The following is a 115343-nucleotide window of genomic DNA, read 5'->3' on the forward strand; positions in this document are numbered from 1 at the left end:
TCACGGTCACCAGGTCGACGTCGACTCAACCGAAGTCATACGAAACAGCTAATCGAGACACCCTTGTGGCAACCATGTAGGCCGGGCGTCAGCAACCTGCCGTCCCGCAACACCTAGGACTCCGCTGAACAGCCGACGAGCCGCGGGAACAACCCGCGAATCCCGTGCCGGAGGTCGTCGAGCGCGTTTTCCGCCCCGGTGAGGTGACGTTGCAGTGCCTGCTGGAACAGACCGTCGAACAGGGCGTACGCCTCCGGCGGTGAGCAGGCCGGGCGGGAGCCGGCCAGGTCGGCGTAGGCGGTGACGTTGCGCCAGATCATCTCCTGCAGGCTGTCGTCGATCTCGGCGACGTCGTCGCGGAATGCCTCCTCGAACATCGACTGCGTGCGCAGGTCGTACCACATCCGGTGCATCAGGGGCGCCTCGCTGAGCGCGGTGGCCAGACCCTCCGCGCAGGCTTCGGCGAGCGCGCCGGCCGTGGCGGCCTCACCGACCCCGCCTTCGTACCGCCGCACGCAGGCCGCCTTGTACCGCCGCACGCAGTAGGTGATCAGTTCGACCTTGTCGGCGAAGTAGTAGTGCAGCAGCCCGTGCGAGAACTTGGTGTGCTCGGCGATGGTGCGCAGGCTGGTGCGGGCGTAGCCGAGATCGGCCAAGGCCAGCAGTGCCGCGTCGGCGAGTTCGCGGCGACGCTCCTCGAACTTGTCCACCCGGTTCCGACGCTTCACGGCGGCTGCGCTGGTCACGCAGGCGAAGATACCATCGGGCGGCTCTTCTGACCGAACGTCCAAAAAAATCTTGACAATCGTCCAAATGGCGGCCAAGGTCGTCACCAGCTCCTCCGCGCCGGGGGGAGTTTTCCGGAGGGCCGACGATGTCTCTGTTCTTTTACCTGGAAAAAGGCGCCTCACTGGATCCCGGGGCGCCCTGCCTCACGCTCGCCGGGGTGTCGCGCTCCTATGGCGAGGTCGTCGAGCTCGCCGAGGCCGTGGCTCGTGCGTTGCGGCGCTCGGGTGTCGCGCCGGGGGACAAGGTGGGCATCCTCTCGGCCAACGACCCGACCGCGTTCACCTGCGTGTTCGGCATCGCCAGGGCAGGCGCGGTGTGGTGCCCGATCAACCCGCGCAACGCCGCCGGCGAGAACGCGGAGCTGCTCGACCTCTTCGACTGCTCCACCCTGATCTTCCAGCCCGCCTTCGACGATCTGGTCGCCCGGATCGCCCCGGAGCTGCCGAAGCTGACCACGCTCGTCCGCCTCGGCGACGGCGACGATCTCGCGCCCGCGTTCGACACCTGGCTCGACGCCGCACGTCACGACCCGCCCGCCGACGCCGCGCCACCCGGCGACGTCGCCGCGCTGGTGGGCACCGGCGGCACCACGGGGCGCCCCAAGGGCGTGATGCTCACCGGCCGCAATCTCGAAACGATGTCGGCGATCACGCTGATGAGCTACCCCTTCGCGGGCCGTCCGGTGTACCTGGCGCTCGCACCGCTGACCCACGCGGCCGGAGTGCTGTGCTTCCCGGTCCTCGCCCGCGGAGGCGAGATCGTGATCATGGCGAAACCCGACGTCGGGGAGTTCCTGAACCTCATCGAGCGCCACCGGGTCACCCACACCTTCCTGCCGCCGACGCTGATCTACATGGTGCTCGGGCATCCGGCGCTGGATTCCACGGATCTGTCGTCCCTGCAGTGCTTCTGGTACGGCGCGGCACCGATGTCGACCGCCCGGCTCACCGAAGCCCTCGACCGCATCGGGCCGATGGCACAGCTGTTCGGCCAGTCCGAGGCGCCGATGATGATCTCGACGATGTCGCCCGCCGAGCACCGCCGTCCCGACGGGACAGTCCACACGCGACGGCTGACCTCCGCGGGCCGCCCGTCACCACTGGTCACGGTCGCCATCCTGGACGCCGAGGGGCGGACCGTGCCCCAGGGGGAACGCGGCGAGATCTGCGTGCGCGGCTCGCTGGTGATGGCCGGCTACTACCGCGACCCCGCGGCCACGTTGCAGGCATCCGCGCACGGCTGGCACCACACCGGCGACATCGGCTTCCTCGACGAGGAGGGCTACCTCCACATCGTCGACCGCGCCAAGGACATGGTCATCACCGGCGGGTTCAACGTCTACTCCGCCGAGGTCGAACAGGCGGTGATGGCCCACGACGCCGTCCGCGACTGCGCCGTGGTCGGCCTGCCCGACGACAAGTGGGGCGAGCGGGTCACCGCCGTCGTCCAGCTCCAGCCCGGCGCCGAGCTGGACGCCGACGAGCTCATCGCCTTCGTCAAGCAACGCGTCGGCAGCGTCAAGGCGCCCAAGCAGATCGAGATCTGGCCCGAACTCCCGCGCTCCACCATCGGCAAGGTCCTCAAGGCCGACATCCGCACGACCCTCACCGGCAGTTGACACCGCACCACAGCAAGGAGGCTGTACCACCATGAAACTCGCGCTCTACCTCCCGAACTTCCGGGACAAGGTCACCGTGGCGGAACTCGAAGACCTCACCGCCCTGGCCGAGGACCTCGACTTCGACTCCGTCTGGACGCTCGACCGCATCATCGTCCCGGAAACCTCGGACACCGAGCAGATGCAGCACGCCTTCGGCATGATCGAGGGATTCCCCAAGGGCCTGCCGGTCAGCTCGCGGGGCGAGTTCCTCCAGGGCATGCCGCTCATCCCGTGGCTGGCCGCGAAGACGTCGAAGGTGCGGATCGGGATGAGCATCATCGACACGCCCTACCGTTCGCCCGGGGTCCTCGCCGCGGAACTGGCCACCATCGACCACCTCGCGAACGGCAGGCTCAACGTCGCCGTGGGCTCGGGGTGGATGCCCGAGGAGTTCGCCGCCGCGAGCGCGTCCCACATCTACCCGAAGCGGCACAAGCACGTGCGGGAAACCCTGGAGATCATGCAGGGCATCTGGACCAACGACCTCTTCGAGTACCACGGCGAGTTCGCCGACTTCCAGCGCAGCGGGTTCGGGGCCAAGCCGGTGCAGAAGCCACACCCGCCGATCTTCTTCAGCGGCCTCAAGGACGCGCGTCGCTCGGCGAGCCGCATCGCCAAGTACGGCCTGTCCGGCTGGATCGGGATCCAGGACTCGCCCGAGGACATCCGGCGGTGGCGCACCGAGATCCAGCGCGAACTGGCGGAACTCGACACCGACCGCACCATCGACGATCTCGAGATCTCCAGCATGATCTGGTTCGTCATCACCGACCAGGACGCCGACCAGACCCCGCTGGGCAAGGGCACCAACCTGCTCGTCGGCTCCGAAGCGCAGATCACCGACCAGCTCAAGCGCTACAAGGAAGCGGGCCTGACCATGCCGTTCCTGTGGCCGCCGTTCCAGGACGTGCCGGTCGCGAAGACGCTCGACGACATGAAGCGCCTCAAGGAAGAGATCCTGCCCAAGATCGAAGCCATGTGATCCACCGCCACAACGAAGTGAGAGGAACAAGAATGTCCGAGCTCCAGGGAAAGCGGGTCTTCGTCACCGGGTCCGGTGCCGGGATCGGCAAGGCGATCGCCGCGTTGTTCGTCGAACGCGGCGCCAGGGTCGTGGTCAGTGACCTCAACGCCGACTCCGCCAAGCAGGCGGCCGACGAGATCGGCGCCGCCGGTGTGGCCAACTGCGACGTGACGGACGAGGCGCAGGTGCAGTCCGCCGTGCAGCAGGCGGCCGACCTCCTCGGCGGCCTCGACGTGCTGGTCAACAACGCGGGGGTCGAGGTCGCCTCGCCGTTGCTGCAGCAGTCGACGGAAAGCTTCGACAACATCTTCGCCGTCAACGTCCGCGGCACGTTCGTGACCATGAAGGCGGCCACCCCGCACCTGGTCGAGTCCAAGGGCAACATCGTCAACATCGCCTCGATCGCCGGGGTCGGCGGCAGCCCGCTGCTGGGCTCCTACTGCGCGACGAAGGCGGCGGTCATCCAGCTCACCCGGGTCGCCGCGGTGGAGATGCGGCCCTCGGGGGTGCGGGTCAACGCGGTCTGCCCGGGCTTCGCCGACACCGCCATGGTCGAACGGCTCGTGCCGGACTTCGAAGCGGCGACCCAGGTGCCCTTCGGCGACCTCGTCGCGGCGAAGCAGGGCCGTCTCGGCACGCCGCAGGACATCGCCGAGGTCGCGGCGTTCCTCGCGTCCGACCGGGCGAGCTGGGTGACCGGCAGCCACTACGTCCTCGACGGCGGTCTCACCGCCTCGCTGGTGTGACACGGCGGCCGGCGGGCCTGCCCGAGCGGGCCCGCCGGCCACCCGGTCACCGGAGGGCGACGGTGTCCGTGGGTTCCGCCTCGTCGGTGATGGCGGGGCGCGTGCCCTTCGGGCCGCGAAGAGCGACGTAGACGAGCAGCACGCCCATGACGGCCACGCCCGCCCACATGGCCTGCTGCCAGCCCTCGACGAAGGACTGCCGCGCCGTGTCGATCAGGCCCTGTGCGTGCGCGCCCGTGCCCGGGGCCACTTCGACGGCATTGGCGATGCCTTCGCGGGCGATGTCCGCGGCGGCCCGGGGGACGCCGCCGAGCTCGTCGTCGATGGCGCCGCGGTAGCCGCTGGCCACGAGCCCGCCGAGCATCGCGACGCCCAGCGCGGTGCCGAATTCGCGGGTGCCGTCGTTGAGAGCGGAGGCGACCCCCTGCTTGGCGCGGGGCAGTGAGCCGGTGATGGCCTCGGTGGAGGGCGTCATCGCCAGGCCCATGCCGAGGCCCATCGCGACCATGCCGCCGACGATGGACAGGTAGCCGCCGTCGACGGAGACGAACAGCGCCATCAGTGCCAGGCCGAGTGCGGACAGGGCGATGCCCACGGTCATGGTGGAGCGGGCGCCGGTCTTGGCCGCGATCTTGGGCGCCAGCCCGGACGCCGCCATCATCGTGAGGGCCATCGGCATCAACGCCACGGTGGAGGCCAGGCCCGACCAGCCCAGCACGGCCTGGAAGAACGGGTAGAGCACGACGGCGACACCGGCCTGCACGCCGAAGACGACGAGCAGCGTGACGGAGCCGCCGGCCAGGCCGCGCTCACGGAAGAGGCGCACGTCCAGCAGGGACGCGTCGCGGCGGTGCAGCTCCCATGCCACGAAGGCGATGGCGGCGGCGACGCCGACGGCCAGGCTGATCAGCGAACCGGGGTCGGTCCAGCCGCGCTCGGGGCCTTCCTGCAGGGCGAAGATCAGTCCGATCGCGGCGAGGGCGGACAGCACCGCGCCGACGGAGTCGAAGGTGTGGGCGGAACGTTCGCGGGAGTCCGGCACCGATTTCAGGGTCATCGCGAGCGCGGCGACGGCCAGCGCCACGGGCAGCGCGAACAGCCACCGCCAGTCCGCGACGTCCACCAGGAGCGCGGAGAGGAACATGCCCAGGACGCCGCCGCCCCCGGCGACGCCGGTCCACACCCCGATCGCCTGGCCCCGCTTCTCCTCCGGGAAGGTGGAGGTGATGACGGCCAGCGTGACCGGCATGATCATCGCGGCGCTGACCCCCGCGGCCACCCGGGCGGCGATCATCACCGCGGCCGACGGGGCGAGCCCGGCGGCCACACTGGCCGCGCCGAAGACGATCAGCCCGGCGACCAGCACGGGCTTGCGGCCCAGCCGGTCACCGATCGCCCCGAGCGGCAGCAGCAGGGCGGCCAGGGCCAGGGTGTAGACGTTGATGATCCACAGGACGGTGGTCTGCGGGACGCCCCATTCGACCGCCAGGTGGGTCTGGGCGACGCTCAGGCCGGACACCGAGGCGATCACGGCCATCAGCGCGATCGAGACGGCGATCAGGATCGCGCGCAGCTGACGCGCATCCGGTGTGCTCCCGCCGCTCACGGGCGCGGCCGCCGCCGCGTGGGGAGACTGGTTGCTGGTCATGGTTTCCTTTCACAACGGAGAAGCGGAATCAGCGCCGGGGACGGGTCCGGTCGCCATGCCGGGGTCCGACGGTAAGCGTGCTTTGCCCAAAAGGCATACAATGTTGCCCATGACGCAAGAAGATGGGGCGCTGGACAGCCTCGTACGCAAACGGATCCGCGCACTGCGGGTCGCGCAGGGCTGGTCACTGGAAGAACTGGCCGGCCGCGCCAACCTCAGCCAGTCCTCACTGAGCCGCATCGAGAACGGACAGCGCCGCCTCGCCCTGGACCAGCTCGTCACTCTCGCCCGCGCGCTGGACACGACCCTGGACCAGCTCGTGGAGAACGTGGCCGACGACGTCGTCGTCAGCCCGGTGATCGACGCCACCCACGGCCTGATGCGCTGGCCCATCAAGGGCGACCCCGGTATGAGCGTCATGCGTCAGCGCATGACCGAACCGCCGCCCGCCAACCCGGCCCGGATGCGTGCCCACCCCGGCCGCGAATGGCTGGTCGTGCTGTCCGGCACCGCGATCCTGATGCTGGGCCACCGCCGGTTCCGGATGGAGGCCAACCAGGCCGCCGAGTTCCCGACCATGGTTCCGCACGCGATCGGCGCCGAGGGCGGCCCGTGCGAGATCATGGGCATCTTCGACCGGGACGCCCGCCGCGGCCACCAGCGCGACGCGGGCGAGGCCGAGGGCACGCAGGGTTCCGGCGAGTGACACCCTCGCGGAATTTTCGTCGCTTCCCGGCGATTCTTGCGCGGCGGGCAGCACGGCAAGCTCGTGGTTTGCTGTTTTCGCAAGAACATGTGCGTCAATCGCAAACACTGGTTACCGTGTCGTCATGACCTCCACGCACGAACACCCTCACTACGGCGATCCGCACGGCCACCACCGGGAGCACGACGACGCCGGCCAGGCGGAAATCCTCGACCTGGACGCCGAAGTCCTCGCCGGGCACATCGCCTCCATCACCGCCTGGCTGCCGCTGACGACCGGGCCGCGTCAGATCGTGGACCTCGGTTGCGGCACCGGCGCGGGGACCTTCGCGCTCCTCGACCGCTTCCCCGAGGCGCGCGTCACCGCGGTCGACGCTTCCGTCGGCCACCTGCAGGTCCTGCGCGAGAAGGCGTGTGCCCGCGGTGTCCAGGACCGGGTACGCACGGTGCAAGCCGATCTCGACGACGACCACTGGCCCGACCTCGGCACACCGGAGCTGGTGTGGGCGTCGGCGTCGATGCACCACATGGCCCGGCCCGACCGCGCGCTGCGCAGCGTCCACGACCTGCTCGCGCCGGGCGGGCTGTTCGCCGTCGTCGAGCTGGACGGGTTCCCCCGTTTCCTGCCCGCCGACGCCCCCGAGTACCGGCCGGGACTCGAGGAACGCGCCCACCGGGCGACCGACAGCTTCCATGCCGAACACGTCCCGCACCGCGGCGCCGACTGGGGGCCGATGCTGGCCGCCGCCGGGTTCACGGTCGAGGACGAGCGCACCGTCACCGTGAACATCGAGGGCAACCGGAGCGAGGCCGTCGGCCGCTACGCCCACACCAGCCTGCAACGCATCCGCGGCGCCGCCGCACCCGCACTCAGCGCCGAGGACCTCGCCGCCTTCGACGAGCTCCTGGACCCCACCGGCCCGCGCAGCATCCTGCGCCGCGACGACCTCGCCGTGCGGACCGAGCGCAAGGTCTGGGCCGCGCGGCGCGCCTGACCCCCGGGCTGCCCGGTCCACAGTGGAGGGACCTGCGGCATCCTGGCGGACAGGGCGCACGGTCCGGCCCAGCCCGCCGCGAAACCGGCCACCTTCCGGCGCGCGGCGCGATCCGGCAGGGTCGTCCCGGACACGACCGCGTCGGCGGCGTCGGAGGCCACGCGGACCGCGAGGGCGAGCCGCAGGGCCCGGCCGGGCGGCAGGCACACCATGGCCAGCGCTCGAGGACACCGCGTCCGGCTACCCCGCGCGGATCGAGCCGGAAACGCGGCAGGCGCGTCACGTGCCGCGCGGGCCCGGCCACGGGGGAGCGGTCCGGGCGGGTCGGGTTCGGTGCGGCACCGGGCCCGCGGGCGGCTCGGGTAACGTGACCCCGGTGTTCACGTAATGAACACCACTGTCAGGTAGTCGATCGTCGGGCGGGAGGGTGTCGTGGCCAAGTCGACGCGGTCACCGGAGTCCGCGCGGGCGGATCGCGGCGACCAGGCGGACATCCAGGCCGTGAGCCGGGTCAGCCAGATCCTGTCGTTGTTCGACCCGGCCACGCCGCGGGTGAGTACCGGTCTGGTCGCCGAGCGGCTGGGTCTCAACCGCACCACGGCGTACCGCTACTGCACCTCACTCGTCGCGGCGGGCCTGCTCGAACGCGACCCGGACGGCGGTTACGTTCCCGGCGGCCTGTTGCTGCAGCTGGGTGCCTTCGCGATCGGCCACCGGCGGGTGGTGAGCCTGGCTCCGCGGCACATGCGGGCACTGGCCCGCGCCACGCAGAACAGCGCGGTCCTGAGCCTGTGGGGCCTCACCGGGCCGGTGGTGTCCCGCGTCGAGGAGAACGCCTCCGCGATCGTCGTCGTGTCCGTGCGGGTCGGCAGCCACCTCCCGCTGGACACCGCGCAGAGCAAGGTCTTCCTCGCCTATCACGCCGACCAGCTGTCCATGGAACGGCTGATGGCGAACCTGCCCGGCCCCGCACGCGACGAGCTGCGCGACGACATCGAGCGGGTCCGGTCCCTCGGTCACTGCTCGGCGATGAGCACTCCGGGGGTCGTCGCGCTGGCGGCCCCGGTCTTCGACGAGTACGGCATCTGCGCCAGCCTCGCGATCGTGGGGCCCGACAACACGCTCTCGATGTCCGACGACGCGCCCGAGCTGCGGGTGATCGCGGACATCGCCCGCGAGCTGACCCACGAACTGGGGGGTCACTACCTGCCCGACGACGCCGGACGACGGGCGGTTTAGGGCCGGTCGCGGTCGAGGAGCACCGCCGGGTCAGAGCACGGCCAGCCGGTCCACCAGCAGCTCCCTCCTCCGCTCGGCGTCCTCCGGCGGCAGCCGTCCCGCCCTGGTCAGGGTCGCCAGCCCGTGCAGGGCCGCCCAGAACACCTCGGCGAACAGTCCCGGGTCGATGCCCTCCCCCGCGACCTCGCCGAGGCACTCCAGCAGGGCGTTGAAGGCGTCTTTCAGCGGCTCCGGCGTATCCGCCCGCGCGAACGCGAGGCCACCGTCGAGCTGGAACATGGCGTCGTAGACCGCCGGGTTGCGCGTGGCGAAATCCAGGTACGCGCGGGCGAGCGCGGTGACCCGCGCGCGTGGGCCGTTCCCCGCCGAGGCCGCGGCCCGCAGCGCCGCGGCCATCTCGGCGGCGCCGACGAGGGCGACGGCGCCGATGATCTCGCGCTTTCCGCGGAAGTGGCTGTAGAGGACGGGCTGGCTGTATTCGATGCGCTCGGCGAGCCGCCGGGTGGTGACCGCCTCCCAGCCCTGCTGTTCGGCGAGTTCGCGCGCCGTGGCCAAGATGAGCCGTTCGCGCTCCGCCCGTTCACGCTCCTTGCGTTGCTGTACCGGCATGATCCGATCCTAGCATTGCTAGACAACCGAGCGATGCTTGTACTAGCGTTGCCATATCGGCTATCAATGCTAGGTTTTCCGGAGGATCATATGCTCAACGCACTCGGGGTGTTCACCATCGTGGTCGTCGGGGTGATGGTGGGGGTGGAGTTCTCCGTCGCCTTCGTCATCAACCCGATCCTCGACCGCCTTCCCGATGACGGCGCACTGCGCGGCCGCGCCCACGGGGCCCGGATGCTCGGCGCCCTGATGCCGGTCTGGTACCTCGCCTCGCTCGCCCTCGTCGCGGCCCGTGCCATCGCCGGATGGCGCGGCCACGGCACCGGCCTCGTCGTCACCGCGGGCGCGCTGCTGATCCTTGGCGTGATCATGTCGGTGCTGCTGCTCGTGCCGATCAACAACCGGGGCAGGACGTGGACCCCGGAGAACCGGCCCGCCGACTGGAAGCGGCAGATGCACCGCTGGGACCGCTTCCACTACATCCGCGTCGCCGTCATCATCGCCGCCTTCGCCCTGCTGGCCGCCGCGCCCGGCTGAGCGGCACATCGCGCGCCCGGGTCAGGACAACGCCGGGATCGTGTCGTCGTCGGCCATGTCGACGTCCTTCGTCTCCGGGCCGAGGAACCCGCCGAGACTGATCAGCGCGCCGGCGAGGGCGATGAGCACCGCCGGTGCCAGGTGCGCGGGCATCAGGCCGTCGAACTGCTGCAGGTAGAACTGGTAGAACGCGGGCGCGATGAGCGCGAGGCTGTATCCGACGCCGTAGGCGGTGGACCGGATGCTCGCCGGGAACCGCTCGGTGAGGTAGGCCGCGATCGGGCCGAACGTGCCGACGGTGAAGATCCCGATCATCGCGCCCCAGCCGAGCGCGGTGCCGAGACCGCCGTCGGAGGTCATCAGCAGGGTGTAGGACCCGGCGCCGACGACGATGACCGCGAGGCCGTAGCCGATGTAGAACCGGCGCCGCCCGATCCGCTGCGACAGCAGGCCGAAAAGGGGGTAGCACAGCGCCGCCGACGCGTTGACCACCAGCATCGTCAGCGTGACTTCCTTGCTCGACAGCATCAGGTGTTCCTTGAGCTGCGCGGGCGTCACGGCGGCTTCCATGTTGGTCGCCAGCCAGGTGCCGGTCATCAGCACGAACACCTGGGCCAGCGCACGCGGGTACCGGGTGAGCAGGCGGAGCAGCGGCAGCTTGTGCCGTTCGCCGTTGGCCGCCGCCGGGGGTTCGTGCACCTGCTTGAGGTAGTAGCGGAACAGCACCGCCGCCAGCAGTGCGCCGACCACGAACGGGATGCGCCAGCCCCACTGCACGTAGGCGCTGTGCAGGCCCTGCGACGGCAGCAGCTGCAGCAACAGCAGCGTGATGGCCGCGATCACCGCGTAGGCGGCTGGCGAGGTCGAGGTGATCACCGAGGCGTAGAGGCCGCGTTTGTGCCGCGGGCTCCACTCCATCGCCAGCGGCACCGCGGTGGTGTACTCGCCGCCGAGGAAGATCCCGTCGACGAACCGCAGCGCGATCAGCAGCCCGACCGACCACATCCCGATCGTTTCGTGGCCCGGCAGGCATGCGGTGGCCAGCGTGAGGAAACCGAAACCGCCGACCGCGACGAGGGTGGTGCGCTTGCGCCCCACGGTGTCGGCGAAATGCCCGAAGATCACCGCGCCGAGCGGGCGGCCGATCAGCGTGGAGGCGAACACCAGTGAGGACAGCAGCGCCACGGTTCCCGCGCTCAGGTTCGCCGACTGGAAGTAGGCGGTCGCCGGTGCCAGCACCACGATGGGCAGGTAGATGTCGAACTGGTCGACGAAGTAGGCGAGGGTCCCGCCGCGCACGGCGGCGCGCACTTTGGCGCTGTCGGGCCCGTGCGCCGGGCCGGGACTGGCGAGCGCCGCTTCTCGAGGGTCCGCAGCGGGGGGCGGTGTGGACATCGTCGTCCTCCGGGGTCGGCTGCCGATTCGAACCGAGTGTTCACGAAGTGAACCGATCACACGGTAATCCTGCGCCTGCTCCACCACAAGAGCGACGTGTGGGTTGACAAGCAGTCCTATAGTGAACCCGAACTTCACAATGTGAACGAAGGGTGACTTCATGACTGAGCGGCCCGCCATCGCCGCCGTCCTCGACGGTCTGGTCGACATGCACGTCCACTCCGGGCCGAGCCCGTTCCCGCGCCGCTTCGACCACGTCGAGGCCGCGCAGGACGGTGCCCGCATCGGGATGCGCGCCATGGTCGCGAAATCCCACCACCACAACACGCAGATGGACGTCCTGGCCATGAAAGGGCGCCTGTCCGGCGTCACGGCACAGGTGTTCGGCGGCATCGCCCTCAACAGCACCGTCGGCGGCCTGAACCCGCACGCCGTACGCATGTGCCTGCGCATGGGCGGCAAGGTCGTCTGGTTCCCGACCATCTCCTCCGGCAGGCACATCGACTGCCACCCCGAGGACGGGGCGTTCCCGACCACCACCGTGCCGCTGACCCTGGAGCGCATCGACATCGTCGACGACGAGGGCGTGCTCAAGCCGGAGGTGGGCGAGATCCTCGACGAGATCAAGGAGCAGGGCGCGGTCCTCAACGGCGGCCACATGTACCCGGAGTACATCCGCACGCTGTTCGCCGCCGCGAAGGAGCGCGGCATCAAGCGCATGGCGGTCAGTCACCCCGACTTCGTGATCGGCGCCGACCACGGCATGTGCCGCGAACTCATCGAACTCGGCGCGTTCGTCGAGCACGAGGTCGGCATGTACGACCCCGAGGGCACGCAGAAGTGGGACCCGAAGCAGTTGCTGACCTGGATCGAGGCACTCGGCCCGGAACACACCGTGCTGGCCTCGGACTTCGGGCAGGCGTCCAACCCGAAACCGGTCGACGCGTGGCTGCGGGTCAGTGAAGCGCTGCTCGACCTCGGCCTGCCGGAGAAGGACCTGCGGCGCATGGTCCGCGACAACCCGGCCTTCCTGCTCGACCTCGACTCCTGAAAGGACCGGCTGTGTACGAAAAGGACGATCCGCGGTCGGCGCTGGCCACGGCCACCACGCCCCGGCCGGACAGCGGCGACGCCATCGCGGCCGCGCAGTACCTCGACCTGCGCGAGACCTCGATCGTGCGCGCGCAGAACGTCATCCTGGCCCACACCGAAGCGCGGGCCGGTGACGATCTCGACAACGGCACCCTCGACGGCGAACTCGCGATCATCGTCACCGCCGCCTCACCCGCCTTCACCGTGCTCACCGACGACGGCGCCACCCAGGTCGATGCACCCGGCCTCGTCGTCGTCCCGCCCGGCGCGTCCCGGATCAGCGTGCACGGCGACGGACCGCTCGTCCGCCTCGTCGAAGCCGCTGAACCGGCCTGGCGCGACCGCGCGGCGAACGCCGGCGCCTACGCCGAGGACCACCCGCGCGTCGCGCCGCTGCGGCGGTGGCCGGAACCCGCGGGCCCGCGCCGGGTCCGGTTCTACCCGTTGTCGGAGGTGCCCGACGACCCCGCGCGGTTCGGCCGCATCTTCCGCACCCGCGCGTTCATGGTGAACTTCCTGCCCGAGCAGAACGGCCCGCGCGACCCGCGCAAGCTCTCACCGCACCACCACGACGACTTCGAACAGCTGTCGCTGGCCGTGCAGGGCGAGTACGTGCATCACATCCGCACGCCGTGGCTGCCCGACAGCACCAGCTGGCGCGAGGACGAACACGTGCGCATCGGCAGCCCGTCGGTCACCATCATCCCGCCGCCCACCGTGCACACCTCGGAAGCGAGCGACGCCGGGGTCAACCAGCTGATCGACATTTTCAGCCCGCCACGCCGGGACTTCTCCGAGCGGCCCGGCTGGGTGCTCAACGCCGACGAATACCCGATGCCGTGAACGCGCCGCGACGCACCGGAGCCGGGCTGTTCGCGCCCGGCCGCGCGACCACGCCGGTCGGCACCTGGCTGAAGATCGCCTCGGACGAACCGGTCGAGATCATGGCCGACGCCGGGTTCGACTTCGTCGTGATCGACCTGGAACACGCGCCACTGGACCTGCAGACCGCCTACCGGATGGCGGGCACGGCCACCGCGCTCGGCATGACCCCGCTGGTGCGGGTGCCCGACACCACGCCCTCGACGATCCAGAAAGTTCTCGACGCCGGGGCGATGGGCATCCTCGTGCCCCACGTCGACACCGTCGAGCAGGCCGGCGCGGCCGGCCGGTCGTGCCGGTTCCCGCCGCAGGGCACCCGCGGGGCGGGCGGCACCAGCCGCGCCGGACGGTGGGGCCTGCGGCCGGGAGCGGACTACCTCGCCACCGGCAACGACGACGTGCTGTGCATCCCGCAGCTGGAAAGCGTCGAGGCGATCAAGGCCGCACCGGAGATGCTGGCACTGGACACCGTGGACGCGGTGTTCGTCGGCGCGGCGGACCTGGCGCTGTCGATGGGCACCACACCGTCCTCGCCCGAGGTGCTCGAACTGATCGCCGCTGCGGTCGAATCCGCGCACGCCGCGGGCAAGCGCTGCGGCCTCGCCTTCGGCGGACTCCCGGAGCGGGCCGCGCGGGCGGTCCGGGAGGGCTGCGACTTCCTCCTGCTCAGCAACGACACCTCGATGCTGGCGGAGGCGGCGCACGGGCTGGTCACCGCCTTCCGGGCCGCCACCGAACCCCACCCCGACGAGGAGAGCTGATGCGTCCCGCGGACAAAGTCGTCATCACCACCGCGATCACCGGATCGGTCAACATCCCGTCCCAGAGCCCCTACCTGCCGCTGTCCGCGGACGAAGTGGCCGAGGCGGCGCTCGAAGCGATCGAAGCCGGATCGGCCATCGTGCACCTGCACGCCCGCGAGCCGGACGGGCGGCCCACCGCCGACCCCGAGGTGTTCGAAAAGATCGTCGCGCGGGTCACCGAGCACACCGACGCGGTCATCAACATCACCACCGGCGGCGCGTCCTCGATGACCATGGACCAGCGGCTGGCGGCGGCCCGGCGGCTGCGGCCCGAACTCGCCTCGATGAACATGGGCTCGATGAACTTCGTCTACTCGGGCATCGCGGACAAGGTCACCGAGTGGAAGCACGACTGGGAACAACCCTACGTGCGCAACACCTACTCCCATCCCTTCCTCAACACCTTCGACTCCATCGAGCACACGCTGCGGACCCTGGGCGAGCACGGCACCCGGTTCGAGTACGAGTGCTACGACCTCGGCCACCTGTACTCGCTGGCCCACTTCGCCGACCGGGGCCTGGCGAAACCGCCACTGCTGATCCAGGGCGTGTTCGGGGTCCTCGGCGGCATCGGCGCCGACCACGCGAACCTGGAGCACATGGTGCGGATCGCCGACAAGCTCTTCGGCGACGACTACACCTTCTCCGCGTTCGCCGCGGGCCGTGACCAGATGAGCTTCGCCACCCACAGCGCCTGGCTCGGCGGTCACGTGCGGGTGGGCCTGGAGGACAGCCTGTGGATCGGCAAGGGACAGCTCGCGAAGAGCAACGCCGAACAGGTGCGCAAGATCCGGGCCGTGGTGGAGGATCTGGGCAAACCGATCGCCACCCCGGCCGAGGCCCGCGCGATGCTGGCGCTGCGCGGCAGCGTGGAGGAAGCGTCATGAGCACACCACCACTGGCGGGCAAGGTCGTCCTCGTGGTCGGGGCGAGCTCGGGCATCGGCGCCGACGCCGCCCGCGTCTTCGCCGGTGACGGCGCCTCCGTCATGCTCGTCGCGCGCACCGAGGAACCCCTTGCCGCACTGGCCGAAGACCTCGGCGCCGCAGGTCATGACGTCGCCTACACCACCGGCGACGTGGCGGACGCGGGCAGCGTCGCCGCGTTCGTCGACGCCACCGTCGCGCGGTTCGGCCGGCTCGACGGGGCGTTCAACAACGCCGCGATGGGGCAGGGCGGCCGCCTGGACGCCGTGCCGGAAGCGGACTTCGACCGGATCATGGCCGTGAACGTCAAGGGCACCTGGCTGTGCATCCGCGAGGAGGTCCGGGTGATGGAGCCGCGCGGCGGCGGCTCGATCGTCAACGTCAGCAGCATCGGCGGTCTGCGCGGCAGCTCCGGGATGGGCGCCTACCAGGCGACCAAGCACGCGGTCATCGGCCTGACCCGCACCGCCGCGCACGACTTCGGGCCGCTGGGCATCCGCGTCAACGTCGTCGCGCCCGGGCCGACCGAGAGCCCGATGCTCGACGAACTCCGCCGCACGATCCCCGGCGGGGTGGAAGCCCGTATCGGTGCCACACCGCTGCGCAAGGCCGGGACCGGAGCCGAAGTCGGCGCCACCGCGGCGTTCCTGCTCAGCGGCGGGGCGAGCCACCTCAGCGGCGTCGTGCTCCCCGTCGACGGCGGGTTCACCGCCTGACCCGGGCGGTGACGGCGTGACGCGCGCGACGGTGTCGGCGCGAGCGTGGTGTGCGAGGCTTCCAGGAGCACCGACAGCAGCACCGAACGGATCCGAGCGTGACCGAGCAAGCCACGACCACCTTCGCCGACGTCACCCGCGTCGAGGAGATCGCACCCGGCCGCTTCACCGCCGAGGCCCACCCGGAGTGGACCATCGGCGGCAAGCCCAACGGCGGATACCTGCTGGCGATCCTCGGCGCGGCCGCTTCGCGCTCCGCGGCCCACCAGGACGTGCTCGCGGCCAGCGCGCACTACCTGCGGGCGCCCAAACCGGGCCCGGTGGAGGTGGCGGTGGAGGTGCTGCGGGCCGGTCGTTCGGCGAGCCAGGCACGGGCCCGCCTGACCCAGGACGACACGCCGTGCGTCGAGGCGATGTTCACCCTCGGCGCGCTGACGGCGGACACCGAGCCGTACTGGAGCGCGGGGGCGCCCGAGCCGCAGGGGCGCGAGTACGCCGGCTGCGTGCCGGTGACCGGTCCCGCCGGCGGGGGAACGGGACCGGTCATCATGGACCAGATCGACCTGCGCATCCAGCCCGAGGACCTCGCCTTCGGCCGGGGCACCCCGACCGGGGCCGGGGTGCTGCGGGGCTGGCTGGGCCTGCCCGGCGGCGCGGACTTCGATCCGCTGTCCCTGCTCTACGCCGTGGACGCGTTCCCGCCCGCGACGATGGACATCGTGCTGACCGGCTGGGTGCCCACCCTGGAGCTGACCGCCTACGTGCGGGCGCTGCCCGCACCGGGGCCGGTGCGGGTGCTGCACAAGGCGCAACTGATCGAGGGCGGCCGCGTCGACGAGGCGTGTTTCGTGTGGGACAGCCGCGGCCGCCTGGTCGCGCAGGCCACCCAACTGGCCGGCATCCGCCTCGACCCGCCCGCCTGACCGCCACGGCGGGTGGTCAGTACACCCCGCCCAGCAGCTCCAGCACCTCGGCGGCCGACGGTGTCCGCGGGTTGTTCCGGGTGACCGGATCCTGCACCGCCGCGCGGGCCAGGTCCGGCAGCATGTCCCGCTCGACGCCGAGGTGCCGCAGTGGCTTCCGGATCTCCAGCGGGCCGGACAGCTCCCGCACGGCGGCCAGCGTCGCGGCCGTCCCGTCGCCGCCCGGTGCGGCCAGTGCCCGCGCCGTCTGCTCGTGCGCGGCGGCGGCCGCGGCCGCGTTGAACGCGATCACCTCCTCGAACACCGCGGCCAGCGCGATTCCGTGCGGGGTGCCGGTGTGGGCGGTGATCGCGTGCCCGATGCCGTGCACCAGGCCCAGCCCGGACAGGGTCAGCGCCTGGCCGGCCAGATGGGCGCCCCACATCAGCTGGGCCCTGGCTTCGAGGTCCGTCCCGTCCCGGTGCGCCACGGGCAGCCACCGGGCCACCAGCGTCACGGCCTGCTGGGCGTAGGCCACCGACATCGGGGTCGCGCCGAGGGAGGCGAGCGATTCGGTCCCGTGCACGAGCGCGTCGACACCCGTCGCGGCGGTGGCCCTGGCCGGCAGGCCGAGGGTCAGTTCCGGGTCGAGTACCGCGATCCTCGGGCGCACCGAGGAGTGTCCGATGTAGACCTTGCGCCGGGCGTGGGTGTCCTCGATGACGCCGAACCCGTTGGTCTCCGCGCCGGTACCGGAGGTGGTCGGCACCGCGATCACCGGCAGACCGTCCGCGGCCTCCCAGAGCCGGTCGGCGTCGGCCGCGGTGGCGCCCGGATTGCCCGCGAGCAGCGCGATGCCCTTGGCCGCGTCCAACGGAGATCCGCCGCCGAGCGCGACCACCACCGACGGGCCGAAGGCGCGGGCGCGGGCGGCACCGCGGTCGATCTCGGCGGCCGAGGGATTGGCGCTGATGTCGTCGTGGATCTCGTGCTCGATGCCCGCGGCGTCCAGGATCTTGCCGACCCGCGGCGCGATACCGGCCGCCTGCAGGCCCTTGTCCGTGACGACCAGGGCGCGCTGGTGACCCAGGTCGGTCACGAACCGGGGGAGGTCCGTCACCGCGCCGGCACCGAACTCGACGCGGCAGGTCGGTTCCAGCGTCACGCGCGCAGCGCTCGCGGCGGTCACAGGGCGGCCGCCGGAGTCTGCGTGGCGGCCAGCCGGAACGGCCGCCCGGCCAGACCCTCGTACAACCGCACCGGGGTCATCTCCCCGGCCAGGTCGCCGAACTGCGCCTTGGCGCGCCGGTAGATCTGCTCGACGAGCGCGGACACCTCCGTGGACACGCCCAGTTCGCGGCCCAGGTCGACGGCGAGGCCGAGATCCTTGCAGGCCAGCGCCATCGCGAACGAATCGTCGTAGTCGCCGTCGGCGAGCACCGATTCGATGTCGCGTTCCAGGAAGTTCGACGCGGCGGGGCTGGCCAGCAGCGACGCGCGCAGCACCCCGAGGTCCACCCCGGCCTTGACCCCCATCGCCAGAACCTCCGAGGTGGCCACGACGTGGCAGAACCACAGCAGGTTGATCATGAGCTTGGCCGTGTACCCGGACCCGGTGACACCGACGTGCAGGATGTCGCCGGGCGCGCCCATCGCGGTGAACAGCGGCATCGCGCGCTGGAACTGGGTGGCGTCCCCGCCGACGAAGATCTGCAGTGTCCCGGCTTCCGCGCCGCGTGCCATCCCGCTGACCGGCGCGTCCAGCCGGTGCACGCCGCGCGCGTCGAGGACGTCCTGGGCGACCCGTTCGGCGGCGGCCGGGGTGGAGGTGGACATGTCCACCCACAGTGCACCCGGTTCGAGCGCGGCGGCCGCGCCACCGCGCAGCAGGACATCCTCGACGATGCGCGGGGTGGGCAGCATGGTGATCAGCACCTCGGCCTCCGCCGCGCAGTCCGCGGGGCTGCCCGCCCAGGTCGCCCCGAGCGCCAGGTGCTCGGCCGCCGCCTCGGCACGGGCGTCGTGCACGGTGACCTCGTGACCGGCGTGGATCAGGTGGCGGGCCATGTGCCTGCCCATGTTGCCCAGTCCGATGAATCCGACTCGCATGGTTGTTCTCGCAATCGAAGCTGGTGGGAACCGGCCCCTCAGGACAGGTCGACCCAGGTGGTCTTGAGCGCGGAGTAGGCGTCCAGCGCGTGCAGGGACTTGTCCCGGCCCGCTCCGGTTGCCTTGAACCCGCCGAACGGGGTGATCACGTCACTGGCGTCGAAGGTGTTGATCCAGACCGTGCCGGCCCGCAGATTCCGGGCCACGCGGTGCGCGGTCGTCACGTCACGGGTCCACACCGAGGCCACCAGGCCGAAGTCGGAGTCGTTCGCCAGCCGCGCGCCCTCCTCGGCGTCCCCGTCGAAGGTGATCACCGACAGCACGGGCCCGAAGATCTCCTCACGGGCGAGGGTCATGTCGTTGGATACGCCGTCCACAATGGTCGGCTCGAGGAAGGTGCCGCCCGTTCCGGGATGGATCCGGCCGCCACCGAGCAGCGTTTCGGCGCCCTCGGCCCGCGCGGTGTCCAGGTAACCGAGCACGCGCCGCAGCTGCGTCTCGTCCACGATCGGGCCCATCACGGTCGCCGGATCCAGCGGATCGCCCACCCGGAAGGTCTCCCGCGTGATCTTGACGATCTCCTCCAGCAGCCGGTCCTTGACCGCGCTGTGCACGATGAGGCGGGACCCGGCGTTGCAGGTCTGGCCCGCGTTGTAGAAGATGCCCCACGCCACGGCGGACGCCGCGGCCGGGATGTCCGCGTCCGGCAGCACCAGCTGCGGTGACTTGCCGCCCGCCTCCACGGCGACCTGCTTGCCGTTGGACTCGCCCGCGTACACCTGGAAACGCCGCGCGACCTCGGCCGAACCGGTGAACGCGACCTTGTCCACGTCCGGGTGCCTGCCCAGCGCCTGCCCGGCGACCTCGCCGCGCCCCGGCACCACGTTGAACACGCCCGCGGGCAGCCCGGCCTCGTGCGCGAGCCGCGCCAGCAGCAGGGCGGCCAGCGACGTCTGCTCCGCGGGTTTGAGCACCACCGAATTGCCGGTCGCCAGTGCCGGGCCGAGCTTCCAGGACGCGATCAGCAGGGCGTAGTTCCACGGCACCACCGCGCCGATCACCCCGAGCGGTTCCCGGGTGATGAAGGCCAGTGCGTCCCCCGGCGCGGGCGCGACCTCGCCGTAGGTCTTGTCGATCGTCTCGGCGTACCAGGCGATGGTCTCCGCGGTCTTGGCCACGTCGACACGCAGCGCCTCGGTGATCGGTTTGCCCATTTCGAGCGTGTCGAGCAGGGCGAGTTCTTCGGCGTGCGCGTGGATGGACTCCGCCCACCGCAGCATGATCCGCTTGCGGTCCCCGGGCGGCAGACCGCGCCACCGCGCGTCGTCGAAGGCGGCCCGCGCCGCGCGCACCGCCCGGTCGATGTCCTCCGCGCCACCGGCCTGCACCTCGGTGAGGACCGAACCGTCGCGCGGCGAGGTCGTGGCGAACGCGTCGCCGGACAGCGCGTCGGTGAAGGCGCCGTCGATGAACGGCCGGTTCTCGAACGTCAGGCGCCCGGCGGCGGCCAGCCAGGCGGCGTGGTCGCGCTGGGACAGCTCGGTGCTCATCGGATCCGCCACCTCCGCACGGCGTCCTCGTCGAGTTCGACGCCGAGGCCCGGCGCCTGGGGGACTTCCAGCTCACCGGCGGCGTTGATCATCACCGGCTCGGCCAGCATGAAGTCGCGCCGCTCCGGCGTCCAGCCCGGCGGGTCGAACGGGAACTCGAAGAACGGCCCGCCGCCGACCCCGGCCGCGACGTGCAGGTTCGCCAGCACGCCGATGCCGTTGGTCCAGCTGTGCGGCGTGAACTGCCGGTGCTTGAGCTGCGCCAGTTCGGCGAGAGTGCGGGCGCGGTGCATGCCCACCGCGAGCACGACGTCCATCTGGTAGACGTCGAGCACGTCGTGTTCCAGGTAGCGCACCAACTCCGGCACCGAATGGTGCATCTCGCCCGCCGCGATCCGCACGCCCGGGTTGTCCGTCCGCAGCATCCGGAAACCCTCCAGATCCGCGTAGGGCAGCGGTTCCTCCACCCAGAACACGTCCAGCTCGGCCAGCCTGCGCACGATCCGCCGGGTCTTGACCAGATCCGAGGCGTCCGCGGTGTCCCCGGCCATGCGCCAGGACTGGTTGAGGTCGACCATGATCTCGAAGTCCGGCCCGAGTTCGGCGCGCACCGCCTCGACCGCGGCGATCCCCTCGGCCACCCGGTCGCGGTCGATGCGGATCTTGACCGCCCGGAACCCGGCCGCCCGCGCCGCCAGGGCGGTCTCCACCCGCTCGGCGGGCGACTTGAGCTCGGCGCTGGAGGCGTAGGCGGGCAGCGAGGTGGCCGCGTTGCCGAACAGCGCGGCCACCGGCAGGCCCGCCGTCTTGCCGATGATGTCCCAGAGCGCGACCTCCAGCGGCCAGTAGTGGCCGCCGTGGAAGTTGGCGGTCTCGATCGCCTTCACGTGCCGCACGATGTCGAGCGGGTCGGAGCCGAGGAAGAGGTCGCGGAACGCCTCGAACCCGTCCATGGTGTCGCCCGAGCCGATGCCGGTGACCCCTTCGTCGGTGTGCACCCGCACGATCGTGGCGTCGAAGTGCCGCCGCGGCTCGGGGTCCCACGCGGCACGCAGCGGCGGGTCGAGTTCGAGCCGCAGCCGGTCCAGCGTGATGTCGGTGATCTTCATCGGGCGGCCTCCGGCGCGGACTCGGCGAGCAGGGCGGCGCCGGGCTCGTAGAACGGGTTCGCCGCGCCCGCCCGTGCCGCCGCCAGCACTTCGTCGGCCGTCGGCGTGCCGGCCACGGCCGCGCGGAGTGCACCGAACGCGGCCGCCCGCTGGTTGCGGAAGGACTCGTCGAGGTCGTCCACGCCGGGGTTGACCCAGATCGCGGCGATGATCAGCAGCTCGTCCAGCTCGGCGGCCGGGATCAGCCCGTGCCCGGCCGCGTCGGCGACGCCCTGCGCCAGCCCGGCCTGGGCCGACCCCCAGGTGGCCCGCTCGTGCAGGTCGCCGGAGGCAGCGGCCTTGGTGACGAACAACGTCAGCGGCTTGACCGGCACGCTCGGCCGCAGCACGGCCACGAACGGCACGTGGCCGGCGCTCGGGGTGGCCAGCGCGGTCGCCCAGGCGGTCTCGACGGGACCCCCCTTGCGCCCGAGCACGATGTTGGTGTGCGCGGCGTTGACCCCGGTGCCGACGAACGACTCGCCGACCAGCGCGGTGGGCGCGAAAGTCATGGAATCTCCAGAAGTGGCGGATGGTGGTGACGCACCGGAACGGTAAGGAGCCGGGGGAGGCGTCGGCAAGGCGCCGACGACGATCGCAATGTGCGTTGCGGTGGCGGCAACTCAGGTCGTGACCAGCGCCGTTACCGCTGGTTTACGCTACGGCCGTGAGTTCGGACGCTCAGCGCACCGACGGGGGTGCGCGCAACCAGGGCCACGGTCTGCGGCGGGACGTCGACCTGCTGGAGGCGCTGGCGTCGGAGGAGGCCCAGCACGCGGGCGGTCTCGGCGTGGTCCGCCTGGCGCATCTGGTCGGCCGGGAGAAGAGCCAGGTGTCCCGCGCGCTCAAGGCACTCGCCGAGGTGGGCATCGTCGAGCGCGACCCGGACACGCTGGAGTACCGGCTGGGCTGGCGGCTGTTCTCCCTCGTCGCCCGCACGGTCGAAGACCGGCTGCTGCGCGCGGCCGAGCCGGTCATGCACACACTGTCCGGTGAACTCGAGGAAACCGTCCACCTGTGCGTGCTGCGCGAGAACCAGGTGCTCACCCTGCTGTCGGTGTCCGGGCACTCCTTCCGTGTGCACGGCTGGGAGGGCCGCGGCGTGCCCGCGCCCTGTACGTCGGCGGGGCGGGTCCTGCTGTCCGACGCCACACCGGACGAGTTGTATGTCCGGTTCGGACTGCAGGCCGACCTCGGCGCCGGATGCCCGCGCTCGCCCGTGCGCACGCTGCCCGACCTGTGGTCGGCGATCCAGCGGTCCCGGCGCGACGGTTACGCCGCCGTCCGCGAAGAGTTCGAAGAGGACCTCGTCGGGGTTTCCGCCCCGGTCCGCGACTTCCGCGGGCGCGTGGTCGCCGCGCTGAACGTCTCCGCGCCCAAGGACCGCCTCGCCGCGCGGCTGGCGGACGCCGGGCGGGTCACGGCACGGGCGGCCGGGGTGGTGTCGGAACAACTGGGCTGGCGGATGCGTCCCGTCCCGCCCTCGTCCCGGCGCTTCACCTGAGGCGGTTGTCCTGACCGCAACTCAGATTGCGAAACCGCGGGATCTCTTGCCCCGCAACACCTCCGGCTCATACGTTGCCTCGCGCCAGGTCAGGTTCGTGAGGAGTGCAGGATGGACATCGACGCGATCGCGAAGACCGCAGCGGGGGAGGGCGACCTGTTCCTGGGCGGACGCTGGCTCCCCGCCGCCGACCGCCGGACGTTCCCGGTCGCCGACCCGGCCACCACGGAGCCGGTCCGCGAGGTGTCGGCCGCCGCGCCGGAAGACGCCCGCGCGGCAGTGGATGCGGCGCAGGACGGATTGCGGCGGTGGCGGGCGGTCGCCCCGCGTCGCCGCTCCGAAGTGCTGCACGCCGCTTTCGCCGCGATGCACGAGCACGCGCCGGCGCTGGCGCGGCTGATCACCCTGGAGAACGGCAAGGCCTACCGTGACGCGCTCGCCGAGGTCTCCTACGCCGCCGAATTCTTCCGCTGGTTCGCCGAGGAGGCCGTCCGCATCGGATCCGGGTTCGCTGACGCGCCCGGCGGTGGCTACCGGCACGTGGTGCGCAAGTCCGCGGTCGGGGTCGCGGCGTTCGTCACCCCGTGGAACTTCCCGGCCGCGATGGCCACCCGCAAGATCGCGCCCGCACTCGCCGCGGGGTGCTCGGTCGTGCTCAAACCGGCGCCGGAGACCCCGCTGACCGCACTGGCGATCGCCGGGCTGCTCGCCGAGGCGGGGCTGCCCGCCGGCGTGTGCAACGTCCTGCCCACCGACCGGGCCGCCGACGTGGCCGGTGTCTGGCTCGGCGACGAGCGGGTGCGGAAGTTCTCGTTCACCGGATCCACCGCCACCGGCCGGGTCCTGCTCCGGCAGGCGGCGGACACCGTCGTCAACGTCACCATGGAACTCGGCGGCAACGCCCCGTTCGTCGTCTGCGCCGACGCCGACGTGGACGCCGCCGTGCGCGGCGCGATGGACGCCAAGATGCGCGGCGGTGGCGAGGTGTGCATCGCCGCGAACCGGTTCTACGTGCACGCCGACGTCGCCGCCGAGTTCACCGCCAAACTCGGCGAGGCGATGGCCGCCGTCCCGGCCGGACCCGGGCTCGGCGATGGCGTCGGCCTCGGGCCGATGATCAACCAGGCCGCGGTGGACAAGATCACCGGTCTCGTCGCCGACGCCGTCGCCAGGGGCGCCACGGTGACCGCGCAGGGCCCCCGCCCCGCCGGACCCGGATGGTTCCACCCGGCGACCGTGCTCGCGGACGTGCCCGACGACGCCGAGATCATGCGCACCGAGGTGTTCGGCCCGGTCGCCCCGATCACCACGTTCACCGACGAGGACGACCTGATCGCGCGCGCCAACGACACCGAGCACGGCCTCGCCGCCTACGTCTACTCGGCCGACCTCGGCCACGCCCTGCGCCTCGCCGAACGCCTGGAAACCGGGATGGCCGGCATCAACCGCGGCCTGATCTCCGACCCGGCCGCGCCGTTCGGCGGCGTGAAGCAGTCCGGGCTGGGCCGCGAAGGCGGACGGGAAGGCATCGACGCCTTCCTCGAAACCCGCTACTTCGCCGTCGACTGGCCGAGCTAAGGCTGTTTCGGGAGTGGCTTGCGTGGCGGTGCGGGTGGCGGAACCTGAGGCGGCCCCTGGCTCCGGGATCGCCTCCTCATGAATGCCGATTCACCACGTCGGCGCTGTCCTCGCCAGGAACCACCCACCCGCCAGCCCACCACCACCCTCAACGGACGCGCTCCGCGCGACCCCGCTGAATCAAACCCGCGGCGGTGCAAGTTGACGGCCCACCTCAAGCGGCTCCGCCGCTGAAAAACACGGCTTGGCCCCGCTCCTTCCCCCCTTCACACGAGAACAGGACGGTTCATGGCAGCGTTGCCCGATACCGACACCGGCGGCTCCGTCACCGACGAGCGCGGCCGCCGCCGACTGCGCACCAAACTGATGCTCGCCACCCAGGTGGGTCAGGGCATCGACGGGTACATCCTCGGCGGGATCGGGGCCGCGATGCCCGCGATCACCGCTGATCTGCACATGTCGGACTGGACCGCCGGGCTGATCGGTGCGTCCGCGTTGGCAGGCATCTTCCTCGGCGGGCCGCTGTTCGGCTGGTTCGCCGACCGCTTCGGCAGGCGCATCGTGTTCCTGACCGACATGATGATCTTCCTTCTCGGTTCCGTCGCCCAGTTCTTCGTGGACAACGCGTGGCAGCTGTTCGTCATCCGGCTGGTGATGGGCATCGCGATCGGCGGCGAGTACGCGATCGGCGCGCCCCTGCTGTCGGAATACGCGCCGCGTCACAACCGTGGGCGGCTGCTGGCCAGCCTCGAAGTCAGCTGGTACGTCGGGTTCATGCTCGCCTTCGCGGTCGGCTACGCACTGTCCGGTGTGGACGGTGGATGGCGCTGGACGCTGGGCAGCAGCACACTGATCGCGCTCGTCTGCGTGGCGCTGCGCGGCGGCATCCCCGAATCGGCCCGGTGGCTGCTGAGCAAGGGCAGGCGAGCCGAAGCCGAGCAGCTGATCCGCCGCTACGGCATGGACGTCGACGTGGACACCGAACTCGCCGACGGCGAGCGGCGCAACAGCCTGCGCCTGCTGTTCACCCGCCGTCACCTGCGCAGCACCGTGTTCGCCAGCACGTTCTGGGCGGCGCTGGTGCTGCCCTACTTCGCCATCGGCACGTTCTCCCCGCAGGTGCTCCAGGCACTCGGCCTCGACGACGCGCTCGCCGGTTCGCTGGCCAGCAACGCGCTCGCGGTCGTGGGCGTGGCCGCCGGCTGCCTGCTGGTCGAGCGCATCGGCCGCCGCAAACTGCTGATCCCGCCGTTCTGGATCACCGCGGCGGCGCTCGCGCTGATCGGGTTCTGGCCCACCGCGCCGATCGCCGTGGTCGTCGCCTGCTTCCTCGTGTTCGCCTTCCTCAACGCGGCCTCCAGCGCGCTGACCGCGGTCTACCCGCTGGAGGTGTTCCCGACCGCCATCCGCACCACCGGAGTCGGGTTCGCGACCGCGATGAGCCGCGTCGGGGCCGCGATCGGCACCTTCCTGCTGCCGGTCGCGCTCACCCACCTCGGAGTCGGCCCCACCATGCTGATCGGGGCGGCCGTGCTTGCCGCGGGCGGCCTGTTGTCGCACTTCCTCGCCCCGGAAACCGCCGGGCTCGAACTGAGTCACGCCGCCCGCGCCGCGACCGAGACGAACAGCCGGTAGCCCGTCGCGGCAACCCGCCGCCACGGTTGCCGTTCGCGGCCGGACCCCGCACCGGCGCGACACGCCCGGTGGCGCGGGTGCGGACCACGACATCGCGGCACCGTTCGTGCGGCCCGCTCAGGCGGCCCGGGGTCATCCGGCGGGAGGCCGGTCTCCGGCCAGGTGTGCCAGCAGACGGTCTCGTGCGTGTTCGAGGTGGTGCCTGCCGTGCCGGTCGGCGAGGTCGGCGTTCCTGGCGCGGATCGCGTCGAGGATCGCCTGGTGTTCCTGCTCGATGACGAACGGGTCGAGCAGGTGGTTGTTCTGTACCTGCGCGAGGCACAGGCGCATCTGGTTGATGAGTTTGTCGTGGATGGCGCTCACGCCGGGGCTGCCGAGAAGGCTCACGAGTTCGCGGTGGAAGCACACGTCGGCGTCCACCACCTCGACCACGTCTCCCTCCGTGGCGGCGTTGTGCATGCGCTCGATCGCCTGCTCGGCGGCGCCGAGCTCGCGGGGTGATTCGGCGAGCAGGCGGTACACGCCCGCTTCGATGACCGACCGGGACAGGTACATGTCGGTCACGACCTCGGGCCGGAACGTGAGGACACGCGCGGCGTGGTGCGCGGTGCGTTCCAGCAGCCCCTCGGCGATCAACCGTTCGACGGCGACCCGTGCGCTGGGGCGCGACACCCCGAACTGCTGCGCCACCGCGGCTTCGGCGACCCGTGCGCCCGCCGGGAGCTGCTGGGTCAGGATCCGTTCGCGCAGCGCGGCGGTGAGGGAGTCGGGGACCGAGACCACGGTGAGAGCAGAGGTGTCCGCCATCGGCTCAGGATAGTGGGCATCCGCGATACCCGCATACATGTATTACAATCTTTGGGCGGGAAGGGGAACGGATGCGCGTACTGGTCTCGATGGACAAGCTCAAGGGCACCGCCACGGCGGCGGAGGCGTGCGCCGCGGTGTCCCGTGGTCTGCGGCGCGCCGAGCCGGGACTCGATGTCCGTGAGCTGCCCATGGCCGATGGGGGTGACGGCACGCTCGACGCGCTCCTGCACGGCGGCTATGACCACGACACCCTGGTCGTCCCCGCTGCGGACGGACGCCCGGAGTCCGCGCGGGTGGCCCGTCGCGATGGCACTTATCTTGTCGAGATCGCCGAGATCTGCGGGCTGGGTGGCGCGCGGCCGACGGCGGGGATGGCCGAACGGGCGGACAGCTCCGGGGTAGGGGACGCGATCCGCCACGCACTCGACGCCGGTGCGGGCGAGATCCAGGTCGGTCTCGGCGGAAGCGCCACGAGCGATGGTGGCGCCGGCATGCTGCGCCGTCTCGGTGCCCGGTTCCTTGATCGCGCCGGGCAGCCCCTCGCCGCCGGTGGCAGCGCGCTGGCCGAGCTCGCCGAGCTGGACTGGTCCGGTCTCGACCCGCGGCTTGCGTCGATCCGGCTGCTGGGGCTGTGCGACGTCGACTCACCGCTGCTCGGCGCGTCCGGCGCCGCCGAGGTCTTCGGACCGCAGAAGGGCGCGGACCCCGCCGCCGTCCACCGCATCGAAGCCGGACTCTCCCGTTTCGCCCAGGTCGTCGCACGAACGCCGCCGCCCGCGGGATTCGCCGACCCGAATGCCGCCGGTGCCGGTGCCGCCGGAGGGCTCGGGTGGGGGCTTCGGCTCCTCGGCGCCGAACTGGCCGGAGGCGGGGAGCGGATCGCCGATGCCCTCGGCCTTGATGCCGCCACATCCGGCGCCGATCTCGTCATCACCGGGGAGGGCCGGCTCGACAGGCAGTCCCTGGCCGGGAAAACCCCCGCGGTGGTCGCCGGGGTCGCCCGGCACCATCGCGTTCCGGTCGCAGCCGTGGTCGGACAGGACCGGCTGGGCGAGGAGGCCGCGCGACTCGGCCTGGTCCGTGTCGTCGCGCTCGAACGGATCGCCGGTCCCACCGTCGGCGACCGGGACCGCACCATCCGGGCGCTCGAACAGGCAGGCACCCTGCTCGCCGCGACAGTGGCGCAGGCGCAACGGGACGCACCAGCCCGCTGACGCCGCCGCCCGTCCCCGCCGGAAGGGCAACGATGTCACGTCCGCGACCGCGTAAGGCTTTTCGCGGAGCGGACGCGGGCCCGCTTCGCTGCGGTCGCTTCGGCGGGGACTGAGGTTGCCGTGGCCGCCGGCCAGGACCAGCAGCCGCAAGGGGTCGGCGTCAGGCCCGCCGTGCCATGCACGCAGGTTATGACGTCCATCCCGGTCGGCGGGTACCGGTCGGGCGCGCGACGGCTGATGCTCGGGACATGACAACAACGCGGCATCATCCCGGTCGTCTCGCGCCGGGTTTGCTCGTGACCGCCGTGGGCACGGCTGTCGCTTTCGGATTCGGCAAACTGGTTCCGGCGGTCAGCGCCCTGACGGTGGCGGTGGTTCTCGGTGTCGTGGTGGGCGGGCTGCTTCCACAACGGACCCGCGCGGGGCTGGCCTGGGCCACGAAGAAGTTCCTGCGGTGGGGTGTGGTGCTGCTCGGTCTGCAGCTGGGGCTCGGTGAGATCGCCGGTCTGGGTCCGGGCACGGTGGTCGCGGTGGTGGTGACCGTGCTCGTGGCGTTCTTCGGCACCCTGGCGTTCGGCAGGCTGTTCGGAGTGTCGCGGGGACTCGGGCTGATGGTGGCGACCGGGTTTTCGATCTGTGGTGCGTCGGCGATCGCGGCGATGGACAGCGTGACCGGCACCGACAAGGAGGACGTGGCCACCGGCGTGACTCTGGTGACGTTGTACGGGAGTGCGGCGATCGCGCTCGTGCCGCTGGCCGGGCACGCGCTGGGCCTGGGGCCGGAGCATCTCGGCGCGTGGGCGGGGTTGAGTGTGCACGAGGTCGCCCAGGTGGTGGCGGCGGCGTCGCCCGCGGGGGCGGCGGCGGTGGCGATCGCGGTCGTGGTGAAGCTGACGCGGGTGGTCCTGCTCGCTCCGATGGTCGCGGGGGTGAGCATCGTGCGGCGGCGCCGGCATGGTGCGGGCGCGGGGAAGCGGCCGCCTCTGGTTCCCCTGTTCGTTCTGGGTTTTCTGGTGATGATGGTGATGCGCAGCAGTGGTGTGGTGCCGCGGGCGGTGTTGTCGGCGGGCAGCGTCACGACGACGCTGCTGTTCGCGGCCGCGTTGTTCGGACTGGGCAGCAACGTCCGCGTCGGTGCGCTTCTGCGGACCGGGCGGCGGGGGCTGGTGCTGGGTGCCGTGTCCACGGTCCTGGTCGCGCTGGCGGGCCTCGGCGCGCTCGCCGCCACCGGTGGCGTGTGACGACGGGGCGGTCACTTCGATCACCGACACGACCCCGCCTGTACGTCGACATCGTCTGGCCCGGGGCGCAGGGCGCCTTCGTCCCGGCACGCGCCGGGACCCTTCGGGAGAAAGCCCGCGGCGACGACGCGAGGTCGCGCCGGGCGCGCGGGAACTCGCCGAGCTCTGCGACCGGGGAAGCGTGGCTCAGTGCGCGGTCCACCCGCCGTCCACGCGCAGGGTAGTGCCGGTCACGTACGACGAGGCGTCGCCGGCCAGGAACACCACCGCACCGGCCAGTTCGCTCGCCGCACCGATGCGGCCCTGCGGCACGGCGCCGACGATGACCTCACCCCAGCGGCTGTTCATCAGCCCGTCGGACAGGTCCGTGGCGAAGTACCCGGGCGCCAGCGTGTTCACCCGCACCCCGCGCTCGGCCCACTCCACCGCGAGTACTCGCGTCAGCGCCTCCACACCGCCCTTGCTGGCGGCGTAGGCGGCGATGCGCGGGAAGCCGGTGGTGGCGTGCACCGAGGAGACGTTCACGATGCTGCCCGATCCCTGGTCGAGCATGCGGCGGCCGGCGGCGCGGCAGCAGAAGTACGTGCCGTCGAGGTTGACGCGCAGCACCCGGTACCAGTCGTCGTCGGTCAGCGATTCGCTGCGCGTGAACACCGGGCTGATTCCGGCACAGTTGACCAGGACGTCGACCCGGCCGAGACGCCGCACGCAGTCGTCGGCGAAGCCGGGCTCGTCCACGGACCCGGGCAGCACCACCGTATCCGGCCCGGCCTCCTCCGCCAGCGTGCGCAGATCCTTTTCGGTCCGGGACGTCACAGCCAGCCGCGCACCCGCCCGCGCCAGGGCCAGCGACATCTCCCTGCCGAGGCCCTTGCCGGCCCCGGTCACCCACGCCGTCTTTCCGGTGAGATCGAACGTGCTCACGCGATCACCGGCAGGGACCGCAGGTCGCGCTTGAGCACCTTGCCCGAGGGGGTGCGCGGGAGCTCGTCGAGGAACCGGATCTCGGCGGGCACCTTGAACTTCGCCAGGCGTTCGCGGCAGAACGCGACCAGCCCGGCGCCGTCCACTTCGGCGCCCGGCCGCAGCACGACGAACGCCTTCGGCACCTCACCCCACCGCTCGTGGGACATCCCGACGACCGCGGCCTCGACCACGTCGGGGTGTTCGTAGAGGACGCGCTCGACCTCCGGGGTCGCGATGTTCTCCCCGCCGGAGACGATCATGTCCTTCTTCCGGTCCTCGACGTAGAGGTAGCCGTCTTCGTCGACCCGTCCGATGTCGCCGGTGTGGAACCACCCGTCACGCAGGGCCTTCGCCGTCGCGTCCGGGTCGTGCCAGTACCCGGCGAACACCTTGGGGCCGGACAGGGTGATCTCGCCCAGCTCCCCGGTGGGCACTTCCCGGCCGGTGTCGTCCACGATGCGCACACGCAGGTGCACGACCGGCCTGCCGACCGATCCGGCCTTGGACAGCATGTGCCCGGCGTCGTTGAAGGTGTCGCCGGAGACGGTCTCGGTGAGCCCGTAGGCGTCGGCGAACCAGGCGGTGGGGAACGCGGCGCGGATCCGTTCGATGAGCGGCACCGGCATCTTCTCCCCGCCACCGATGATGAACCGGATCGAGGAGGTGTCGCGTTCGGTGATGCCCGGCAGGTGCAGCAGGGCGTTCATCATGGAGGGGGCGAGCCAGATGTTGCTCGGGCGTTCCCGCTCGATGGTGTCGGCGACCTCGGCGGCGTCGAACTTCCGGGTCAGGACCAGCGCACCGCCCGCGTGCAGGGTGGCCAGCGCGGGCAGGTCGAGCCCGCCGACGTGGTAGAGCGGACCGCACACCAGTGTGGTGTCGGCGCTGGTGATGCCGAACTCGACGATGTGGCCGAGATTCTTGTGCAGCAGGTTGGCATGGGTGATGCACACCCCCTTCGGCCGGGAGGTGGTGCCGGAGGTGTACATCAGGCGCTGCAGCGCGTCCGGGCCGACGTCCTCGATCGGCACCACCTGGCCGAGGTTGCGGGCCACGAGGTCCTCGTAGGACAGCCACCCGTCGCGCTGCGCGCCCAGCAGCAGCCGGTGCCGCACCGGGATCGCCGACGCGGCCTCGGCGAACTCGGGTTCGGTCAGGATCGCGGCCGTCCCGGCGTCGGCGACGATGTAGTCCCATTCGGCGGGGGAGAGCCGGTAGTTCAGCGGCAGGAACGCGGCGCCGAGGTGGTTGAGCGCCAGCACGGTTTCCAGGAACTCGATGTGGTTGTACAGCAGCAGCGCGACGATGTCACCACGGCCGATGCCCAGCTCGCGCAGGCCCGCGGCCAGCGCGTGCACCCGGGTGGACAGCTCCCGGTTGGTCAGGCGGTGCTCGCCCTGGGACAGCACGACCTTGTCCGGGTACCGACCCACATTGTGGTCCAGCATGGCGGCGAAGTTGGCCATCAGCGCTCCTCGGCGTGGAAGCTGTGCAGTTGCGCGCCCGCCTCGCCCCAGTGGATCGTGCTGATCATGCCGCCATCGGCCACCAGGTCGGCGCCGGTGACGAAGGCGGACTCGGGGCCGGCGAGGAAGGCGACGACACGGGCGATGTCGTCCGGTTCGCCCAGCCGCCCGAGCGGGATGTTGTCCACGGTGGCCGACCGGATCGCCTGGTTGCCCAGGGTGTCGCGGTTCAGCCCGCTCTCGACCACACCGGGGCTCACCGAGTTGATCCGGATCCGGTGCCCGGCCAGCTCCGCGGCGAGCTGCTTGGTCAGCGCGAGCACCCCGCCCTTGGCCGCGGTGTAGGAGGAGAACCCGTACCCGGTGTGCCCGGCGATCGAGGCGATCTGCACGATCGAGCCCCCGCCCGCGGCGGTCATGGCCGGGATGACGTGCCGCAGCAGGATGAAGTACCCGGTGAGATTGACGTCGACGACGCGTCGCCACTCCTCGACCGAGCACTCCAGCAGCTTCTTGCGCACGATGATGCCGGCGGCGTTGACCAGCACGCGCGGCGCACCGGGCAGCGCGCCGATCACGTCCCGCACCGCGTCGTCGTCGGTGACGTCGACCGCGTACTCGGCGGCCCTGCCGCCGCGTTCCTCGATGTCCCGCCGCGTGCCGCTCGCCCCGTCCACGTCCAGCAGCGCGACCGTCGCTCCCGTCGCGGCCAGCCGCAACGCGCAGGCCCGCCCGATACCGGAGGCGGCGCCGGTGATGACAGCGCAGTCCATGTGGTGTCCTCTCAACCCATCGCGTATCCGCCGTTGACGTCGACCACGGCGCCGGTCATGTAGCTGGCCGCGGGGGAGGCGAGGAACGCCGCCACCCGCGCGATCTCCTCCGGCCGGGCGAGCCTGCCCAGCGGGCAGTAGTCCGGCCGGTAGCCGCGCCCGGCGACCATCTCGGTGTCCACGACACCGGGAGCGACGCCGTTGGCGGCGATCCCGTTCGCGGCCTCGGTCTTGGCAAGCCACTTCACCATCGCGTGCACGGCGCCCTTGCTGGCCACGTAGTGCGGCCCGGCGAGCACACCGCCGACCTTGCCCGCGACCGAGCCGATGCAGACGACGCGCCCGCCCTGCCGCCGCAACAGTGGCAAAGCCGCCTTGACGGTCCACAGGGTGCCCTTCACGTTGACACCGAGCACGTGGTCCACTTCGGACTCGTCCAGGTCGTCGAGGGACACCGTGTCGCCGTACACCGCCGCGGAGGTGACCAGCGCGTCGAGCGCGGGCAGTCCGGACAGGGCCGCGCGCACCGCGGCCAGGTCGGTGACGTCCACCGCGTGCCCGGCGGCGGTGCCGCCCTCGGCCCGGATGGCCTCGACGGTGCCGGCGGGGTCGTTGACGTCGAGCACCGTCACGGCGGCGCCCGCGGCGGCCAGTTCACGGGCGATGTGCGCGCCGATGCCGCGGGCGGCGCCGGTGACGACGGCCTGGTGGCCGCGCATCCCGGCGGCGCCGCCCGCGGCGAGGACACCGGTCACGAGTTCTCGCCGTTGCGGCGTTCGTGGGCTTCCAGTTCCTCCATCAGCACCGGAACGCCGAGCGTGCAGGTGTGGATGCCCAGGACGCTGGTCAGCTCCAGCACCTCCATGATTTCCTCCTTGGTCGCCCCGTAGCCCAGTGCGTTGCGGATGTGCTGGCGCAGCCCGGGTTCGTAGAGGTGCGTGGTGGAGGCGTCGATCGCGGTGTAGATCAGTTCGCGCACCTTCGGTTCCAGGACCCCCTTGCGCCACGGCACCGACGAGAAGGCCAGGTACGCCTCGAAGAACTCGGGGTCCAGGCTGAGCAGTCCCTCCCAGAAGGGGTTCCAGTAGCCGCGCTCGGACACGAACTGCTCACGCAGCTCGCGCTGGCGGTCGTTGAGCTCGATCGAAGTCATGCTCGTCTCCCTTACTGTGCGGCCAGTTCGGCGCGGCGACGGCGGGTGGCTTCCTCGTCGACGCGCAGCCCTTCCGGATCGGTGCGAGGGTCACCGGTGATGACCACGCCGTAGTCGCGGTAGGCGCCCTCCACGGTCACGTACTCGTCACGCACGTCCCGCTTGACCCGCTCCGGGTCGCGGTCGAGCGGGTTGCCCCAGCCGCCGCCACCGTTGGTGAGGTAGCGGAACACCGCGTGCGGAGTGGTGTGCCACACCGGTGTGCTGGCGAAGTAGAAGTACTCTCCGGCCGGGTCGACGCACTTGGTCTCCGGGTCCAGCATGCCCGCCACCGGGGTGGCGCCGGCGTACACGTCGTCGGAGGTGGGCAGCAGTTCCCTGGTGCGCACGACATCGCGGTCCTCGGCGGGGAACAGCCACGTCGCGCCCAGCGCGCCACTCCTGCCGCCGTAGACCCCGAGACCGCTCGGGCTCTTGGTGTGCAGCGGGCTGGACCAGTGCTCGGCGGCGGTCAGGTACAGGGTGTCCTTCAGTACCGCCGCACCGCCGCGGTTGGTGCCCGCGCCGGAGCTGTCCGGGACGTACTCCTTGCGCAGCACCACCGCGGGCAGCTCGGACTCGATCGCCTCGGTCGCGGGGTCGAGGTTGTTGGCCTGGTAGACCACGGAGTAGCTGTCGGCGTCGCCCGCCTCGGTCGCGCCCCAGGGGCCGTGCTCACCGCCGCACTGCGCGGTGGTCACCCACGGGGTGCCGTCATCGAGCACCCCATTGGCGTTGTGGATGTTGAGCGAGCCGTAGTCACCGCCGACCGCCTTGCGGCCCAGTGCCTTCTCCAGCGCGCGGAACACCGCCAGCAGGACCGGCCCGGTGCTTTCCCAGTACAGGAACACCGCGCCGTCCGGTGGCGTGGCGCTGATGAACGTCCCGGCGGGCAGCACGATGTCGATGTCCCGGTAGGCACCGGAGGTGAACGGCGTGGCCGGGTCGATCAGGAACTTGAGCGCGACACCGACGGCGGTCTTGGTGTCCAGGATGCCGGCGTTGATGCTGGTGCGCGCCTGCGGTGAGGTGCCGCTGAAGTCCAGCTCCATGCGGGGCCCGGCCTTGGTGATCCGGACCTTGATCCGGTACTCCACCGAGTCGTCGACGCCGTCGCAGTCGATGCCCTCCTCGGCCTCGTACACGCCGTCGGGCAGCTCGGCCAGCGCGGTGCTCATCGCTTCGGCGGAGACGTCGGTGCTGTACCGGATCGCGCCGAGGTAGGCCTCGACGCCGTAGCGCTGCACGCTTTCCTGGATCAGCTGCTCGCCCAGCAGCAGGTTCGCGTAGATGGTCTTGATGTCGGGCAGCAGCAGCGCGCAGTAGCGCGCGTTGTCGAAGATCAGGTTGAACGCGGACTTGATCGGCTTGTCGTCCCGGTAGAGCAGGGTCGGGGCGATCACCAGGCCGTTTTCGTAGACGTTGCGCTTGGTGCCGCTGAACCCGGCGGGCACGACGCCGCCCATGTCCAGCTGATGGGCGCGCAGCGTGACGAAGGAGATGATGCAGCCCTCGGCGAACACCGGCCGGATGAAGCAGATGTCGTTGACGTGGTTGCCCGCGCGGTACGGGTCGTTGCAGATCACCACGTCGCCGGGACGCAGGTTCTCCGGGCCGTACTCCTCGATCGTGTTGCGCACCGCCTCCGACATCGTGCCGAGGAACATCGCGAGGCTGTTGCTGACCGAGGACATCGGGTAGTTCTGCTCGGGCGGGCCGGAAATGGTGGCCGCGAAGTCGTACCAGTCGCGCAGGATCAGCGAGAACGCGTTGTTGAGCAGCCCGGTGCACATGTGCTGCACGATGTAGCGCATCCGGCTGGACAGCACCGTCGCGGTGAACCGGTCGGCACCGTAGCGCTGGGCGAACTGCGCGTCGTCGAGGTCCTTGAGTGAAACAGTCATGGTCTTCCCCTTCACGCCTTGCGGATGCGCAGCTCGCCGTGGGAGCCGACGTGGGCGGTCTGGCCGGGCACGAGGAACGTGGTGGACAGCGGTTCCCTGATCACCGCCGGGCCGGGGATCTCGTCGCCGGCGCGCAGGTCGGCCCGCTGGTACTCGTGTGCGGGCAGGTCCTCGTCGGTCAGGTAGCGGATGGTGAGAGTGCGGGTCGGCTCGGGGCTCTCGCCCGCGGGCCGCTCCGGCAGCACCGGGTACTCGACCTTGTCCGCGTTCACCACGGCCTGGACCCGGTAGGTCACCCCCTGCACCGGCAGCGCCTCGAACTTGTTGCCGCTGCGCTCGGCGTAGGCCTCGTGGAAGTTGGCGACCATCCGCTCGACGCCCTCGGCGGTGATCTCGCCGTCGGGCACCGCGATGAACGGGGTTTCCCAGGTCTGGCCCGCCAGCCGCCCGTCGAAGCTGCGGACGAAGGTGACCCTGCCGCGGTCCTTGTCCTTCAGCCGTTCGCTCAGGCGCTGCTCCATCGAGCGGTAGACCTTGTCGATCGACTCGGCGGCCTCGGCGGTGAGCAGGGTGTAGGCACTGCGGCTGTCGGCGTAGACCAGGTCGGTGCTGACCAGCCCCAGCGCGGAGAACAGGCCGGGGTGCGGTGGCACGATGACCTCGGCCGCGTGCACCAGGTCGAGCACCGCGGGCAACAGCATCGGGCCCGCCGCGCCGTAGGCGACCAGGCTGTAGTCGCGGGGATCGACACCGTGCTGGATCGCGATGTTGGTGACGCCCTCGGCGATGTTGTTGATACCGATGTTGAACGCATACGACACGCGCTGCTCGAACGACAGCTTGGTGTCCAGCGCCTCGAAGGCCCGCCGGGACAGCTCCGGGTCGAGCTTCATCCGGCCGCCCGCGAAGCCGTCCGGGTCGATGATGCCCATGAGCAGGCAGGTGTCGGTGGTCGCCGGCTGCGTGCCACCGATGCCGTAGCAGGCCGGCCCGGGATCGGCGCCCGCGCTGCCCGGACCGACCTTCAGCTCGCCCGCCGCGTTGATCGTGACGAGGCTGCCGCCCCCCGCGCCGATGCTGGAGATCTCGTTGGACAGCGCGTTGACGATGAGGTCGTGTTCCAGCTCGAACGTGGTGTTCACGAACGGCTGGCCGTCGGTGACCATGCTGATGTCGCACGAGGTGCCGCCCACGTCGGCGCACAGCAGGTTCCGGGCGCCGATCAGGTTGCCGAAGTGCGCGCTGGAGACGGTGCCAGCGGCGGGGCCGGCGAACACGATCCGGAACGGGTGCTCCATCGCGACGTCGGAGCGCACGAGCTGGGCGGCGCAGTCGGCGAAGTTGAGATCACCGCCGAAGTTCAGCTCGCGCAGTCCGGCGTCGAGACGGCGGGTGTAGTCGCCGTAGATCAGCCGCATGAAGACGTCGACGACGGTGGTGGAGGCGCGGGCGAATTCCTTGGCCAGCGGGGAGACCTCACTGGAGATCGACACCGGGACATCGCCCAGTTCCTCCTGCACCAGCTGACGCAGGCGCTCCTCGTGGTGGTCGTTGACGTAGGCGTTGATCAGGCAGATCGCCACGCCCTCGACACCGCAGCGGCGCAGCACCGCGAGTTCGGCGCGGGTCTGGTCCTCGTCCAGCGGGATCAGCACCCCACCGTCGGCGGTGAGCCGCTCCCGGATGCCGCGGCGCAGGTAGCGGGGCACCAGTGGCCGGTTGGCGTCGCCGTAGGAGCGGCGCCACGCCGGGTTCATCAGGCCCTCGACCGGGCGCCACGTGCGCCCGACGTCGAGGATGTCGCGGTGGCCCTCGGTGGTCAGGAACGCGATCTTGGGCAGCCTGCGGGTGATCACGGCGTTGAGGCCGTGGGTGCTGGCGTGGTTGAAGACCTCGGCGGCCTCCACGCCGATCTCCTGCGCTCCCTGGAGCACGCCGCGTTCGGTGGTGCGCACGTCGGTGGCGACCTTGACGGTCTTGATCTCGCCGTTCTCGATGGCCACGACGTCCGTGAACGTCCCGCCGACATCGACTCCGATCATGGTGGCTTCTCCTCTCTCAGTTCACGTCGAGGCCGTCGGAGGCCAGTGCGATCGGGCCGAGCAACGGGCCCGGCTCGCGGGCGACCGACTCGAGCGTCTTCTGGTGTTTCACGACGGTGAACCAGCCGCCCTCGGACAGCACCGGGTAGCGCCGGAAGTCGGCGGCGGTGCTGCCGGGGAAGTCCCGGGCGAGATTCACGCCCAGCGCGCGCAGGTCCTCTTCGGAAACGTCCTCCCGCGGCACGGAAAGACCTTGCGGGGCAGGGGACTTCTCATCACTCACGGGCGATCACTCCAGTGTGCTGCCGGTGGATTGTTTCGTGTACCAGTCGGTCTACGAAACGGTGACGGGAAGCACTCTAAGGGCCGACCCGGAGCCTGACAAGCCCGGACCGGGTGAGGTTGCGTGATCGGTGCCGACGTTCGGTGAGGGCTGGCGAACGGACGGGCGCGAGCGGAATAGGCTCTGGAGTCATGCCAAGACCACCAGGGCACGGGCCGGGGTACGAGACCAAGCGGCAGGAGATCATCGACCAGGCGGCGCGCCTGTTCGCCAAGCAGGGTTACGCGGCCACCGGGATCGCCGAGATCGGACAGGTCGCCGGCCTGGCCAAGGGCGCGTTGTACTACTACATCGGGTCCAAGGAGAACCTGCTCGTCGAGATCCAGAACCGCGTGCTCAACCCGTTGCTGGCGGCCGCCCGGCGGATCGCGGCACTGGACGAGGACCCGGTGCTGCGCCTGCGCCTGCTGTCCCAGACCCTGCTGGAGCTCATCCTGGCGCGGCTGGACCACATCTGGGTCTACGAACACGACTACCGGCACCTGCGCGGCGCCAACCGCACCCGGCTCCTCCGCCAGCGGCACGAGTTCGAAAAGATCGTGCGGGAGCTGCTCACGGAGGCGATGGAGACGGGTGCGTTCCGCACGATGGACGCGCGACTGGCGATGCTGCAGTTCCTCAACATGCACAACCACACCTACCAGTGGGCCAAACCCGGCGGTGAGTGGGACGCGGAGTTGTTGTCCCGCGAATACTGCGCCACGCTGATCTCCGGTTTCCGCAGCCCGGACTACGACGCCGGCGACCTCGACGAGCGGGTGCGGCGGTTCCGGGAGCGGGAGCAGGTCTGACCCGGTCCGCCGCGACGCGGGGGTGGGGTGCGTGCCCACCCCATCCGGCCCTCCGCTACCCGAGGACGGACTTCCGCACGGCGGCGGCGATCCGCTCGCGGTCGGGCAGCCATTCGCGCTCCAGCGACGGCGCGTAGGGCGCGGGCGTGTGCGCGGCGCCGACCCGCAGGACGGGCGCGTCGAGCGTCCAGAAACCGTGCTCGGCCGCGACGGCGGCCAGTTCCGCCCCGACGCCGAAGGTCTCCACCGCCTGGTGCGCCACCACCAGCCTGCCGGTCTTGGCCAGCGACCGCAGCACCGTCTCGGTGTCCAGCGGCGCGATCGTGCGCAGGTCGATCACCTCGACGCTGATCCCCTCGACGGCGAGTTCCCCGGCCACCGCGGCGCAGTCGTGCACCAGCTTCGAGTACGACACCAGCGTCACGTCGGTGCCCTCGCGCCGGACCGCCGCCTTGCCCAGCGGCACCAGGTGCCCCTGGCGTGGCCGCGGGCCCTTGCGCCCGTAGAGCAGCCGGTTCTCCACGAACACCACGGGATTGGGATCACGGATGGCGGCGCGGAGCAGGCCGTAGGTGTCGGCCGGGGTCGAGGGCATCACCACGGTGAGCCCGGGGATGTGCGCGAGCATCGCCTCCAGGCTCTGGGAGTGCTGGCTGCCCGAGGACTTGCCCGCGCCGAACTGGGTGCGCACCACCAGCGGCACGCTCGCGGCGCCGCCGGTCATGAACCGCAACTTCGCGGCCTGGTTCATCAGCTGGTCCAGGCACACGCCGAGGAAGTCGAAGTACATCAGCTCCACCACCGGGCGCATCCCCGCCATCGCCGATCCGACACCCGCGCCGATGATGGCGTTTTCCGAGATCGGTGTGTCGCGCACGCGGCCCGGAAAGGTCCGCGCCAGCCCGCGGGTGAGGCCGAAGACGTTCCCGCCCGCGCCGACGTCGATCCCGGCCAGGAACACGTCCTCGTCGGCGGCGAGTTCGTGCTCGAGCGCCTCCCGGACGGCGTCCATGGTGCGGAAGACCTCGCCGTCCGGTTCGGACGGTTCCGGGACCGGCTCGCGGGGCACGCCCACGAAGTGGTGCAGGGTCTCCGGTTCCGGTTCGCTCGCCGCCTGAGCCTGCTCGACCGCCGCCTCGATGGTCGCCTCGACTTCCTGGTCGATCTCGGCGACCTGCCCGGGATCCAGCCGGGCGGCGAGCACCGTCAACGGGTCGCGGGTCTTCCACTCCGCGAGCTCGTCCGGTTCGCGGTAGCGCTCCGGGTCACCCTCGTAGTGGCCGTGCCAGCGGTAGGTCTCGGCCTCCACCAGCACCGGTCCCGCGCCCGCCCGCAGAGCGCGCACCAGGCCGCTCATCGTCTCGGCCACCGCGACCACGTCGTTGCCGTCCACGTGGGCGAAGTCGATCCCGTACCCGCGGGCCCGGTCGGCCAGGGTCGCGCGGTGCTGGTCACTGGCCGGGGAGAACTCCGCGTAGTGGTTGTTCTCGCAGAAGAAGACGATCGGCAGCTGCCACACCGCGGCCAGGTTCACCGCCTCGTGGAACGCGCCCTGCGCCACCGCGCCGTCGCCGAAGAAGGCCACGACCACCCCGCCGCGGTCACGCAACTGGGCCGCCGTCGCCGCACCGGCCGCGATCGGCAGGCCCGCCGCCACGATGCCGTTGGCGCCGAAGACGCCCTTGCGCGGATCGGCGATGTGCATCGACCCGCCGCGGCCACCGCACGTCCCGGTGCCGCGTCCCATCAGCTCGGCGAACATGCCGGTGACGTCGAGTCCCTTGGCGATGCAGTGGCCGTGCCCGCGGTGGGTGGAGGTGACGACGTCCTTCTCGTCCAGTGGCCAGCACGCCCCGACGGCGGTGGCCTCCTGGCCGATCGACAGGTGCAGGAACCCCGGGATCTGGTTGGTCCGGTAGAGCCGGGCGGCCCGGTCTTCGAACTGGCGGATCAGCCGCATCCGCCGGTACATCTCCGTCTGCGCCGCGACGTCGGTGACGGCGTCGCTCGCCTGGGTGGAAGTCATCTCGTTCTCGCCCTTGTCTTGCTGGGGTTTCGGCCCGCCCCCTTGACATCTGGCGGGGAACCACGATTCTTGTACCGATTGTTCGAAAAAACAACTCTGACGCGAAGGTGGGTCGGATGCGAGCGTTGCGGTGGCACGGCCGGGGTGACCTACGGCTGGAGGAAGTGCCCGAGCCACCGGAACCGCGGCCGGGCGAAGCGCTGGTGGAGGTCACCTACGCGGGCATCTGCGGCACCGACCTGCACGAGCACGCCCACGGCCCGAACCTGATCCGGGAGGGGCCACATCCGCTGACCGGAGTGCGCCCGCCGGTGACCCTCGGCCACGAGTTCAGCGGGCGGGTCGTCGCGCTCGGCTCCCCGGTGCCGGGCATCGAACCCGGTACCAGGGTCGCGGTCGACCCGTGCCTGCGCTGCGGCACGTGCCGCTGGTGCCGCCACGGCGAGTACCACATCTGCGCCAAAGGCGGGTCCGTCGGCCTGGCCTCGCCAGGAGCCTTCGCGCCGCTGGTCACCGTGCCCGCCTACGGGCTCGTCCCGGTCCCGGACGGGGTGAGTGACCAGCTCGCGGCACTGGCCGAGCCGCTGGCCGTGGGCCTGCACGCCGTGCGCCGGGCGGGCGTGCAACCCGGCGACAACGTTCTGCTCCTCGGGGCGGGCCCGATCGGTATCGCGGTGCTGATGGCGCTCGGACTCGCCGGCGCGGCCGGCATCTACGTCAGCGAACCCGCCCCCGACCGCGCGAAACGCGCCGCCGAACTCGGGGCGACCGAGGTGTTCGACCCGGCTGTCACCGACGTCCGGCGCGAAGTGTTCCTGCGCACCGGGCGGATCGGGCCGGACGTCGTCGTGGAGGCCACCGGACGGCCCGAACTCGTCGAACTCGCGGTGTCCACCGTCCGCCGGGGCGGGCGCGCGGTGCTCGCCGGGATCAGCGGCGGCGCGGCATCGTTGCCGCTGAAGCAGATCGTGCCCTTCGAACGGACCGTGCTCGGCACGCTCGGCTACAACTTCGACATCCCCCGCGTGCTCGACCTGGTCGCCGCGGCCCGGTTCGACCCCGCACCGCTGCTCACCGGCGTGTACCCGCTGTCCCGGGGACTCGACGCGTTCCACGACCTCGGTTCGGGTTCCCACCTGAAGATCCTGCTCGACCCCAAGGAGCACTGAGATGGACTTTGATCTGCCCGCGGAAACCGTTGCGCTGCAGAAGATGTGCCGCGACTTCGCCGCGAAGGAGATCGCGCCCTACGCCGCCGAATGGTCCGAACGGTCCCACTTCCCGGTGCCGGTGTTCCGCAAGCTCGGCGCACTGGGGCTGATGGGCATGCTCGTCGACGAGTCCTACGGCGGGGCCGACGCGGGGTTCGTGTCCTACGTGGCGGCGATGGAAGCGCTCGGCGAGGCGGACCAGTCGGTGGCCTCGGCGTGGAACGCGCACTCCACGATCGCCACCCTGCCGCTGGCGCGGTTCGGGACCGAGGAACAGAAGAAGCGCTGGCTCGTCCCGCTCGCCACGGGCGAGAAACTCGGCGCGTTCGGACTGACGGAGCCCACCGCGGGTTCCGACGCCGCGGGCATCCGCACGACGGCGCGGCGCACCGAGGACGGGTGGATTCTCAACGGCACCAAGATGTTCATCAGCAACGCCGGTACCGAAATGAGCCTCGGCGTGACCGTGCTGGCCGTCACCGGCACCGACGACGACGGCAAGAAGCGGTACGGCACGTTCTTCGTCCCCGACGGCACCGCCGGTTACGAGAAGGGACGGCCGCTGCGCAAACTCGGGTGGCACGCGCTGGACACCCGCGAACTCGTGTTCACCGACTGCTGGATCCCGGAGGAGCACCTGCTGGGGGAGGAGGGCAACGGGCTGCGTCAGTTTCTCGAGGTGCTGGACGCGGGACGGATCAGCGTCGCCGCGCTGTCGCTGTCGCTCGCGCAGGCCGCACTCGACCTCGCCGTCCGCCACGCGGGGGAACGCGAGCAGTTCGGCCGTCCGCTCAGCAGGTTCCAGGCCGTCGGGCACAAACTCGCCGACATGGCCACCGAGGTCGAGGCCGCCCGCTGGCTCGTCTACCGCGCCGCGTGGCTGGGCGATCAGGGCCGCCCGTTCGCCAAGGCGGCGGCCATGGCGAAGCTCTACGCCTCCGAGGTGGCCAACCGCGCCGCCAGCGCCAGCGTGCAGATCCACGGCGGGTACGGGTTCATCCGCGAGTCGGCGATCTCGCGCTTCTACGCCGATGCGAAGATCCTGGAGATCGGCGAGGGCACCAGCGAGGTACAGCGCAACGTCATCGCCCGCTCGCTGGTCCGGACGGGCAAGGAGATGCCGCGATGAGCGACGAGGTGCTGGTCGAGGAAGCCGGCGGGACCCTGGTCATCACGATCAACCGGCCGCACGCGCGCAACGCCGTGAACGCCGCGGTCGCGGGCGCGGTCAACGCGGCGCTGGACCGCCTGACCGAGCGGGACGACCTGCTGGCCGGTGTGCTGACCGGCGCGGGCGGCACGTTCTGCGCGGGCATGGACCTCAAGGCTTTCCTGCGGGGAGAGACGGTCTCGCTGCCCGGGCTGGGCCTGGCCGGGCTGACCGAACGGCACCTGGCGAAACCGATGATCGCCGCGGTCGAGGGGTACGCGCTCGCCGGCGGATGCGAACTCGCGCTGGCCTGCGACCTGATCGTCGCGGCGGAGGACGCGTGGTTCGGCATCCCCGAGGTCAAACGCGGCCTGGTCGCCGCCGCGGGCGGCCTCCTGCGGCTGCCCACGCGCATGCCCTACCAGCTGGCGATGGAGTACGCCCTGACCGGCGACCCGTTCGAGGCGGCGGTGGCGCACCGCCACGGCATGGTCAACCGGCTGACCGAGCCCGGCGGGGCCCTGACCGAGGCGCTGGCACTCGCACGGCGCATCACCGCGAACGCACCGCTGGCCGTCCGGGCGTCCAAAGCCGTGGTCAGCCGCGCCCCCGGATGGGGCACCGAGGTGGCCTTCGAGCGCCAACGTGAGCTGGTGGCGCCGGTCTTCACCTCCGAGGATGCGCGGGAAGGCGCCCGGGCGTTCGCGGAGAAGCGGGACCCGGTGTGGCGGGGCGAATGACGGCGGCTTCGTCCGCGACGCTTCGCCGGGACCTGCTGTGGCAGGGCCCGGTTTGTCACGCCGGAGGCGCTCGCGCGGTGTGGGGGTGCTACCCGATTTCCTGTTCCACCAGCTGGGTTTCCGAGGGCCGGTTCGAGGTCGAGCGCACGTAGATGGCGAGTGCGATACCGCCGGCGATCGCGACCACGCCGAGGATCGCGAAGCCGGGGAAGTAGCTGCCGGTGGCGGCCAGCAGTGCGCCGACCAGCCAGCCTGCCACGATGCCGCCGCCGCCGGCGCCGAATCCGTTGATGATGCCGGTGGCGGGTCCGACCGCGGTGCTGGACAGCCGGGTCACGGCGATGGCCCAGATGTTGGGCGTGTAGGCCGCGGTGAAGTAGCCGACGCCGAGACTGATCAGCACGAACTGGGCCGGAGCGGAGTGCGCGAAGGGCAGGCAGGCGATGAGGATCCCGCCGACCACCAGACCGGACACCGCGATCGGCCCGCGTTTGCCGGTGCGGTCGCTCAACGCGATCATCGGGACGGTCAGCACGAGCGAGACCAGGTACGGCGTCGCCGATGCCAGCCCGCTCAGCATGGGGGACAGGCCGAAACCCGAGACGGTCTGCGGCAGGAAGAGCGTGATGCCCCAGAACAGCATGCCGTTGGCGAAGTAGCTGAACACGATCAGCAGGAAGCGCCATCCGCCGAGTGCGGCGAAGGTGAGCCGTTCCCGTGTCGTGTCCTCGGTGCGGGTGGCCCGTACGGGGGCGAACCGCGGCACGCCGGGCCGGGAACGCAGGAACACCGCGTACAGCGGCACGATCACGACCAGCCCGATCCCGCCGAGCAGCCAGAACAACGGCCGCCAGTCCCACGCCGAATACACCGGGGTGAGCAGGAAGAAGCCGAGCGCGAGCGCCAGGTACTGGCCGTAGTACTGGATGAGCGCGCTGGCCCGGCTCATCTCCCGCTCGTCGAACCACTCCTTGGCGAGGCGGAACTGTTGCGGCCAGTAGAAACCTTCGAACACCCCGACGCCGATCCGGAGCGCCACGAGTACGGGCACGCTGTCGCTGAACCCGATCGCCAGCGTGCACAGGGAGTATCCGGCGACCGAGACGAGCAGGATCCACTTGGCGTCGAAGCGCCCGGTGAGGAACCCGCCGAGCAGGTTGGAGGCCAGGTAGCCCCACAGGAACGCGGTCAGCGTCAGACTCGACACGGCCGGGAAACTGCCGCCCGCGAAGTCGAGATCGCGGGCCACCCCCTTGATCCCGATGGACAGGTTGGACCGGTCGAGGTAGGCGACGAACAGGCCCACCGCGAGCAACAGTCCGATCCGGACCCACCGTTCGCGCCCACCCGGTGTGGTGCGTTCCCTCGTTGTCATCGTCACGCTCCCTTGCGTCAGAACGGGGTCAGGCCGCGTAGCGTCGCAGCACGTCGCGATCGATCTCGATGCCGAGGCCGGGCCCCTCCGGCACGCTCATCACCGGGCCGGTCTCCAGCCCCGCCAGGCCCGAGCGGAACGGGTTCGGCGCCTGGTCGAGCTCCACCGCGACGGGACGGCGGCCGGTGGAGGGCGTGACCTGCGGCAGCGCGGTGATCAGGTGCAGGCCGGCCGCGATCGTGATCGAGGAGCCCCAGACGTGGGGGAGCGTGGTGATGCCGTGCGCGCTGGCCATTCCCGCGATCAGCAGGGTTTCCCGGATGCCGCCGCAGGCCGTGGCGTCCGGCTGCAGGATGTCGACCGCGCGGGTCTCGATGAGTTCGCGGAACCCCCACCGCGTGAACTCGGACTCCCCACCGGCGATCGGCACCGTGGTGGTGGCCCGCAGCTCGCGGTAGCCCTGCAGGTCCTCGGGCAGCACGGGCTCCTCGAAGAACCACAGGTCCGCCCCGGCCAGCTCGCGCAGGAAGGTCTTGGCCTCGGCGGTGGTGTACCCGCGGTTGGCGTCCACCGCGACGCGCACCTCGTCGCCGAGCGCGGCACGGGCCCGGCGCACACGGTCGATGTCGGTCTTGAGGTCCCTGCCGACCTTCATCTTCACGTCGCGGTAACCGGCCTCCAGCACCGACGCGGCTTCGGCTTCGATGTCCGCCTCCCACGGCCCGCCGTAGTAGAAGGCCGACGCGTAGGCGCGCACCTCGGGCGTGTGCTTGCCGCCGAGCAACCGCCAGACCGGCAGCCCGGCGGCCCGGCCCGCCAGGTCCCAGAGCGCGATCTCGATGCCGGAGATCGCCGCGATCGAGATGCCCTTGCGGCCCCATTCGCGGTTGCGGTTGTAGAGCGTGTCCCAGATGTCGGTGAGCTCGCGCGGGTCGCGGCCGACCAGGAACGCCGCGAAGAACCCGTCGATCAGGGCGCGGTTGCCCGCCGCCGGGCCGAAGCACTCGCCCCACCCGGTGTGGCCGTCGTCGGTGCGGATCTCCACCAGGCAGCTGCCGCGGGAATCCCAGTCCCATTGGGACATCCCGAACGGCACGTCGAGCCGGTGCCCGACGACGTGGGTGGTGACGGAGTGAATCTTCATCGCTGTTCCTTCCGCGGCGGCGTGACGGATTCGCGGCGCACCAGGGAGCCGGGCACGACCAGGTGCGGGTTCCGCGCGGGGCGGTCGCCGGCGGCCATCCGCACGATCAGGTCCCCGGCCAGACGACCCATCTCCTCGACCGGCTGGGCCACCGCGGTCACCGAGGGGTGGGCGGCGGCCATCCAGCCGGCGTCGGTGAATCCGACCACCGACAGGTCACCCGGCACGGTCAGGCCCGCTTCCCGTACGGCGACGAGGATCCCTTCGGTGACGGGCACGTTGAAGCCGAGCACGGCGGTCACCCCGGATTCGGTGGTGAGGACTTCGCGCAGGGCGGCGCGGGCGGCGGCCGAGGTGCCTTCGGTGTAGCGGACGAGGGCGTGCCGGTCCGGGTGCCGGCCGGTCGCCTCGTGCAGGCCCGCCTCCCGCAGCCGGGTCGTGGACACGCCCTCCGGACCCATCACGGCGACGATCCGGCGGTGCCCGGCGCTGTAGAGTTCCTCGGCCGCCTGGGCGAACGCCTCCTGCTCATTGGTGACCACGGTCGGCACGTCGATGCCCGGAACCGTCCGGCTGACCAGCACGACGTTGTCGAACACCCCGGCCTGCCGCGCCGAAAAGCGGGTCCCGGTCGCGGGGGAGAGGACCAGACCGGTCGGCCGGTAGGAGGCGAGCAACTCGAGCTGGGCGGCTTCGAGTCCAGCGTCGTCGTCACAGTTGAGCAGCAGCACGCTCAGACCGGCCGCGCGCAGGGGCGTCTCCAGCGCCCGGTGCAGGCGGGCGTAGAACGGGTTGCCGATGTCGGAGACCGCCAGGCCGACCATCGGGGAACGCGTGGACCGCAGACTCCGCCCGAGTACGTTCGGCGAATACCCCAGCCGCGCGACAGCGTCCAGCACACGGCGCCGCGCGTCCGCACTGACGTAGCCACTCTGGTTCACCACGCGCGACACCGTCTGCGCACTGACCCCCGCGGCCTCGGCGACATCCCGCACCGTCGCCCGGTTGCGTCCGGCCAAGGTACCTCCTCACCTGCTTGTGTTAACGATAACACAGCGGTGGACGGGTGCGCGGACGACGCAGTGCCGACCTCGCTCAAGGCGGGAGCCACGCCGGCGGCGACTGGCCCACCTGCCACAGCGTGGCCTTCGACGCCTTCGCCGGGCACGGCGACAGCAACCGCGGGCTCACCAACCGGCTGAACCGGCAGAACCCCCACCGGGGCATCGCCGGCCCGGAAGCGGGGGAATGGTCCGGAAGTGGCTTGCCCGGCGACGTCGGCCCTGTCCATGGCGCCGCGGGAGAACGCGCTGATGCTCGCAGTGGACGAACGAGCCGGAGGCGCCACCACCAATCCCGCGGTACCGGACGACGCCACCCCGAGATCGAGGAATGGTTGATCCGCCACCCCCCGGTTCCCTCCGCACGTCCGGCGCTAGCGCTCCTCACGGTGCCAGGCCCGGCCACCGCCCACGGCGACCTGCTCGGCGAGGGCGCGGGCCGCGTCGCGCACCTGCCCGATCATCTGGTCCAGGCGGGCACCGACGCCGTCCTGCGGGGCGACCGAACTGACCGCGCACACGCACTGCCGGTCGTGCAGCACGGGTGCCGCCACGCCCACGATCCCCGCCGTCAGCTCCCCGTAGGACACCGCGTACCCGTGCCGCCGCACGGTGGCCAGCCGCTCGCGCAGCTGCGCCACCTCGGGGGTCTTCGCCGTGTAGCGGCGCAGCGGCCGGGCGGTGACACTGTCCACGACGGCCGCCGGGGCGAACGCCAGCAGCACCTCCGCACTCGCCCCGGCGTGCAGCGACTGCACCTGGCCCGGACGGAACGTCAGCGGACCCCACGACGGGGGTGACACCACGTCGAGGCACAGCAGGACACTCTCCACCCGCACGCTGAGCAGCGCCGGGCCGTCGGTGGCGTCCCGCAGCGACGTGAGCACCGGACGGGCGACCGTGACCAGGTGCTGGTCGGAACCGGTGCTCTCCACGAGCGACTTGCGGCCCCGGCTGTAGGCGCCGTCGATCCGGTACAGGTAGCCACCCTGCCACAGCTGCCGCACATAGCGGTACACAGTGGACATCGGCATCCCGAAGTGCCGCGCCACCTCGGCCACGGTGGCCCGCGGGGTGGTGGCGAAGTACTCCAGGATGGCCAGCCCCTGCAGCAGCGGTGTGCGCGGGGGCTGGTCGGTCACCGGTTCTCTCCTGCCGGTCGTGCTCAGGGGGTGCCCGCGACGTTACCTTCCGGTCCCGCCAGCGTGGTGTCCACCTGTTCCGGCGTCAGCGGGGCATCCTGTTCGCGTGCCAGCCGGTGCAGCTCGCGCTTGAGGACGGGACGCAGTGCGGCCGGGCACGTCAGCAGGCGCCGCGCGACGAGCGCGGCCGTCTCCTCCGGCCACAGCCGCTCGTGCTCGGTTCGCTCGCGGCCGAGGTCGAAGCCCGGCGTCGCCTTCCGGCGCCGCGCCCGTTCACGCACGGTCGCCTCGGCGTCGACCGTCGTGCCGTCGAGCACCACGCCGTAGTCCTCGGTCGCGCGCGCGGGCGCCAGCAGGCCCGTGAGCACGTCCTCCCGCACCGCTTCCGGGTCGCGGTCGAGAGGGTCGCCGTACCCGCCGCCTCCGGAAGCCTGGATGCCGACGGTGTCGCCACGGTCCAGGTGCAGCACGCCGATCCGGCCGAGCCGCCGTTCGCCCGGCGTGCCCTCGTTGACGACGCTGGAGGTCAGCGATGCGGCCTGCCCGCCGTGGGCGCCCCACGGCGCGAACCTGGTGCGCTCCATACCGCGTGCGGTGACGATGGTGTCCGGGCGGAGCACCTCGAAGTCGAACCGCGCGCCCCAGCCGCCGCGCCGCGCGCCGGCACCCGCGGAGTCCGGCACCAGCTCGTAGCGGCGGGCCAGCACCGGCACGGTGGTTTCCATACTCTCGATCGGCGTGTTCTTCAGGTATCCCGCACACGAGTCGGCCCCGGCGACGCCGTCGGTGCGATGGGTGGCGCCGCCGCCGCCGAACATCGGCTGCAACACGGACACCCGTCGCCGGCCGGTCTCGGGATCGGGCACGGACATCGCGACGATGGCGGCCTGGCCGGCGCCCGCCGCGGGAACCCGGTCGGGCACCGCCCCCGCGAGCGCGCCGAGCACCACGTTGTAGATCCGGTGCGCGGTGGCGTAGCGGACGCCCACGGCGGCGGGGAACAACGGGGACACGACGGTGCCCGGCCGGGTCCTGTTGGTCAGCGGCCGCACGACCCCGCCGGTCACGGGCATCGACGGGTCGTGCGACAGGAAGAAGTTGATCAGACCCTGGCACAGGAAGGGATGCCTCGGCCCGAACGCCGGCACGTTGTAGGCGTTGCCGACCTGCGGATCGGTCCCGTCGTAGTCGAGCACGATCTCGTCACCGCGAATGCGCAGTGTCACCTGGATGCGCACGGGCAGCCCGTCGGAATCGGAGTCGATGTAGTCGGCGAACGTGAAGTCGCCGTCGGGCAGTGTCGTGATCTGCTCCCGCACCGACTGCTCCGTCCATGTGAGCACGTCCTCGCTCGCCCGGACGATCACGTCCCGGCCGTACTTGGCGACCAGTTCGTGCACCCGCCGCTCGGCGGTGCCGAGGCTGGCGATCATCGCTTTGAAGTCCCCCCAGTTCTCCTCGGGCGTGCGGCAGTTGGCGAGGAACAGGTCGAGGAACTCGCGGTCGAGCTCACCGGCGCGGTACAGCTTGCGCGGTGGGATGCGCATGCCCTCCTGGCTGATGTCGTACGCGTCCGGCGAGATGCTGGCCGGCACGAGGCCGCCGACGTCCGAGCAGTGGATGAAGCACCAGGCGACGGCGACGATCTCGCCCTCGGCGAATACGGGCTTGAGCATGTGGATGTCGGGCAGGTGGCTGGCCAGGCCGTCGGTGGCGTAGGGGTCGTTGGTGATGACGATGTCGCCGGGTTCGTAGTCGTCGAAGGCGCTCAGCGCGGTGGCGAGGTTGAGCCCGACGAAGGAGGTGACGCCGAGGTTGCGGGGAAAGGCGAAGATCTCGCCGGCCGGGGTGGCGATGGCGGCCGAGTAGTCGGCCGATTCCTTGATGAACGTGGAGTGCGCGGTGCGTTCGAGCGTATGGCACATGCTCTCGGCGGCGGCGACGAAATGGCTTTTGAGGATGCCGAGGGTGACCCGGTCGGTCTCGATGCGGTCGCTCATGCGCTGGGCCCTTCGAGGAGGAGGTTGCGGGCGTGGTCGGTGCGTGCCAGCCAGCCGGGCGGGACGAGCACGGTGGTGTCGCTCTGCTCGACGATCGCGGGCCCGCCGAGCACGTCGCCGTCCCGCAGGTCGGCCCTGCGATAGCAGCGGGCCTCGTGCCGGGTGCCGTCGACGAGGATCGCACGGGTCGTGAACGCGGTGAGCTCGCCGTCGCGCGGCGAGGGCTCCGGCGTTTCCACCGCGGCCGGCTGGTCGCCCGTCACCCGGGCCCTGATCTCGATCAGCTCGACCGGCGCGTCCGGGTCGGCGTGCGAGAACAGCTGCCGGTGCCGGTCGTGGAACGCCTTCGCGAGGTGCGGGGCGCCCTCGGCCGCGAGCCACTCCGGTTCGACCGGCAGGTCGATTTCGTGGGCCTGTCCCACGTAGCGGCAGGAGGCGGACCACGTGAGCCGGTGGCCGGCCGAGGCGGGTGCCTGCTCGGTGATCCACTCCCGCGCCTCCGCGCGCAGCCGGCCCAGCTGCGCGGGGAGGTCCGTGGGCGGCGCCTCGGCCAGGGCCCACGGCACCGACCGCACGAAGTCGCTCATGACCGGCGCGCCCAGCGCGCCCCGGGCGCACAACGTGCCCGGTGACAGCGGGACCAGCACCCTGGCGAACCGCATCTCCCCGGCCAGCAGGGCCGCCACAACGGGCCCGGCCCCGCCGAACGCGACGAGCGTGAAATCGCGGGGGTCGATACCGCGTCGTTCGACCACTCCGGACAGTTCGGTGTACATGTTCGCCACGGCGACCTTGATGACGGCTTCGGCGGTCTGCGCGGTGTCCAGCCCCAGTGGCCCGGCGAGGGTGGCGAGCGCGGTGCGCGCGGCGTCCACGTCGAGTCTGGCCTTGCCCGCGAACGCGCCGGGGTTGAGGTATCCCGCTTCCAGGAACGCGTCGGACAACGCGGGGCGGGTGCCGCCGAGCCCGTACCCGGCGGGACCGGGCACGGCGCCGGCCGAGTCGGGACCGACTCGCAGCACGCCCACGGAGTCGATCCACGCGATCGAGCCCCCGCCCGCGCCGATCGCGCTGATCCCGATGGCGGGCACGATGACCGGCAGGTCTTCGATCTCCTCCGCGCGGGACAGCTCGGGCACGCCGTGTTCGACAATGGACACGTCGGCGGACGTGCCGCCCATGTCGAGCGTCACGAGGTCGCGCAGGCCCGAGGCCGCGGCGGCCTCGACCGCGCCGGTCACCCCCGAAGCGGGTCCCGACAGCAGGGTGTCGATGGGACGGTCCTTCGCCGAGCCGACGGTCATGATGCCGCCGTTGGAGCGCGTGATGTAGGGGCGCACGGTGACACCCGCCGCGGCCAGTGCCGACTCCAGTTCGGACAGGTAGGCCGAGAGCGTGGGCTGGACGAAGGCGTTCATCACCGCGACCATCGTCCGCTCGTACTCGCGCATCTGGGGCCAGACCTCCGCCGAGGCGAACACGGGCAGTCCGGGGAACGCGGTACGCAGGTGCTCCGCGAGCCGCCGTTCGTGCGCGGGATGGGCGTAGGAGTGCAGAAGCGCGATCACGACGGCATCGGGCTCCAGCGCGCCGATCTGGCCGGCGACCCGACGGCATTCCGTGTCGTCGAGCGGCAGGAGCGGTCCCGCGGGCCCGGTGCGCTCGTGCACGGGCAGTACCCGTTCGCGTGGTACGAGCGGGACCGTGCGGTGGGCGTAGAAGTCGTACGGGATGGGGATGCGCAGGCGGGCCTGTTCGAGCACATCGCGGAAGCCCTCCGTGACCAGCAGTGCCACCCGGGCGCCGCGGCGCTGGATGAGCGCGTTGAGCGCGATCGTGGTGCCGTGCACGAAGTAGCCGATGCCGGCGGGCTCGACCCCGAGGTCGGCCAACTGCCGCAGCCCGTTCTCCACTCCCCGCGCGGGCGCGTCGGGCACTGTCGGGGTCTTGAACTCGATCCGCTCGCCGGTGGTCTCGTCGAGCACTGACAGGTCGGTGAAGGTGCCCCCGATGTCGATGCCCAGCCGGAAACGTGGTGTGTGCACAGGGTGTCCTTTCGTCACAGCGGCCGGTGGGCCGTCTCGCGCATCGCGAACAGCACGGTCAGCCCGGACACGAGCCCGGCCAGGACCATGTAGAAGGCGGGCGAGATCGAGCTGCCGCTGGCGTCGATGAGGAACGTGGAGATGAACGGCGCGGTCCCGCCGAAAGCCGCCACCGCGATGTTGTAGCTGATTCCGAACGAGGTGTAGCGGGTCCCGGTGGGGAACAGCTCGGCCGTCGCCGCCGGCCCGGCCCCACCGATCATCGCGACCATCACCGCGAGCAGGCACTGCGCGGCGATCACGGTGCCGACCGTGCCCTGCGACAGCAGCAGGAACAGCGGGACCGGCACCAGCACGCACAGCGCGCAGAACACGAGCAACACCGGCCGCCTGCCCACCCGGTCCGACAGCAGGCCGAACACCGGCAGCAGGGTCATCATGACCGCGATCTGGACGGCGTTGAGGAACAACGCCCCGGTCAGATCGATGTGCGTGGTGCTGCTGACGAACGTCGGCATGTAGGTCAGCGTGATGTACACGCACACCGTGTAGGCCATGGTGAAGCCGATCGCCTTGAGCCCCTGCCGCCACTGGTCGGCGAACGCCCCGCGCACCGGTGCCGCGGCCACCGCACCGGATTCGGCGAGCTTGCGGAACTCCGGGGTGTCCTCCAGTTTCCAGCGCAGGAACAGGCCGAACGCGCCGATCAGTCCACCGAGGATGAAGGGGATGCGCCACAGTCCGTCGTAGAGCGCCTCCTCCGAGGCCAGCGCGCCGATGAGGGCACCGACGAGAGAGCCGATCAGCGAGCCCGCCGAGGAGCCGAACTGGACGAAGCTGCCGAAGAACCCGCGCCTGCCCCGCGGGGCGTACTCCACCAGGAACGTCGACGAGCCGGACCACTCGCCGCCGGCGGACAGGCCCTGCAGCACCCGGCAGAGCACGAGCAGGACCGTCGCGGCCAGGCCCAGTGAATGGTAGGTCGGCAGCACGCCGATGAGGGTGGTGCCCACACCCATCAGCACGACCGTGGCGGCGAGCGCCCGGCTGCGGCCGTAGCGGTCGCCGTAGTAGCCGAAGACGAACGCCCCCAGCGGCCGTACCCCGAAGGACACCGCGAACACGGCGAACGTCGCGAGCAGACCGGCCGCCGGGTCCGCCGCGGGGAAGAAGTTCGCCGCGAGCACCTTGGCGAACAGACCGTAGATCGCGAAGTCGTACCACTCGATGACGTTGCCGAGCGTGGCCGCGGCCACGGCCCGGCGGCGGGCTCGGGCGGGCGCTTCCCGTACGGGCTCGTGGTCCAGCCGCGACAGGTCGGGTCCACTCATCAGGGCCTCCGGAGGAGTCAGGGGAGTGGCCGGACGAACCGGCCGGAGGGCTCCCGGGCGGTCAGTTCGCCGTCGCGTGCGACGACGCGGCCTCCCACGATCGTGCAGGCGACGGCGGCGGTCAGCGGCCACCCGTGCCAGGTGGTGAGCTTGTTCAGCGTGTGCAGCCGCGTCTGGTCCACCCGGCCCGGACGGTCGAGGTCGACGATCGTCAGGTCGGCGTCGGCACCGCGGCCGAGGCGCCCCTTCGCCGGGTAGAGCCCCCACGCCCGTGCCGGTTGTTCCGCCTGGCGCGCCACGTATTCCCGCAACCCGAGCCTGCCTTCGTTCACCGCGCTCAACATCACCGGCACGCTGGTCTCCACGCCGGGCCATCCGGGGGTGGTGGACAGGATCGGCGCGTCGCGGTGGTGGTAGTTCTTCTCGGCGAAGGTGTGCGGGGAATGGTCGGAGCCGAGCACGTCGATGACGCCCTCGTGCAGCGCCGCGAGCACGCGGCCGGGGTGCGGGGCGGGCCGGATCGGCGGGTTCATCGCCATCATCGGGCCGAACTCCTCCGCCATCCGGGAGGCCTCCATGAGGGCGTAGTGCGGGCTGGTCTCGGCGACCACGTCGATGTCCGCGTCCTGGCGGACCCTGGTGAGCAGATCGACCACCTCGCCCGCGGACACGTGGTACAGCGCCAGGTCCACCCCGGCGGCGCGGGCGAACAGGATCGCCCGCTGCGTCGCCTCCAGCTCGGCCATCGGGGGGCGGGCCGCGGTGAGGGCGAGCGGGGAGGTGTCGCCCGCCTCCCGCAGGGCCGCGGTGCGACGCCGGACGATACCGGCGTTCTCCGCGTGCACCCCGCACCGCATGCCCAGCGCGGCGATCTCGGTGAAGGCGTCGAGGATCTGCCCGTCGTCCAGCGGATCGACCACACCGGCCTTGCCCGCCATGGAGAACCGGAACCCGATCGCGCCGAGATCCGCCAGTTCCTTGAGTCTGCCCAGGTTCTCCGGGACGACGACGGCTTTGAGCGCGTAGTTGCACCACGCCGCCCGATCGCCGGTCTCGCGCTGGGCGTGCCAGCTTTCCGGGTCGCGCACGGGCGAGCCGGTGTTCGGCATGACCATGACGGTCGTGAAGCCGCCACAGACGGCGGAGCGTGCCCCGGTCGCCCAGGTTTCCTTGTACTCCAGACCGGGATCACGGAAGTTGACGTCGGGGTCGACGAGCCCCGGCAGCACGTGCAGTCCCGTGGCGTCGACCACGGTGGCGGCTTCGGGCAGCGTCCCGTCGGTGGGCAGGATGTCGAGGATCTGTCCGTCGCCGACGATCACGTTTCCGTGTTCTTCGCTCGTCGGCGTGACGATCGTTCCGCCTCGGATCAGCATGTCAACCGGCATGCGCGGCAGTATCGGCAGCCGTGGGCGGCTGGCGGAATCGTGTTCTCGGAAATCGAGAATCGGACAGCGGCCCGTTCCGCGATCCGCGGCGCACGGTCGCCGCCGGTCGCCGCCGGCGTCGCCGGCGCGTGGTCCTTCCCCTCTTGCCTGGTGCTCGCCCCCGCGGGCGCATCGTCACCGGACGTCCACCGGGGGGCGTTGCGCACGATCGCTCACCGGTCGTCCGGTAGCCGGGTGGCAAGCCGGAAGCCGTCCCGGACCACCGCGGACGCCGGAACCGGCACCGGTGCCGTGGCGTTCAGCTTTCCGGGGCACCGATCGCGCGCAGGTGATCGATGGTGGCCTTCTTGCCCCGTTCGATGTGGTCCAGCATCGCCGCGGCCGCGGCCGTCGGCTGGTGGCCGCAGAGCGCGTCGGTGACCACCTGGTGGTCGAGCACCGAGCGGTGACGCCGGTGGATGAACCAGATCGCCTGGTACGGCACGCCCGTCCACAGCCGGTCGATGAACTCGTCGAGGAAGGCCGAATGCGCCGCCTCGTACACCGCGCGGTGCCACAGCGCGTTGAGATCCACGACCACGCCCTGCTCGCCGTCCTCCTTCTCGGCCGCGGCCCGGAACTCGGCGTGCAGGCCCTGTATCTCCTCCAGTTCCCGGTCGCTGGCCCGCTCCGCGGCCAGCTTGGTGGCCAGCGGTTCGAGGGTCTCGCGGAGCAGGTAGATCTCTTCGGCGCGGGGGATCGAGTACCGGGTCACGACGTGGCCATGGTGGGGCCGGTACTCGACGAGACCGTGCGCCTGCAGCATGCGGAGCGCCTCGCGGATGGGCGTCAGGCTCATCTGCAACCCGTCCGAGAGACTCTGCAGCGTCAGCTTGGCCCCACCCGGCAACGTGCCGCGTTCGATCTGCCACCGGATCGCGTTGAAAGCCTCCTCGGCCTTCGTCGCCGAGCCACGTTCCCGTTTCGCCGCCATCGAACCCCTTTCCACTGTCCTCAGCAGGACAGTACCGAGATCGGTGTCGGTGCCTGCCCGCCGGAGAGCACGGCGACCACGTTCTCGGCCGCGAGCTGGGCCATCCGGGTGCGTGTCTCGACGGTCGCCGAGCCGAGGTGCGGGGCCAGCACGACGTTGTCGAGCGTGCGCAGCCGTTCGTGGACCTGCGGTTCGTGCTCGTAGACGTCCAGACCGGCCCCGGCGATGCCGCCTCCGGCAAGGGCGTCCGCGAGCGCGGCCTCGTCGACGACCGGACCACGCGCGGTGTTGATCAGGAAGGCGCCGCGTTTCATCGCGTGTAGGGCACCGGCGTCGATCAGGTGCCGGGTATCGGTGGTCAGCGGGCAGTGCAGCGAGACGACGTCCGAGGTGGCCAGAAGCTCGTCGAGGGAGACCGCGTTCGTGCCGGGTGCCCTGCGGCGTGAATGGTGGACCACCCGCATGCCGAAGGCCGCCGCCCTGGTGGCCACGGCCTTGCCGATGTGGCCGTAGCCGATGATCCCCAGCTGCTTGCCCTGGATTCCGGTACCCAGCAGGAACGAGATGTCCCACGACCACGCCGTACCGGACCGCACCAGCCGGTCGCCTTCGGCCACCCGCCGCGTGACCGCGAGCAGCAGCGCCATCGTCAGATCGGCGGTCGCGTCGACCAGCACGCCCGGGGTGTTGGTCGCGACCACGCCGCGGCGGGCGAGGGCAGGCACGTCGACGTTGTCGTACCCGACGGCGGTGTTCGCGACGATCCGCAAGCGGCTTCCCGCCGCGTCCAGCACGGTGTCGTCGATCCGGTCGGAGAGCATGCTGATGACGGCGTCGGCGTCGCGCACGGCCTCGCGCAGCTCTTCGGGTGTCAGTGGCCGGTCGTGCGGGGAGACCCAGACCGACCCTGCCGACCGCAGCGGTCGCAGCACCTCCTCCGGGAGTGCGCGGGTGACGACGATCCGGGGCGCGGTCATGATCGCCCTGCCTCGGCCAGCAGCGCGCGGGCGCGGCGCGCGATCGGGTAGTCGACGAATTCGCCGTCGTCGAGCTGGATCGACGAGACGCCACCGGCTTCGGCGGCCCGGAATGCCTCGTCGACGCGTCGTGCCCAGAACAGCTCCTGCTCGGTCGGCGCGAAGGCCGCCGCGACGGCGGCAACCTGGCTGGGGTGCAGCACCTGTTTGCCGCCGAATCCCAGCGAGCGCGCGTGGGCGGCGGAGGCCGCGAGGCCGTCGTCGTCGGACAGGTCGAGGTGCGGCCCGTCGATCGGCCGCGCCAGTCCCGCCGCCGCGGCGGCGAGAACCAGCTGCGAGCGTGCGACGAACAGTTCCCGCCCGCCGGCGGTCGGCGTCACGCCGAGCTCGCGGGACAGGTCCGCGGGACCGAACGCGAGCGTCCGCACCCGGTCGGCGAGGGCCAGCTCGCGGACCGCGAAAATGCCCGCGGCCGTCTCGACGAGCGGCACGATCCCGGTGATGCCCTGTTCCCGGTGCGCGTGCCGCTCGGCGCGATCGAGCAGGGTGGCCACGGTACGCACGTCGTCGGGGCCGGAGCACATCGGCACGATCACGAGGCCGATGCGTGACAGCACCGGTTCGAGCGCGTCGATGTCGGCCTCCGCGAGCCCCGTGCCCGCACCGTTGATCCGCACGGTGACGAGCGGGCCGCCGGGTGGCAGCGACCCGATCGCGGTTGCCGCGGTGGACCGCGCGGTGTCCTTGCGGGACGCCGCGACCGCGTCCTCGAGGTCGATCGCGATCGCGTCCGCGCCCGCCGCCGCGGCCTTGGGAATCCGGTCCGGCCGGTCGCCCGGCACGAACAACAGGGTGCGGGGTGTCCTCGTGAGTTCCACCGGCGCTCAGTCCTCGTACCAGTTCGGCAGCTCGTCCTGCATGTCCACCCACACCGACTTGACCCTGGTGTAGTGCTCCATCACCTGCAGCCCGCCTTCCCGGCCGTAACCGGACTGCTTGTAGCCGCCGAAGGGGACGAGGTGGTTGATGGTCCGGGTGGTGTTGACCCAGATCAGCCCCGCTTCGATTCCCGCGGCCACCCGGTGCGCCCTGGCGATGTCCCGCGTCCACACCGATCCGGCGAGCCCGTACTCGGTGTCGTTCGCCTTCGCCAGCGCGTCGGCCTCGTCAGTGAAGGACAGCACACCGGTGACCGGCCCGAAGATCTCCTCCCGCATCATCCGCATCGTGTTGTCCACACCGTCGAGCACGGTCGGCGTGAAGTAGTAGCCCTCCGCCAGCGCGGGGTCGGCGGGACGGTCACCGCCGCAGACCAGCGTCGCGCCCTCCCGGGTGCCGCTGTCCACGTAACCCGCGATCTTGTCGCGGTGCTGCGCGGAAATCTGCGCCCCCATCTGCGTCGTCTCCGCCAGCGGGTCGCCGACCCGGATGCGCCGGGCGAGCGCGGTGAAGCGGTCGAGGAACTCGTCGTGCACGGAGTCCTGGACGAGGATCCGGGACGCGGCCTGGCAGGTCTGGCCCGCGGCGGAGAAGATGCCGTACGCCGTGCGGTGCACCGCCGCGTCGAGGTCGGCGTCGGCGAAGATCACCGTGGGTGATTTCCCGCCGAGTTCGAACGTCACCAGCTTGAGATCGCTCGCGGCGGTGGCGGCGATCTGCCTGCCCACCTCGGTGGAACCGGTGAACGCGATCTTGTCCACCCGCGGGTGGGCCACCAGCGCGGCGCCCGCTGACTCCCCGAACCCGGTCACCACGTTGAAGACCCCGTCCGGCAGCCCGGCGTCGGCGATCAGGTGGGCGAAGGCGATCGAGGAGACCGATGTCTCCTCGGCGGGTTTGAGCACGATGGTGTTGCCACCGGCGAGCGCCGGGCTGAGCTTCCAGGCGAGCATGAGCAGGGGCGAGTTCCACGGCACGATCGCGCCGACCACGCCGACCGGCTCCCGCCGCGTGTAGCTGAAGGCCGAGGCGGCTTGCGGGTGGGTTTCCCCGAGCACTGTCTGGCACACACCCGCGAAGTACTCGAAGTAGCGCACGATCGCGTCGATCTCGGCCCGCACCTCGCGCAGCGGCTTGCCGTTGTCGCGGGACTCGATGGTGGCGAGCTCGTCACGGTGCTGGTCGACGATCCCGGCGATGCGGATCAGGAAGCGTGCCCGGTCGGCCGCGCTGACCCGCGACCAGGTTCCGGTCAGTGCCCGGCGAGCGGCCGTCACCGCCCGGTCCACGTCGGCGGCGGACGAGCGGGGCAGCGTGGCCCAGACGCTGCCGTTGCGCGGTTCACGGGAATCGAACGTGGCGCCGTCGGCGGCGTCGATCCACTGCCCGTCGACGAACATGGGCAACGCCACGGGCGCGCCGTGCCCGGTGTCGGCGAGCGCACCGACGAGGCCGGTACCGGACGCGACGGGAGCTTGAGCGGTCATCAGGTGTCTTCCTCCGAAAGGTCGGTGTGATCGGTCAGGGCAGCAGGACCGGCTTGATCTCCTGGAACGCCTGCATCCGGGTGATCACCGTGTTGACGTCCTCGAGCGGGTACCGGCCACTGATCAGCCGGTCGAACGGCAGGTGGCGCGCATAACGGTCCAGGACCGTGAGCGCCTTGTGGTAATGCGACACGTCGCCGGAGAACGAGCCGATCACGCTGAGGTTCTTCTTCGTGATGGTGCCCGGTGCGATCGCGGTGGTGCCGGCACCGAGCTGGCCGACCACGACGTAGCGCCCGCCCTGTGCGGCCAGGTCGATGCCTTCGGCGAAGGCAGCCGGGTGCCCGGAGAACTCGGCGACGAGGTCCGCGCCGCGGCCGTCGGTCGCTTCGTGCACCCTGGCCAGCCGCTCGGCGGGATCGGGCGTGTCCTCCAGCGAGATCACCTCGTCGGCGCCGAACGCGCCGGCGAGTTCGAGGCGGGCGGCGGGCGCGCCGATCGTGACCACGCGTCCGGCGCCCGCGCGCGCGAACAGCCCGGTCGCGAGGATGCCCAACGGCCCGGCGCCCTGCACCACCACCGTGTGCTCGGGTCCGACGCGCCCGGCCTGCTCGACGGCGTTGACCACCGAGCGCAGCGCGCAGCTGGCCATGCTGGCCAGCGCGTCGGGAACCGAGTCGGGGACCCGCACGCGGCCCGCGCCGGGAAGGACGTAGGCGTGCTGGGCGAACCCGCCCATGAGGTAGGGCCAGTCCTGCAGCGAGACGTGGCCATAGGCCTTCCGGTTGAGGCACATCGCCGGTCGCTTGGCGGTGCACATCCGGCACCGTCCGCAGAACGCGTGCGTCCAGATCACCCGGTCCCCGACTCGCAGCCGCTGCCCCACGGAGTCGTGGCCGGCGCCCTCGCCGATGGCGACGATCCGGCCGACCATCTCGTGCCCGAGGATCAGCGGGAGCCGGATGTCCAGCGCCAGCGACCCTTCCCAGCAGTGCACGTCCGTGCCGCACAGCGAGCAGGCCACGACTTCGACGAGCAAGCCGCCCGCCTCGACGGAAGGCGGTACCGCGACCTCCTCGATCGTGATCGGCTCGCCGAACGCGCGGACGACCGCCGCGCGGGTGTGTTCGGGGATGACGCCGGTACCGGTCATGCTCGGATCTCCTTGTCGGAATCGGTGGGGGAGGTACTCGGGGCGGGGGAGGCCGACGCGCGCGTGCGAACCTGGCCCCAGATCCCGACCACGAGCAGGGTCAGCAGGCACAGGCCGACGATGTAGACGGCGACCGGCCACGGTTCCCCGTCCGCGCGCAACATGAGCGCGGACGCGATGAGCGGGGTGAATCCGCCGATCAGCGCGGCGCCGAGCTGGTAGCCGAGTGAGGCGCCGCTGTAGCGGACTCGCGCGTCGAACAGTTCGGAGAAGTAGAGGGTCTGGGCGCCGTACATGGAGGCGTGGCCGATGGCCAGACCCACGATCAGCGCGAGCCACAGCGCGGCGGTCGAGCCGGTGCCGGCGAGCCAGAAGAACGGGAACGCGAAGACCGCCATGAACGCCGCGCCGAACGCGTACACCGGCTGCCGCCCCAGCCGGTCGGACAGGACGCCGAACAGGCCGACGGTGACGATCGAGACGAGGCTGGCGACCAGGACGCCGTTGAGTGCGGCCGTCTCGCCGGGCCCCGAGTCGCGGCTGGCCAGCGTCAGCGCGAAGACGGTGATCAGGTAGAAGGTGCCGGTCTCGGCGGCCTTGGCGCCGAACGTGACGAAAATACCGCGCCCGTTGGTGCGCAGCGCCTCCACGACCGGCACCCTCGCCGTCTCGCGGCTGCTGACCGTCTTCTCGAACTCGGGGGATTCGGTGATCGAGCGGCGCAGGTAGATCCCGACGATCACGAGGACGAACCCCAGCAGGAAGGGAACCCGCCAGCCCCACGACTGGAACTGGGCGTCGGGAAGCAGCATGAACGCGCCGAGGACGAGGTTGGACACGACGATGCCGGCGTAGACCCCCATCTGCGGCCAGGTGCCGTAGAAGGCGCGGCGGCCACGGGGAGCGTGCTCGACGGTCATGATCGCCGCACCGCCCCACTCACCCCCGTGTGCCAGGCCCTGCAGCACCCGCAGAACGACCAGCAGCAGCGGGGCACCGGTGCCGATCGAGTCGTAGGTGGGCAGCAGCCCGACCCCGACCGTGGAGGCGCCCATCAGGGCCAGCGTGACGATCAGCACGGACTTGCGGCCGACGCGGTCGCCGAAGTGCCCGGCGATGATGCCGCCGAGCGGACGGGCGACGAAGCCCACCCCGAACGTCGCCAGTGCCAGCAGCGTGCCGATCGCCGGATCGCTGCTGTGGAAGAACAGCTTGCCGAAGATCGTCGCGGACAGCGCGCCGTAGAGGTAGAAGTCGTAGTACTCGAGCATCGTGCCGACGCTGCTGGCCAGGGCGACACGCCGGATCAGCCGTGGATCCGGGGGAGTGGACGTGGACATGGTGGCAGGTCCTCTCGTCGTTGAGATGAGTGGGAGCGCGGGTCAGCCCGCGCGCAGGGAGCCGGTGCCGGTGGGGGACTCCGGGTGTGGCCCGGGGTCCGCGGCCCTGCCGACCACGCCGTCGGCCACCAGGCGCTCGAACTCCTCACGCGAGCAGCCCAGCTGGTCGAGCAGGATCTCGTCGTTGTGTTCGCCCAGCGCGGGGCCGGTGCCGTGCACACGACCAGGGGTGCGGGTGAGGTTCGCGATGAGTCCCTGCATGCGCAACGGTCCCAGACGCGGGTGGTCGACGGTGGTGGTGCTGCCCCGTTCGGCGAAGTGCGGATCCGAGGCGATGTCGGCGATGGAGTACACCGGGCCGACGGTGGCGCCGAGCGCCTCGAAGGTCGCGAGCACTTCGTCGTTGTCCCGTGCCCCCACCCAGGCCGCGATCGCTTCGTCGATCTCGTCGCGGTGCGCGAACCTGCCGGTGATGTCGGCGAACCACGGCGCTTCGGCGAGGTCGTCCCGTTGGACGGCACGCAGGATGCGCCGCGCCATGGACGTGGTGGCGCCGGAGAGCGCGACCCAGCGCCCGTCACGGGTCTGGTAGCAGCCCCGCGGGACGTTGAAGTCGGTGCGGCTGCCCTGACGTCGGGGTACCAGGCCGAGCTGGTCGTAGGCGGACACCTGCGCGCCGAGGATCCAGAACAACGGCTCGTAGATGGACAGGTCGACGACCTGCCCCTCCCCGGTGCGTTCCGCGTGGCGCAACGCCGTCATCGCGGCGAACGCACCGGCGAGCGCAGCGACGCCGTCCGCCAGTGGCCACTGCGGGAGCACCGGAGGGCCGTCCTCGGGTCCGTTGGTGTCGGCGAACCCGGACATGGCTTCGGCGAGGGTGCCGAACCCCGGCCGGGCTCGGTACGGGCCGGTCTGGCCGAAGCCGGACACCCGGACCACGACCAGGCGCGGGTTGATGCGCAGCAGTTCCTCCGGATCGAGCCCCCACCGTTCGAGCGTGCCCGGCCGGAAGTTCTCGACGAAGACGTCGGTCTCCGACAGCAGCCGGCGCAGCAGATCCGCCCCGCGCGGATCGGACAGCGCCAGGGTGATGTCCCGCTTGTTGCGCCCGACGAGCGCCCACCACAACGATTCGCCGTCCTTGTGCCAGGCCCAGGAGCGCAAGCCGTCGCCGCGCGGGTGCTCGACCTTGATCACGTCGGCGCCGAAGTCGCCCAGCAGCGTCGTGATCATCGGTCCCGCGTAGATCGTGGCGGCATCGACCACGCGCACGCCACTGAGCGGGAGCCGATCGGAAGGGATCGTGTCAAACATTTGATAAAATGTAGCCGACGGGGGGAACCATGGCAACCTCGCCCCGGAGGGCGTTCCCGCGCTCGACCCGGCGGCCGCGTGGTCACCGGCGGACGCCACTGGCGCCGCGTCCGCCGGTGACGACCGTCCGGTGTGCGCGATGCAGGTCAGGCCGGGTGGGACATCTGCCGGTCAACCGCAGCGGAGTGGCTCCGCTCGGCGGCGGTGACGGTGTTCTGCAACAGCATGGTGACCGTCATGGGGCCCACCCCGCCCGGCACCGGCGTGAGGTACGACGCCTTCCGCCGGACTCCTTCGAAGTCGACGTCGCCGACGATCCGGCGGCTGCCGGGCTCCCGGTTGATCCCGACGTCGATGACGACCGCGCCCTCGCGCACCATGTCGGCCGTGACGAGACCGGGCACGCCCGCGGCGACGACGAGGATGTCCGCCAGCCGCGTGAACTGGGCGAGGTCGCGGGTCTTGGCATGGCAGATCGACACGGTGGCGTCGTGGTTGACGAGCATCAGGCTCAGCGGCTTGCCCACGATGTTGCTGGCCCCGACGACGACCACGTTCCGCCCGGCGACCTCGATGTCCTCGTGGGCGAGCAGTTCCAGCACCCCGGAGGGCGTGCAGGGCGGGAAGAGCGGCTCGCCCACCACCACTCCGCCGACGTTGGCGGGGTGGAACCCGTCCACGTCCTTGCCCATGTCGATGGCCTCCAGCACCCGCCGGACCTGCACCTGCGGGGGCAGGGGGAGCTGAACGAGGATGCCGTGGACATCGTCGCGGTGGTTGAGGTTGCCGATCAGCTCCACCAGCTCGGCCGTGGTGACCGTGGCGGGCAGGTCGTACCGGACCGAGGAGATCCCGGCCCGCGCGCACGCCCGTTGCTTGTTGCGGACGTAGACGTGCGACGCGGGGTCGTCACCGGCCAGCAGGACCGCGAGCCCTGGCACCACGCCGGAACGCGCGCGCAGCCGTCGCACGCGGACGGCCAGCTCCTCCCGGATGCGACGGGAGATCGCGTCACCGTCGATGAGGCGGGCGGTCACCTCAGCGGCCCAGCGCGTTCGTGCCGCCGGTGGACCACGCGGAGTAGGCGAAGGGAACCGGGGCCACCGTCGCCCGCACCTCCACCTGCCGGTGCCGCTCCACCCTGGGCTTGCGCGACCCACCACCGGGCTCGCCCCACAGCACGACGACCTCGGTTCCCGGTTCGGCGTGCGCGGGGTCGACCATCGCGAGGGAGAGCATGCGGCGCTCGTTGGCCGAGTAGCCGCAGAAGGTCGAGAGCCCGGCCGGTTCTCCGTCGGCCAGCACTTGGTCACGTTGCCCGAGCGTCGCGTAATCGGCGAGCGGGAAGTCGATGAACTTCGCCGGGGTGCCCTCCTCCAGCAGGGAACCGAGGACCGCCAGTACGTCGTCGCGGTTCCAGACGAGCGTGACCTTGCGGCGTGCCGCGCCCGGGTCCATGCGCTCGAGTGCTTCCCTGCCGATGAAGTCGTGGTCGAATGTGACGATCTTGCCGTAGCCGAGGTCGAACGGTGTCGTGTAGTAGTCCGCGATACTGTCGCCGCGGAAGCTGCCCGCCAGCTGCCACCGCCCCTCCCAGCCGTCCGCGGGCAGCCATTCCCGGTACTCGCGCAGCGCCGCACTGGTGTAGATGGCCGGCACCGGGCCCGCGATCCAGCCCGACTCCTGGGTAGCGCTGTAATAGGCCGTCATACCGCCCTGGACGAGCCCGAATTCCTCGCCGGCACGCAGCAGGGCCTCGTGCACGATCTTCTCAGCGGCGTAGGGGCCACTGATCTCGTACGCCTTGTGGCGCCCCGCCATGCCGTGGCGGAGCACGAGCAGCTCGACGCCCGCGACACTGGTGGTGAAGGTGCGGAAAAGTCCGGGATCGGGGATGGGCGCGCCGGCGGCCTTCTCGAAGATGGCCGCCGCGTGCGGTCCGTCGAGCTGGTAGCGGAACCGGGTCCGGCGGCCGCTGGTGTTCTCGGCCGTGTTGTTGTCCCTGACGAGGTCGACCTTCCAGCCGCCGATACCCGCCTGGTACTCGATCCAGTTCAGCAACGGCATGCTGCTGACGAGTTCGTAGCTGTCGTCACCGTGCGGGTAGAGGATGCAGTCGCCGATCACGTAGCCCTCCGGCGTGCACCCGACGAACTGCTTGGCCCGTCCCGGTGCGAGGTTGGCGAAACTGTTGACGCCGACCCGGTTCAGCAGCGCGCGGGCGTCCGGCCCGGTCACGAACAGCTCGGGCATGTGGTGGGTCTGGTTGAACAGCACCGCTGACTCGCGCCACGCGATCTGTTCGTCACGCCAGTTCGAGAACTCGGCGGGAATCGGGAACCGCCCGGCCTGCGCGCGGGTGTTGAGCCCCGGGCTGTCGTGGTAGAAGTACCCGACGAGGTCGGGGTTGCGGTCGAGCAGATCCTGCAGGGACTGAACGTGTGCGGGCATGACCGGGCCCTTCCTGTGCGAAAAACGGACAATCGTTGATGTGGTGTGCTGGTCACCCGCCGCGCAGGCGTTGTTCGACCTCCAGCGCGAGCAGGTTCCCGGCCACGTCGTGCACCCGCAGCAGGTCGACCCCGTTCGCGGCGAGGAGTGCGCTGAGCACGGCGGTCGCGAGGTCGCGGCGGGCGAGACTCGTGTCCGGCCCGGACACCTCGGTGAGCAGCCGTTTCCGGCTGGCGCCGACCAGAACGGGGAAACCGAGATCGCGGATCGCCTGGATGCGCCCGAGCAGACGCCACGACTGGCCCGGGTTCTTGGAGAACCCGATGCCGGGGTCCACGATGATCCGCTGCGGTTCGATACCGGCGCCGATCGCGGTGCGCGCCCGCTCGTGCAGCTCGGCGGCGACGTCCGCGGCCACGTCGGGGTAGGTCTCGCTCCGGTGCTCGGGAACCTGGCTGGATCGCCAGTGCGTCAGGACATAGGGGGTGCCGAGCCCGGCGACCGCCGGGAGCATCGCCGGGTCGGCGAGTCCGCCACTGACGTCGTTGACCATGCGGGCGCCCGCGTCGACGGCACGGCGGGCGACCTCGGCCCGCATCGTGTCGACCGAGACGCGGATACCTCGTCGTGCCAGGCCGCGGACGACGGGCAGCACGCGCGCGAGCTCGGTGGCCATGCTGGGGCGCCGTGCTCCGGGCCGCGTCGACTCGCCGCCGACGTCGATCCAGTCCGCGCCCTGCGCGGCCATGGTCTCGCCGTGCCGGATGGCCTCGGCCGTGCCGCGGTGCGCTCCGCCGTCGGAGAAGGAATCGGGGCTCACGTTGAGAATTCCCATGACGCGCGGGCGCCCGGTTCCGGCTCCGGCGAGCGCCGGAGCCGGAACCGGTGTGCCGTCCAGCCGCGCGGTCATTTCAGGACGACCGTCTTGTGCCCGTGCACCAGCACCCGGTTTTCGAGGTGGTAGCGCACCGCGCGAGCCAGTGCCAGGCATTCGGTGTCGCGGCCGAGCGCGGCGACGGCGGCGGCGTCCATCGCGTGGTCCACCCGCTGCACTTCCTGCTCGATGATCGGTCCCTCGTCGAGGTCCGCCGTGGCGTAGTGCGCGGTGGCACCGACCAGCTTCACGCCCCGGTCGTATGCCTGGTGGTAGGGGCGGGCCCCCTTGAAGCTGGGCAGCATCGAGTGATGGATGTTGATCACCCGGCCCCGCAGGCGTTCGCACAGCTGCGCGGACAGGATTTGCATGTACCGGGCGAGAACCACCAGCTCGACCTGCTGCTCCTCGACGATCTGCAGCAGCTTGTCCTCGGCGTCGGCCTTGGACGCGGCTTCGACGGGAAGGTGCACGAAGGGGATGCCCGCCACCTCGACGAGGCTTCGCCAGTCGGGGTGGTTGGACACGACGGCGACGACCTCCGCGTGCAGCTGGCCGGTGCGCACCCGGTACAGCAGGTCGTTGAGGCAGTGCCCGAACTTGCTGACCATGATCAGCACGCGGGGCCTGCGGCCGGCGTCGTCCATCCGCCAGTCCATGCCGAACGACCGGGCGACGTCCGCGAAACGGGCGCGGAGTGTGTCGACGTCCGGCTCCTGGCCGGTCAGGGTTTCGGCGGCGATCCGTAGGTAGAACCGGCCCGCGCCGCGTTCGCAGAACTGGTGGCTTTCGACGATGTTGAGGTCCTGCCCGGTCACGAAGGTCGACACCGCCCGGACGATCCCGGGACGGTCGGGGCAGGACAGTGTCAGCACGACCGCGCTCATGCCCGGGCCCCCCGCTGGGTGTCGAGCCAGTCCTGACAGGCCGCGACCTGGTTGAACGTGAAGACGTGCAGCCCTTCGACGTCATCGCCCCGCCCCGGCTGGCCGGCCAGAACCGCTCGCAGGAACGGAGCCGGATCGTAGGTCCGTCCCATGAGGACGTTGCCGACCAGGCCGTGCTGCTTGCCGAGGAAGCGCAGCGACTGGCCGACTCCGATGCGCAGCGACAGTTCGGTGAGCTTGGCGAGCTTCACCGGCCCGGAAACGCCGACGCGGACCGGCAGCGTCACGCCCCGCGCTCGCGCCTGCGTCAGCCACGACGTGAACGCCGTGGCGTCGAAGCACATCTGGCTGACCAGATAGGTGGCGTGGCTCTGCTTGCGCAGCAGTGCTTCCCAGAGGCGGTCGTCGTCGATGTGCGGATGGCCCTCGGGGTAGCACCCGACGCCGATCCGGGTGAACGGGTGCTCCATCGCCGCCAGGTCGTCGAGCAGTTCGGCGGCCTCGTGGTACTTGCCGGCGGGAGTCTCGGCGTCGCCGCCGATCACGTACAGGTCGGTCACCCCCAGATCGGCGACCTGGCGCACGAAATCCCGCAGCGACGCGTGGTCGCGGACCATGCGCGCCGCGAGGTGGGGTACGACCCGCCGTCCGGCGTTCGCGGCCACCGTGCAGTGCTCGAGGGTGCGGCTGAGGCCGAACTTGGGGGAACAGGTCACCGCGACGGTGGCCTTCTCGGACGTGCGCAGGATCTGCTCCTGCGCGCCCTTCAGGGGAATGACCTCCAGCGTGGCTTCGTCCAGCAACTGGAGAAGCCGCTGGGCGGTACCCGGGGGAGTGGCAGGCTGCTCGGCGGTCATCCGGCGTCCTCTCGGTCGGGTGTGCGATGACCAGCAACGCTAGGGACGCCGGAAGGTGGCGGCGAGCCACCAGGCGAACGGGTCGGGGCCGACTGGCGAACTCTTCGCGGGCGGGCCCGCGCGGCAGCTCGCCCATTGTGCGCGGGTTCGCTTTCCGGACCCGTCCACTTCGCTCAGCGGCTCTCCCGCGGGAAGACTCCGCACGGGTGTGGCTCGACCGGGACGCGGCTCGCACCGGCCGCGCGCTCACGAGCGGCCTCTTCGGTGGCGATCGCCGACGCGGAGGTGACCGTGACGGTGCGAACGGGCGCGGCGGGCTGAGGTGGGCGCGTCCTCACCCGGCTGTGGCCTGCTCCGCTCCGGCGGTGCGCCGCCCCGTACTCTGCAGCAACAGCCGGGTGGTCAGCTCGATGTGCTCGGCGAGCAGGGTGGCCACGGCCTCCCCGTCCCGCGCCACGGCGGCCTCGCAGATCGCCCGGTGCTCCGCCGCGAGATCGCGGTGGACCCGTTCGGTCTCCCCGGCCGACCAGTAGCGGTAGACCGCGGAGATCCTGCGCAGTCGTTCGGCGGCATCGAGGAGATGGCTGTTGCCGCAGCCCTGCAGCACCGTGTGGTGAAAGGTTTCGTGGCGGCTGATCCAGTCCTCGCTCACATCGCCGTCCTCGCCGGTGAGCGGGGCGCGGGCGAGCGCGTGGTGGGCCGCGAGCACGGCGCCCTCGTACTCGACGTCCCCGCGTTCGGTGGCCATGCGGGCCACCAGCGGCTCGAGCGCGACCCGGGCGTCGGTGAGGTCGCGGAGGCCGGACTCGGAGACGGTCACGACGCGGTAGCCCTGCTGCGCGGTGGCCGTCGCGAGCCCCTGCTCGGCCAGGCGGGGCAGCACTTCGCGCAGGACGCCGCTGCTGACGTCGTACCGGCTCTGCAGCTCGGCGAGCCGGAGCTTCTGCCCCGGCTCGAACCGGCCGCGGAGGATGTCATGGCGCAGGACGCGGAACACGGCGTCCGCGCGGGTACTGGCTGTGCCGTTCACGGGACGATCCTGCCATGGCTCGCAGTCAGGGTTAAATTGCGAGATTATCTTGACATTTCGAAATGGCCGCGGTCTAGTGGTGTCGCGGCGACGCCGTCGCGGAAAGGGGAATCCGAATGCGTCTCGGATCGATGGATGGTCGCGCGGTCATGGTCGAGGAGGGCGGGGAGCTCGCCATCGACGTGGCCAAGGCGAGTGAGGGCCGGTTCGGTCCCGGTATCCAGCTGATCTACGAGAACTGGCAGGCGTTCACGGAGTGGGCCGCGACCGCCGGACTCGGCCGCGAGCACGCCCGGCCCGTGCGGCGGGACGAGCTCGAGGCCCCGTCGCCCGCACCGCGGCAGGTGTTTGCCATCGGCCTGAACTACCGCGACCACGCCGACGAGTCCGGTCTGGCCCACCCCGAGGTCCCGCCCACCTTCACCAAGTTCGTCTCCTCCTTCACCGGCCCGGAGGGCGAACTGGTCCTGCCCGCGGACACCGTGGACTGGGAAGCGGAACTGGTCGTGGTGATCGGACGGACCGCGCGGCAGGTACCGGCGGCGCGGGCGTGGAGCCACGTCGCCGGGCTGACCGTGGGCCAGGACTACTCCGAGCGCACGCTCCAGCTCGCCGGGCCGGCTCCGCAGTTCTCGCTCGGCAAGTCCCATCCCGGGTTCGCCCCGCAAGGGCCGTGGCTGGTGACGCCGGACGCGCTGCCGCGCCTCGACGACCTGGAGGTGCGGTGCACGGTCAACGGTGAGACCGTCCAGCACGGACGTACCGGTGACATGATCTTCGGGGTCCCCGAGCTGATCGAGTTCCTGTCCTCGGTGGTGACCCTGACGCCGGGCGACGTCATCTTCACCGGAACGCCCGCCGGGGTGGGCGCGGCACGGGAGCCGCGGCGATTCCTCCGGCCCGGTGACATCGTGGAAACCACCATCGCGGGCCTCGGTGGCCTGCGTCAGATCTGCGTCGCGAAATGAGAGCGCCATGCCCCTGCACCGATTGACCCGCGTCACCATCGGCGTGCCCAACGTCGAGCAGACCCGCGCCTACTACACCGAGTTCGGTCTCACTCCCGCCGGCCACGGCCTGGCCACCACCGACGGTGGCGAGCAGTTGCGGATCGAGCACGCACCGCGCCGCCGCCTGCTCGGCATCGATGTCGGCGCCGACGACCGCGATGACCTCGACCGGATCCTCAGCCGGCTGCGCGCGCTCGATCTCGACCCGCTCGACGGCGGCGACCACGTGACGGCGGTGGAGCCGATCTCGGGGATCCGCACCACCGTCACCATCTCCGGCCGGATCAGCCAGGAGCCGGTTTCGACGCCCTACAACTTCCCCGGGAACCCGCAACGGCCCGACGTGCGCGCCCCCGGCGTCCTGCGCGAGGAAGCGGTGCGCCCCCGCAAACTCGGCCACGTCGTGCTGGGTTCGACCGACGCCGCGGCGACCCAGCGCTTCTTCACCGAAGGAATCGGGTTCAAGGTCTCCGATGTCGTTCCCGGCATGGCGGCTTTCCTGCGGTGTTCCACCGACCACCACAACCTGCTGGTGCAGCAGGCGCCGGTCGACTTCCTGCACCACACCTCCTGGCAGGTCGACGACGTCGACGAGGTCGGCAGGGGAGCGAGCGCCATGCTCGCCGCCGACCCGGGCAGGCACGTGTGGGGGCTGGGCAGGCATCACATCGGTTCGAACTTCTTCTGGTACCTCAAGGATCCGGCGGGCAACTTCTCCGAGTACTACTCCGACCTCGACTGCATCGTCGACGACGCGCTCTGGAAGCCGGGCACGTTCGAAGGAACACGAGCGCTGTTCTCGTGGGGCCCGCCGCCGCCACCGTCGTTCCTCGCGCCCGAGGATCTGGCGGCGGTCATGACCGGGGCGCACGCGCCGCACTGACCTCTCGGCATCGAAAAAGGAGCACGACAATGACGTCCACGCCCACCAGCGCCCCCGTACAGGACGGCTGGACCGAGCCACCCGCGCGGGTGGCCGGGCACCTGGCCGCGGTGGCGGCGATGTGGCAGGAGCTACCACAACTGCTGCCGAAGATGATCGCCGCCCCGGATGACTTCTTCGACGCGGAGGCCCCGATCGGTGCGATCGCCCGCCGCCTGGCGGCCATCCCGCGAACCACCGCGCCCCAGCCCTCCGCCGACGGCGAGGTCGAAGTGCTGGCAGGCACCGCGTTCACCCACCACTTCACCGACGCACCCGGCGACGGGGAGACCGTGCGGTGGCACTACGTCGAGAGCGGGCCCGCCGACGCCGAGCCGGTGATCTTCCTGCACGGCGTGCCGGACTCCTGGTTCCAGTGGCACCTGGTGATGGCGGCCATCTCCGACCGGTACCGCTGCATCGCCGTCGATCTCAAGGGCTACGGCCAGTCCGGCAAGCGCACCGGCGACTACCGGCAGGAAGGTGTCGCCGACCAGCTCATCGCCTTGCTGGACACGATCGGCGTCGACCGCTTCAGCCTCGTCACCCACGACCGCGGAACGCCGCCCGCGGATCACCTGGTCGCCAAGGTGCCGGACCGGGTCGTCCGCTACGGCCGGGGCCAGCAGCACCTGTGGCACCTGCACCCCACCCTGCACCCCCAGGAGCTGATGTTCACCGCGCCCACCGCCCCGTTCGTGCTGGAGGACGCCCGCACCACCACGATCGTCGCCTACACGGCCCTCGGGGCGAAACCGGTCGACGACGAACTCCTCGTCCGCACCATCGCGGAGTTCTCCTACCCCGGCATCAACACCGCCGTTCCCCGCTACTTCAACTCCTCGTCCTTCCGGCAGGAGTGGGTGGAGCGCCGCACCCGCCTGATGCCCGCCTGGCGCTGCCCGGTGCTGCTCCTGCAGGGCAGGGACGACCCCGGCCAGCCGTACGAGTTCTACCGCGACCCCGCCGTGCTGGCGATGCTGCCGGAGGGCAGCGGGCTGCACCTGCTGGACGCCGGTCACTTCTGGCCGTTCGAGGCTCCGGCGGAGGCGGCGGAGGTCATCCGCGGTTTCCTGGACGGCGAGAACTGACCACCCTGGCCCACCTTCGCGACGAGGAGTATCCGATGAGCACTGACATCGACGGCATGACCTGGGCGGGGCTGATGGAGCGCTCCCGCGGGCTCGGCCTGCACGCCGAGCAGCTGTTCCTGGTCCGCTCCACACCCGTCGACGGGTTCGGACCGGTCGAGGCGGCGCTGGCGGAGCACCTGCCCTACCAGAAGCGCCTGGAGGACAGCGGCGTGATGTTCGCGGCGGGCCCGCTGGCCTCCGCGGACGGGGCCGAGTGGAACGGCGAGGGCGTGTTCGTCTACCGCGCCGCGGACCTCGACGAGGCCACCCGGATGGCCGAGGCCGATCCGATGCACGCGCGCGGGGCGCGGCGGTTCGAGATCAGGGCGTGGTGCCTGAACGAGGGCAGCACCACCCGGTCACCGTAACCTGAATGACGGGACCACGATTCCCGTGACCGACATCCGGGGGCCGGCATGACCGCATCGATCGAGATCGCCCACCAGCCGCGCGTCGAGGACGCCGTGGGACGCTCACTCGCCGCCTACAAGCGTTACGAGACGCACGATCTCGACATCGCGGAGGTGGAGATCAGGCGGTTCATGGCGCCGGGCAGGCTACGGGCCTGCCCCGGCGACCGTGACGGCGTCGACGCACGCGCCTTCTACGCCGACACCGGTTCGGTGGGGGTCGGGCGGATGAGTTACGGAGCGGAGGTGACCGTCGACCGGCCCGCCGGTTCCCGGTACCTCGGCGTCGCGATCCCGCTGTCGGGCCACCTGCGCCTGTGGCGGGGCCGCGAGGCCGTGGACGCGCGGGCAGGGAAGTCCCTCGTCGTGATCGCGCCGCAGGGGCGCATCGTCACCGAATGGAGTGCCGACTGCGATGCCCTCATGCTGCGCGTCACGACCTCCGCGCTGGCTCGCGCGGCGCGCGTGCTGACGGGAGCCCACGAGCCCGACAGCCCGCCGCGATTCGTGCACCAAGTGCTGACGCTGGAGCAGGGGCACGCCGTGTACAGCGCCGCCAGGCTGCTCGCCGAGGTCTTCGGCCGGTACGACGACGTCACGGCCGTCCCCAACGGAGTACTGCACCAGCTGTCCGAACACGCGCTCAGCGCGGTCCTGCTCGGACTGGAGCACGACCTGAGCCGGCCCACCAGGCCGCCCTACCGCGCGGCACCGAGTGACGTGGTGCGCTCGGCGATGCGGATGGTCGAGGACGAGACCGCCGCGGAGTTCAACGTCAACGAGCTGGCGCGGCGACTGGGGGTCACCGCGCGCGCCCTCCAGCTGGGCTTCCGCCGCGCGCTCGACCGGACCCCGCGCGAATACATCCGACAGATCCGGCTCGAGCGGGCCCATCGCGAACTGCTGGCGGCCGACGCCACCGACGGCACCACCGTCACCGAGATCGCGACCAGGTGGGGGTTCTTCCACACCGGACGGTTCGCCACCGCCTATCGGGCCGTCTACGGCGTCACGCCGTCGGTGAGCCTGAAGGGCGGTACCGAGGAGGAGCGCCCGCCGCGGGTTGTCTGAGCCGTTGTGAGCTGCCGCGGATGCGGGAACGCCCCGTCCGGTGGGGTCAGCGGCAGCGGCGCCGGTCGGCGACACCGCCGTACAGCGCACGGCAACCCGGTACGCCTCGGTCGAATGACCGATGTCCCGTCCGCCATCCGGGCCTACCCTCCTCGCAACCGTCCTCGAGTGGACAGGAGCGGCTCGTGACGCTGCGGGACAGGATCACGGTGGTGACCGGCGCCGCCGGCGGGATCGGGGCCGCCGTGGCGGGCCGGCTCGCCGGGCTCGGTGCCACCGTCGTGCGCGCCGACATCGCCTACGACACCGCGACCCCCGGTCAGGTCCACCTCGACGTCACCGATCCCGCCTCCTGGGAGCGGCTCCGGGACACCGTCCACCGGCACCACGGCCCGGTCGGTCTGCTGGTCAACAACGCCGGGGTCAGTGCGCGCGCCGACCTGCTGTCCACCTCCGACGACGAGTTCACCCACGTGTTCGCCGTGAACGCCTTCGGGCCGTGGCGCGGCATCAAGACCTTCGCCGAGGACCTCGCCGGCACGCGCGGCTCGGTGATCAACGTAGGGTCGATCTACGGCGTCACCACTCCACCGGCGGGCGCCGCGACGGTGCCGTCGTCGGTCGCCTACCAGATGAGCAAGGCCGCCGTGCACCAGCTGACGAAGGTCGCGGCCGTCGAACTCGCGCCCCGTGGCGTGCGCGTCAACGCCGTGCTGCCCGGTGTGTTCCGCACCCCGCTGCTGGCGGACCTCCCGCCGGAGGCGCTGCACGCCCGTGTGCACGGTGCCCCGCTGGCCCGGCCCGGGGAACTGGACGAGCTGGCCGCGGTGCTCGCCTTCCTCGCCGGTCCGGGCTCCTCGTTCGTCACCGGCACGCTGCTGCCGGTCGACGGCGGATACCTCGCGGCCTCCTGACCCCGTCCCTCATGTGAGGAGGATCTGCATGACGGCACAGAACACCGGTCCGGCGGTGACCGACGCCGGCCGCGGGCTCGAACTCCGCGCGCTCGTCTCCGGCAGCGTCGGAAACCTGCTCGAACAGTACGACAACCTCGTCTACGCCTACTCCACCGTCTACCTGTCGGCGCAGTTCTTCGCCGAGGGCAGTGCGCTGTCGTCGCTGCTGTCCACGTTCGCGGTCTTCGCGGTCGGCTTCCTGGCCCGGCCGGTCGGGACCGTCGTCTTCGGGCACATCGGCGACAAGCTCGGCCGTCGTCCCGCGTTGCTGGCCAGCGTGGTCCTGATGGGCACCGCGACCGTCCTCATCGGACTGCTGCCCGGGTACGCCACGATCGGTGTGACCGCGCCCGTGCTCCTGGTGCTGCTGCGGCTGTTCCAGGGCTTCGCGGTCGCCGGTGAGTGGGCGGGCTCCGCGGCGATGCTCGTCGAGTACGCCACCCCGCGCACCCGCGGTCGCTACGGCAGCCTCAACCAGGTCAGCACCGCGGCCGGGTTCCTCGTGGCCGCCGCGGTCGTCGCCCTGAACTCGCTGTTCTGGAGCGAGCAGGGCATGCAGGACTTCGGGTGGCGCGTACCGTTCCTCGTCGGCGCGCTCACCGCGCTCGTCGCGATCCTGCTGCGGTTCGGGCTGGAGGACACTCCGGCCTTCCGCGAGCAGGCGGCCGCGGGGGAGACGGTCGCCAGCCCGCTGAAGCTGGCCCTGCGCACGCAGAAGTCCGCGATGGCCCGCGGGTTCTTCTTCACGGTGAGCTGGACGGTCGCGTACTTCTTCTTCCTCACCTACCTGCCCACCCACCTGCGCAGCCAGGTCGGCGTCGAACCCGGCGTCGTGGAGGCGTCGAACCTCGTGGGCCTGGTCGTGCTCACCGTGGCGATCTTCGGCTTCGGGGTGCTGTCCGACCGCATCGGCCGGAAACCGTTGCTGCTCGTCGGGTCCGGCGGGTTCGTGGTACTCAGCTTCCCGGTCATGTGGCTGTTCTCCACCGGCGACACCGCCGGCGTCTACCTCGGCCAGGTCCTCATCGCCCTCGTCCTGGCCGCGTTCTCCGGGCCAGGGCCCGCCGCGCTCGCCGAACTGTTCCCCACCAACGTGCGCTATTCCGCGCTGGGCATCGGCTACAACTTCTCCGTCATGGCCTTCGGCGGGACCGCCGGGTTCATCGCCACCGCCGTGATCGACGCGACCGGCACCCCGCTCCTCGTGGCCCTCCTCCCGACCACCGCGGCGGTGATCACCTTCGTCACCGTCTGCCTGATGCCCGAGACCTACCGGACCGAACTGAGGTGAGCACCACCATGGACCATCCGCGCATGATCGCGGTGCAGGGCAGCCATCGCCAGATGGGCGAGCAGCTCGGCGAGCGCACCGCGGACCTGATCGCCCGCAGCCTGGAGACCTACGTGGGCCGGTTCCACGACGACGCCGGCCTCAGCGACGCCGACATCGACCGCTGGGGACGCGTCTACCTGGACGTGGCGTCGTCCTATTCGCCGGAGATCGCCGGGATGCTGGAGGGGATGGCCGCCGGATCCGGGCACCCCGCGCACCGGCTCGCGGCGCTCAACGCGCGCACGGAGATGCTCTACGGCACCGGGTACCGCGACGAAGGCTGCACTTCGCTGTCGGTCCTGCCGCGCTACACCGCGGACGGGCACACCCTGCTCGCTCAGAACTGGGACTGGCATCCGGAGCAGGCGGAGGTCACCTTCCTGCTGGCCACCCGCGACGAGAGCGGTTTCAGCGTGCTGTCGCTGACCGAGGCGGGCATGCTCGCCAAAAGCGGGCTCAACTCGGCGGGACTGGGTGTCTGCGCCAACCTGCTGGTGTCCGATCTGGACCGCGGCGGAGTCGGCGTGCCCTACCACTACCTGCTCCGCGCGGCGCTGCAGGCGAAAACGATGTCGGCCGCGCACCGGCGGTTGCTGCCCGTGGAACGGATTTCCTCCGGCAACGTCCTGCTCGCCGACGCCGGCGGGGAGTCCGTCGACTTCGAACTCGCGCCCGGGGTGTTCGGCACCCTGTTCCCCGAAGACGGCCTGATCACCCACTCCAACCACTTCCAGGCCCGGCTGCCGCTGCAGGATCGAAAGGCGGCGACCAGCGCGCTCACCCTGCTCCGCCCGGTGCGGGCCCGGCACCTGCTGGAGCCCGCGCTCGAACAGCGCCGCGTCGGGGTCGCCGACGTGGTCGCGACACTGCGGGACGAGTGGTCCTTCCCGGACGGCATCTGCCGCCACCCCGACCCGGAGATCCCCGTGGCCGACCGCAACGCCACGGTGTACTCACTGGTGATGGACCTGACCGACCGGGTGCTGTGGATCGCGCCCGGCCCGCCGAGCCGGCACGCCTACGCACGCTGGGACCTGGCCACCCTGTTCGACCGGACGTCGGAGGCGCCGCTGGAGTTCCCCCCGAGTGCCGGGACGGTGCTCGCGTGAGCCGCGGGACCGTCTGCCTGACCTTCGACTTCGACGCCATCTCGCTGTGGATCGCGCGCGATCAGACCACACCGGGACCGGTGTCACGCGGCGAGTTCGGCGCCTACGCGATCGGCCGCATCCTGACCTTGCTGCGTCGCCACGGCGTTTCCTCGACCTTTTTCGTCCCCGGGCACACCCTGGAGACCTACCCGGCGCAGTGCGAAGCGATCGCGGCGGCGGGACACGAGATCGCGCTGCACGGTTATGCCCACGAGCCGGTGTCCACTCTGGACCGCGATGCCGAGCTGGCGGTCAACCGGCGGTCGGCGGAGCTGATCGAGAAGCTGACCGGGCGCCCGCCGTCCGGCCACCGCACGCCGAGCTGGGATTTCACCGAGAACACGATCGCGATCCTGACCGAACTGGGTGTGGAGTACGACTCCTCCCTGATGGGCACCGACTTCGAGCCCTATCTGGCGCGTTCGGGCGACCGTTGCGACCCGGACGGACCGTACGCCTTCGGCGCGGCGTCGTCGGTGGTCGAACTGCCGGTGTCCTGGACGCTGGACGACTACCCGCACCTGGAGTTCCTGCGCACAGCGCGGTACGTGATGCCCGGGTTGCAGGACGCGGGGGAGATGTTCGCCCGGTTCCGCCGCGACGTGGAGTACATGGCAGGCACCGTCGACGACGGGGTCGTGACCGTGACGTTGCACCCGCAGGTCGTCGGGCGGGGCGCGCGCATGGTGGCGCTGGAGGAGTTCATCACCGGCTGCCTGGACCTCGGTGTGGTCTTCGCGCGGTGCGCCGATGTCGCGCGGCGGGTCCGTCCCGCTCTCCTGGGGGCATGACCATGGGCGCGGTCCTGGTGATCGGATCCGGCGGCGGGATCGGACGTGCCGTGGCCGCCCGCCTCCGGGCCGATGGCTGGTCGGTCACCGGCACCGACCTGCCCGGGATCGACCTCTCCCGCAGCGGCGTCGTCGCGCCGCACGTCGAGCGGCTGTGGGACGAGCACGGTGGGTTCGACGCACTCGTCCACGCGGCGGGAGTGTTCCCGGCCGTGCCCGTCGCCGAGAGCGACGAGGATCTGTTCGACCGCGTGTTCGCCGTCAACACGCGGTCTGCCCTGAGCGCGGGAGCGCAGTTCGTCCGCTGCTGCCGCACCGGCAACCGGCCCGGGGCGATGGTGTTCCTCAGCAGCGGAGCCGCCCTCCGCGCCCGGCCCGGCACCGCCGTCTACGCGGCGTCGAAGGCGGCACTGGACGCGCTCGTGCGCGGCTTCGCACTCGAGCACGGCCGGGACGGGATCCGCTGCACCGCTGTGGCGCCCGGATTCGTCGACGTCGGATCGGCGCTCAACCCGGTTCCGGAGTCCTATGTGGACGCGGTGCGGGCGGGTAGCGTGCAGGGGCGCCTCGGCCGGCCGGACGACGTCGCGGCGGTGGTCGCCTGGTTGCTCGGTGAGGACGCCGGATGGGTCAACGGGCGCACGGTGCCCGTCGACGGCGGCGACGGCATCGGCTCGGTGACCGCGCCCAGCTGGCTCAGCTGAGCACGGGCGGCGCCAGTCTCCGGTGCGTGCCCCCCGTGATGCGGTACACCAGGTGCGGGTGGCCGCGGGTCGGATCGACGGTGTCGTCGGGGTAGCTGAGCCCACGCTGGCCGCGGCCCTCGAACTGGTGGGCCCCGGTCACGCCGAACGACGCCGTCGAGCGCAGCTGTTCCCGCACCGCGGCGAAATCCCAGGGTCTGCTCACCCGGCTCCAGGCGTGCGCGAGGACGTTGACCATGTCGTAGTGCACGGCCGCGGCGGCCGGGCCCGGCTCGGCGTGGAAGGCTGCCCGGAATCGCTGCTCGAACCCGGCGCACAGTGGGCTGTCCACGTTGCCGATGACGGTCGACCACACCAGTCCTTCGCTCAGTGCGCCGAACCGCTGGGTGAAACCCGGGGCCGCGGGCGACCACGCGGCGTGCAGGAGCGCGTTCTCCCGCAGGTCCCCGGCCGCGGTCAGGAACGCGCGCAACGTCGGTTCGGGGAAGATCGCCAGCGAGACCGCGTCCGGGTCCGCCCGTTCCAGGCGGCGCACGACGTCGGCGAAGCCGAGGGTGTCGTCCGGGACGGCCTCCAGGAACACCAGGTCCCAGCCGGCCTCGGCCGTCTGCCGCTGTACCCGGTCGGGCACGCCCGGGCCGAAGGTGCTGTCCCGGTGCAGCACGGCCAGCCTCCGCCGCCGCGGAGCGAACGCGCCGCGGCGCTCCAGGTGACCGACGGTGCGCAGCAGCCCCGGCACGTACGCGGACTCGGTCGAGCAGACCTGGAACACGCCGCCCAGAGTGCCGGGGTCGGCGTGCACCGCGTCGGACAGCACCTGGCTGGTCATGCTGTGCAGCACGGGCGCTCCGGTGGCCGCCGCCGCCGCGATCGCGGGGCGGGCGAACCGCAGCGGGAAGTTCCCGAGCACGAACGCGTCCACCCCGCGGTCGGCCAGTTCGGTCACCGCCTCGACCAGGCGCTGCGGTGTGCTGGAGACGGTCACGTGTTCCACGGGCCGACCGGCGATCCCGCCACGGAGCTTCAGCTCGTGCACCGCCAGCCGGACTCCGCCGCGCATCGCCTGCACGACGCCGGCCAGCGGGTCCGCCGGGTAGATCGAGGCGAGCACCGCGGGACGCGGCCGTACGGCGCGGCCCGGCCTTCGCGCCGTGCCCGGATCGCGCAGCACGGCGAGCAGCGTGCCGGGCAGGGTCAGGTCCGGGCTGGGCAGCGGGGCGACGTAGGCATCCTCGGCGGCGACCAGCGCGGTCACCAGTGCCCGTGAGGTCGCGCCGGTCTTGGCGAACACGTGTTCGAGGTGCGTGGCGACCGTCCGGCGGGTGCAGCCCAGGACGGTGGCGATCTCCTGGTTGCTGAGCCCGCCCGCGACGCACGTCGCCACCTGCAGCTCGCGCACGGTGAGCCCGAACGGAGCTGGGGTTTCCACGACATCGAGCCGCGCCACGGGCCGGTCGACGTCCGGCACGTCGATCGTCACGCGCCGCACCTCGCTCCCGGCGACGTCGAGGTAGCTCACGAACTCGCCGCGCAACACCCGCGCGGCCCGTTGTGCCACCCGCACGAGGTCGGTCCGGGAGGTGAAGAACCCGCTGCCGCTCCCCGGGCCGGCCGCAGGTTGCAGCCAGCGCCTGCAACCTTCGAAGGAATCAGGATCGTCCACGTGGTCGCCCTCCTCGACCGCCGATTCTCCCTGACGTCCTCCGGTACCGGCACGGGACGCCCGGCACGGATTTCGACCGCGGCGCGGATCTGCCCGGCCGGGAACCTGCCGCGACCGGTACCCGCGGGCCCGCCCGCAGGTGCCGGACGTGGCGACCCGCTCGCCTCGCCTCGGCCCCGGAGGTCGATGCGCGTCATCGCGCCCGGCGCTGGGCTCGGCGTCGCTGCCGCACTCAGGCGGCGCCTTCACCGTGGCCGCTGTGCCCGGGCACGACGCGCTGGTGACCGATCCGGGTCGGACGTGGATCTCCCGCTCGGTACGGCCTTGCCTCAGAACGCGCGGACCTCCCGCAACTCGGCGTCGATGGCGGCGAGGAGTTCCCGGTCGTCGCCCAGGCCGGGGTCGATCGCGACGAGGACTCGTTGCGCGGGCTTCGCGGTACGCGCCAGGCGGACCAGTTCCGCCGCGCGCGCGTCCCGCACATCACGCTCGCGGAGGTAGTCCAGCCAGGCGGCCAGGCCGGCGACCGCGCTGTGCGGTAACCGCCCCCGGGCCCGCTCGCGGTGCAGCACGGGGAGGATCCGGGCCGGAATCTTGTGCGAACCGTCCGCGGCGATCTGGCTGAGCAGGTGCCGGATCCCCGGTGCGGTGAACCGGTCGCGCAGTCGCCGCCGGTAGCTGGTGATCTCACCGGGGGGAAGGGGCAGGTACGCGGCCGCGGTGTCCCACCAGGACTCGATCAGGCCGCCGAGCACCGGATCGCCGGCGGCCTGATCGACAGTGGCGTGCCCGCGGACGAGCCCGGTGTAGGCGAGCAGTGAGTGAGCGGCGTTGAGCAACCACAGTTTGCGCCGCTGGTAGGTGCCGATGTCGCCGACGACCTGCGCCCCAGCCCGCTCCCACGCCGGCCGGCTGCGGGGAAAGGTGCCGGCGATCTGCCATTCCGCGAAGGGCTCGGTGACCACCGCCGCCGGGTCGTGCCGCCCGGTGAGCTCCCGAACCATCCGCACGTCGCGCTTCGTGGTAGCCGGCGTGATCCGGTCCACGACCGTACCGGCGACGGCGACGTCGTGTTCCACCCACTCGGCGAACGCGGGCTCCTGGCACACCTTGCGCAGGAGGGAGCGCAGCACCTCCCCGTTGTCGGCGACGTTGTCGCAGGGCACGAGCGTGATCGGGGCCGCGCCGGCGTGGAAGCGCTCCCGCAGCCCGGCCGCCAGCCGCGACACGGCGGAGTCGGCACCCGGCTCGGGGACGGTGTAGGCGGCCTCGGTGACCGTGATCGTGATCAGCGCGACCTCGGGGGAAGCCACGTCCGCCAGCCACTGCCGGGTGTCCGCACCGGGGTGCGCCCGTACGATCGAGCCCACGGTCTCCACCCGGTCGCGTGTTTCGTCCCGGACGAGCAAAGAGAACAGCCCGTCCTGCCGGGTGAGCAGCCGTGGGAGTTCGGTGTTGCGGAAGGTGTAGGCGGCGATGCCCCACGCGGGGTCGGCCGCGGTGTACCAGGCTTGGTGGGCCCGGTGGAACGCGCCCAGTCCGAGGTGGACGGCGCGGACGGGCGGTGGTGCGCTCGCGCGGGTGAGCCGCGGGGTCACAGCCGGAACGCCTTGCGCGGTTGACGGTCGGTGAGGTCGCGGAGCACTTCCTGGGCGTCGTCCTCGGTCAGGACGTGCTCGGCGACCAGGCCGGCGAGATACGCCGCGTCGACCCTGCGGGCGGTGTCGTGGCGCGCCGGGATCGAGCAGAAGCTCCGGGTGTCGTCGATGAACCCGGCGCTGCGGTGGAACCCGGCGGTTTCGGTGACGGCGTCGCGGAAGCGGCGCATGGCCCGTGGAGCGTCGAGGAACCACCACGGGGCGCCGAGATAGACGGTGGGGTAGAAGCCGGCGAGCGGGGCCAGCTCGCGGGAGAACACCGTCTCGTCGAGCGTGAACAGCACGGTCTGGAACACCGGATGCGTCCCGAACCGTCGCAGCATGGGTTTGAGCGCCTGCGTGAACTCGGCGCGCAACGGAATGTCATGGCCGGTGTCGCGCCCGTACCGGCTGAACGTGGGTTCGTGGTGGTTGCGATCGACGCCCGTGTGCAGGGCGAGCACCATGCCGTCCTCACTGGACATCCGGGCCATTTCGCCGAGCAGGTGCCGCGAGAGGAGCCGCCCGTCCCCGGGGCCGGCTTCTCCGGACCGGACCGCGTCGAACAACCGGGATGCCTCCGCCTCCGGCAGGAACTCCATGCGAGCGTCCGGGGCACTGTGGTCGGTCGTGGTGGCGCCGTGCCGGCGGAAGAACTCCCGGCGCTGCTCCAGTGCGGCGATCGTCCCGCGGTAGCTGCCGGTGTCCACGTCGCTCGCCTCCGCGAGGCGATCCAGCGCGGCGGGCCAGCCGGGGTGCGTGGCGTCGAGGTAGCGGTCGGGCCGGAAGGTCGGCACCACCCGGCCCCGCCAGGACGGATCGTCGGCCAGCGCCCGATGGTGCCGCAGGTCGTCGGCCGGGTCGTCGGTCGTGGCGAGCACGGCGATGTTGAACGACTCGTAGAGCTCACGCGGGCGGAAGCCGGGTTTGGCGAGCCGCTCGGTGAGTTCGTCGAACAACGCGTCGGCCGTCGCCGCGGAAGGGTGGGCCGTCACGCCGAGCACGTCGTGCAGTTCGCCTTCCAGCCACTGGCGCGACGCGGTGCCGAGGAAGAACCGCCAATGGGAGCAGAAGGCGCGCCACACCTCACGTGGCGCGGCGGTGTGCCCATCCCGGTCGCGCAGACCCAGCTCGTGCAAGGGGACGCCGTGGGCGTGCAGCAGCCTGGTCACGTAGTGGTCGGGCGTGACCAGGAGCCCGGCCGGGTCGCCGAACGGAGTGTCCTGGGCCAGCAGCGCCGGGTCGACGTGGCCGTGCGGGCTGATCAACGGCAGGTCGCGCACGCTGTCGTACAACCGGCGGGCGATCGAGCGTTCGGCGGGGTCGCTGGGCAGGAGCCGGTCCGGATGGGGTTCGAGGGCGATCCCTGTCGAGCCACGGTGCATATCCGCAGACTCCGCCCGCGGCCGGCGTCATGCAACTAGTTGCCACCAGTTGTCACCGGCGCGGGGCCGGTCGAGCCGCGCACGACCAGGTGGGCGTCGAAGCGCTGCACGGCCTGCGGCCCGTCGCGTCCGGACAGCTCCTCGCACACCGTGTCCACGGCGCACCTGCCCAGTGTGGCGGTGGGGCCCGCGATCGTGGTCAGTGCCGGCACCGCCAGGTCCGCGCCGAAGATGTCGTCGCAGCCGATCAGGCTGATCTCATCCGGCAGCCGGATGCCGGCCACGTGCAGGCGTTGCAGCGTGCCGAGCGCGATCAGGTCGTTGTAGGCGATCGCCGCGGTCGCGCCGTCGAGGATCAGGGCGTCGGCTGCCTCGTGTCCGCCCTGCTGGTTGGGCGCGAACGGGCCGAGGAAGCCGGCCCGGATGCCGAGCGAGCTCGCTTCCTCCTGAGCGGCGCGCCAGCGTTGACTGTTGACCCAGGAGCTGCGCGGCCCGGACAGGTAGGCGATGCGGCGGTGACCGAGTGCGGCGAGGTGGCGCACTGCCTTGCGCATGCCGGCCGCGGTGTCCACGAACAGGCTCGGCAGGCCGTCGATGTCCCTGTTGACCATGACCAGTGCCCGGTGCTGGGCGAGCTGGCGCACCGCGTCGTCGGACAGCCGCGAGGTCGCCAGGATCCCGCCGCTGGCCGCGGCGAGCAACTGTCGCAGATTCCGCGCCTCGACCTCGGGTGATTCATCACTGTCGGTGAGCGCCAGGGTGAAATTCCGCTCGATGGCCCGCGCCTGGGCCGCCTTGATCAGCGGCGCGTAGTAGGGGTTGGCGATGTCGGTGACCACCAGCATCAGTGTGCGGCTGCGGCCGGGGGATTCGACCCTGGCCAGGGGCCGCGGCTCGTAGCCGACCTCGCGCGCCGCGGCCCGCACCCGCTCGCGGGTCGCCACGTTGACCCGCGCCGGGTCGGCGAAGGTCCGCGACACGGTGGAGGCGGCCACTCCGCAGTGCCTCGCCACGTCGTAGATGGTGACCCGTCCCTGGCGCACGCCCCGCCCTCCGCCCGTCGTGGCAACAGCTGGCAACAGATTGTCATGCTACTGGCGGCCTCCTACCGTCGGGCGATACCTCTTGTCGCGCAGAAGGGAAGCAACGGTGCTTCGACCGATCCTCAACACCTGGCGGGACCGCCGCACCCTCAACGGGCTCTGGCGTTTCGCCACCGATCCCGGCGGAGCCGGCCGGAACCAGAAGTGGTGGCGGGCGCCGCTTCCCGGTCGCGTCGAGATGCCGGTTCCGGCCAGTTACAACGATGTCCTCCCGGACCCGGCGATCCGCGATCACGTGGGCGAGGCCTGGTACCAGACCGACGTGGTCGTTCCCGCGAGCTGGGCGGGAGAGCGGGTTGTCCTCCGGTTCGACGCGGCGACCCACCGCGCGGTCGTGTGGGTGGACGACGAACAGGTGGCAGCGCACGAAGGCGGGTACACCCCGTTCGAGGCCGACGTGACGGGTGTCGTGCGGCCGGGACGGGCCAGCCGGATCACGGTGGTCGTCGACAACCGTCTCGCCTGGGACTCGATTCCGCCCGGATACGTCGAACAGACCCCGGAGGGGTCGCGGCAGCGGTACTACCACGACTTCTTCAACTACGCCGGCCTGCACCGGCCGGTATGGCTGTACACGACGCCTGTCACGCACGTCAGCGACGTCACCGTCGGTACCGGTCTGGCCGGTACGACGGGCACGGTGGACTACGACGTGGCGATCGCCGGCATCGCCGACGGCGTGGAGACGCACGTCGTGCTGCGCGACGCGACGGGTACCGAAGTCGCGCGCGCCGCCGGTCCGTCCGGCACACTCACCGTGAGCGAGGTGCACCCCTGGCGTCCCGGCGAGGGATATCTGTACACATTGGACGTCGAGCTGTGGAACGGCGGGTCACGCGCCGACCGCTATTCGCTGAACGTCGGCATCCGGACGGTCGCCGTCGACGGCACCCGGTTCCTGATCAACGGCGAGCCCTTCCACTTCACCGGTTTCGGCATGCACGAGGATCACGCGGTTCGGGGCAAGGGGCATGACGACGTGTCGATGGTCCACGATTTCGCGCTCTTGGACTGGATCGGCGCCAACTCGTTCCGCACCTCGCACTACCCCTACGCGGAGGAGATCCTCGACTACGCCGACCGCAAGGGTCTCGTCGTCATCGACGAGACCGCGGCGGTGGGGCTCAACCTCGGGCTCGGCGGCGGCATCCTGCAGGGCGCGAAGCGTCCGACCTTCTCCGAGGAGACGATCTCCGACGCCACCCGGCGCACGCACCTGCAGGCGATCCGCGAACTGGTCGCCAGGGACAAGAACCACCCCAGTGTCGTGTTGTGGAGCATCGCCAACGAACCCGAGTCGCACACCGAAGAGTCCAAAAAGTACTTCGAACCGCTGTTCGCCGAGGCGCGGCGGCTCGACCCCGGGCGGCCGGTCGGTTTCGTGAACATGATGCTGTCGCCGTCCGGTGAATGCCTGGTGACCGAACTGGCCGATGTCGTGATGATCAACCGCTACTTCGGCTGGTACACGCAGACCGGTGACCTGGCGGCGGCCGAGCGCGAACTGGAAGCCGACCTGAGGGCTTGGGCGAGCAGGCACCGCAAGCCGATCCTCGTCACCGAGTACGGCGCCGACACCGTGGCCGGCCTGCACTCGGTGGTTCCGCAGCCGTGGACGGAGGAGTACCAGGCCGAGCTGCTGGAGATGTATCACCGGGTCTTCGATCGCGTCGAGGCCGTGGTCGGCGAACACGTGTGGAATTTCGCCGATTTCGCCACTTCGGCAGGTGTCTTCCGGGTGGAGGGCAACAAGAAGGGCGTGTTCACCCGCGACCGCAAACCCAAGGCGGGCGCGTTCACCCTGAGGCGCCGCTGGAGCCGGGCATGAAACTGCGCGTGCGACAGCTCTTCGGTTACGCGGCCGGGGACGCGGCCAACAATCTGGCCTTCGCGATGTCGTCGATGTTCCTGCTGGTGTACTACACCGACGTGGCCGGAATTCCGGCCGCCGCGGCCGGCACCATCTTCCTGGTGGTGCGGATCTGGGACGGCTTCGCCGATCTGGCGGCGGGCCGGCTCGTCGACAAGACCAGAACGCGGTTCGGGAAGTTCCGTCCCTGGCTGCTGTACGCCTCCGTTCCCCTGCTCCTGCTGAGCGTGGCCGCCTTCGCCGTGCCGGACTGGCCGGTGCCGGCCAAGATCGGCTACGCCTACCTGACCTACGCGGCGATGGGCACCGCCTACAGCCTGGTCAACATTCCCTACGGATCGCTCGCCGCGGCGATGACGCAGGACCCCGTCGAACGCACCAAGCTGGCCGGTGCACGCGGGATGGGGGCTGCGGCCACGATGCTGATGCTGAGCTTCGCGGTTTCCCCGCAGATCAGGAACTCCGAGAACCTGCAGCGCTCGCTGCTGCTGACCACACTGGCCTTCGTGGTCGTGGGCGCGGGTCTGTACCTGTTCACGTTCGCCACGGCCAGGGAGACCGTGCCGCGCGCCGTGACGAAGGTCGGCCTGAAGGACAGCCTGCGCACGCTGCGGCGGAACAAGCCGCTGGTGATGCTCTCGGTGAGTTCGCTGTTCTTCCTGACCGCGATGGCCTCGATCCAGACGGTCGGCGTGTACTACGCCCGGGACGTGCTCGGTGATCCGGGCTTCTACATCGCGATCTCCGCACCGCAGCTGGTCCTGATGTTCGTGCTCGCGCCGTTCGTGCCCAAACTCGTCCGCCGGTTCGGCAAGGTCGCCAGTTACGTCAGTGGTGGTGTGATGATGGTGGCAGGCGGCGTCGGGGTGCTGCTCGCGCCGGCCGCGGTCCCGTTCCTGTCGCTGGGGTTCTTCCTGCTGATCGGCGCCGGCCTCGGGCTCGTCAACACCCTGATGTGGTCGCTGGAGGCCGACACCGTGGACTATGGCGAGTGGAAGACCGGGGCCCGCACGGAGGGCACGACCTACGCGGTGTTCTCCTTCGTCCGCAAGATCGGTCAGGCGCTCGGCGGCGCCGCGGCCGCCTACACCATGGCCATCGCCGGATACGCCGGCGGCGCCAGGGTGCAGAGCGAGGGGGCGCTGTGGGGCATCCGCGCAGCGGCCGGCCTGGTGCCCGCCGCCTGCACGGTGATCGCGGTCGTCATCATGATCAGCTACCCGTTGACGGAGAAACGCCTGCGCGAGATCACCGCGGAGGTCGCGCGCCGGCGGCACCAGTTGGTCGAATCATGAACGGAGAACCAGTGCGTATCGATCGCGCCGACGTCATTGTCACCAGCCCGGGGCGGAACTTCGTCACCCTCCGGATCACGACCGGGGACGGCGTGGTCGGGTACGGCGACGCCACCCTCAACGGCAGGGAGCTCTCGGTCGCCGCATACTTGCGTGACCACGTCGTTCCCTTGCTGATCGGGCGGGACGCCCACCGCATCGAGGACACCTGGCAGTACCTCTACCGGGGCGGCTACTGGCGGCGGGGCCCGGTCACCATGGCCGCGATCGCCGCCGTGGACACGGCGCTGTGGGACATCAAGGCCAAGGTCGCGGGCCTGCCCCTCTATCAGCTCCTCGGTGGCGCGAGCCGTGACCGCTGCCTCGTCTACGGCCACGCCAGCGGACGCGGGATCCCCGAACTGACCGACTCGATTCGCGAACACCTCGACCTCGGATTCCGCGCGATACGCGTCCAGACCGGTGTGCCAGGGCTCGACTCCGTGTACGGCGTGGCGACCAGCTCGGCCGCCGCGGTCGGCGGCTCCGCCCGGTACGACTACGAGCCGGCCCGGCGTGCCGCGCTACCCGCGGAGGAGACGTGGGACACGCGAGCCTACCTTCGCCACGTGCCGTCGGTGTTCGAAGCCGTGCGCCACGAATTCGGCCCCGAGCTGATCCTGCTGCACGACGCGCACCACCGCCTCACGCCCATCCAGGCGGCCAGGCTCGGCAAGTCCCTGGAACCCTACGACCTGTTCTGGCTCGAGGACGTGACCCCGGCCGAGAACCCGGAAGGTCTGCGCCTGGTCCGCGAGCACACGACGACCCCGTTGGCGATCGGCGAGGTGTTCAACACCGTCTGGGACTACCAGACCCTGATCCGGGAGCAGCTGATCGACTACGTCCGTTCCCCGGTGACCCACGCGGGCGGTATCACCGGGGTGCGCCGGATCATCGATTACGCCGCGATGTATCAGGTGAAGTCGGGTATGCACGGCCCGACGGACGTGTCACCGATCGGACTCGCCGCGGGTGTGCATCTCGGGCTCGCGGTGCACAACTTCGGCATTCAGGAGTACATGCTGCACAGCGCGGAGACGATGGCCGTGTTCGGCCCGACGTTCATCTTCGACGACGGCGGCTTGCGCCCCGGCGAGGAGCCGGGGCTCGGCATCCACTTCGACGAGGAACTCGCGGCGAGGTACCCCTACGAACCGGCCTATCTGCCCACGAACCGGCTGCGCGACGGGACGGTGCACGACTGGTGACTCACGGCGTGGCCCGCGACCGATCCCGCTGGTGGCGTGCGCGGCACGGGGATCGGTTACCGCATGCTGGCCTCGGCGACCGGTTCAGGTGGGCGCGTCGCCGAGAAGGTGCCGCAGCACGTTGTCGGTGACCGTGGTGATCGCCTGATCGCCGGTGCGAAGCCCGTTGACCCACTCACAGGTCCCGGCCGTGAACACCTCGCCGTCGCCTCGGGAGAACGAGACGACCATGCCCGCACCGCGGGCGAAGCGCCGCCGCGTCTGCTCGGTGTAGTCCTCGCCGGCGATGCTGGCGCGGTAACGGGCGTCACCGTCGCCGAGCATGAAATACGCTGTGTCCTTCTCGCGCGCGTCTTCGGCCGCGGTGGACCAGTTCATGGCGATGATCTGGAGACCGGCCGGTGCACCGTCGGTACCGGTCGGGTGGGGAAGGCCGTCCCGGAACTCGTAGTCGAGGCCGTCCACCTCGTAGGAGAACACCGCGGCACCGTCGCCGAACGTGTCGGCGTAACCGAGGCCGGTGTCGCGCAGGGACCAGTGCTCGGGACGGAACACGACGTAGCCACGCGACGATCGCGGCGCGAAGGCGCCGAAACCCGCGTACATGCCGCGCAAAGCGTTCACACCGAAGGTCGTGGCGCCGGGATTGCCGACCGCCGGATCCTCCCAGGCCCCGGTGAGCAGATGCTGTGCTTCGGTTCCGGCGACCGGATCCAGCCTGCCCGCGTCGTATTTGTAGGTCAGTTGAGTGTCGCGCTGGAGGTCCAGCCGGATCTGCCACATGAAGTTGCCCGCGAACCGGGCGACCCGTCCGCCCGCGGCGACGTAGTCGTCCACATGGGCGCGCATGCGCCCCGTCCAGTATTCGTCGTGGCCGGCGAAGACGGCACAGCGATATGGGGTGAGCGCCGCCGGATCGGCATGGAGGTCCTCTTGCACGAGCAGGTCCACCTCGTAGCCGCGGGCCTCGGCCCAGCGGAAGAAATGACGTTCGAAGCTCGCCCATCCCGACGCGGCATAGTATTTCGCGTAACCGTTGAGGTAAGCCCACTCCGCGAACTCGTACCGAGGTGGCTGGGGGCCGGTCGGCCGGTGGGCATTGACCATGCGCGGCGCGTTGCCGGGAAGCCACACCTGCCCGCGTGCCCAGGGCCGCCGGGCCGACAGCACGGGAGAGCGCCCCCTGGCGGTACCCGGGTGCACGCCGAAGTAGTGGCTGGCGCCGCCCCAGTCGTTGTACGCGGACCAGGTGCACGTGGCGAGAACCTGGACCAGCGCACCCGGGCGCTGCTCCGGGTTGCGCACGACGAAGAAATGGTGCCCGAGAGGGCGCGCGTCCGGTGGCTGGTGCGCGTCACGCAGTTCGACGAGGTACGGCCCGGGGCGCAGCGTCGCGGGCAGAATCCAGGACGTGGTGACACGCCAGTCACAGCCCGACTGGTAGGCGTCGGCGGGCACGGGCTGGAAACCGGCCGAGGCGAGGCGTTCGGTGTGGACGGTGGTTTCGTGCCACCCGTCGCGATAGATCCGCAGCTCCAGCTCCGCGGCGGTGGTGGAGATGTAGAGGTCGACCTCCTCGCCGGGCAGGTATGAGCGTTTGTCGCTGTAGCACCACGCGGCCGGATGGCCCGCTTCGTGCGGGATTTCGACCCAGACGCGCTGGGCGCCGGGCGGCAGGCCCGACACCACCTCGGGTGTGATGTCGCCGCCGGGGCGGGATCCGTTCGCGGTGGGCGTGGTCATGTGGCGTCCTTCCTGACGAGAATCGTGGGCACGGCGGTGGGACCAGCGCGCCGCTTCGACCGGAGGCTGGGTGTATCGGCGTGCGGAGGCCGGGGAAAGCCTGGTCATGGCGGCGGGTCCGACCGCACCGGGGACGAGGAGCCCCCGTCCCCGGTGCGGTCGGACCCGCCGCCGCGTCACGAGGTGGACGGGCTGCGTTCGTCATCACGCTGGTCCGAACCGGCGTCCGTCGTGCGCACGAGGTCCCTTCCGGTCTTCCCTGGAGCGGTCTCGGGCAGGAAGAACAAGGTGGCCAGGGACACGGCCATGGCGACGACGACGTACCAGGCAGGCATCAGGTCGTTCCCCGTGACCGAGATCAGCCAGGTGAGCACGAACGGCGAGGACACCGAGGCGATGACCGAGAGGTTGAACCCGAGTGAGACCCCGGTGTAGCGCACGCGTGTCGGGAACAGTTCCACCCAGGTCGAGACGAGCGGCCCGCTGTAACAGCCGAGCGCGAGCCCGCCGACGGCGAACTGGAGAAGGGCCACGATGCCGACCGCGCTGCCCGGGATGATGAGGAAGGCGGGGATGACCAGGACGAGTACCGCGATGGACGCGCCGAACAGCAGTGGTTTGCGCCCGATCCGGTCCGAGACCGCTCCGGCGACGGGAATGGTGATCGCGTACGCGGCGATGGCGATCGACGTGGTGAGCAGTGACGCGGCCGAGCTGTACCCGTGTTCGGTTTCCAGGAACGTCGGGGTGTAGACGAGCATGACGTAGTAGCAGACGGTCTGGCCCAGCGTGATCGCCGCGACCTTCAGCACGTTCGCCGGTTGGGTGCGCAGGGTTTCCCGTACCGGTGACCGCGCGACCTGTTCGCGGTTTTCCAGCTCGCGGAACGCTTCGGTCTCTTCGAGCTTCAGCCGGATGTAGAGCCCGACCACACCGAGTGGCAGCGCCACGAGGAACCCGACGCGCCAGCCCCACGAGGCCAGCTCCTGCGCCGTGAGCGTGCGGGTCAGGACGAACGAGAACAGCGAGCCCGCGAGGAGGCCGAATCCGGTGCTGGAGGGCATGAGGCTGACCATCAGGCCACGCCGGCGCGCCGGCACGCTTTCGGCGATGAGAGCGGCGCCGCCGGCGTACTCGCCACCCGCGGAGAAGCCCTGCACGATGCGGGCGACGATGAGCAGAACCGGTGCCGCGACGCCGATCGTGGCGTAACCGGGGATCGCGCCGAGCGCGGCGGTCGACAACGACATCATGATCAGCACGATGGCGAGAGTGCGTTTGCGCCCTATCCGGTCACCGAAACGGGCGAACACGACACCGCCCAGCGGGCGGGTGATCACGGGGAGCGCGAAGACGCCGAAGGTCGCCAGCAGTGCCGCGGTCGGATCGCTCGCGGGGAAGAACACGGTCGAGATGGTCACCGCGAGGAAGCCGTAGATCCCGTAGTCGAACCACTCGATGAAGTTGCCGATGCCTCCGGCGACGCTCGTTCTGCGTGCGGTGGTGCTCACGAATCGTTCCTCTCCTGGGCGCCGCGGCTCGCACGGGCGAGACTCCGGCGCGGTGATCGTTCACCGTTCCCGGCACGCTATGTGCAGGCGCGACATAGGGGTAGCCGGTCGACCTTGGGTCAGATATAGGGTTGCCCTGTGGAAAAAGGGGCGCGTGAAGGCGATCGCATGACGCTGAACCAGCTGCGGGCGTTCGTGGCGGCTGAACGACTCGGCTCCTTCACGGCCGCCGCGTCCCAGTTGGACATCGCGCAGGCTTCGGTGTCGGAACTGATCCGGAGACTCGAGGAGGAGCTCGACGCGGTGCTGTTCCACCGTGGTGCCCGGCGGTTGTCCCTGACCGCCGCGGGGCAGGAACTGCTGCCCTACGCCCGTCGCACCGTCGACTCCGCCGACGAGGGAGTCCGCGCGGTCCATTCGCTCGGGTCGCTGGGCGGCGGCACGGCCACCTTCGGGGTGCTGCGCAACGCCGACTACTACCTGCTGGGCAACCTGGCCCACACGTTCCACCGGCGCTATCCGTCGGTGAAGGTCCGCCTGGTCGGGCTCAACTCGGCCGAGACGGCCGCGTCGATCGCCGCGGGGGAGATCGAAGCCGGGTTGATCGTTTTGCCGGTGGACGACGACACCCTGGCCATCACGCCGCTCATGCGCGACGAGGTCCTCTACGTCAGCGCCGATCCCGCCGTCACCGCGCGTCCGGTGACCATCGACAAGGTGGCGGCCGCGCGGCTCGTCCTCTACGACGCGCACTACGGCTGGGCCGATCCGACGAGGCGGCAGCTGGCCGCGCGTGCCCAGCTCGCCGGGGTCCACATCGAGCCCATCCTGGAGATCGAGCATGTGGAGGCCGCGTTGAAGCTGGTCGCCGCCGGGGTGGGGGACACCATCGCGAGTGCGGCCGTGGTCGGCAGCCGGGCCTTCCCGCCCGGGCTGCACACCGCTTCGTTCGACGAGCCGATGTTCGACACGATCGCGCTCGCCCGCAAGCGAGGGCGCCCGCTGTCCCGCGCAACCCGGGAGTTCGCCCGTCTCGCGGAAGACGCCATCAGCGAGATGCGGGGTGGCGCGACGAGGCCCGACCTGGAGTAATAGGGAAACCCGATGGGTGGCTCAGGAGGTAGTCACCTAGTCCTGTGGTCGAACTGTGCTTAACGTGTGCGGCCATGCAGATCACTCCCGCGGAAGCAGATCACCTCGGCCCGCTGACCTGGATCAAGAAGCCGGCCGTCGACGGGCCTCCCGCCCAGCGCCATCCCCAGGTCGTGGAGCGTGTTTCGGAGATCCTGGCCGATGTCGAACGGCACGGCCTCGACGCCGTCCGCCGCTACGCCCGCGAGCTGGACGGCTGGACGGGTGAGCTGGAGATCAGCGCCGCCGAGCTGGCTCGCTCCGGGGACGCTCTCCCCGAGGACGTGCGGTCCTCCCTGGAGACCGGCTGTGACCGGACCCGCCGGTTCGCCCTTGCGCAGCGCGAGCACCTCGTCGACTTCGAGATCGAACTCGCTCCCTCGGTCGTCGGCGGACAGCGCTACGTTCCGGTCAACCGCGTCGGCGCCTACCTGCCCGCGGGCCGTTTCCCCTTGCTGGCCAGTGCGTTCATGACCGTGAACGTGGCGAAGGCCGCGGGCGTGCCGACGGTACTGGCCTGCACGCCGCCCACCGGTGAGCACGGCGCACACCCCGCGGTGCTCTACGGTGCCCACCTTTCCGGCGCGGACCGTGTCTTCGCGGTCGGTGGAGTCCAGGCGCTGGGAGCGCTCGCGTTCGGACTGCTGGGCGAGCAGCCGGTCGACATGCTCGTGGGCGCCGGCAACGCGTTCGTCACCGAAGCCAAGCGGCAGCTGTTCGGCCAGGTCGGGATCGACCTGCTCGCCGGTCCCTCGGAAGTGGCCGTGCTCGCGGACGAGACGGCTGATCCGGAGTGGGTGGCGGCCGATCTGCTCGGCCAGGCCGAGCACGGCCCCAACTCGCCGGCGGCTCTGATCACCACGTCCGAGTTGCTCGGTCGTGAGGTCGCGGCCGCGATCGAACGGCAGCTGGCGGGCCTGAGCACCCGCGAGGTCGCGGGCCCCGCCTGGCGCGACTTCGGCTCGATCATCGTGGCGAGCGATCCCGCGCAGGCCGTGGCCGTGAGCGACGTCCTCGGCCCCGAGCACCTGGAAATCCAGACCGCGGACGACGACTACTATCTCAAGGAACTCACCAACTACGGTTCCCTGTTCCTGGGACGCTGGTCCACGGTGGCCTATTCGGACAAGGGCATCGCCGGGACCAACCACGTGCTGCCGACCGGTAAGACAGCACGCTACAACGCCGGCTTGTCGGTGTCGCGATTCCTCAAGCCGCTGACCTACCAGCGCGCCCGGCGCGAGGGCACCGCGTACCTGGCGCCCGCGGTCGAGCGGATCTCCGCGTTCGAAGGACTGGCTGCCCACGAGGCGACCGCGACGATCCGCATCGAAGAGATCGGCAGGCACTCCGGGGCGTTCGAAGGCACGCCCGCGGTCGACCGTCACTGACCCCACGTCCCGATCGGTTCCCCACGTCGAGGAGCAACGATGTCCCAGCCCCCGGAACGGGCGAACAGCGCCGGTAATACGCTGACGACCGGCCTGAAAGGCCGTCAGATCACCATGATCTCCATCGGTGGGGTCATCGGCGCCGGCCTGTTCGTCGGCTCGTCGGCCGCGATCAGCGCGGCCGGCCCCGCTGTCCTGATCTCGTTCCTGCTCGCCGGCGCGCTGGTGGTTCTCGTGATGCGCATGCTCGGTGAAATGGCCGTGGCGAACCCCGACACGGGCTCGTTCTCGACCTACGCCGACCGGGCGCTGGGACGCTGGGCAGGTTTCTCGATCGGCTGGCTGTACTGGTGGTTCTACGTGCTGGTCATCCCGATCGAGGCGATCGCGGCAGGCAAGATCCTCGGCGGCGCCCTCGGCCTGCCGACGTGGCTTCCGGCACTGGTGGTCATCCTGTTGCTCGCGGGCAGCAATCTGCTGGCGGTGCGCAACTACGGAGAATTCGAGTACTGGTTCGCCCTGCTCAAGGTGGTCGCCATCGTCGGATTCCTCATCATCGGAATCCTCGCACTGACGGGGGTGCTGCCGGCGTCGGACTCCAGCGGGGTCTCCCACCTCTGGGATCGCGGCGGCTTCGCGCCACAGGGGGCCGTCGCGATCCTCACCGGACTGTTGACCGCCATGTTCGCCTTCCAGGGCAGCGAGATCGTCACGATCGCGGCCGCGGAGTCCAGCGAGCCGAAACGCAACATCAAGAAGGCCATCCGTGCGGTGGTGTGGCGGCTGAGCCTGTTCTACCTGGGCTCGGTGTTCTTCGTCGTCTGCCTGGTGCCCTGGGATTCGCCGGACCTGGAGCAGGGGTCCTACCAGGCGGCGCTCGAACGCGTCGGTATCCCCGGTGCCTCCTGGATCATGGACGTCGTGGTGGTGATCGCGGTGTGCAGCTGTCTCAACTCCGCCATCTACACCGCTTCCCGGATGGCCTACTCACTGGCCAAGCGCGGCGACGCACCTCATGTGCTCGGCCGGACCTCGGCCAACGGGACTCCGCGCAACGCGGTCGTCGCGTCCACCGTCATCGGGATCGCGGCCGTCATCGCGAACTTCGCCGTGCCCGACGTGTTCACCTATCTGATCGCCTCCAGCGGGGCCATCGCGTTGATGATGTACCTGGTCATCGCCATCACGCAGTACGCCACGCGCAGGGGCTCCCGAGGCATCGCGCCCGAGGCGCCGATGTGGGCGTTCCCGTACCTGACGCTGCTCACGATCGCGGGTATCGCGGTGGTCCTCGTGGTCATGGCCATCCTGCCCGGTCATCGACTCGAGTTGTGGCTCTCCCTGGGGCTGGCCCTCGTCCTGGTGGCGGCCGGGGTGCTTCTTCAGCGGGGAAGTGCCGGAACCAGGACCGCATCGTCACTTCGAACCGGCACGGACGCTGGTCCGGCGGCTCCGCCCGAGCGATCCCGTTCTTGACGCGGTCGGCCTCAGCGTCCACAAAGGTCCCGGCCGGACCGTCCCGGTTTCCGGTGCGCGAGCGAACGGCGGCGGATAGTCGCCGTCCGGCACGACGGAGGCCGGTCCATCCGGGACATCGCGGGGAGTGATCGGGGACTGGGCGCGAGCCGGCCGGCTCGCGGGCCGGGTGTTCAGGCGCGGACGGGGTCCCTCCAGGGATTGCGTCAGCCCGCGACGCCGAGCTGGTTGTGCGCGCGCAGTTCCTGCGACAGGCCGCCGGCCAGACCGGACAGCTCCGCGGCCGTGGCGAGCAGGCTGGGTGCCAGTTCTTCCATGCGGGCGTTCGGGAACTGAAGGCTCGGTCCGGCGATGCTGACGACTCCCAGCGGCGCTCCGTTGTCCGGGTCGACCAGCGGCGCGGCCATCGCCGAAATGCCCTCTTCCACGCTGTCGTGCACGCGGGCCCAGCCGGTGGCCCTGGCCTCCTGGATCCGTTCCTGTACCTCGGTCAGTGTGCGGGGCGCGTTGTGGCCGGCGGGGTGCCGGTCATCCGGTTTCTGCCGGGCGACCAGGCGGAGCGCCTCGTCGTCGCCGAGCCGCGACAGCCAGGCGAGTCCGCTCGCCGACGAGCCGAACGGGATCTCCGAACCGTGGTCGGGGTCGTAGCGCAGACCACCCCGGGCGCCCTGCGATTTGGCGACCCACAGCAGTTGCTCGCCGTCGACCAGGCCCAGCCGCACCAGTTGCCCGGATTCGGCCGCGAGCCGGGCGAGCACCGGCACGGCCAGTTCGAAGATGGTGCTGCTGGCGAGGTGGCGCAGGCCGAGGCTGACGATCTTCAGCGTCAGCGCGTAGTTCCCGGTGGGCTCCAGCTGGCGCACGAAGCCCTCCTCGACGAGGGTGACGAGGATGCGGTGCGCGGCGCTCTTCGGCAGATCGACGCTCTCGGCGATCCGGGCCAGCGGCACCCCGTCGGGAGAGCCGATCAGGCACTGCAGAACCCCGAGACCGCGTGACAACGCTCCTGCCGCCATGACTCCCGCTCTCCGCCGCACCGCAGTCCGGCAAGGGTAGCCGAGCGCCGCCCTCGCGTCGCCCGGGTGTGGTGACCTCGTGCCCACCTTAGCAGAATGGTGTTCCACTTTCGAATGGTGTTCCGATTGTGTAAGGTTCCGATGTCGACGGAGACCGCCCTCGACGACAGCGGTGTCGGGGCAGAGGAAGGAAGTCAGGTATGGGCAAGGAGATCCCGCGTCAGGGGCTGCTGTACGAAGACCTGTCGGTCGGGCTCTCGTTCCGCAGTCCGGGTCGCACGATCACCGACGCGGACGTGATCGGGTTCGCCGGGCTCACCGGGGATTATTCCGAGGTGCACACGAGCGACGTCTATGCGCGGGCGAGCCAGTTCGGGCGGCGTATCGCTCACGGGATGCTCGGGCTGGCCTACGCCCACGGTCTGATGTGGCCGCGCACCGAACTGCTGCGCGGCACCGCAATCGCGTTCCTCGGCATCAAGGACTGGCGGTTCGTCGCACCGATCTTCCTCGGGGACACGATCTTCGTGAACTACTCCGTCGCGGACATGCGGGATTCGAAGTCCAAACCGGACCAGGCCATCGTGACCTTCGACGTCGAGGTGGTGGACCAGGACGGCCGCGTGTGCCAGCGAGGGCAGAAGGTCGAGCTGCTGTCCAAGGTGCCGCTCGACGGCGTCACCGCGAGCGAGCGGACCGCCGGCTGATGGCGGACCGGTTCGCCGGACGGCGAGCACTCGTCACCGGCGCCGGCCGGGGGATCGGAGGCGCGATCGCCGACCGGCTCGCCACCGAGGGCGCTGAAGTGGTCGTAGCCGACGTCGACCCGGCGCAGGCGCAGGCGGTCGTGAAAACACTGCAGGACAAGGGGGTACGAGCTCACGCGTGCACGCTGGACGTCGCCGTGCCGGCGTCGTTCGACGAGCTGGACCAGCCGCTGGACGTCGTCGTCGCGAACGCCGGCATCCAGACCTTCGCCCCCGCAGCGGAACTGGACGCCGCCGACTGGGACCGCGTGCTCGACATCAACGCGCGAGGTGCCCTGCTCACCCTGCAGCTGGCCGCGAGGCTCTTGCGCGACGGGGGTTCCGTCGTCACCGTCTCCTCCATCCAGGCGCTGCTGCCCAACCCGTTCTCGCCCCACTACGCCGCGTCCAAGGCGGCCGTGCTGAGCCTGACCAGGTCGTTCGCCGCCGCGCTCGCGCCGCGCGGTATCCGGGTCAACGCCGTGGCGCCGGGCCGGATCGACACCGCCATGTCGGACCTCGGCAGCACCGAAACCGGGCGTCTGACCGGCCAGGATCCCGCCGAGACGCTGGCGCGGCGGATCGCGGCCAATCCGCTCGGCCGGATCGGCCGTCCCGATGAGGTCGCCGCCGCGGTCGCGTTCCTCGCCTCCGACGACGCGTCCTACATCACCGGCGAATGCGTCAACGTGTGCGGTGGGGACGTGATGGTGTGATCCCGCTCGACGCCGCACCCTCCGGACACCGACGCTCGGACCTGCACCTGACGCCCGCCGCGGCCGTGAACCTGATCGCCGATGGCGCGACCGTCGCGGTCGGCGGCACAGGATCCCTGCTGCAGGTGCCTGAAACGCTGCTCACCGCGCTCGAACAGCGGTGGGAGACCGACCACGGCCCGGCCGGGCTCGACGTCGTGCACGTGATGGGGCTGGGCGACCACGAAGGCCGCGGCATCGACCACATCGCGATTCCGGGCCTGGTGCGCCGGTTCATCGGATCCCACTTCGTGCTCTCGCCACGGCAACAGGCCCTCATCGCGGGCAACGAGGTCGAGGCGATCGGCCTGCCCGCCGGCACGATCTCCCTGCTGTACCGGGAAATCGCCGCGCGCAGGCCGGGCCTGTTCACCGACATCGGCCTCGGCACCTTCGTCGACCCGCGACAGCAGTGGGGCCGGATGAACAGCCGTACCCCCGAGGGGCTCAGCGAACTGGTCACCCTCCGCGGCCAGGAATGGCTGTTCTACCCGGGCTTCGACCTCGACGTCGCGTTGCTGCGCGCGACCGAGGCGGACGTCGACGGCAACATCGGCATGGACGACGAAGCCGCCATCGGCGACAACCTCGCCCTCGCCCAGGCTGCCCACAACAGCGGTGGCCTCGTGATCGTCGAAGTCAAACGACTCGTCGACCGCGGGGAGATCCCGGCAGGCCGGGTGCGCATCCCGGGCCCCCTGGTCGACCACGTCGTGCTCACCGGCTACCCGAAACAGACACCGGTCACCGTCGACGACCCGAGGCGCACCGGAACCGTGCCCAACCAGCCGACGGAGGTCGAGCCGCTGCCGTTCGACGAGCGCAAGGTCGTCGCCCGCCGCGCCGCGGTCGAACTGTGTGAAGGGGACCTGGCCAACCTCGGCGTCGGCATGGCCAACGGCATCAGCTACGTCGCTCTGGAGGAAGGCTTCCTCGACCGGTTCACCCTCACGGTCGAGCAGGGCATCTTCGGCGGCCTGCCGGGCGTGGGCCTGGACTCGGGCACCGCGATCAACCCCTCGGCCATCGTCGACATGCCCGGCCAGTTCGACCTCTACGATGGCGGCGGGCTCGACTTCGCGGGGCTCGCGTTCGCCGAGATCGACCGGCGCGGCAACGTCAACGTCGCGGCCGCCGGCGGCAAGCCGATCGGACCCGGCGGCTTCATCGACATCAGCCAGAAGGCACGCACGATCGTGTTCTGCGGAACCCTGCGTGGCGGCGGCCTCCAAGTCCGCCTTGACGACGGGAAGCTCGCCATCACCACCGACGGCCGCTACCCGAAATTCGTTCCCGAGGTCTCCCACATCAGCTTCAATGCCGAACGGGCCTGCAGGCGCGGGCAACGCGTGCTGTACGTGACCGAACGAGCCGTGTTCCGGCTGACCGGCGAGGGTGTGGAGCTCGTCGAGATCGCGCCCGGAGTGGACCTGCACCGGGACGTGCTCGACCGGATGGGATTCGCGCCCGTCCTGCGAACCGAGCCCCGGCTGATGGACCCTCGCCTGTTCCGGGCCGGCCCGGCCGGGCTCAAGCCCCGCCCGCGCCGTGACACAGAAAGGCCGCACCACTCATGACCGACGCGTTCGACGGCATCCGCATCCTCGATTTCACCCAGCTCGAACAGGGCCCCTCGGCGACCCAGGTCCTCGCCGACTTCGGCGCCGAGGTGATCAAGGTGGAGCGGATCGACAAGGGTGAGATCGGCCGGTTCCAGCCGCCGTTCCTCGCCGGCGGCTACAGCCCGCACTGGTCGGCGACCAACCGGAACAAGAAGAGCATCAGCGTCGACGTCAAATCCACGGCCGGACGGGACCTGATCCACACTCTCGCCAAGGACGCCGACATCGTCGCGAGCAACTTCAGGCCCGGCGTGATGGACCGCCTCGGGTTGGGCTGGGAACAGTTGTCGAAGATCAACCCCCGGATCATCGTCGCCTACGCCTCCGGGTACGGGCTGTCCGGTCCCTACACGCACCGGCGCGGCCAGGACCTCGCCGCACAGGCGATCAGCGGGCTCATGGCACTGACCGGCAGCCAGGACACCGGACCGGTGCCGACCGGCACCTTCATGATCGACTACCTGGCCTCGATGCAGTTCGCCCAGGGCATGATGATCGCGCTGGCCGCCCGCGAGAAGACCGGCCGCGGTCAGGTCGTCGACTCCAACCTGCTCAACGCCGCCATCACCAGCCACCTGCAGGAAGGCACCACCTACCTCAACACCGGGCAGCGGTTCGACCGCCCTGGAGCTGGCATCGCGCACGCTCACAACACCGCCCTATACGGCTACTACGAAGCCGCCGACGGCCTGTGGTTCACCCTCATCGGCGAGTTCTACGTGGACCAGCAGTGGCAACGCGCCGCCCGGGCCTGCGACCTCCCGCGGGAGGTCGCCGAGGACCCGCGCTTCCAGACCATCGAAGGCCTGCGCGAACATCCCCGGGAGACACACGGCCTGCTCGCCGACGCCATCGCGAAGTACCCGCGCGCGGAGATCATGGCCCGCTTCGAAGCCGAGGACGTGCTCGTCGCACCCGTCCACGACTACGACGCCGTGTTCGACGACCCGCAGGTCCGGCACAACGGACTGGTACTCGAATCCGAAGTGGACGGTGTCGGTCCGGTCAAGTTCGTCGGCATGCCCGTCTCCCTCTCCGACACGCCCGCCCGGCTGCGCCACGTCCCGCCCACCATCGGAGAGCACAACGACGACGTCCTCACCGCCGCCGGCCTGAGCCCGCAGCGGATCGCCGAACTCAAAGCCGCCGGTGTCGTCGGCTCCGAACGCGACCGCGAACGCGCCGGCGGCGCCGCCGCCTGGTCCTGAACGCCTCAAGGAGAACCACTTCGTGACCACTCTCGCCTCGACCGACCTCGTGCTGCCCACCGCCGGCGGCGGCACCGTCCGGCACGCCATGCACGAACCGGTCGACTACCCGCGCCATCCCGCACCGTTCACCTCGCGCACCGTGCTCGCGGCCGCGCACGTCGTCGCCGACGCCCGCGCCGACTACCAGCCCGGTCAGGCGCCGCCGATCGACTGGGAAGCTACGATCGCCTTCCGCAAGCACTTGTTCAGCTACGGCATCGGCATCGCGGAAGCCATGGACACCACCGAACGCGGCCCTGGCGGGCTGCAGTGGCCGCAGGCGAAGGAACTGATCCGGCTCGGTGTGGCCGCCGCCCGCGAGGCGGGCGCGGCCTGCGTCGCCGGCGCCGGTACCGACCAGATCACCTCGCCCCGTCCGGCTCTGTCCGAAATCGTCGACGCCTACACCGAACAGCTCGAGTTCGTGCAGGCGCAGGGCAGCGCCGCGGTGATCCGCGCCAGTCACGCGCTGGTTGCCGCCGCGAAGTCGGAGGACGACTACCTCGGGGTCTACCGGGACGTGCTCGCCAGGACCGACAAACCCGCGATCGTGCACTGGCTGGGCACCGGCTTCGACCCCACACTCGCCGGCTACTGGGGACACACCGACGTGCGCCGCGCGATGGATGTCGTCATCGACATGGCGCGGGAGAACGCCGACCGCCTCGAAGGCATCAAGTTCAGCCTGCTCGACGAGGAACTGGAAAAGGAGTTCCGCCGCCGCCTGCCCACCGGGGTCAAGGTGTTCACTGGCGACGACTACGGCTACACGAACCTGCTGCTGGGCGACGGGGCGCACCACAGCCACGGCCTGCTCGGCGTGCTCGACCCCCTCGCGCCCATCGCCTCGGCCGCGTTCACCGCCCTCGACGCCGGGGATGAGCAGGGCTTCGCCGACACCCTGAACGCCTCGATCCCCATGGCGGTCAAGATGTTCGAGGCGCCCGCCGACCGGTACAAGGTCGGCACGGTCTTCGTCGCCTGGCTTTCCGGGCACCAGGACCACTTCCGGATGGTCACCGGCCGGGAAGGCATGCGGTCACTGCAGCACCTGACCGACCTGTTCGTCCTCACCGACGCACTCGGCCTGTTCCCCGACCCCGAACTCGCCGCGAACCGCATGCGGCTGTTGCTCGCCGTCGGAGGGGTGGAGTGACCACCGCGCCTCTGCCCCCGGTGCGCAGGGTGACCGCCGCCGATGTGCGCGCGGCACTCGCGGGCGCGCGCCGCGTCGTGTTCCTCGACGACGACCCCACCGGTACCCAGACCGTGCGCGACCTGCCGGTGCTGACGCGGTGGACAGTCGAGGACGTGCGCTGGGCCCTGCGCCAGGACACCGCCGGATTCTTCGTGCTCACCAACACCCGCAGCCTCGCCCCGGCCGACGCCGCGGCGCGCGACCGGGAAGTCGTGACAGCCTGTCTGCGAGCCGCCGAAGGAGAAGGCGCCGGGCTGGTCTTCGCCAGCCGCAGCGACTCCACCCTGCGCGGCCACTTCCCGCTGGAAACCGACGTCATCGGCGAGGTGCTCGCCCAACACGGGGACACCGTGGACGCCGTCGTGCTCGCGCCCGCCTTCACCGACGCCGGACGGGTGACGCTCGGCGGGACGCACTACCTGCGCTCCGCCGACGGCCTGACCCCGGTCGCCGACACCGAGTTCGCGAAGGACGCCACGTTCGGCTTCACCTCCTCCCGTCTGGCCGACTGGGTGACCGAGAAGAGCGCCGGCCGCATCCCCGCCGCGGATGTCACCGAACTGACCCTCGACGACATCCGGGGCGGCACCACGCAGAGCCTGTGCGACCGGCTCAACGGCGTCGTCGTTCTCGACACCGCCGAAGACGACGACCTCCGCGCCGGGGTGCTGGCGATCCTGGCCGCTGAGGAAGCCGGGAAGACACTGGTCTATCGCGTCGGGCCGTCGTTCGTCCGGGCCCGCACCGGACAGGACGCCACACCACCGATCGAGGACGACACCCTCGCCACGCTCCTCCGGCCGGACGCGCACGGACTGGTCGTCGTCGGCTCGCACGTCGGGCTCACCAGCAGGCAACTCGCCAGGCTCGGCGAGCGCCGCCACTTCGCCCACGTCGAACTGGACGTCCCGGCCATCCTCGACGACGCCGAGGACCACATCCACGACGCCGTGGCGCGGGCGGTCGAGGCGCTCGGGAGCGACCTGGTCGTGCTGAGCACGTCCCGCAAGTTGGTCGCCGGCGCCGACGAGGCCGAAAGCCTGGACATCGCCCGGCGGGTCAGTGCCGCGCTCACCACGACCGCCCGCCGGATCGTCCAGGCGCGACGGCCCGCGTTCGTGGTCGCCAAGGGCGGGATCACCTCGTCCGACGTCGCCACCGTCTCGCTGGGCATCGACCGCGCGTGGGTCCGCGGGTCGATGCTGCCCGGGATCGTGTCGCTGTGGGAGCCGGTCTCCGGCCCCGCGCGCGGACTTCCCTACGTCGTGTTCGCCGGCAACGTCGGCGACGAGAACTCACTGGCGGATGTCATCGACCGGCTGGAGGCACTGTGACCACACGGATCGTGATCACTGGAGGTTCCGGATTCCTCGGCACGCTCCTCGCCCGGCGGCTGCTGGCCGGCCCCGTGGCGCTCGGCGGAACGGCTCCCGCCGAGGTCGGCGAGCTGGTCCTCGCCGACCTCGTCCCGCCCCAGGAAGACCTGTCCACCGACCCCCGGGTGCGGCCGCTCGTCGGCGAACTCGGCGACACCGTGCCGGAACTCGGCGAGGTGGACGCGATCTTCCACCTCGCCGGAGTGGTCAGCGGCGCCGCCGAAGCCGATTTCGACCTCGGCATGCGCACCAACCTCGACGGCACCCGTGCCCTGCTGGAGTACGCACGCGGCCTGCCGGCCCCACCGGTGCTGGTGTTCTCCAGCTCGCTCGCGGTGTTCGGCAACGACCCCGCGCTGCCGCCGCTGGACGTAGTGGACGACGATACGGTGCCGCGGCCGCAGTCCAGCTACGGAATCCAGAAGTTCATCGGGGAGCAGCTGGTGGCCGACTACACCCGCAAGGGTTTCGCGCGCGGCCGGTCGGTGCGGCTGATGACGGTGTCCGTCCGGCCCGGTAAACCGAACGCCGCCGCGTCGAGCTTCCTGTCCGGCATCATCCGCGAACCACTGGCAGGGGAGCGCGCGGTGTGCCCCGTCCCCGCCGACACGCCGATCGCGCTGTCCTCACCCCGGCGCACGCTCGAGGGCCTGCTGCGCGCCGCCGAAGTGGACGAGGCCACCTGGGGCAGCCGCACCGCGATGAACCTGCCCGCCCTCACCACCACACCCCGCGACATGGCCGCCGCGCTCGACCGCGTCGCCGGCGCCGGCACCAGCGACCTCATCGACTGGACCGACGACCCGCTCATCGGCGTGATCGTGCGCAGCTGGCCCGCCGTGTTCCGCACCCCCCGTGCGCACTCCCTCGGCCTGGAGCCCGAACAGTCCTTCGACGACATCGTCCGCGACTACCTCAATGACAACCCAGGAGCCCGATCATGACCACCGGCAACGAAGCCGCCGCCCCTGCCGGAAGCGAGGGCCGCCGACCCGCCGGCGATTCCGGAACCGTCCGCACCCCGGCGCAAGTCCGTCGCGTCGCCCTTGCCGGCGGCATCGGCACCCTCATCGAGTACTACGACTACGCCCTCTACGGCTACGTCTCGACGATCATCGCGCCACTGTTCTTCCCCGGCAGCGACCCGGTCGCGTCCCTGCTGGCGGTGCTGGCCGTGTTCGCACTGTCCTATGTGGTCCGCCCGCTCGGCGGGATCTTCTTCGGCTGGGTCGGCGACCGCTACGGGCGCAGGCAGGCGCTGATGGTCACGGTGATCGGCATCGGTGTGGCCAACACCGCGATCGGCGTGCTGCCGACCTACGCCGTGGCCGGGGTACTGGCACCGGTCCTGCTCGTGCTCGTGCGCGTCGCCCAAGGGTTCTTCGCCGGCGGGGAGGTCGGCGGCGCCGCGACGGTGATCGCCGAAGCAGCGCCCCGGGGCAAGCGGGCCCGCTACGGCGCCTTCACCCCCATGGGCACCAACGGCGGCTTCGCGATCGCCTCGGCCGCCATCGGCATCGTCTCCGGCGTGCTGGCCACCCAGCAGCTCAACACCTGGGGCTGGCGCATCCCGTTCCTGATCGGTCTGCCGCTGACCGTCGTCTGCTACTTCGCCCGCCGCATGCTGCCCGACATCGACCAGAAGGTCTCGCTCGGCAAGCACGGCTTCCCGCTCGTGACGGCGCTGAAGAGCTACCCCGGTTCGCTGCTGCAGGCCACCGCCCTCGGAGTCGGCGTCCAGGGCGCGGCCTACATCGGATCGACCTTCATCAGCATCTACCTGGTGTCCAACCTGCACTACCCCAAGTCGCCGGTGTACTGGATCACCGCCGGCGTAACTCTCTTCGCCGTGGCACTGATGCCCTTCACAGGGCGCCTCGCCGACCGCATCGGCACGTTCAAGGTCGCCACGATCGGGCTCGCCGGGTACGCGATCGTCACCTACCCCGCGTTCCTGCTGATGGACATCGGCAACCTCGGCCTGGCAGCGCTCGGCTACGTCGCGATCATGGTGAACATGGCGTTCCTGCAGGTCGCCTCGTTCACCCTGACGCCCCGCCTGTTCCCCGACGAGGTCCGCTACACCGGCACCGCGCTGGCCACCAACATCTCCGTCGTCATCGCCGGCGGCACCGCGCCCTACGTGGCCACCTGGCTCGTCCAGCAGACCCACGACCTGCGCTCGCCCTACTACTTCGTCGCCACGACGTGCCTGATCGGCCTGATCGCGATCGCCACCATGCGCAAGCGGCTCGCCTCCGACTTCGCCGCGGCGGGCGCGCGGTGAGAGCAGACCTCCGGGAGCTGGTGACGCGGCAGGTGAAGGCGGGAGCGGCGGTTCCCGCGTTCACCTGCTACGGCGCCGACACCGCGCTGGCCGTCGTCGCCGCGGCCGAGGCTCTGCGGCTTCCGGTCGTCCTTCTCGTCGCGCCCTCCAGCGCCACCGCCGCCTCCGGTCCGAAGCTGATCGCGACGTTGCGGCACATCGCCGACGACTCGGCCGTGCCGGTCTGCGTCCAGCTCGACCACGCCAAGGACGAGGCGGTGATCCGGAGAGGAATCGACGCCGGCGCCGACGCTGTGCTCGCCGACGGATCACACCTGCCGCCGGAGGACAACGCCGCCTTCGTCCGGCGGGTCCGGCAATTCGCCCGACCCGCCGGAGTGGTGGTGGAAGCGGAGCTCGGAAGCGTGCCCGGGGCCGAAGACCAAGCCGGCGCCCACAGCGCCGACATGGCGGGGAAAACCGATCCGGCGACGGTCAGCCCGTTCCTGACGGCCTCGGGTGCCCAGCTGCTCGCCTGCGGCGTGGGCAACGTGCACGGCCTCTACCGGGGCGAGCCCGCACTCGACTGGCGGCTGCTGGCCGCGATACGCGCGCAGGCGGGCGACGTGCCCCTGGTCCTGCACGGCGCCTCCGGACTGGCCGAGACTGATCTGCGCGCCGCGGCTTCCGCGGGAGTCGGCAAAGTCAACGTCAACACCGAGCTGCGGACAGCCATGCTGGATGCGATCGAGCGAAACATCGCCGCGTGCCGGTCCGCGGGAGAGGACATGCTGACGCTGGCCGGTGCGACGGCCTCGGCCGCGGACGAGGTTGCTCGCCACCTTCTCTCCGTCATGGCCGATGTGTCCGCTCCTTCCGCAGGCATGGGTGTCGTCCGATCCCCGGAACCCGCACAGAGCGGGTGAGTGTGTCGCGGGCGGGACATCTCCGCGACCACGCCGTCCGTGATCCGAGTAGCGGTGCCGGGGGCCGCGTGCCACAGGGGCCGGTCCTGCCCTCACGACCGGTCTGGTCAGCGTGCCCGGCGTGCCCAAGGTGCTCGGTCCTCTCCGCGGCCGGCCGCCCCGCGCACGGTTCCCGATGTGCCGGGCCGGACCCGCCGATCGTGAAACAGTCCCCGTCGGGACGCCGCGGGGGAGTGGTCGTGTCCTCGGTATTCGTCCGGGCCTCCCCGATCGCGGTCCCGCGCGAGGGCGGGTCATCCGCCGGTGCCGTGTGGTTGCGCGGGCAGCGAACTGAAGTACCACGCCGCACCGGCGGAACACCCCGGCCTCGTCGTGCGACTGGGCGGCACCAGCGCCTACTTCCCCCAGCTCTCCCCGGGTATGCGGGAGGAACTCCTCGCGCGCGCGTGCGCGGGGGGCGAGGGCCTGCCGGGTGGAACGCAGCTCCTCGGAACTCGGCAAGGCCACAGCCGGGCACTTTGGACTCTATCCGGCCCGCTTCGGCCGGCTCGACCGCGTCGTCAACAACGTCGGCGCCGGCCTGTTCTCCGTCTTCGAGTCCACGCCGGTGGACACCATCCGGGCGCTGTCCGACACCAACGTCTTCGGGATGACGCAGGTGAGGCGGTCCGCTCTGCCGATCCTCGCGGCCCACGGCGGCGGGCACCCGATCGCGATCAGTTCCTGCGCCGGGATCGTCCCTGCGCCACGAGGCAGCCGCACGCGGGGTCTCGGGCAAGCTCGTCGAGCCCGTTCGCGCGGGCGACCAACTTTCCGGCCCGCGCCGCCGAGAGCGCGCCGGCCGCCCCCGCGAATCAGCGGATCGCCTTGGCGCTCGCCGCATCGCGCCCGCGCAACGTCGGCGACGGTCGGGTGAATCGAGTCCCCGAACAGCGCGAGCACCGCGCCGGCCGGCGAGTCGGGCCTGGGGAGGTCAGACGATGGCGACCGGGTCGAGCATCGAGCCGGTCGCTCCCTCGATCTTGATGGGCAAGGCCACGAACAGGAACTCGTACGCGCGGTCGCGGGCGAGCTCTTCGAGGTAGATCGACTCGAAGAGGTAGATCGCGTTCTCGATGAGCAGCAGCGTGTGCACCGGCTGGGGGTTGGCCGGGTTGCCGGGATCGGGAGCCGGCTGCACTTCGAAGGTCTCGGTATCGCTCCCCGCGGCGACGACCCCGCTGTCGAGCAGCCATCGGGCCGCACTGATGTCCGGTCCGGCGGTCGCGTGGCGGGCCAGTGCTTCGCTGTCGGGCCATTTGCCGAGGTAGCCGGTGCGAACGAGTACGACATCGCCAGGCCGCACCTCGGTGTCCTGGTGCCGTGCGATCGCTTGGAGTTCTTCACCGGTGACCGGGTCCGACTTCGGCAAGGCCGCGACGCCCCGGTAGGCGGGCACGTCGAGCATGACGCCGCGGGTGATGAACGGGGGCAGTTTCGCGGCGTCGCCGTGGCGGGGACCGCCGTCGCCGAGGTGCTCGCGAGCGTTGCCGCCGCCGTACCAGTGGTCGTCCTCGCCGATGGTCATGTGCGCCAGCGCGTCCACATGCGCCCCGCAGTGCGAGGTGGCGCTGACCAGTTCGGCCATGTAGCCGAGGTTGACGTCGTTGCGCGGACCCCACGGCTGGCGGCCTTCGGCGCGCAGGCCGGCCGGAGTGCGCGCCATGTGGACCTGAAACGGCGGGTGGGATCCGAACAGCGGCATACCAGTGAACCGGGGCAGGGACAGCGAGTAGACGTCGCCGCGGTCGGGTAACGCCAGCGCGGCCAGGATCTCCTGCGGCTTCCGGAAGGCCGCGGGCCCGCGCTCGGGGTCGATGCCGGCCGGTTTGCTCTGGCGGTCGGTGTTGACGCTCATGAGGATTTCTCTCCCTCTGCTGAGAACGGCGCCGTGGCGGCGAGGTGTCCGGTGGCGAGGCGCTCGCCCAGTCCTTTCAGGAATGGCTCGGCCTCGTCCAGGACCGGCTCACGGCTGGTGCGAAGTCGTCCGGGGCATGGATCGCGTGCGGGCCCGTGGCCGGCAGCCGCTTGATCGGCGGAGCACACCGGCGCGCCCTTGACGCGCGGGCTCCGCGCCTCGGGGGAACCTGCTCCGGCGATCGCCAGGCGATTCCGCGGCGAAAACCGGTCTCTCCGGCCGCTCCGGCGTCCGGAGTCGCACCGTCCGCAGCTGCGTCGCGGGTCCTTGGCAACGACATGGACGCAGGTTATCATCGATTATCGATAATGAACACGTTGGGAGGGACGATGACGGGCAAGGCGCCGAAGCCGGCGATCATTACCTGCGCTCCGACCGGTGCGATCCACACTCCGACGATGTCGCCGGCGCTGCCGGTCACGCCCGAGGAGATCGCGGAGGCGAGCCTGGCGGCGGCCGGAGCGGGCGCGGCGATCGTGCACCTGCACGTCCGCGACCCGGAGGACGGGCACCCGGTCCAGGACGCCGGCCTGTTCAAGGAGGTCATCGCCGCCGTCAAGGACAAATCCGAGGTGATCATCAACCTCACCACCGGCGGCAGCCCGCACATGAGCGTCGACGAGCGGATCGCCCCCGCGGTTCAGCTGGCCCCCGAACTCGCCTCCCTGAACATGGGATCGATGAACTTCGGGCTGTTCCCCATGCTGACGCGCTTCCCGGATCTCGAGCACGACTGGGAGCGTCGGCACCTGGAGAACAAGGACATCGTCTTCAAGAACACCTACGCCGACATCGAGCGGATCCTCAAGCTCTGCGGTGATCAGGGAACGCGCTTCGAGTTCGAGTGCTACGACACCGCACACCTCTACAACCTCGCCAACATGCTCGATCGCGGGCTGGTCAGGCCGCCACTGTTCATCCAGACGGTGCTCGGTCTGTTCGGCGGGACCGGCGCCGATCTGGAGGACCTGGCGCACCTGCGCCGGACCGCCTTGCGGCTGTTCGGAAACGACTTCGAGTGGTCGGTGGTCGGCGCAGGTGCCGCGCAGCTGCGGCTCGGCTCGATCGCGTTGTCGCTGGGCGGGAACGCCCGCGTCGGGCTGGAGGACTCGTTGTGGGACGGTCCCGGCAAGCTCGCCGAATCGAACGCGGCCCAGGTCCGGCGGATCGCGGAGATGGCCCGGCTGCTCCACCGCGACGTCGCCACGCCGGATGAGACCAGGCGCCGACTGGATCTGAGAGACTCGGTGGGCAAGTGACCACCCGGGGCGCCGCGCGCCCCAGGCGCGAGGCCGCGCATCGATGAAGGAGACCTGCCTGATGGCCGAGAACGGCTTGGCTGCCGAGTTCGGTGGAGACCTGCTGTCGGACAAGGTCAAGCGCTTGGTTCTCGACCGCATCATCCACGGGCACTACAAGCCCGGCGAGCGCGTGGTGGAGTTCCAGCTGTCCAAGGAGCTCGGCATCAGCCAGTCACCGGTGCGCGATGCGCTGCGCGAGCTCGCTGCGATCGGGGTCATCACGATGCACGCCCGGCGCGGTGCGCGGGTGCGCATGCCCAGCGCGAAAGAACTCGCCGACGTCAGTCAGGTGCGTGCCGAGATCGATGGTCTGGCCGCGCGCTTGGCGGTCGCGCGCATGAGCCCGGCGTCTCTTTCCTCGCTCCGGGAACTCGTGGATGACATGCTCGACAAGCTCGCCGACGGGGATTTTCCCGCGGTGACCGACGCTGACGTGCGCTTTCACGAGATCATCGTGCAAGCCTCGGGCAACCGTGCGCTCGAGCAGACCTTCAGCCAGCTGGCTCCCTTCGCGCGGACGTTCCTCACCCTGACGCTGCCGGACGTGGACGTCCGGGAGATCGTGCTCGAGCACCAGGGCATCCTCGAGGCGCTGACAGCCGGGGATGCCGACGGCGCGGCCGAGGCCGCGCGCCGTCACCAGCTCAACGTGCGCTCCCTCATGCTCGACCACGCGTCCGCGACCGGCGGAGTCGACAGCGTTGACGGCGCGGCCCAGGTCTCCTGACCTGGGTTTCCCGAAGTTCCAATCGATTATCGATAGTTCATTGACATAGTGCCACGCGGACATTAGGTTTCGATTATCGATAGAACCTCGTGGCACGCCACGGCCCGCGGAGGAGTGGCCCGGCGCTGTGGACGTTCTTCAACCACGAACGACGCGGAGATCCCGAATGACCGACACCATGCAAGCCCTGGTCGTGCTGAAGCCGAACGTTCTCCAGATCCAGGAGAAGCCGGTTCCGCGGCCGGGGCCGAACGAGGTCCTCGCCAGGGTCCGCTCGACCTCGATCTGCGGTACCGACGCCCACCTGATCAACGGGGACTACCCGGATTTCTGGCCCCCGGCGTTCCCGTTCACCCCTGGCCACGAGTGGGCCGGCGACATCGTCGAACTCGGCCCCGGTGCCGGGGAACTCGGCTGGAAGGTCGGTGACCGGGTTGCCGGCACCAGCCACAACGCCTGCGGCGTGTGCCAGAAGTGCGTCGAGGGGCGCTACAACCTCTGCGAGAACTACGGCAAGCCGGGTCTGCACGCCCAGTACGGGCACAACCACCAGGGTGTGGACGCTACCTACGCGGTGCACAACGTCAAGTGCATTTTCCGGCTTCCCGACCCGGTTTCCTACGACGAGGGCGCGATCATCGACCCGGCCAGCATCGCGTTGCACGTCGCGCGGCGCGGCGGCATCGAACCGGGTGACACGGTGGCGATCACCGGCGCGGGCGCGATCGGCATGCTGGCCGCCGACGCCGCGCGGATCTGCGGGGCGGCCCGCGTGATCGTCGTCGGTCGCGGATACCGGCTGCAGAAGGCCGGCGCGCTGGGGTCGGAGACAGTGGACACCGTGGCGGGTGACCCGGTCGCCGCGGTCAGGGAGCTCACCGGTGGCTTCGGGGCCGACGTCGTGCTGGAGTGCGCCGGCGTGCCGCAAACCCTGACCTGGGCGTTGGCGATGCTGCGCAAAGGCGGGCGCTGCGCGATGGTCGGGATCCCCACCGAGGACGTGCTGCTGGCGTGCAAGTCGCTCGTTCTCGACGAACTGGAGCTCGTGGGGTCGCGGGCCTCGGCCGGGGAGATGCGTCGGGTCATCCCGTTCGTCGCCGACGGCCGCATGCAGGTGGGGGAGCTCATCACGCACCGCTTCCCGCTGGCGGAGTACGAGAAGGCGCTGGCGACCTTCAATGATCGCGGCAGCGGCGCCATGAAGATCATCGTGAATCCCTGAGGTGTCGGTCATGACCAGGTACTACCGGCCGCGAAGCAAGGCCGACGCGCTCGCGGTGCTCGCCGAGGAAGGCTCCGGCGCGCGCCCGCTCGTCGGCGGTACCGACCTGCTCGTCGGGGTCCGCCACCGCACCATCGAGCCAACGGTGATCGTCGATCTGAAGGGCATCGAGGATCTGCCCGCGCCCCTGCGGATCGACGACGACCGCGTACTGATCGGCCCGACCCTGACCCTCGCTGAACTGGCCGCAGACCCGGCCGTACGGGAGTGGTTCCCGTCTCTGGCCGAGGCCGCGCTGACGGTCGGTTCGGTGGCGATCCGCAACCGGGCGAGCCTGATCGGCAACTCCTGCAACGGATCTCCGGCCGCCGACACGGTCCCGGCGATGCTCGTGCACGACGTCACGGTGACGATCGAGTCGGTCGATGGTGCGCGCACCGTGCCGTTGCGGGAGTTCTTCGTCGGACCGCGGCGGACGTTGTGCGGGACAGGAGAGATCGTGACCGGCATCGGCATGAACCGTCCCCCGGCCGGCTACGGATCGGCATTCCAGCGCCTGACCCGGCGGCGTGGGGTGGACCTCGCGACGGTCAGCGTGGCGGCCGGAATCGACCGCCACGGCACCGTCGTGCTCGGGCTTGGCGCGGTCGGGCCGCGGCCGCTGCGGACCCCGCTGGACGAGCCGGTCGACCCGGCCGAGGGGGAGCTGCTCAAGCTCGCGCTCGAGCGCGCCCTGACCGCCGCGACACCGATTTCCGACATCCGGGGCGGACGGGAGTACCGGACCGCGATGCTGGCGGTTCTCGCCCGGCGCGCCGTGCAAGCTGCCGCTGACCGGCGACGCCACGAGGAGGTGCCGGCATGACATCCCATTCGCTCGACGACGTGCAGGACGTCGACATCACCGTCAACGGCTGTGCGCAGCGCCTCACCGTCCCCGGACATCGCACCCTGTTGGAAGCGCTGCGCGAAAACCTGGGGTTGACCGGGACCAAGAGCTGTTGCGCCGAGGGGGAGTGCGGGGCCTGCACCGTCTTCCTGGACGGGCGGGCCGTCAATGCCTGCCTCGTGCTGTGCGCGGAGGTCGCCGGTCACGAGGTGACCACGATCGAAGGTCTGTCCGCGAACGGACCGACGGATCTGCAGGAGGAGTTCCTCGCCAGCGGGGCCGTTCAGTGCGGATTCTGTATTCCCGGGCAGGTCATGTCCGCGGAACACCTGTTGCGCTCGACCCCGCAACCGAGCGAGCCGCAGATCCGCGACGCCCTGTCGGGAAACCTCTGCCGCTGCGCCGGTTACCAGCGCATCGTCCGGGCCGTGCAGGCCACCGCCGTGCGGAGGGCGGCCGACCATGACTGAAACACGCGAACACCCCCTGGTCGAGTCGGCTGCCGCACCCGCTCCGGCCCCGCGCCGCGAGGTCGGAGCGCCCGTCGAGCGCTACGGCGGCGCCGATCGTGCCTGTGGGACCCAGCGTTTCGTGGCCGATCTGCGGTTCCCGGCAGCCGCCCAGGTCGTGCTCGTGTCCGTGCCGGTGGGATGCGCCGAAATTCACCACATCGACGTCGGTGAGGCCACCGCGATGCCCGGTGTCCTGGCCGTCATGACCGCCGCCGACCTGCCGTCGCCGATGCCCCGGTTCGGGGTGTCCCATCAGGACCGGCCGGTGCTGGCCGAGGGCCGCGTCACCTACCACGGCGAACCGGTGGCCGCCGTGGCCGCCGAGACCCTGGAGGTCGCGCAGGCGGCAGCGCGCGCGGTGCGCGTGGACTACACCGAACGCCGCGGCGTCTACTCGATCGAGGACGCACTCGCCGACTCCGCACCGTTGGTCCAGGAACCCGCGATCCGCCCCGACGACCCGCTGGCCGGGACCAACGTGCTGGAGCACGCCCGCTTCGCGTGGGGCGACAACGACGAGGCCGAAGCCTGCACCGGCTTCGTCGTCGAGAACGTCTACACCTTCCCGATGGTCACCCATTTTCCGATCGAACCGGGCGGCACCGTCGTCGTGCCCACCGATCAGGGCGGGCTGGATGTCTACTCGCCCGTGCAGCACCCCTACCTGCTGCAACGCACGATCGCCTCGCTCGTCGGACTTCCGTTGACCCGGGTCCGGGTGCTCGCCCCGGATCCGGGCGGGGCGTTCGGCGGCAAGCAGACACCCAAGCTCGAACCCCTGCTGGCCTTCCTCGCCCTGCTCACCGGCCGGA

The 115343-nt window shown here is 70.9% G+C and carries 103 protein-coding genes (2 of these 103 cut by a window edge); 55 read left to right on the forward strand and 48 right to left on the reverse strand.

Features of this window, described 5'->3' with window-relative positions; translation table 11 throughout:
- Positions 1 to 52, forward strand: partial view of a winged helix-turn-helix transcriptional regulator gene (locus HNR02_RS24240; RefSeq protein WP_179775408.1) — the 3' end only. It extends 392 nt beyond the left edge of the window; 52 of the gene's 444 nt are visible here — the last part of the coding sequence; its start codon lies beyond the left edge, outside the window; its stop codon occupies positions 50 to 52.
- Between the two features lie 61 nt (positions 53 to 113).
- Here HNR02_RS24240 and HNR02_RS24245 read toward each other — a convergent pair whose 3' ends face one another.
- Positions 114 to 746: a TetR/AcrR family transcriptional regulator gene (locus HNR02_RS24245; protein WP_179775409.1), complete on the reverse strand. Its 633-nt coding sequence runs from the start codon at positions 744 to 746 to the stop codon at positions 114 to 116.
- 128 nt (positions 747 to 874) lie between these two features.
- Between HNR02_RS24245 and HNR02_RS24250 the strand changes: the two genes are divergently transcribed.
- The 3 genes from HNR02_RS24250 to HNR02_RS24260 are packed head-to-tail and all read left to right on the forward strand — an operon-like array spanning position 875 to position 4219.
- Positions 875 to 2407: an acyl-CoA synthetase gene (locus tag HNR02_RS24250; RefSeq protein WP_179775410.1), complete on the forward strand. Its 1533-nt coding sequence runs from the start codon at positions 875 to 877 to the stop codon at positions 2405 to 2407.
- Between the two features lie 31 nt (positions 2408 to 2438).
- The gene (locus tag HNR02_RS24255; protein WP_179775411.1) at positions 2439 to 3431 is read left to right on the forward strand and encodes an LLM class flavin-dependent oxidoreductase; all 993 of its coding nucleotides are present in this window, start codon (positions 2439 to 2441) and stop codon (positions 3429 to 3431) included.
- A gap of 32 nt (positions 3432 to 3463) precedes the next feature.
- Positions 3464 to 4219, forward strand: a complete 756-nt coding sequence (locus HNR02_RS24260) for an SDR family NAD(P)-dependent oxidoreductase (protein ID WP_179775412.1) — start codon at positions 3464 to 3466, stop codon at positions 4217 to 4219.
- 46 nt (positions 4220 to 4265) lie between these two features.
- Here the strand turns inward: HNR02_RS24260 and HNR02_RS24265 are convergent, their stop codons facing one another.
- Positions 4266 to 5867 carry an MFS transporter gene (locus tag HNR02_RS24265; RefSeq protein WP_179775413.1) on the reverse strand — a complete coding sequence of 534 codons (1602 nt, stop codon included), beginning with the start codon at positions 5865 to 5867 and terminating at the stop codon, positions 4266 to 4268.
- A gap of 109 nt (positions 5868 to 5976) precedes the next feature.
- On the opposite strand from HNR02_RS24265, the gene HNR02_RS24270 reads away from it, so the two are divergent.
- The 3 genes from HNR02_RS24270 to HNR02_RS36555 all read left to right on the forward strand — a co-directional run bounded on the left by HNR02_RS24270 (position 5977) and on the right by HNR02_RS36555 (position 8806).
- Positions 5977 to 6573 carry a helix-turn-helix domain-containing protein gene (locus HNR02_RS24270; protein ID WP_179775414.1) on the forward strand — a complete coding sequence of 199 codons (597 nt, stop codon included), beginning with the start codon at positions 5977 to 5979 and terminating at the stop codon, positions 6571 to 6573.
- A 124-nt stretch (positions 6574 to 6697) separates the two neighbouring features.
- A complete protein-coding gene (locus tag HNR02_RS24275; protein ID WP_179775415.1) occupies positions 6698 to 7567 on the forward strand; it encodes a class I SAM-dependent methyltransferase in 870 nt (289 codons plus the stop codon).
- Between the two features lie 432 nt (positions 7568 to 7999).
- Entirely contained in the window at positions 8000 to 8806 is an 807-nt protein-coding gene (locus HNR02_RS36555) for an IclR family transcriptional regulator (protein WP_179775416.1), read from the forward strand.
- Positions 8807 to 8836: 30 nt separating this feature from the next.
- Here HNR02_RS36555 and HNR02_RS24285 read toward each other — a convergent pair whose 3' ends face one another.
- Complete coding sequence (locus tag HNR02_RS24285) at positions 8837 to 9415, reverse strand: TetR/AcrR family transcriptional regulator (protein ID WP_179775417.1); 579 nt, start codon at positions 9413 to 9415, stop codon at positions 8837 to 8839.
- Positions 9416 to 9505: 90 nt separating this feature from the next.
- On the opposite strand from HNR02_RS24285, the gene HNR02_RS24290 reads away from it, so the two are divergent.
- Positions 9506 to 9952, forward strand: coding sequence for an anthrone oxygenase family protein (locus HNR02_RS24290; protein ID WP_179775418.1), 447 nt, complete (start codon positions 9506 to 9508; stop codon positions 9950 to 9952).
- A gap of 21 nt (positions 9953 to 9973) precedes the next feature.
- On the opposite strand, the gene HNR02_RS24295 is transcribed toward HNR02_RS24290, so the two are convergent.
- Positions 9974 to 11347 carry an MFS transporter gene (locus tag HNR02_RS24295; protein WP_179775419.1) on the reverse strand — a complete coding sequence of 458 codons (1374 nt, stop codon included), beginning with the start codon at positions 11345 to 11347 and terminating at the stop codon, positions 9974 to 9976.
- Between the two features lie 160 nt (positions 11348 to 11507).
- Here HNR02_RS24295 and HNR02_RS24300 point away from each other — a divergent pair, with 160 nt between their 5' ends.
- From HNR02_RS24300 to HNR02_RS24325, 6 genes are all read left to right on the forward strand, one after another.
- Positions 11508 to 12398 (forward strand): DUF6282 family protein, encoded by an 891-nt coding sequence (locus HNR02_RS24300; protein WP_179775420.1) that lies wholly within the window; start codon positions 11508 to 11510, stop codon positions 12396 to 12398.
- An 11-nt stretch (positions 12399 to 12409) separates the two neighbouring features.
- Complete coding sequence (locus HNR02_RS24305; RefSeq protein ID WP_179775421.1) at positions 12410 to 13282, forward strand: cupin domain-containing protein; 873 nt, start codon at positions 12410 to 12412, stop codon at positions 13280 to 13282.
- Positions 13279 to 14082, forward strand: coding sequence for an HpcH/HpaI aldolase family protein (locus HNR02_RS24310; protein WP_179775422.1), 804 nt, complete (start codon positions 13279 to 13281; stop codon positions 14080 to 14082). Before HNR02_RS24305 ends, HNR02_RS24310 begins: the two co-directional genes overlap by 4 nt.
- On the forward strand, positions 14082 to 15011 hold the full coding sequence (kce, locus tag HNR02_RS24315; RefSeq protein WP_179775423.1) for a 3,5-dioxohexanoate:acetyl-CoA acetone transferase: 930 nt from the start codon (positions 14082 to 14084) through the stop codon (positions 15009 to 15011). The genes HNR02_RS24310 and kce (HNR02_RS24315) overlap by 1 nt, the downstream gene beginning before the upstream one ends.
- A complete protein-coding gene (locus tag HNR02_RS24320) occupies positions 15008 to 15766 on the forward strand; it encodes an SDR family NAD(P)-dependent oxidoreductase (protein ID WP_179775424.1) in 759 nt (252 codons plus the stop codon). The genes kce (HNR02_RS24315) and HNR02_RS24320 overlap by 4 nt, the downstream gene beginning before the upstream one ends.
- A gap of 98 nt (positions 15767 to 15864) precedes the next feature.
- On the forward strand, positions 15865 to 16689 hold the full coding sequence (locus HNR02_RS24325; RefSeq protein WP_179775425.1) for a thioesterase family protein: 825 nt from the start codon (positions 15865 to 15867) through the stop codon (positions 16687 to 16689).
- Positions 16690 to 16705: 16 nt separating this feature from the next.
- Here the strand turns inward: HNR02_RS24325 and HNR02_RS24330 are convergent, their stop codons facing one another.
- From HNR02_RS24330 to fae, 5 genes are read right to left on the reverse strand one after another with little or no spacing between them, the layout of a single operon-like run.
- Complete coding sequence (locus HNR02_RS24330; RefSeq protein ID WP_312861121.1) at positions 16706 to 17833, reverse strand: iron-containing alcohol dehydrogenase family protein; 1128 nt, start codon at positions 17831 to 17833, stop codon at positions 16706 to 16708.
- 20 nt (positions 17834 to 17853) lie between these two features.
- Positions 17854 to 18777, reverse strand: a complete 924-nt coding sequence (locus HNR02_RS24335) for an NAD(P)-dependent oxidoreductase (protein WP_179775427.1) — start codon at positions 18775 to 18777, stop codon at positions 17854 to 17856.
- 38 nt (positions 18778 to 18815) lie between these two features.
- Positions 18816 to 20327, reverse strand: a complete 1512-nt coding sequence (locus HNR02_RS24340) for an aldehyde dehydrogenase (RefSeq protein WP_179775428.1) — start codon at positions 20325 to 20327, stop codon at positions 18816 to 18818.
- A complete protein-coding gene (locus HNR02_RS24345) occupies positions 20324 to 21436 on the reverse strand; it encodes a mandelate racemase/muconate lactonizing enzyme family protein (RefSeq protein ID WP_179775429.1) in 1113 nt (370 codons plus the stop codon). Before HNR02_RS24345 ends, HNR02_RS24340 begins: the two co-directional genes overlap by 4 nt.
- The gene (fae, locus tag HNR02_RS24350; protein ID WP_179775430.1) at positions 21433 to 21987 is read right to left on the reverse strand and encodes a formaldehyde-activating enzyme; all 555 of its coding nucleotides are present in this window, start codon (positions 21985 to 21987) and stop codon (positions 21433 to 21435) included. The genes HNR02_RS24345 and fae overlap by 4 nt, the downstream gene beginning before the upstream one ends.
- 155 nt (positions 21988 to 22142) lie before the next feature.
- On the opposite strand from fae, the gene HNR02_RS24355 reads away from it, so the two are divergent.
- From HNR02_RS24355 to HNR02_RS24365, 3 genes are all read left to right on the forward strand, one after another.
- Entirely contained in the window at positions 22143 to 22979 is an 837-nt protein-coding gene (locus HNR02_RS24355) for an IclR family transcriptional regulator (RefSeq protein WP_179775431.1), read from the forward strand.
- Between the two features lie 111 nt (positions 22980 to 23090).
- Positions 23091 to 24557 (forward strand): NAD-dependent succinate-semialdehyde dehydrogenase, encoded by a 1467-nt coding sequence (locus HNR02_RS24360; RefSeq protein WP_179775432.1) that lies wholly within the window; start codon positions 23091 to 23093, stop codon positions 24555 to 24557.
- Positions 24558 to 24845: 288 nt separating this feature from the next.
- Positions 24846 to 26192: an MFS transporter gene (locus HNR02_RS24365; protein ID WP_246338628.1), complete on the forward strand. Its 1347-nt coding sequence runs from the start codon at positions 24846 to 24848 to the stop codon at positions 26190 to 26192.
- 132 nt (positions 26193 to 26324) lie between these two features.
- On the opposite strand, the gene HNR02_RS24370 is transcribed toward HNR02_RS24365, so the two are convergent.
- Positions 26325 to 26999 (reverse strand): GntR family transcriptional regulator, encoded by a 675-nt coding sequence (locus tag HNR02_RS24370; protein WP_179775433.1) that lies wholly within the window; start codon positions 26997 to 26999, stop codon positions 26325 to 26327.
- A 71-nt stretch (positions 27000 to 27070) separates the two neighbouring features.
- On the opposite strand from HNR02_RS24370, the gene HNR02_RS24375 reads away from it, so the two are divergent.
- Positions 27071 to 28216, forward strand: coding sequence for a glycerate kinase (locus HNR02_RS24375; RefSeq protein WP_179775434.1), 1146 nt, complete (start codon positions 27071 to 27073; stop codon positions 28214 to 28216).
- 248 nt (positions 28217 to 28464) lie between these two features.
- A complete protein-coding gene (locus tag HNR02_RS24380; RefSeq protein WP_179775435.1) occupies positions 28465 to 29457 on the forward strand; it encodes a YeiH family protein in 993 nt (330 codons plus the stop codon).
- 186 nt (positions 29458 to 29643) lie between these two features.
- On the opposite strand, the gene HNR02_RS24385 is transcribed toward HNR02_RS24380, so the two are convergent.
- The 8 genes from HNR02_RS24385 to HNR02_RS24420 are packed head-to-tail and all read right to left on the reverse strand — an operon-like array spanning position 29644 to position 38044.
- Complete coding sequence (locus HNR02_RS24385; RefSeq protein ID WP_179775436.1) at positions 29644 to 30381, reverse strand: SDR family NAD(P)-dependent oxidoreductase; 738 nt, start codon at positions 30379 to 30381, stop codon at positions 29644 to 29646.
- A complete protein-coding gene (locus HNR02_RS24390) occupies positions 30378 to 31889 on the reverse strand; it encodes an acyl-CoA synthetase (protein WP_179775437.1) in 1512 nt (503 codons plus the stop codon). Before HNR02_RS24390 ends, HNR02_RS24385 begins: the two co-directional genes overlap by 4 nt.
- Positions 31889 to 32662, reverse strand: coding sequence for an SDR family NAD(P)-dependent oxidoreductase (locus tag HNR02_RS24395; RefSeq protein WP_179775438.1), 774 nt, complete (start codon positions 32660 to 32662; stop codon positions 31889 to 31891). Before HNR02_RS24395 ends, HNR02_RS24390 begins: the two co-directional genes overlap by 1 nt.
- A gap of 11 nt (positions 32663 to 32673) precedes the next feature.
- Positions 32674 to 33417, reverse strand: a complete 744-nt coding sequence (locus HNR02_RS24400; RefSeq protein ID WP_312861122.1) for an SDR family NAD(P)-dependent oxidoreductase — start codon at positions 33415 to 33417, stop codon at positions 32674 to 32676.
- On the reverse strand, positions 33414 to 33815 hold the full coding sequence (locus HNR02_RS24405) for a carboxymuconolactone decarboxylase family protein (RefSeq protein ID WP_179775439.1): 402 nt from the start codon (positions 33813 to 33815) through the stop codon (positions 33414 to 33416). Before HNR02_RS24405 ends, HNR02_RS24400 begins: the two co-directional genes overlap by 4 nt.
- Before the next feature lie 11 nt (positions 33816 to 33826).
- Positions 33827 to 35758 (reverse strand): hydantoinase B/oxoprolinase family protein, encoded by a 1932-nt coding sequence (locus HNR02_RS24410; RefSeq protein ID WP_179775440.1) that lies wholly within the window; start codon positions 35756 to 35758, stop codon positions 33827 to 33829.
- A gap of 11 nt (positions 35759 to 35769) precedes the next feature.
- Complete coding sequence (locus HNR02_RS24415) at positions 35770 to 37800, reverse strand: hydantoinase/oxoprolinase family protein (RefSeq protein WP_179775441.1); 2031 nt, start codon at positions 37798 to 37800, stop codon at positions 35770 to 35772.
- Positions 37801 to 37816: 16 nt separating this feature from the next.
- Positions 37817 to 38044: a hypothetical protein gene (locus tag HNR02_RS24420; RefSeq protein WP_179775442.1), complete on the reverse strand. Its 228-nt coding sequence runs from the start codon at positions 38042 to 38044 to the stop codon at positions 37817 to 37819.
- A gap of 230 nt (positions 38045 to 38274) precedes the next feature.
- Between HNR02_RS24420 and HNR02_RS24425 the strand changes: the two genes are divergently transcribed.
- Positions 38275 to 38934, forward strand: a complete 660-nt coding sequence (locus tag HNR02_RS24425) for a TetR/AcrR family transcriptional regulator (RefSeq protein ID WP_179775443.1) — start codon at positions 38275 to 38277, stop codon at positions 38932 to 38934.
- A gap of 55 nt (positions 38935 to 38989) precedes the next feature.
- Here the strand turns inward: HNR02_RS24425 and HNR02_RS24430 are convergent, their stop codons facing one another.
- Entirely contained in the window at positions 38990 to 40960 is a 1971-nt protein-coding gene (locus HNR02_RS24430; RefSeq protein WP_179775444.1) for an alpha-ketoacid dehydrogenase subunit alpha/beta, read from the reverse strand.
- A gap of 116 nt (positions 40961 to 41076) precedes the next feature.
- On the opposite strand from HNR02_RS24430, the gene HNR02_RS24435 reads away from it, so the two are divergent.
- Genes HNR02_RS24435 through HNR02_RS24445 form a run of 3 tightly spaced genes read left to right on the forward strand, consistent with a single transcriptional unit; the run spans position 41077 to position 44061 of the window.
- Complete coding sequence (locus tag HNR02_RS24435; protein ID WP_218903067.1) at positions 41077 to 42129, forward strand: alcohol dehydrogenase catalytic domain-containing protein; 1053 nt, start codon at positions 41077 to 41079, stop codon at positions 42127 to 42129.
- A 1-nt stretch (position 42130) separates the two neighbouring features.
- Positions 42131 to 43300, forward strand: coding sequence for an acyl-CoA dehydrogenase family protein (locus HNR02_RS24440; RefSeq protein ID WP_179775446.1), 1170 nt, complete (start codon positions 42131 to 42133; stop codon positions 43298 to 43300).
- A complete protein-coding gene (locus HNR02_RS24445; protein ID WP_179775447.1) occupies positions 43297 to 44061 on the forward strand; it encodes a crotonase/enoyl-CoA hydratase family protein in 765 nt (254 codons plus the stop codon). Before HNR02_RS24440 ends, HNR02_RS24445 begins: the two co-directional genes overlap by 4 nt.
- 88 nt (positions 44062 to 44149) lie before the next feature.
- Here HNR02_RS24445 and HNR02_RS24450 read toward each other — a convergent pair whose 3' ends face one another.
- From HNR02_RS24450 to HNR02_RS24550, 21 genes are all read right to left on the reverse strand, one after another.
- Positions 44150 to 45436, reverse strand: coding sequence for an MFS transporter (locus HNR02_RS24450; RefSeq protein ID WP_179775448.1), 1287 nt, complete (start codon positions 45434 to 45436; stop codon positions 44150 to 44152).
- Between the two features lie 28 nt (positions 45437 to 45464).
- Positions 45465 to 46580, reverse strand: coding sequence for a mandelate racemase/muconate lactonizing enzyme family protein (locus HNR02_RS24455; protein WP_179775449.1), 1116 nt, complete (start codon positions 46578 to 46580; stop codon positions 45465 to 45467).
- Positions 46577 to 47599 carry a LacI family DNA-binding transcriptional regulator gene (locus tag HNR02_RS24460; protein ID WP_179775450.1) on the reverse strand — a complete coding sequence of 341 codons (1023 nt, stop codon included), beginning with the start codon at positions 47597 to 47599 and terminating at the stop codon, positions 46577 to 46579. The genes HNR02_RS24455 and HNR02_RS24460 overlap by 4 nt, the downstream gene beginning before the upstream one ends.
- A gap of 416 nt (positions 47600 to 48015) precedes the next feature.
- Positions 48016 to 48783 carry an IclR family transcriptional regulator gene (locus tag HNR02_RS24465; protein WP_179775451.1) on the reverse strand — a complete coding sequence of 256 codons (768 nt, stop codon included), beginning with the start codon at positions 48781 to 48783 and terminating at the stop codon, positions 48016 to 48018.
- A 23-nt stretch (positions 48784 to 48806) separates the two neighbouring features.
- Entirely contained in the window at positions 48807 to 50783 is a 1977-nt protein-coding gene (locus HNR02_RS24470; RefSeq protein WP_179775452.1) for a hydantoinase B/oxoprolinase family protein, read from the reverse strand.
- On the reverse strand, positions 50780 to 52828 hold the full coding sequence (locus HNR02_RS24475) for a hydantoinase/oxoprolinase family protein (protein ID WP_179775453.1): 2049 nt from the start codon (positions 52826 to 52828) through the stop codon (positions 50780 to 50782). Before HNR02_RS24475 ends, HNR02_RS24470 begins: the two co-directional genes overlap by 4 nt.
- A gap of 14 nt (positions 52829 to 52842) precedes the next feature.
- Complete coding sequence (locus HNR02_RS24480) at positions 52843 to 54159, reverse strand: MFS transporter (RefSeq protein ID WP_179775454.1); 1317 nt, start codon at positions 54157 to 54159, stop codon at positions 52843 to 52845.
- A gap of 17 nt (positions 54160 to 54176) precedes the next feature.
- The gene (locus HNR02_RS24485; RefSeq protein WP_179775455.1) at positions 54177 to 55547 is read right to left on the reverse strand and encodes a dihydroorotase; all 1371 of its coding nucleotides are present in this window, start codon (positions 55545 to 55547) and stop codon (positions 54177 to 54179) included.
- Between the two features lie 298 nt (positions 55548 to 55845).
- Positions 55846 to 56520: a GntR family transcriptional regulator gene (locus HNR02_RS24490; protein WP_179775456.1), complete on the reverse strand. Its 675-nt coding sequence runs from the start codon at positions 56518 to 56520 to the stop codon at positions 55846 to 55848.
- 20 nt (positions 56521 to 56540) lie between these two features.
- Complete coding sequence (locus HNR02_RS24495; protein ID WP_179775457.1) at positions 56541 to 57497, reverse strand: 2-hydroxyacid dehydrogenase; 957 nt, start codon at positions 57495 to 57497, stop codon at positions 56541 to 56543.
- A complete protein-coding gene (locus HNR02_RS24500) occupies positions 57494 to 58375 on the reverse strand; it encodes an HpcH/HpaI aldolase/citrate lyase family protein (RefSeq protein WP_179775458.1) in 882 nt (293 codons plus the stop codon). Before HNR02_RS24500 ends, HNR02_RS24495 begins: the two co-directional genes overlap by 4 nt.
- Before the next feature lie 6 nt (positions 58376 to 58381).
- Positions 58382 to 59923 carry an aldehyde dehydrogenase gene (locus HNR02_RS24505; protein ID WP_179775459.1) on the reverse strand — a complete coding sequence of 514 codons (1542 nt, stop codon included), beginning with the start codon at positions 59921 to 59923 and terminating at the stop codon, positions 58382 to 58384.
- Positions 59924 to 59957: 34 nt separating this feature from the next.
- Positions 59958 to 61076, reverse strand: a complete 1119-nt coding sequence (locus HNR02_RS24510; RefSeq protein WP_179775460.1) for a zinc-binding dehydrogenase — start codon at positions 61074 to 61076, stop codon at positions 59958 to 59960.
- Positions 61073 to 62416 carry an MFS transporter gene (locus HNR02_RS24515; protein ID WP_179775461.1) on the reverse strand — a complete coding sequence of 448 codons (1344 nt, stop codon included), beginning with the start codon at positions 62414 to 62416 and terminating at the stop codon, positions 61073 to 61075. The genes HNR02_RS24510 and HNR02_RS24515 overlap by 4 nt, the downstream gene beginning before the upstream one ends.
- A 42-nt stretch (positions 62417 to 62458) precedes the next feature.
- Entirely contained in the window at positions 62459 to 63733 is a 1275-nt protein-coding gene (locus HNR02_RS24520; protein WP_179775462.1) for a CaiB/BaiF CoA transferase family protein, read from the reverse strand.
- A 146-nt stretch (positions 63734 to 63879) separates the two neighbouring features.
- Positions 63880 to 64770, reverse strand: a complete 891-nt coding sequence (gene folD / locus HNR02_RS24525; protein WP_179775463.1) for a bifunctional methylenetetrahydrofolate dehydrogenase/methenyltetrahydrofolate cyclohydrolase FolD — start codon at positions 64768 to 64770, stop codon at positions 63880 to 63882.
- Between the two features lies 1 nt (position 64771).
- Complete coding sequence (locus tag HNR02_RS24530; protein ID WP_179775464.1) at positions 64772 to 66184, reverse strand: aminomethyl transferase family protein; 1413 nt, start codon at positions 66182 to 66184, stop codon at positions 64772 to 64774.
- Between the two features lie 52 nt (positions 66185 to 66236).
- On the reverse strand, positions 66237 to 67094 hold the full coding sequence (folP, locus tag HNR02_RS24535) for a dihydropteroate synthase (RefSeq protein WP_246338629.1): 858 nt from the start codon (positions 67092 to 67094) through the stop codon (positions 66237 to 66239).
- Positions 67091 to 67945, reverse strand: a complete 855-nt coding sequence (gene purU / locus HNR02_RS24540) for a formyltetrahydrofolate deformylase (RefSeq protein ID WP_179775465.1) — start codon at positions 67943 to 67945, stop codon at positions 67091 to 67093. The genes folP and purU overlap by 4 nt, the downstream gene beginning before the upstream one ends.
- A complete protein-coding gene (locus tag HNR02_RS24545; protein WP_179775466.1) occupies positions 67942 to 68802 on the reverse strand; it encodes a methylenetetrahydrofolate reductase in 861 nt (286 codons plus the stop codon). The genes purU and HNR02_RS24545 overlap by 4 nt, the downstream gene beginning before the upstream one ends.
- 334 nt (positions 68803 to 69136) lie before the next feature.
- Positions 69137 to 69832: a GntR family transcriptional regulator gene (locus tag HNR02_RS24550; RefSeq protein ID WP_179775467.1), complete on the reverse strand. Its 696-nt coding sequence runs from the start codon at positions 69830 to 69832 to the stop codon at positions 69137 to 69139.
- Between the two features lie 116 nt (positions 69833 to 69948).
- Here HNR02_RS24550 and HNR02_RS24555 point away from each other — a divergent pair, with 116 nt between their 5' ends.
- The 10 genes from HNR02_RS24555 to HNR02_RS24600 all read left to right on the forward strand — a co-directional run bounded on the left by HNR02_RS24555 (position 69949) and on the right by HNR02_RS24600 (position 79313).
- The gene (locus HNR02_RS24555; RefSeq protein WP_179775468.1) at positions 69949 to 70800 is read left to right on the forward strand and encodes a fumarylacetoacetate hydrolase family protein; all 852 of its coding nucleotides are present in this window, start codon (positions 69949 to 69951) and stop codon (positions 70798 to 70800) included.
- 7 nt (positions 70801 to 70807) lie between these two features.
- Positions 70808 to 71725, forward strand: a complete 918-nt coding sequence (locus HNR02_RS24560; protein WP_179775469.1) for a VOC family protein — start codon at positions 70808 to 70810, stop codon at positions 71723 to 71725.
- A 29-nt stretch (positions 71726 to 71754) separates the two neighbouring features.
- Positions 71755 to 72855 (forward strand): alpha/beta fold hydrolase, encoded by a 1101-nt coding sequence (locus HNR02_RS24565; RefSeq protein ID WP_179775470.1) that lies wholly within the window; start codon positions 71755 to 71757, stop codon positions 72853 to 72855.
- A 35-nt stretch (positions 72856 to 72890) separates the two neighbouring features.
- The gene (locus HNR02_RS24570; RefSeq protein WP_218903068.1) at positions 72891 to 73265 is read left to right on the forward strand and encodes a YciI family protein; all 375 of its coding nucleotides are present in this window, start codon (positions 72891 to 72893) and stop codon (positions 73263 to 73265) included.
- Positions 73266 to 73313: 48 nt separating this feature from the next.
- Positions 73314 to 74378, forward strand: a complete 1065-nt coding sequence (locus HNR02_RS24575; RefSeq protein WP_179775471.1) for an AraC family transcriptional regulator — start codon at positions 73314 to 73316, stop codon at positions 74376 to 74378.
- Between the two features lie 185 nt (positions 74379 to 74563).
- Positions 74564 to 75292, forward strand: a complete 729-nt coding sequence (locus HNR02_RS24580) for an SDR family NAD(P)-dependent oxidoreductase (protein ID WP_179775472.1) — start codon at positions 74564 to 74566, stop codon at positions 75290 to 75292.
- A gap of 28 nt (positions 75293 to 75320) precedes the next feature.
- A complete protein-coding gene (locus HNR02_RS24585; RefSeq protein ID WP_179775473.1) occupies positions 75321 to 76625 on the forward strand; it encodes an MFS transporter in 1305 nt (434 codons plus the stop codon).
- Between the two features lie 8 nt (positions 76626 to 76633).
- Positions 76634 to 77776 carry a C45 family autoproteolytic acyltransferase/hydrolase gene (locus tag HNR02_RS24590; RefSeq protein ID WP_179775474.1) on the forward strand — a complete coding sequence of 381 codons (1143 nt, stop codon included), beginning with the start codon at positions 76634 to 76636 and terminating at the stop codon, positions 77774 to 77776.
- The gene (locus HNR02_RS24595; RefSeq protein ID WP_179775475.1) at positions 77773 to 78609 is read left to right on the forward strand and encodes a polysaccharide deacetylase family protein; all 837 of its coding nucleotides are present in this window, start codon (positions 77773 to 77775) and stop codon (positions 78607 to 78609) included. Before HNR02_RS24590 ends, HNR02_RS24595 begins: the two co-directional genes overlap by 4 nt.
- Positions 78606 to 79313, forward strand: a complete 708-nt coding sequence (locus HNR02_RS24600; protein ID WP_179775476.1) for an SDR family NAD(P)-dependent oxidoreductase — start codon at positions 78606 to 78608, stop codon at positions 79311 to 79313. The genes HNR02_RS24595 and HNR02_RS24600 overlap by 4 nt, the downstream gene beginning before the upstream one ends.
- Here HNR02_RS24600 and HNR02_RS24605 read toward each other — a convergent pair.
- The 4 genes from HNR02_RS24605 to HNR02_RS24620 all read right to left on the reverse strand — a co-directional run bounded on the left by HNR02_RS24605 (position 79306) and on the right by HNR02_RS24620 (position 85041).
- The gene (locus tag HNR02_RS24605) at positions 79306 to 80976 is read right to left on the reverse strand and encodes an ABC transporter substrate-binding protein (RefSeq protein ID WP_179775477.1); all 1671 of its coding nucleotides are present in this window, start codon (positions 80974 to 80976) and stop codon (positions 79306 to 79308) included. The two genes, HNR02_RS24600 and HNR02_RS24605, sit on opposite strands and share 8 nt — an antisense overlap.
- Before the next feature lie 329 nt (positions 80977 to 81305).
- The gene (locus HNR02_RS36560) at positions 81306 to 82574 is read right to left on the reverse strand and encodes a mannitol dehydrogenase family protein (protein WP_179775478.1); all 1269 of its coding nucleotides are present in this window, start codon (positions 82572 to 82574) and stop codon (positions 81306 to 81308) included.
- Complete coding sequence (gene uxaC / locus HNR02_RS24615) at positions 82571 to 83998, reverse strand: glucuronate isomerase (protein WP_179775479.1); 1428 nt, start codon at positions 83996 to 83998, stop codon at positions 82571 to 82573. The genes HNR02_RS36560 and uxaC overlap by 4 nt, the downstream gene beginning before the upstream one ends.
- A 35-nt stretch (positions 83999 to 84033) precedes the next feature.
- A complete protein-coding gene (locus tag HNR02_RS24620) occupies positions 84034 to 85041 on the reverse strand; it encodes a LacI family DNA-binding transcriptional regulator (RefSeq protein WP_179775480.1) in 1008 nt (335 codons plus the stop codon).
- A 106-nt stretch (positions 85042 to 85147) separates the two neighbouring features.
- On the opposite strand from HNR02_RS24620, the gene uidA reads away from it, so the two are divergent.
- Genes uidA through manD form a run of 3 tightly spaced genes read left to right on the forward strand, consistent with a single transcriptional unit; the run spans position 85148 to position 89516 of the window.
- Positions 85148 to 86929 (forward strand): beta-glucuronidase, encoded by a 1782-nt coding sequence (gene uidA, locus HNR02_RS24625; protein ID WP_312861123.1) that lies wholly within the window; start codon positions 85148 to 85150, stop codon positions 86927 to 86929.
- Positions 86926 to 88266: a glycoside-pentoside-hexuronide (GPH):cation symporter gene (locus HNR02_RS24630; protein ID WP_179775482.1), complete on the forward strand. Its 1341-nt coding sequence runs from the start codon at positions 86926 to 86928 to the stop codon at positions 88264 to 88266. The genes uidA and HNR02_RS24630 overlap by 4 nt, the downstream gene beginning before the upstream one ends.
- A gap of 11 nt (positions 88267 to 88277) precedes the next feature.
- The gene (manD, locus tag HNR02_RS24635) at positions 88278 to 89516 is read left to right on the forward strand and encodes a D-mannonate dehydratase ManD (RefSeq protein WP_179775483.1); all 1239 of its coding nucleotides are present in this window, start codon (positions 88278 to 88280) and stop codon (positions 89514 to 89516) included.
- Positions 89517 to 89600: 84 nt separating this feature from the next.
- Here the strand turns inward: manD and HNR02_RS24640 are convergent, their stop codons facing one another.
- Both HNR02_RS24640 and HNR02_RS24645 read right to left on the reverse strand, forming a co-directional pair.
- A complete protein-coding gene (locus HNR02_RS24640) occupies positions 89601 to 91259 on the reverse strand; it encodes a N,N-dimethylformamidase beta subunit family domain-containing protein (RefSeq protein ID WP_179775484.1) in 1659 nt (552 codons plus the stop codon).
- A gap of 176 nt (positions 91260 to 91435) precedes the next feature.
- On the reverse strand, positions 91436 to 92770 hold the full coding sequence (locus tag HNR02_RS24645; RefSeq protein ID WP_179775485.1) for an MFS transporter: 1335 nt from the start codon (positions 92768 to 92770) through the stop codon (positions 91436 to 91438).
- Between the two features lie 168 nt (positions 92771 to 92938).
- Between HNR02_RS24645 and HNR02_RS24650 the strand changes: the two genes are divergently transcribed.
- From HNR02_RS24650 to HNR02_RS24660, 3 genes are all read left to right on the forward strand, one after another.
- Entirely contained in the window at positions 92939 to 93862 is a 924-nt protein-coding gene (locus HNR02_RS24650) for a LysR family transcriptional regulator (protein WP_179775486.1), read from the forward strand.
- A gap of 74 nt (positions 93863 to 93936) precedes the next feature.
- Complete coding sequence (gene hisD / locus HNR02_RS24655; protein ID WP_179775487.1) at positions 93937 to 95292, forward strand: histidinol dehydrogenase; 1356 nt, start codon at positions 93937 to 93939, stop codon at positions 95290 to 95292.
- 39 nt (positions 95293 to 95331) lie between these two features.
- Positions 95332 to 96768 carry an amino acid permease gene (locus HNR02_RS24660; protein ID WP_179775488.1) on the forward strand — a complete coding sequence of 479 codons (1437 nt, stop codon included), beginning with the start codon at positions 95332 to 95334 and terminating at the stop codon, positions 96766 to 96768.
- Between the two features lie 206 nt (positions 96769 to 96974).
- Here HNR02_RS24660 and HNR02_RS24665 read toward each other — a convergent pair whose 3' ends face one another.
- Positions 96975 to 97784 (reverse strand): IclR family transcriptional regulator, encoded by an 810-nt coding sequence (locus tag HNR02_RS24665; protein WP_179775489.1) that lies wholly within the window; start codon positions 97782 to 97784, stop codon positions 96975 to 96977.
- 200 nt (positions 97785 to 97984) lie between these two features.
- Here HNR02_RS24665 and HNR02_RS24670 point away from each other — a divergent pair, with 200 nt between their 5' ends.
- The 10 genes from HNR02_RS24670 to HNR02_RS36820 all read left to right on the forward strand — a co-directional run bounded on the left by HNR02_RS24670 (position 97985) and on the right by HNR02_RS36820 (position 108839).
- Positions 97985 to 98491 carry a MaoC/PaaZ C-terminal domain-containing protein gene (locus HNR02_RS24670; RefSeq protein WP_179775490.1) on the forward strand — a complete coding sequence of 169 codons (507 nt, stop codon included), beginning with the start codon at positions 97985 to 97987 and terminating at the stop codon, positions 98489 to 98491.
- Positions 98491 to 99246: an SDR family NAD(P)-dependent oxidoreductase gene (locus HNR02_RS24675; RefSeq protein WP_179775491.1), complete on the forward strand. Its 756-nt coding sequence runs from the start codon at positions 98491 to 98493 to the stop codon at positions 99244 to 99246. Before HNR02_RS24670 ends, HNR02_RS24675 begins: the two co-directional genes overlap by 1 nt.
- Positions 99243 to 100862 (forward strand): acyl CoA:acetate/3-ketoacid CoA transferase, encoded by a 1620-nt coding sequence (locus tag HNR02_RS24680; protein ID WP_179775492.1) that lies wholly within the window; start codon positions 99243 to 99245, stop codon positions 100860 to 100862. The genes HNR02_RS24675 and HNR02_RS24680 overlap by 4 nt, the downstream gene beginning before the upstream one ends.
- Positions 100859 to 102115 (forward strand): CaiB/BaiF CoA transferase family protein, encoded by a 1257-nt coding sequence (locus tag HNR02_RS24685; protein ID WP_179775493.1) that lies wholly within the window; start codon positions 100859 to 100861, stop codon positions 102113 to 102115. Before HNR02_RS24680 ends, HNR02_RS24685 begins: the two co-directional genes overlap by 4 nt.
- Positions 102116 to 102137: 22 nt before the next feature.
- Positions 102138 to 103313 (forward strand): DUF993 family protein, encoded by a 1176-nt coding sequence (locus HNR02_RS24690; RefSeq protein ID WP_312861124.1) that lies wholly within the window; start codon positions 102138 to 102140, stop codon positions 103311 to 103313.
- Positions 103310 to 104689 carry a four-carbon acid sugar kinase family protein gene (locus HNR02_RS24695; RefSeq protein ID WP_179775494.1) on the forward strand — a complete coding sequence of 460 codons (1380 nt, stop codon included), beginning with the start codon at positions 103310 to 103312 and terminating at the stop codon, positions 104687 to 104689. The genes HNR02_RS24690 and HNR02_RS24695 overlap by 4 nt, the downstream gene beginning before the upstream one ends.
- On the forward strand, positions 104686 to 105675 hold the full coding sequence (gene denD, locus HNR02_RS24700) for a D-erythronate dehydrogenase (RefSeq protein WP_179775495.1): 990 nt from the start codon (positions 104686 to 104688) through the stop codon (positions 105673 to 105675). The genes HNR02_RS24695 and denD overlap by 4 nt, the downstream gene beginning before the upstream one ends.
- Complete coding sequence (locus HNR02_RS24705; RefSeq protein ID WP_179775496.1) at positions 105672 to 107018, forward strand: MFS transporter; 1347 nt, start codon at positions 105672 to 105674, stop codon at positions 107016 to 107018. The genes denD and HNR02_RS24705 overlap by 4 nt, the downstream gene beginning before the upstream one ends.
- Complete coding sequence (locus HNR02_RS24710; protein WP_179775497.1) at positions 107015 to 107923, forward strand: class II fructose-bisphosphate aldolase; 909 nt, start codon at positions 107015 to 107017, stop codon at positions 107921 to 107923. The genes HNR02_RS24705 and HNR02_RS24710 overlap by 4 nt, the downstream gene beginning before the upstream one ends.
- 472 nt (positions 107924 to 108395) lie before the next feature.
- The gene (locus HNR02_RS36820) at positions 108396 to 108839 is read left to right on the forward strand and encodes an SDR family NAD(P)-dependent oxidoreductase (RefSeq protein ID WP_179775498.1); all 444 of its coding nucleotides are present in this window, start codon (positions 108396 to 108398) and stop codon (positions 108837 to 108839) included.
- A 57-nt stretch (positions 108840 to 108896) separates the two neighbouring features.
- On the opposite strand, the gene HNR02_RS24720 is transcribed toward HNR02_RS36820, so the two are convergent.
- A complete protein-coding gene (locus tag HNR02_RS24720) occupies positions 108897 to 109820 on the reverse strand; it encodes a cyclase family protein (protein ID WP_179775499.1) in 924 nt (307 codons plus the stop codon).
- Positions 109821 to 109864: 44 nt separating this feature from the next.
- Here HNR02_RS24720 and kce (HNR02_RS24725) point away from each other — a divergent pair, with 44 nt between their 5' ends.
- From kce (HNR02_RS24725) to HNR02_RS24750, 6 genes are all read left to right on the forward strand, one after another.
- Entirely contained in the window at positions 109865 to 111139 is a 1275-nt protein-coding gene (gene kce / locus HNR02_RS24725) for a 3,5-dioxohexanoate:acetyl-CoA acetone transferase (protein WP_218903076.1), read from the forward strand.
- A 61-nt stretch (positions 111140 to 111200) separates the two neighbouring features.
- Positions 111201 to 111908, forward strand: a complete 708-nt coding sequence (locus tag HNR02_RS24730) for a GntR family transcriptional regulator (protein ID WP_218903078.1) — start codon at positions 111201 to 111203, stop codon at positions 111906 to 111908.
- Positions 111909 to 112074: 166 nt separating this feature from the next.
- The gene (locus HNR02_RS24735; protein WP_179775501.1) at positions 112075 to 113130 is read left to right on the forward strand and encodes a zinc-dependent alcohol dehydrogenase; all 1056 of its coding nucleotides are present in this window, start codon (positions 112075 to 112077) and stop codon (positions 113128 to 113130) included.
- Positions 113131 to 113140: 10 nt separating this feature from the next.
- A complete protein-coding gene (locus HNR02_RS24740; protein WP_179775502.1) occupies positions 113141 to 113995 on the forward strand; it encodes an FAD binding domain-containing protein in 855 nt (284 codons plus the stop codon).
- Positions 113992 to 114489, forward strand: coding sequence for a (2Fe-2S)-binding protein (locus HNR02_RS24745; protein WP_179775503.1), 498 nt, complete (start codon positions 113992 to 113994; stop codon positions 114487 to 114489). Before HNR02_RS24740 ends, HNR02_RS24745 begins: the two co-directional genes overlap by 4 nt.
- Positions 114482 to 115343, forward strand: partial view of a xanthine dehydrogenase family protein molybdopterin-binding subunit gene (locus HNR02_RS24750; RefSeq protein ID WP_179775504.1) — the 5' portion only. Its footprint extends 1505 nt past the window's final position; 862 of the gene's 2367 nt are visible here — the first part of the coding sequence; the start codon lies at positions 114482 to 114484; the stop codon falls past the right edge of the window. The genes HNR02_RS24745 and HNR02_RS24750 overlap by 8 nt, the downstream gene beginning before the upstream one ends.

The organism is Amycolatopsis endophytica (genome assembly GCF_013410405.1).
GTDB classification, from domain to species: domain Bacteria; phylum Actinomycetota; class Actinomycetes; order Mycobacteriales; family Pseudonocardiaceae; genus Amycolatopsis_E; species Amycolatopsis_E endophytica.

Bases quoted from the DNA above. Each gene is read 5' to 3' on its own strand.
- HNR02_RS24250 (WP_179775410.1), top strand. From the start codon at position 875: ATGTCTCTGTTCTTTTACCTGGAAAAAGGCGCCTCACTGGATCCCGGG.
- HNR02_RS24255 (WP_179775411.1), top strand. From the start codon at position 2,439: ATGAAACTCGCGCTCTACCTCCCGAACTTCCGGGACAAGGTCACCGTG.
- HNR02_RS24260 (WP_179775412.1), top strand. From the start codon at position 3,464: ATGTCCGAGCTCCAGGGAAAGCGGGTCTTCGTCACCGGGTCCGGTGCC.
- HNR02_RS24265 (WP_179775413.1), bottom strand. From the start codon at position 5,867: ATGACCAGCAACCAGTCTCCCCACGCGGCGGCGGCCGCGCCCGTGAGC.
- HNR02_RS24270 (WP_179775414.1), top strand. From the start codon at position 5,977: ATGACGCAAGAAGATGGGGCGCTGGACAGCCTCGTACGCAAACGGATC.
- HNR02_RS24275 (WP_179775415.1), top strand. From the start codon at position 6,698: ATGACCTCCACGCACGAACACCCTCACTACGGCGATCCGCACGGCCAC.
- HNR02_RS24285 (WP_179775417.1), bottom strand. From the start codon at position 9,415: ATGCCGGTACAGCAACGCAAGGAGCGTGAACGGGCGGAGCGCGAACGG.
- HNR02_RS24290 (WP_179775418.1), top strand. From the start codon at position 9,506: ATGCTCAACGCACTCGGGGTGTTCACCATCGTGGTCGTCGGGGTGATG.
- HNR02_RS24295 (WP_179775419.1), bottom strand. From the start codon at position 11,347: ATGTCCACACCGCCCCCCGCTGCGGACCCTCGAGAAGCGGCGCTCGCC.
- HNR02_RS24300 (WP_179775420.1), top strand. From the start codon at position 11,508: ATGACTGAGCGGCCCGCCATCGCCGCCGTCCTCGACGGTCTGGTCGAC.
- kce (WP_179775423.1), top strand. From the start codon at position 14,082: ATGCGTCCCGCGGACAAAGTCGTCATCACCACCGCGATCACCGGATCG.
- HNR02_RS24320 (WP_179775424.1), top strand. From the start codon at position 15,008: ATGAGCACACCACCACTGGCGGGCAAGGTCGTCCTCGTGGTCGGGGCG.
- HNR02_RS24335 (WP_179775427.1), bottom strand. From the start codon at position 18,777: ATGCGAGTCGGATTCATCGGACTGGGCAACATGGGCAGGCACATGGCC.
- HNR02_RS24340 (WP_179775428.1), bottom strand. From the start codon at position 20,327: ATGAGCACCGAGCTGTCCCAGCGCGACCACGCCGCCTGGCTGGCCGCC.
- HNR02_RS24345 (WP_179775429.1), bottom strand. From the start codon at position 21,436: ATGAAGATCACCGACATCACGCTGGACCGGCTGCGGCTCGAACTCGAC.
- fae (WP_179775430.1), bottom strand. From the start codon at position 21,987: ATGACTTTCGCGCCCACCGCGCTGGTCGGCGAGTCGTTCGTCGGCACC.
- HNR02_RS24360 (WP_179775432.1), top strand. From the start codon at position 23,091: ATGGACATCGACGCGATCGCGAAGACCGCAGCGGGGGAGGGCGACCTG.
- HNR02_RS24365 (WP_246338628.1), top strand. From the start codon at position 24,846: ATGGCAGCGTTGCCCGATACCGACACCGGCGGCTCCGTCACCGACGAG.
- HNR02_RS24370 (WP_179775433.1), bottom strand. From the start codon at position 26,999: ATGGCGGACACCTCTGCTCTCACCGTGGTCTCGGTCCCCGACTCCCTC.
- HNR02_RS24375 (WP_179775434.1), top strand. From the start codon at position 27,071: ATGCGCGTACTGGTCTCGATGGACAAGCTCAAGGGCACCGCCACGGCG.
- HNR02_RS24380 (WP_179775435.1), top strand. From the start codon at position 28,465: ATGACAACAACGCGGCATCATCCCGGTCGTCTCGCGCCGGGTTTGCTC.
- HNR02_RS24390 (WP_179775437.1), bottom strand. From the start codon at position 31,889: ATGGCCAACTTCGCCGCCATGCTGGACCACAATGTGGGTCGGTACCCG.
- HNR02_RS24395 (WP_179775438.1), bottom strand. From the start codon at position 32,662: ATGGACTGCGCTGTCATCACCGGCGCCGCCTCCGGTATCGGGCGGGCC.
- HNR02_RS24405 (WP_179775439.1), bottom strand. From the start codon at position 33,815: ATGACTTCGATCGAGCTCAACGACCGCCAGCGCGAGCTGCGTGAGCAG.
- HNR02_RS24410 (WP_179775440.1), bottom strand. From the start codon at position 35,758: ATGACTGTTTCACTCAAGGACCTCGACGACGCGCAGTTCGCCCAGCGC.
- HNR02_RS24415 (WP_179775441.1), bottom strand. From the start codon at position 37,800: ATGATCGGAGTCGATGTCGGCGGGACGTTCACGGACGTCGTGGCCATC.
- HNR02_RS24425 (WP_179775443.1), top strand. From the start codon at position 38,275: ATGCCAAGACCACCAGGGCACGGGCCGGGGTACGAGACCAAGCGGCAG.
- HNR02_RS24430 (WP_179775444.1), bottom strand. From the start codon at position 40,960: ATGACTTCCACCCAGGCGAGCGACGCCGTCACCGACGTCGCGGCGCAG.
- HNR02_RS24435 (WP_218903067.1), top strand. From the start codon at position 41,077: ATGCGAGCGTTGCGGTGGCACGGCCGGGGTGACCTACGGCTGGAGGAA.
- HNR02_RS24440 (WP_179775446.1), top strand. From the start codon at position 42,131: ATGGACTTTGATCTGCCCGCGGAAACCGTTGCGCTGCAGAAGATGTGC.
- HNR02_RS24445 (WP_179775447.1), top strand. From the start codon at position 43,297: ATGAGCGACGAGGTGCTGGTCGAGGAAGCCGGCGGGACCCTGGTCATC.
- HNR02_RS24450 (WP_179775448.1), bottom strand. From the start codon at position 45,436: ATGACAACGAGGGAACGCACCACACCGGGTGGGCGCGAACGGTGGGTC.
- HNR02_RS24455 (WP_179775449.1), bottom strand. From the start codon at position 46,580: ATGAAGATTCACTCCGTCACCACCCACGTCGTCGGGCACCGGCTCGAC.
- HNR02_RS24470 (WP_179775452.1), bottom strand. From the start codon at position 50,783: ATGAGCGACCGCATCGAGACCGACCGGGTCACCCTCGGCATCCTCAAA.
- HNR02_RS24480 (WP_179775454.1), bottom strand. From the start codon at position 54,159: ATGAGTGGACCCGACCTGTCGCGGCTGGACCACGAGCCCGTACGGGAA.
- HNR02_RS24485 (WP_179775455.1), bottom strand. From the start codon at position 55,547: ATGCCGGTTGACATGCTGATCCGAGGCGGAACGATCGTCACGCCGACG.
- HNR02_RS24490 (WP_179775456.1), bottom strand. From the start codon at position 56,520: ATGGCGGCGAAACGGGAACGTGGCTCGGCGACGAAGGCCGAGGAGGCT.
- HNR02_RS24495 (WP_179775457.1), bottom strand. From the start codon at position 57,497: ATGACCGCGCCCCGGATCGTCGTCACCCGCGCACTCCCGGAGGAGGTG.
- HNR02_RS24505 (WP_179775459.1), bottom strand. From the start codon at position 59,923: ATGACCGCTCAAGCTCCCGTCGCGTCCGGTACCGGCCTCGTCGGTGCG.
- HNR02_RS24510 (WP_179775460.1), bottom strand. From the start codon at position 61,076: ATGACCGGTACCGGCGTCATCCCCGAACACACCCGCGCGGCGGTCGTC.
- HNR02_RS24515 (WP_179775461.1), bottom strand. From the start codon at position 62,416: ATGTCCACGTCCACTCCCCCGGATCCACGGCTGATCCGGCGTGTCGCC.
- HNR02_RS24520 (WP_179775462.1), bottom strand. From the start codon at position 63,733: ATGTTTGACACGATCCCTTCCGATCGGCTCCCGCTCAGTGGCGTGCGC.
- HNR02_RS24530 (WP_179775464.1), bottom strand. From the start codon at position 66,184: ATGCCCGCACACGTTCAGTCCCTGCAGGATCTGCTCGACCGCAACCCC.
- folP (WP_246338629.1), bottom strand. From the start codon at position 67,094: ATGACCGCGCGGCTGGACGGCACACCGGTTCCGGCTCCGGCGCTCGCC.
- purU (WP_179775465.1), bottom strand. From the start codon at position 67,945: ATGAGCGCGGTCGTGCTGACACTGTCCTGCCCCGACCGTCCCGGGATC.
- HNR02_RS24545 (WP_179775466.1), bottom strand. From the start codon at position 68,802: ATGACCGCCGAGCAGCCTGCCACTCCCCCGGGTACCGCCCAGCGGCTT.
- HNR02_RS24555 (WP_179775468.1), top strand. From the start codon at position 69,949: ATGCGTCTCGGATCGATGGATGGTCGCGCGGTCATGGTCGAGGAGGGC.
- HNR02_RS24560 (WP_179775469.1), top strand. From the start codon at position 70,808: ATGCCCCTGCACCGATTGACCCGCGTCACCATCGGCGTGCCCAACGTC.
- HNR02_RS24565 (WP_179775470.1), top strand. From the start codon at position 71,755: ATGACGTCCACGCCCACCAGCGCCCCCGTACAGGACGGCTGGACCGAG.
- HNR02_RS24570 (WP_218903068.1), top strand. From the start codon at position 72,891: ATGAGCACTGACATCGACGGCATGACCTGGGCGGGGCTGATGGAGCGC.
- HNR02_RS24575 (WP_179775471.1), top strand. From the start codon at position 73,314: ATGACCGCATCGATCGAGATCGCCCACCAGCCGCGCGTCGAGGACGCC.
- HNR02_RS24585 (WP_179775473.1), top strand. From the start codon at position 75,321: ATGACGGCACAGAACACCGGTCCGGCGGTGACCGACGCCGGCCGCGGG.
- HNR02_RS24590 (WP_179775474.1), top strand. From the start codon at position 76,634: ATGGACCATCCGCGCATGATCGCGGTGCAGGGCAGCCATCGCCAGATG.
- HNR02_RS24600 (WP_179775476.1), top strand. From the start codon at position 78,606: ATGACCATGGGCGCGGTCCTGGTGATCGGATCCGGCGGCGGGATCGGA.
- uxaC (WP_179775479.1), bottom strand. From the start codon at position 83,998: ATGCACCGTGGCTCGACAGGGATCGCCCTCGAACCCCATCCGGACCGG.
- HNR02_RS24630 (WP_179775482.1), top strand. From the start codon at position 86,926: ATGAAACTGCGCGTGCGACAGCTCTTCGGTTACGCGGCCGGGGACGCG.
- HNR02_RS24640 (WP_179775484.1), bottom strand. From the start codon at position 91,259: ATGACCACGCCCACCGCGAACGGATCCCGCCCCGGCGGCGACATCACA.
- HNR02_RS24650 (WP_179775486.1), top strand. From the start codon at position 92,939: ATGACGCTGAACCAGCTGCGGGCGTTCGTGGCGGCTGAACGACTCGGC.
- hisD (WP_179775487.1), top strand. From the start codon at position 93,937: ATGCAGATCACTCCCGCGGAAGCAGATCACCTCGGCCCGCTGACCTGG.
- HNR02_RS24660 (WP_179775488.1), top strand. From the start codon at position 95,332: ATGTCCCAGCCCCCGGAACGGGCGAACAGCGCCGGTAATACGCTGACG.
- HNR02_RS24665 (WP_179775489.1), bottom strand. From the start codon at position 97,784: ATGGCGGCAGGAGCGTTGTCACGCGGTCTCGGGGTTCTGCAGTGCCTG.
- HNR02_RS24670 (WP_179775490.1), top strand. From the start codon at position 97,985: ATGGGCAAGGAGATCCCGCGTCAGGGGCTGCTGTACGAAGACCTGTCG.
- HNR02_RS24675 (WP_179775491.1), top strand. From the start codon at position 98,491: ATGGCGGACCGGTTCGCCGGACGGCGAGCACTCGTCACCGGCGCCGGC.
- HNR02_RS24685 (WP_179775493.1), top strand. From the start codon at position 100,859: ATGACCGACGCGTTCGACGGCATCCGCATCCTCGATTTCACCCAGCTC.
- HNR02_RS24705 (WP_179775496.1), top strand. From the start codon at position 105,672: ATGACCACCGGCAACGAAGCCGCCGCCCCTGCCGGAAGCGAGGGCCGC.
- HNR02_RS24720 (WP_179775499.1), bottom strand. From the start codon at position 109,820: ATGAGCGTCAACACCGACCGCCAGAGCAAACCGGCCGGCATCGACCCC.
- HNR02_RS24730 (WP_218903078.1), top strand. From the start codon at position 111,201: ATGGCCGAGAACGGCTTGGCTGCCGAGTTCGGTGGAGACCTGCTGTCG.
- HNR02_RS24735 (WP_179775501.1), top strand. From the start codon at position 112,075: ATGACCGACACCATGCAAGCCCTGGTCGTGCTGAAGCCGAACGTTCTC.
- HNR02_RS24740 (WP_179775502.1), top strand. From the start codon at position 113,141: ATGACCAGGTACTACCGGCCGCGAAGCAAGGCCGACGCGCTCGCGGTG.
- HNR02_RS24745 (WP_179775503.1), top strand. From the start codon at position 113,992: ATGACATCCCATTCGCTCGACGACGTGCAGGACGTCGACATCACCGTC.